The organism is Streptomyces morookaense (genome assembly GCF_013030945.1).
Taxonomy (GTDB): Bacteria; Actinomycetota; Actinomycetes; order Streptomycetales; family Streptomycetaceae; genus Streptomyces; species Streptomyces morookaensis.
The window spans coordinates 57672-169368 of record NZ_JABBXF010000004.1; the positions used below are offsets into that span (position 1 = coordinate 57672).

107 protein-coding genes and 1 pseudogene (2 of these 108 only partly in view) are annotated in these 111697 nt (G+C 73.2%); 40 read left to right on the forward strand and 68 right to left on the reverse strand.

Going from position 1 to position 111697, the window contains the following annotated elements; translation table 11 throughout:
* The 13 genes from HG542_RS01925 to HG542_RS01985 form a co-directional block, all read right to left on the reverse strand.
* Positions 1 to 914, reverse strand: partial view of a baseplate J/gp47 family protein gene (locus HG542_RS01925; protein WP_171078216.1) — the beginning only. The gene continues 2326 nt to the left of window position 1, outside the view; the window shows 914 of its 3240 coding nt (coding positions 1-914); the start codon lies at positions 912 to 914; the stop codon falls past the left edge of the window.
* Positions 911 to 1456: a phage tail protein gene (locus HG542_RS01930; RefSeq protein ID WP_171078217.1), complete on the reverse strand. Its 546-nt coding sequence runs from the start codon at positions 1454 to 1456 to the stop codon at positions 911 to 913. The genes HG542_RS01925 and HG542_RS01930 overlap by 4 nt, the downstream gene beginning before the upstream one ends.
* Before the next feature lie 39 nt (positions 1457 to 1495).
* Complete coding sequence (locus HG542_RS01935; protein WP_171078218.1) at positions 1496 to 3607, reverse strand: baseplate J/gp47 family protein; 2112 nt, start codon at positions 3605 to 3607, stop codon at positions 1496 to 1498.
* A complete protein-coding gene (locus HG542_RS01940; RefSeq protein WP_171078219.1) occupies positions 3600 to 4001 on the reverse strand; it encodes a GPW/gp25 family protein in 402 nt (133 codons plus the stop codon). Before HG542_RS01940 ends, HG542_RS01935 begins: the two co-directional genes overlap by 8 nt.
* Before the next feature lie 24 nt (positions 4002 to 4025).
* The gene (locus HG542_RS01945) at positions 4026 to 5822 is read right to left on the reverse strand and encodes a VgrG-related protein (RefSeq protein WP_171078220.1); all 1797 of its coding nucleotides are present in this window, start codon (positions 5820 to 5822) and stop codon (positions 4026 to 4028) included.
* Complete coding sequence (locus HG542_RS01950) at positions 5819 to 6541, reverse strand: CIS tube protein (RefSeq protein WP_171078221.1); 723 nt, start codon at positions 6539 to 6541, stop codon at positions 5819 to 5821. Before HG542_RS01950 ends, HG542_RS01945 begins: the two co-directional genes overlap by 4 nt.
* Positions 6542 to 6557: 16 nt before the next feature.
* Positions 6558 to 7013: a phage tail protein gene (locus HG542_RS01955; RefSeq protein WP_171078222.1), complete on the reverse strand. Its 456-nt coding sequence runs from the start codon at positions 7011 to 7013 to the stop codon at positions 6558 to 6560.
* Between the two features lie 1550 nt (positions 7014 to 8563).
* Positions 8564 to 8722, reverse strand: coding sequence for a DUF6760 family protein (locus HG542_RS01960; RefSeq protein ID WP_171078223.1), 159 nt, complete (start codon positions 8720 to 8722; stop codon positions 8564 to 8566).
* Complete coding sequence (locus HG542_RS01965) at positions 8719 to 9114, reverse strand: hypothetical protein (protein WP_171078224.1); 396 nt, start codon at positions 9112 to 9114, stop codon at positions 8719 to 8721. Before HG542_RS01965 ends, HG542_RS01960 begins: the two co-directional genes overlap by 4 nt.
* 74 nt (positions 9115 to 9188) lie before the next feature.
* Positions 9189 to 10760 carry a hypothetical protein gene (locus HG542_RS01970; RefSeq protein ID WP_171078225.1) on the reverse strand — a complete coding sequence of 524 codons (1572 nt, stop codon included), beginning with the start codon at positions 10758 to 10760 and terminating at the stop codon, positions 9189 to 9191.
* 60 nt (positions 10761 to 10820) lie between these two features.
* Positions 10821 to 12140, reverse strand: a complete 1320-nt coding sequence (locus HG542_RS01975) for an NHL repeat-containing protein (protein ID WP_171078226.1) — start codon at positions 12138 to 12140, stop codon at positions 10821 to 10823.
* Between the two features lie 453 nt (positions 12141 to 12593).
* Positions 12594 to 13991, reverse strand: a complete 1398-nt coding sequence (locus HG542_RS01980; RefSeq protein ID WP_171078227.1) for an eCIS core domain-containing protein — start codon at positions 13989 to 13991, stop codon at positions 12594 to 12596.
* Between the two features lie 96 nt (positions 13992 to 14087).
* Positions 14088 to 14540, reverse strand: coding sequence for a winged helix-turn-helix transcriptional regulator (locus tag HG542_RS01985; RefSeq protein ID WP_171078228.1), 453 nt, complete (start codon positions 14538 to 14540; stop codon positions 14088 to 14090).
* 104 nt (positions 14541 to 14644) lie between these two features.
* Between HG542_RS01985 and HG542_RS01990 the strand changes: the two genes are divergently transcribed.
* From HG542_RS01990 to HG542_RS02000, 3 genes are all read left to right on the forward strand, one after another.
* Entirely contained in the window at positions 14645 to 15874 is a 1230-nt protein-coding gene (locus HG542_RS01990; RefSeq protein WP_171078229.1) for an MFS transporter, read from the forward strand.
* An 85-nt stretch (positions 15875 to 15959) separates the two neighbouring features.
* Positions 15960 to 17537, forward strand: coding sequence for a GMC oxidoreductase (locus tag HG542_RS01995; RefSeq protein ID WP_171078230.1), 1578 nt, complete (start codon positions 15960 to 15962; stop codon positions 17535 to 17537).
* 65 nt (positions 17538 to 17602) lie between these two features.
* A complete protein-coding gene (locus HG542_RS02000) occupies positions 17603 to 18109 on the forward strand; it encodes an HD domain-containing protein (RefSeq protein WP_171078231.1) in 507 nt (168 codons plus the stop codon).
* 15 nt (positions 18110 to 18124) lie between these two features.
* On the opposite strand, the gene HG542_RS02005 is transcribed toward HG542_RS02000, so the two are convergent.
* Positions 18125 to 19114 (reverse strand): helix-turn-helix transcriptional regulator, encoded by a 990-nt coding sequence (locus tag HG542_RS02005; protein WP_171078232.1) that lies wholly within the window; start codon positions 19112 to 19114, stop codon positions 18125 to 18127.
* 93 nt (positions 19115 to 19207) lie between these two features.
* Between HG542_RS02005 and HG542_RS02010 the strand changes: the two genes are divergently transcribed.
* Positions 19208 to 19609, forward strand: a complete 402-nt coding sequence (locus tag HG542_RS02010; protein WP_171078233.1) for a VOC family protein — start codon at positions 19208 to 19210, stop codon at positions 19607 to 19609.
* Here the strand turns inward: HG542_RS02010 and HG542_RS02015 are convergent.
* Both HG542_RS02015 and HG542_RS02020 read right to left on the reverse strand, forming a co-directional pair.
* Positions 19575 to 20201, reverse strand: a complete 627-nt coding sequence (locus HG542_RS02015; protein WP_171078234.1) for a DedA family protein — start codon at positions 20199 to 20201, stop codon at positions 19575 to 19577. The genes HG542_RS02010 and HG542_RS02015 overlap by 35 nt on opposite strands.
* An 81-nt stretch (positions 20202 to 20282) precedes the next feature.
* On the reverse strand, positions 20283 to 22304 hold the full coding sequence (locus HG542_RS02020; protein WP_171078235.1) for an aconitate hydratase: 2022 nt from the start codon (positions 22302 to 22304) through the stop codon (positions 20283 to 20285).
* 216 nt (positions 22305 to 22520) lie between these two features.
* On the opposite strand from HG542_RS02020, the gene HG542_RS02025 reads away from it, so the two are divergent.
* Positions 22521 to 24311 carry a glycoside hydrolase family 15 protein gene (locus HG542_RS02025; protein ID WP_171078236.1) on the forward strand — a complete coding sequence of 597 codons (1791 nt, stop codon included), beginning with the start codon at positions 22521 to 22523 and terminating at the stop codon, positions 24309 to 24311.
* A 15-nt stretch (positions 24312 to 24326) separates the two neighbouring features.
* Here HG542_RS02025 and HG542_RS02030 read toward each other — a convergent pair whose 3' ends face one another.
* The 16 genes from HG542_RS02030 to hypA all read right to left on the reverse strand — a co-directional run bounded on the left by HG542_RS02030 (position 24327) and on the right by hypA (position 37263).
* Entirely contained in the window at positions 24327 to 24482 is a 156-nt protein-coding gene (locus HG542_RS02030) for a DUF6131 family protein (protein ID WP_171078237.1), read from the reverse strand.
* Positions 24483 to 24533: 51 nt separating this feature from the next.
* Positions 24534 to 24695, reverse strand: coding sequence for a CsbD family protein (locus HG542_RS02035; RefSeq protein WP_171078238.1), 162 nt, complete (start codon positions 24693 to 24695; stop codon positions 24534 to 24536).
* A 117-nt stretch (positions 24696 to 24812) separates the two neighbouring features.
* A complete protein-coding gene (locus HG542_RS02040; protein ID WP_171078239.1) occupies positions 24813 to 24959 on the reverse strand; it encodes a hypothetical protein in 147 nt (48 codons plus the stop codon).
* A gap of 32 nt (positions 24960 to 24991) precedes the next feature.
* Complete coding sequence (locus HG542_RS02045) at positions 24992 to 25198, reverse strand: hypothetical protein (protein WP_171078240.1); 207 nt, start codon at positions 25196 to 25198, stop codon at positions 24992 to 24994.
* 11 nt (positions 25199 to 25209) lie between these two features.
* Positions 25210 to 25794, reverse strand: coding sequence for a DUF5947 family protein (locus tag HG542_RS02050; RefSeq protein WP_171078241.1), 585 nt, complete (start codon positions 25792 to 25794; stop codon positions 25210 to 25212).
* Positions 25791 to 26339 (reverse strand): NifU family protein, encoded by a 549-nt coding sequence (locus tag HG542_RS02055; RefSeq protein WP_171078242.1) that lies wholly within the window; start codon positions 26337 to 26339, stop codon positions 25791 to 25793. Before HG542_RS02055 ends, HG542_RS02050 begins: the two co-directional genes overlap by 4 nt.
* Entirely contained in the window at positions 26332 to 28128 is a 1797-nt protein-coding gene (locus HG542_RS02060) for a nickel-dependent hydrogenase large subunit (RefSeq protein ID WP_171078243.1), read from the reverse strand. The genes HG542_RS02055 and HG542_RS02060 overlap by 8 nt, the downstream gene beginning before the upstream one ends.
* A complete protein-coding gene (locus HG542_RS02065; protein ID WP_171078244.1) occupies positions 28125 to 29267 on the reverse strand; it encodes an NADH-quinone oxidoreductase subunit B family protein in 1143 nt (380 codons plus the stop codon). Before HG542_RS02065 ends, HG542_RS02060 begins: the two co-directional genes overlap by 4 nt.
* Entirely contained in the window at positions 29264 to 29809 is a 546-nt protein-coding gene (locus tag HG542_RS02070; RefSeq protein ID WP_171078245.1) for a hemerythrin domain-containing protein, read from the reverse strand. Before HG542_RS02070 ends, HG542_RS02065 begins: the two co-directional genes overlap by 4 nt.
* A complete protein-coding gene (locus HG542_RS02075) occupies positions 29781 to 31217 on the reverse strand; it encodes a hypothetical protein (protein WP_229922463.1) in 1437 nt (478 codons plus the stop codon). Before HG542_RS02075 ends, HG542_RS02070 begins: the two co-directional genes overlap by 29 nt.
* Positions 31218 to 31330: 113 nt before the next feature.
* Complete coding sequence (gene hypE, locus HG542_RS02080; protein WP_304414282.1) at positions 31331 to 32410, reverse strand: hydrogenase expression/formation protein HypE; 1080 nt, start codon at positions 32408 to 32410, stop codon at positions 31331 to 31333.
* The gene (gene hypD, locus HG542_RS02085) at positions 32403 to 33536 is read right to left on the reverse strand and encodes a hydrogenase formation protein HypD (RefSeq protein WP_171078246.1); all 1134 of its coding nucleotides are present in this window, start codon (positions 33534 to 33536) and stop codon (positions 32403 to 32405) included. Before hypD ends, hypE begins: the two co-directional genes overlap by 8 nt.
* On the reverse strand, positions 33533 to 33826 hold the full coding sequence (locus HG542_RS02090; protein WP_171078247.1) for a HypC/HybG/HupF family hydrogenase formation chaperone: 294 nt from the start codon (positions 33824 to 33826) through the stop codon (positions 33533 to 33535). Before HG542_RS02090 ends, hypD begins: the two co-directional genes overlap by 4 nt.
* On the reverse strand, positions 33789 to 36188 hold the full coding sequence (hypF, locus tag HG542_RS02095; RefSeq protein ID WP_171078248.1) for a carbamoyltransferase HypF: 2400 nt from the start codon (positions 36186 to 36188) through the stop codon (positions 33789 to 33791). Before hypF ends, HG542_RS02090 begins: the two co-directional genes overlap by 38 nt.
* Positions 36185 to 36910 carry a hydrogenase nickel incorporation protein HypB gene (gene hypB, locus HG542_RS02100; protein WP_171078249.1) on the reverse strand — a complete coding sequence of 242 codons (726 nt, stop codon included), beginning with the start codon at positions 36908 to 36910 and terminating at the stop codon, positions 36185 to 36187. The genes hypF and hypB overlap by 4 nt, the downstream gene beginning before the upstream one ends.
* The gene (gene hypA / locus HG542_RS02105; protein WP_171078250.1) at positions 36910 to 37263 is read right to left on the reverse strand and encodes a hydrogenase maturation nickel metallochaperone HypA; all 354 of its coding nucleotides are present in this window, start codon (positions 37261 to 37263) and stop codon (positions 36910 to 36912) included. Before hypA ends, hypB begins: the two co-directional genes overlap by 1 nt.
* Before the next feature lie 267 nt (positions 37264 to 37530).
* On the opposite strand from hypA, the gene HG542_RS02110 reads away from it, so the two are divergent.
* From HG542_RS02110 to HG542_RS02130, 5 genes are all read left to right on the forward strand, one after another.
* Positions 37531 to 39264 carry an enoyl-CoA hydratase-related protein gene (locus tag HG542_RS02110; RefSeq protein WP_171078251.1) on the forward strand — a complete coding sequence of 578 codons (1734 nt, stop codon included), beginning with the start codon at positions 37531 to 37533 and terminating at the stop codon, positions 39262 to 39264.
* A complete protein-coding gene (locus HG542_RS02115; RefSeq protein WP_171078252.1) occupies positions 39261 to 39797 on the forward strand; it encodes a hydrogenase maturation protease in 537 nt (178 codons plus the stop codon). Before HG542_RS02110 ends, HG542_RS02115 begins: the two co-directional genes overlap by 4 nt.
* A gap of 124 nt (positions 39798 to 39921) precedes the next feature.
* Positions 39922 to 42045: a catalase gene (locus tag HG542_RS02120; RefSeq protein WP_171078253.1), complete on the forward strand. Its 2124-nt coding sequence runs from the start codon at positions 39922 to 39924 to the stop codon at positions 42043 to 42045.
* Positions 42046 to 42121: 76 nt separating this feature from the next.
* Positions 42122 to 42316 (forward strand): CsbD family protein, encoded by a 195-nt coding sequence (locus HG542_RS02125; protein ID WP_171078254.1) that lies wholly within the window; start codon positions 42122 to 42124, stop codon positions 42314 to 42316.
* Between the two features lie 85 nt (positions 42317 to 42401).
* Complete coding sequence (locus HG542_RS02130; RefSeq protein ID WP_171078255.1) at positions 42402 to 43193, forward strand: VOC family protein; 792 nt, start codon at positions 42402 to 42404, stop codon at positions 43191 to 43193.
* On the opposite strand, the gene HG542_RS02135 is transcribed toward HG542_RS02130, so the two are convergent.
* The gene (locus tag HG542_RS02135) at positions 43177 to 47613 is read right to left on the reverse strand and encodes a cation-translocating P-type ATPase (RefSeq protein WP_229922494.1); all 4437 of its coding nucleotides are present in this window, start codon (positions 47611 to 47613) and stop codon (positions 43177 to 43179) included. The two genes, HG542_RS02130 and HG542_RS02135, sit on opposite strands and share 17 nt — an antisense overlap.
* A 194-nt stretch (positions 47614 to 47807) precedes the next feature.
* On the opposite strand from HG542_RS02135, the gene HG542_RS02140 reads away from it, so the two are divergent.
* The 3 genes from HG542_RS02140 to HG542_RS02150 all read left to right on the forward strand — a co-directional run bounded on the left by HG542_RS02140 (position 47808) and on the right by HG542_RS02150 (position 51059).
* The gene (locus HG542_RS02140) at positions 47808 to 48773 is read left to right on the forward strand and encodes an SDR family NAD(P)-dependent oxidoreductase (protein ID WP_171078257.1); all 966 of its coding nucleotides are present in this window, start codon (positions 47808 to 47810) and stop codon (positions 48771 to 48773) included.
* Positions 48770 to 49435 carry a UdgX family uracil-DNA binding protein gene (locus HG542_RS02145; RefSeq protein ID WP_171078258.1) on the forward strand — a complete coding sequence of 222 codons (666 nt, stop codon included), beginning with the start codon at positions 48770 to 48772 and terminating at the stop codon, positions 49433 to 49435. The genes HG542_RS02140 and HG542_RS02145 overlap by 4 nt, the downstream gene beginning before the upstream one ends.
* Positions 49436 to 49742: 307 nt before the next feature.
* Positions 49743 to 51059, forward strand: a complete 1317-nt coding sequence (locus tag HG542_RS02150) for an MFS transporter (protein ID WP_171078438.1) — start codon at positions 49743 to 49745, stop codon at positions 51057 to 51059.
* Positions 51060 to 51115: 56 nt separating this feature from the next.
* On the opposite strand, the gene HG542_RS02155 is transcribed toward HG542_RS02150, so the two are convergent.
* Positions 51116 to 51334, reverse strand: coding sequence for a DUF6480 family protein (locus HG542_RS02155; protein ID WP_171078259.1), 219 nt, complete (start codon positions 51332 to 51334; stop codon positions 51116 to 51118).
* Between the two features lie 220 nt (positions 51335 to 51554).
* On the opposite strand from HG542_RS02155, the gene ctaD reads away from it, so the two are divergent.
* Together ctaD and ctaF are read left to right on the forward strand one after the other, a co-directional pair.
* Complete coding sequence (gene ctaD, locus HG542_RS02160) at positions 51555 to 53267, forward strand: aa3-type cytochrome oxidase subunit I (protein WP_171078439.1); 1713 nt, start codon at positions 51555 to 51557, stop codon at positions 53265 to 53267.
* Positions 53264 to 53656, forward strand: coding sequence for an aa3-type cytochrome oxidase subunit IV (ctaF, locus tag HG542_RS02165; protein WP_171078260.1), 393 nt, complete (start codon positions 53264 to 53266; stop codon positions 53654 to 53656). The genes ctaD and ctaF overlap by 4 nt, the downstream gene beginning before the upstream one ends.
* Positions 53657 to 53691: 35 nt before the next feature.
* Here ctaF and qcrB read toward each other — a convergent pair whose 3' ends face one another.
* Positions 53692 to 55326: a cytochrome bc1 complex cytochrome b subunit gene (gene qcrB, locus HG542_RS02170; protein WP_171078440.1), complete on the reverse strand. Its 1635-nt coding sequence runs from the start codon at positions 55324 to 55326 to the stop codon at positions 53692 to 53694.
* A 206-nt stretch (positions 55327 to 55532) separates the two neighbouring features.
* Here qcrB and HG542_RS02175 point away from each other — a divergent pair, with 206 nt between their 5' ends.
* The gene (locus HG542_RS02175) at positions 55533 to 56114 is read left to right on the forward strand and encodes a hemerythrin domain-containing protein (RefSeq protein WP_227722855.1); all 582 of its coding nucleotides are present in this window, start codon (positions 55533 to 55535) and stop codon (positions 56112 to 56114) included.
* Here HG542_RS02175 and HG542_RS02180 read toward each other — a convergent pair.
* From HG542_RS02180 to HG542_RS02225, 10 genes are read right to left on the reverse strand one after another with little or no spacing between them, the layout of a single operon-like run.
* Entirely contained in the window at positions 56080 to 57021 is a 942-nt protein-coding gene (locus HG542_RS02180; RefSeq protein WP_227723006.1) for a glycosyltransferase family 9 protein, read from the reverse strand. The genes HG542_RS02175 and HG542_RS02180 overlap by 35 nt on opposite strands.
* Positions 57022 to 57029: 8 nt before the next feature.
* Entirely contained in the window at positions 57030 to 58436 is a 1407-nt protein-coding gene (gene rfaE2, locus HG542_RS02185; RefSeq protein WP_171078263.1) for a D-glycero-beta-D-manno-heptose 1-phosphate adenylyltransferase, read from the reverse strand.
* Positions 58437 to 58452: 16 nt separating this feature from the next.
* Positions 58453 to 59049, reverse strand: coding sequence for a D-sedoheptulose-7-phosphate isomerase (locus HG542_RS02190; protein WP_171078264.1), 597 nt, complete (start codon positions 59047 to 59049; stop codon positions 58453 to 58455).
* Positions 59046 to 60266, reverse strand: coding sequence for a glycosyltransferase (locus HG542_RS02195; RefSeq protein WP_171078265.1), 1221 nt, complete (start codon positions 60264 to 60266; stop codon positions 59046 to 59048). The genes HG542_RS02190 and HG542_RS02195 overlap by 4 nt, the downstream gene beginning before the upstream one ends.
* Entirely contained in the window at positions 60263 to 61225 is a 963-nt protein-coding gene (locus tag HG542_RS02200) for a glycosyltransferase (RefSeq protein ID WP_171078266.1), read from the reverse strand. Before HG542_RS02200 ends, HG542_RS02195 begins: the two co-directional genes overlap by 4 nt.
* The gene (locus tag HG542_RS02205) at positions 61222 to 62259 is read right to left on the reverse strand and encodes a glycosyltransferase family 9 protein (protein WP_171078267.1); all 1038 of its coding nucleotides are present in this window, start codon (positions 62257 to 62259) and stop codon (positions 61222 to 61224) included. The genes HG542_RS02200 and HG542_RS02205 overlap by 4 nt, the downstream gene beginning before the upstream one ends.
* The gene (locus HG542_RS02210; RefSeq protein ID WP_171078268.1) at positions 62256 to 62885 is read right to left on the reverse strand and encodes a D-glycero-alpha-D-manno-heptose-1,7-bisphosphate 7-phosphatase; all 630 of its coding nucleotides are present in this window, start codon (positions 62883 to 62885) and stop codon (positions 62256 to 62258) included. The genes HG542_RS02205 and HG542_RS02210 overlap by 4 nt, the downstream gene beginning before the upstream one ends.
* A complete protein-coding gene (locus HG542_RS02215; protein ID WP_171078269.1) occupies positions 62882 to 63895 on the reverse strand; it encodes a glycosyltransferase family 2 protein in 1014 nt (337 codons plus the stop codon). Before HG542_RS02215 ends, HG542_RS02210 begins: the two co-directional genes overlap by 4 nt.
* A complete protein-coding gene (locus HG542_RS02220) occupies positions 63892 to 65547 on the reverse strand; it encodes a carbamoyltransferase family protein (protein ID WP_171078270.1) in 1656 nt (551 codons plus the stop codon). The genes HG542_RS02215 and HG542_RS02220 overlap by 4 nt, the downstream gene beginning before the upstream one ends.
* Positions 65548 to 65595: 48 nt before the next feature.
* Positions 65596 to 66555: a UDP-glucuronic acid decarboxylase family protein gene (locus tag HG542_RS02225; RefSeq protein WP_171078271.1), complete on the reverse strand. Its 960-nt coding sequence runs from the start codon at positions 66553 to 66555 to the stop codon at positions 65596 to 65598.
* Between the two features lie 256 nt (positions 66556 to 66811).
* On the opposite strand from HG542_RS02225, the gene HG542_RS02230 reads away from it, so the two are divergent.
* Positions 66812 to 68146 carry a UDP-glucose dehydrogenase family protein gene (locus HG542_RS02230; RefSeq protein ID WP_171078272.1) on the forward strand — a complete coding sequence of 445 codons (1335 nt, stop codon included), beginning with the start codon at positions 66812 to 66814 and terminating at the stop codon, positions 68144 to 68146.
* Between the two features lie 14 nt (positions 68147 to 68160).
* Here the strand turns inward: HG542_RS02230 and HG542_RS02235 are convergent, their stop codons facing one another.
* Entirely contained in the window at positions 68161 to 68940 is a 780-nt protein-coding gene (locus tag HG542_RS02235) for a sigma-70 family RNA polymerase sigma factor (RefSeq protein ID WP_171078273.1), read from the reverse strand.
* Positions 68941 to 69129: 189 nt separating this feature from the next.
* Between HG542_RS02235 and HG542_RS02240 the strand changes: the two genes are divergently transcribed.
* Positions 69130 to 69759, forward strand: a complete 630-nt coding sequence (locus tag HG542_RS02240) for a HemK2/MTQ2 family protein methyltransferase (RefSeq protein WP_229922464.1) — start codon at positions 69130 to 69132, stop codon at positions 69757 to 69759.
* A complete protein-coding gene (locus HG542_RS02245; RefSeq protein WP_373313059.1) occupies positions 69743 to 69985 on the forward strand; it encodes a CDGSH iron-sulfur domain-containing protein in 243 nt (80 codons plus the stop codon). Before HG542_RS02240 ends, HG542_RS02245 begins: the two co-directional genes overlap by 17 nt.
* A gap of 21 nt (positions 69986 to 70006) precedes the next feature.
* Here the strand turns inward: HG542_RS02245 and HG542_RS02250 are convergent, their stop codons facing one another.
* Together HG542_RS02250 and HG542_RS02255 are read right to left on the reverse strand one after the other, a co-directional pair.
* Positions 70007 to 71011, reverse strand: a complete 1005-nt coding sequence (locus HG542_RS02250; protein ID WP_171078275.1) for an iron-containing redox enzyme family protein — start codon at positions 71009 to 71011, stop codon at positions 70007 to 70009.
* Positions 71011 to 71544 (reverse strand): DUF1360 domain-containing protein, encoded by a 534-nt coding sequence (locus HG542_RS02255; protein ID WP_171078276.1) that lies wholly within the window; start codon positions 71542 to 71544, stop codon positions 71011 to 71013. The genes HG542_RS02250 and HG542_RS02255 overlap by 1 nt, the downstream gene beginning before the upstream one ends.
* A 185-nt stretch (positions 71545 to 71729) precedes the next feature.
* Between HG542_RS02255 and HG542_RS36340 the strand changes: the two genes are divergently transcribed.
* The 9 genes from HG542_RS36340 to HG542_RS02300 all read left to right on the forward strand — a co-directional run bounded on the left by HG542_RS36340 (position 71730) and on the right by HG542_RS02300 (position 78613).
* Positions 71730 to 72056, forward strand: coding sequence for a Ku protein (locus HG542_RS36340; RefSeq protein ID WP_171078277.1), 327 nt, complete (start codon positions 71730 to 71732; stop codon positions 72054 to 72056).
* Between the two features lie 66 nt (positions 72057 to 72122).
* Positions 72123 to 73040 carry a hypothetical protein gene (locus HG542_RS02265; protein ID WP_171078278.1) on the forward strand — a complete coding sequence of 306 codons (918 nt, stop codon included), beginning with the start codon at positions 72123 to 72125 and terminating at the stop codon, positions 73038 to 73040.
* A 65-nt stretch (positions 73041 to 73105) separates the two neighbouring features.
* Positions 73106 to 73753 (forward strand): HhH-GDP family DNA glycosylase, encoded by a 648-nt coding sequence (locus HG542_RS02270; protein ID WP_171078279.1) that lies wholly within the window; start codon positions 73106 to 73108, stop codon positions 73751 to 73753.
* The gene (locus HG542_RS02275; RefSeq protein WP_171078280.1) at positions 73750 to 74451 is read left to right on the forward strand and encodes an HAD family hydrolase; all 702 of its coding nucleotides are present in this window, start codon (positions 73750 to 73752) and stop codon (positions 74449 to 74451) included. Before HG542_RS02270 ends, HG542_RS02275 begins: the two co-directional genes overlap by 4 nt.
* Positions 74452 to 74668: 217 nt before the next feature.
* The gene (locus HG542_RS02280) at positions 74669 to 75655 is read left to right on the forward strand and encodes a metal ABC transporter solute-binding protein, Zn/Mn family (protein WP_171078281.1); all 987 of its coding nucleotides are present in this window, start codon (positions 74669 to 74671) and stop codon (positions 75653 to 75655) included.
* 8 nt (positions 75656 to 75663) lie between these two features.
* Positions 75664 to 76551 carry a metal ABC transporter ATP-binding protein gene (locus HG542_RS02285; protein ID WP_171078282.1) on the forward strand — a complete coding sequence of 296 codons (888 nt, stop codon included), beginning with the start codon at positions 75664 to 75666 and terminating at the stop codon, positions 76549 to 76551.
* Positions 76541 to 77422 carry a metal ABC transporter permease gene (locus HG542_RS02290; RefSeq protein WP_171078283.1) on the forward strand — a complete coding sequence of 294 codons (882 nt, stop codon included), beginning with the start codon at positions 76541 to 76543 and terminating at the stop codon, positions 77420 to 77422. The genes HG542_RS02285 and HG542_RS02290 overlap by 11 nt, the downstream gene beginning before the upstream one ends.
* Positions 77419 to 78243, forward strand: a complete 825-nt coding sequence (locus HG542_RS02295; RefSeq protein WP_171078284.1) for a metal ABC transporter permease — start codon at positions 77419 to 77421, stop codon at positions 78241 to 78243. Before HG542_RS02290 ends, HG542_RS02295 begins: the two co-directional genes overlap by 4 nt.
* 10 nt (positions 78244 to 78253) lie before the next feature.
* The gene (locus HG542_RS02300; RefSeq protein ID WP_171078285.1) at positions 78254 to 78613 is read left to right on the forward strand and encodes a Fur family transcriptional regulator; all 360 of its coding nucleotides are present in this window, start codon (positions 78254 to 78256) and stop codon (positions 78611 to 78613) included.
* Between the two features lie 3 nt (positions 78614 to 78616).
* Here HG542_RS02300 and HG542_RS02305 read toward each other — a convergent pair whose 3' ends face one another.
* The 4 genes from HG542_RS02305 to HG542_RS02320 all read right to left on the reverse strand — a co-directional run bounded on the left by HG542_RS02305 (position 78617) and on the right by HG542_RS02320 (position 82076).
* Positions 78617 to 78916 carry a hypothetical protein gene (locus HG542_RS02305; protein ID WP_171078286.1) on the reverse strand — a complete coding sequence of 100 codons (300 nt, stop codon included), beginning with the start codon at positions 78914 to 78916 and terminating at the stop codon, positions 78617 to 78619.
* 224 nt (positions 78917 to 79140) lie between these two features.
* On the reverse strand, positions 79141 to 80319 hold the full coding sequence (locus HG542_RS02310; protein ID WP_171078287.1) for a GTP-binding protein: 1179 nt from the start codon (positions 80317 to 80319) through the stop codon (positions 79141 to 79143).
* Between the two features lie 6 nt (positions 80320 to 80325).
* Positions 80326 to 80496, reverse strand: a complete 171-nt coding sequence (rpmF, locus tag HG542_RS02315; protein WP_171078288.1) for a 50S ribosomal protein L32 — start codon at positions 80494 to 80496, stop codon at positions 80326 to 80328.
* 119 nt (positions 80497 to 80615) lie between these two features.
* Positions 80616 to 82076 carry an aminotransferase class I/II-fold pyridoxal phosphate-dependent enzyme gene (locus HG542_RS02320; RefSeq protein ID WP_171078289.1) on the reverse strand — a complete coding sequence of 487 codons (1461 nt, stop codon included), beginning with the start codon at positions 82074 to 82076 and terminating at the stop codon, positions 80616 to 80618.
* Between the two features lie 149 nt (positions 82077 to 82225).
* On the opposite strand from HG542_RS02320, the gene HG542_RS02325 reads away from it, so the two are divergent.
* Both HG542_RS02325 and HG542_RS02330 read left to right on the forward strand, forming a co-directional pair.
* Positions 82226 to 82558 (forward strand): thioredoxin family protein, encoded by a 333-nt coding sequence (locus tag HG542_RS02325; protein ID WP_171078290.1) that lies wholly within the window; start codon positions 82226 to 82228, stop codon positions 82556 to 82558.
* A gap of 25 nt (positions 82559 to 82583) precedes the next feature.
* Positions 82584 to 83236, forward strand: a pseudogene (locus tag HG542_RS02330) (DNA polymerase domain-containing protein); the annotation flags it as partial.
* Positions 83237 to 83287: 51 nt separating this feature from the next.
* Here the strand turns inward: HG542_RS02330 and HG542_RS02335 are convergent.
* Positions 83288 to 84412: an SDR family oxidoreductase gene (locus tag HG542_RS02335; RefSeq protein ID WP_171078292.1), complete on the reverse strand. Its 1125-nt coding sequence runs from the start codon at positions 84410 to 84412 to the stop codon at positions 83288 to 83290.
* A 139-nt stretch (positions 84413 to 84551) separates the two neighbouring features.
* Here HG542_RS02335 and HG542_RS02340 point away from each other — a divergent pair, with 139 nt between their 5' ends.
* Positions 84552 to 91979, forward strand: coding sequence for a type I polyketide synthase (locus HG542_RS02340; RefSeq protein ID WP_171078293.1), 7428 nt, complete (start codon positions 84552 to 84554; stop codon positions 91977 to 91979).
* Here HG542_RS02340 and HG542_RS02345 read toward each other — a convergent pair.
* Genes HG542_RS02345 through HG542_RS02375 form a run of 7 tightly spaced genes read right to left on the reverse strand, consistent with a single transcriptional unit; the run spans position 91921 to position 100459 of the window.
* On the reverse strand, positions 91921 to 92598 hold the full coding sequence (locus tag HG542_RS02345) for a diguanylate cyclase (RefSeq protein ID WP_227722816.1): 678 nt from the start codon (positions 92596 to 92598) through the stop codon (positions 91921 to 91923). The genes HG542_RS02340 and HG542_RS02345 overlap by 59 nt on opposite strands.
* An 18-nt stretch (positions 92599 to 92616) precedes the next feature.
* On the reverse strand, positions 92617 to 93573 hold the full coding sequence (locus HG542_RS02350) for an LLM class F420-dependent oxidoreductase (protein WP_171078294.1): 957 nt from the start codon (positions 93571 to 93573) through the stop codon (positions 92617 to 92619).
* Positions 93570 to 94598, reverse strand: coding sequence for an SDR family oxidoreductase (locus HG542_RS02355; protein ID WP_171078295.1), 1029 nt, complete (start codon positions 94596 to 94598; stop codon positions 93570 to 93572). Before HG542_RS02355 ends, HG542_RS02350 begins: the two co-directional genes overlap by 4 nt.
* A 40-nt stretch (positions 94599 to 94638) precedes the next feature.
* The gene (locus HG542_RS02360) at positions 94639 to 95757 is read right to left on the reverse strand and encodes an enolase C-terminal domain-like protein (protein ID WP_171078296.1); all 1119 of its coding nucleotides are present in this window, start codon (positions 95755 to 95757) and stop codon (positions 94639 to 94641) included.
* Entirely contained in the window at positions 95754 to 98180 is a 2427-nt protein-coding gene (locus tag HG542_RS02365) for a GMC family oxidoreductase (protein WP_171078297.1), read from the reverse strand. The genes HG542_RS02360 and HG542_RS02365 overlap by 4 nt, the downstream gene beginning before the upstream one ends.
* Positions 98181 to 98183: 3 nt before the next feature.
* Positions 98184 to 98636, reverse strand: a complete 453-nt coding sequence (locus HG542_RS02370; protein WP_171078298.1) for a hypothetical protein — start codon at positions 98634 to 98636, stop codon at positions 98184 to 98186.
* Positions 98637 to 98638: 2 nt separating this feature from the next.
* Positions 98639 to 100459, reverse strand: a complete 1821-nt coding sequence (locus tag HG542_RS02375) for a thiamine pyrophosphate-requiring protein (protein ID WP_171078299.1) — start codon at positions 100457 to 100459, stop codon at positions 98639 to 98641.
* A 183-nt stretch (positions 100460 to 100642) separates the two neighbouring features.
* On the opposite strand from HG542_RS02375, the gene HG542_RS02380 reads away from it, so the two are divergent.
* Entirely contained in the window at positions 100643 to 101413 is a 771-nt protein-coding gene (locus tag HG542_RS02380) for a maleylpyruvate isomerase N-terminal domain-containing protein (RefSeq protein WP_171078300.1), read from the forward strand.
* A gap of 32 nt (positions 101414 to 101445) precedes the next feature.
* On the opposite strand, the gene HG542_RS02385 is transcribed toward HG542_RS02380, so the two are convergent.
* The 7 genes from HG542_RS02385 to HG542_RS02415 all read right to left on the reverse strand — a co-directional run bounded on the left by HG542_RS02385 (position 101446) and on the right by HG542_RS02415 (position 105624).
* Entirely contained in the window at positions 101446 to 101772 is a 327-nt protein-coding gene (locus HG542_RS02385) for a plasmid stabilization protein (RefSeq protein WP_171078301.1), read from the reverse strand.
* Positions 101773 to 101900: 128 nt separating this feature from the next.
* Positions 101901 to 103679 (reverse strand): complex I subunit 5 family protein, encoded by a 1779-nt coding sequence (locus HG542_RS02390; protein WP_171078302.1) that lies wholly within the window; start codon positions 103677 to 103679, stop codon positions 101901 to 101903.
* A gap of 6 nt (positions 103680 to 103685) precedes the next feature.
* Entirely contained in the window at positions 103686 to 104030 is a 345-nt protein-coding gene (locus HG542_RS02395) for a sodium:proton antiporter (protein ID WP_171078303.1), read from the reverse strand.
* Positions 104027 to 104779, reverse strand: coding sequence for an MnhB domain-containing protein (locus HG542_RS02400; RefSeq protein ID WP_171078304.1), 753 nt, complete (start codon positions 104777 to 104779; stop codon positions 104027 to 104029). Before HG542_RS02400 ends, HG542_RS02395 begins: the two co-directional genes overlap by 4 nt.
* Positions 104776 to 105030, reverse strand: a complete 255-nt coding sequence (locus HG542_RS02405; protein WP_171078305.1) for a Na(+)/H(+) antiporter subunit B — start codon at positions 105028 to 105030, stop codon at positions 104776 to 104778. Before HG542_RS02405 ends, HG542_RS02400 begins: the two co-directional genes overlap by 4 nt.
* Positions 105023 to 105454 carry an MrpF/PhaF family protein gene (locus HG542_RS02410; protein ID WP_171078306.1) on the reverse strand — a complete coding sequence of 144 codons (432 nt, stop codon included), beginning with the start codon at positions 105452 to 105454 and terminating at the stop codon, positions 105023 to 105025. The genes HG542_RS02405 and HG542_RS02410 overlap by 8 nt, the downstream gene beginning before the upstream one ends.
* Positions 105451 to 105624 carry a hypothetical protein gene (locus HG542_RS02415; RefSeq protein WP_171078307.1) on the reverse strand — a complete coding sequence of 58 codons (174 nt, stop codon included), beginning with the start codon at positions 105622 to 105624 and terminating at the stop codon, positions 105451 to 105453. Before HG542_RS02415 ends, HG542_RS02410 begins: the two co-directional genes overlap by 4 nt.
* A gap of 188 nt (positions 105625 to 105812) precedes the next feature.
* On the opposite strand from HG542_RS02415, the gene HG542_RS02420 reads away from it, so the two are divergent.
* From HG542_RS02420 to HG542_RS02445, 6 genes are all read left to right on the forward strand, one after another.
* Complete coding sequence (locus tag HG542_RS02420; RefSeq protein WP_171078308.1) at positions 105813 to 106217, forward strand: cupin domain-containing protein; 405 nt, start codon at positions 105813 to 105815, stop codon at positions 106215 to 106217.
* Positions 106218 to 106276: 59 nt separating this feature from the next.
* Positions 106277 to 106501 carry a DUF6458 family protein gene (locus HG542_RS02425; RefSeq protein ID WP_171078309.1) on the forward strand — a complete coding sequence of 75 codons (225 nt, stop codon included), beginning with the start codon at positions 106277 to 106279 and terminating at the stop codon, positions 106499 to 106501.
* 332 nt (positions 106502 to 106833) lie between these two features.
* Positions 106834 to 107286 (forward strand): CBS domain-containing protein, encoded by a 453-nt coding sequence (locus tag HG542_RS02430; protein ID WP_171078310.1) that lies wholly within the window; start codon positions 106834 to 106836, stop codon positions 107284 to 107286.
* A 14-nt stretch (positions 107287 to 107300) separates the two neighbouring features.
* On the forward strand, positions 107301 to 107753 hold the full coding sequence (locus tag HG542_RS02435) for a CBS domain-containing protein (RefSeq protein WP_176606138.1): 453 nt from the start codon (positions 107301 to 107303) through the stop codon (positions 107751 to 107753).
* A gap of 320 nt (positions 107754 to 108073) precedes the next feature.
* Complete coding sequence (locus HG542_RS34475) at positions 108074 to 108448, forward strand: acyl carrier protein (RefSeq protein WP_218038993.1); 375 nt, start codon at positions 108074 to 108076, stop codon at positions 108446 to 108448.
* A 58-nt stretch (positions 108449 to 108506) separates the two neighbouring features.
* Positions 108507 to 109280: a SpoIIAA family protein gene (locus tag HG542_RS02445; RefSeq protein WP_171078312.1), complete on the forward strand. Its 774-nt coding sequence runs from the start codon at positions 108507 to 108509 to the stop codon at positions 109278 to 109280.
* Between the two features lie 39 nt (positions 109281 to 109319).
* On the opposite strand, the gene HG542_RS02450 is transcribed toward HG542_RS02445, so the two are convergent.
* On the reverse strand, positions 109320 to 110012 hold the full coding sequence (locus HG542_RS02450) for a phosphoribosyltransferase (RefSeq protein ID WP_171078313.1): 693 nt from the start codon (positions 110010 to 110012) through the stop codon (positions 109320 to 109322).
* Between the two features lie 171 nt (positions 110013 to 110183).
* Between HG542_RS02450 and HG542_RS02455 the strand changes: the two genes are divergently transcribed.
* Together HG542_RS02455 and HG542_RS02460 are read left to right on the forward strand one after the other, a co-directional pair.
* Positions 110184 to 111119 (forward strand): ribose-phosphate diphosphokinase, encoded by a 936-nt coding sequence (locus HG542_RS02455; protein ID WP_171078314.1) that lies wholly within the window; start codon positions 110184 to 110186, stop codon positions 111117 to 111119.
* A gap of 194 nt (positions 111120 to 111313) precedes the next feature.
* Positions 111314 to 111697, forward strand: partial view of a hypothetical protein gene (locus HG542_RS02460; protein WP_171078315.1) — the 5' portion only. 117 nt of this gene lie beyond the right edge of the window; only the first 384 of its 501 coding nucleotides appear in the window; its start codon is at positions 111314 to 111316; the stop codon falls past the right edge of the window.

The following is a 111697-nucleotide window of genomic DNA, read 5'->3' on the forward strand; positions in this document are numbered from 1 at the left end:
CGACCGGCGTCCGTCCGGTAGCGGATCAGGCCGACGTCCCGCAGCCGCTGGACGAAGAAACCGCCCTGCCCGTCCGGGCGTCGGAGCAGCAGTTGGGCCGGCGCGTGGGCCGGCGGCACGTCGAGCGTGACCTTGCCGGGACTGCCCGGGGCGGTCACCGTGTCGCTGACGACCTGGCAACTGCTCCAGTGCGTGCCCTGCCAGGCCTCCCAGTGGCCCCGCTCGATTCCGGTGCCCTTCTGCAGTGCCGGTCCCAGCAGGACGTCCAGCGTCACGCGGGTGCTGGGCACCGGTACCGAGAGGACGAGCAGGGCGTACGGGTCCGCCGTCCCCGGAGCCGCCGGTACGTCCTCGGTGACGGGGAAGTCGCCGAGATAGGGCAGATTGAGCCGGAAGGCGGGCCCGGCCGCGGCGGACGTGCCCGGCTCCACGGGGTTCCCGGAACCGAAGCCGGTCAGCCTCCCCTCCAGGACGCCGCCGGCCGCGCGTGACTCCGCGAAGTCCCCGGCCGCGAAGAGGACGCACGGGTTGAGCACCGCGTCCGTCAACGTGCTGAAGACGACCGGCTCTTCGTCCCCCGCGGGCCGCGTGGCCACCTCCTGGCCCGCGGGCACGACGACCGGTTCGGGCGAGGGGGCGGCGAGCTGGAAGACGGCCTCGGTCTGCGCGGGCGCGGGCCGGTACGGCCGGACGCCCAGGAGGCGCAGCATCTGCAGCCGGCGCTGGTCGGGAGCCTGGTTGAGCCGGTCGCGCAGGGCCGTGACCATGTCGGCGCACGTCTCGATCAGGCCCCGCCCGGGGTCCGTCAGGTCCCGGCCGGTCCAGGTCCGCACCTGCCGGTGCACGGCGGCGACGGCGGTGTCGACCACCTCGTCGCGGGTGCGCCCGTCGTACTCGGGTGTCTGCGGACTCATCCTGGCGATGGCCTTCCGTCGGAGGACTGGGCGAGGGTGACGACGGCCTTGAACGGCAGGTGTGCCGGGCAGTGCGCCGCGACCAGACGCGTCAGGCGGCTCTCCAGCGCCCGCTGGTCCTCCCCGGCGGGGGCGGTCAGGGTGACGGTGAGCATGCGTCCGGCGCCGGGCGGGGCGTCCTCGTCGCCCGGGTCGCGGATGTCGAGCGTGTGGGCCGGTGGCGTCCAGCCGAGGATCTCCCGGGCCTCCAGCCGCAGTCCGTACGGTGTCCCGCGGTGTGCGGCCAGGCGGGGCGCGAGGTCGATCGCCTTGCGCCGCCGGATCTCGTCCCAGCCCGGTTCCACCCGGGCGCCGGTGATCGCGGTCAGCCAGTCCAGGAAGGCGGGCGGCGCGCGCCAGGGGTCGAGCACCGCGTCCAGGTCGTCGATGCGCTCCTCGACGGGGGCCATGGTCTCGCCGATCGCCGTGGCGAAGGCCTGTGCCACGGTGTCGTGGCCGTAGACGGACGGCAGAGGGAGCGGACGTGCGGGGGAAGGCGGCATACGCGGTCCTCTCGTGCGGTGCGTGCGGACAGGGACGTCTCAGCCGTCGGTGGTGTCCACCTCGATTTCCACAGCGCCCAGGCGGACCAGGCCGCCGTCCGAGACCTCCACGGACGGCACGGTCCCGCCGCCCCTTTCCTCGTACAGGTCCACGGCGGTCGTGCCCCGGTGCTCGCGGACCGTTTCCAGCACGGTGAAGACATCGCCGGCGTGGACCCGGCGTCCCCATGGCCACCCCCGCCCGTCCGGACCGCCGGCCGTGGGGTGGAAGAAGCGCCGCAAGGCCCGTTCGGAGGCCTTCTTCGCCCGGTCGACATCCGTCTGCGTGCTGCTCCAGGGGCGCACCGTCGCGGCGATGCCGAACGGGTGGTAGCGGGGCTCTCCGACGAGCAGGCGTTCACCGAGCAGGCGGGAGGCGTCGACGACGTTCTTCACCGCGGTCAGGGTGCTCGGAGGGATGGCGAAGGCGTCGTCGGGCGGCCGCTCGCCGGGGTCCCCGGCCGTGCGGGGGACCAGGAGGACGTGGAGCGGGTCGTCCTCGCGGCGCCACAGCGCGGGTTCGGTCCGCGCAGCCTTCAGGAAGAAGAAAACGCCGCCGAACACCACGACGGCGTCGGGGGATTGCTGGCACTGGGGGGACAGGCCGGGGAACGCCTCCGAGATGAGGGACGTCACGCCGCGGCTGCCGTCCTGCGGCACGAACTTCCGGTCGGTGTAGGTGCAGGCACGGTGGTAGAAGGTCTCGCCCTTGAAGAAGAACAGTTCGTACGCGTCGGCGGGGGAGGGAGCGGCCAGCAACGTGACCGCGTCGAGGTTCGACGTGAACTCACCGGGTACGAACGGGAATTCCTCGGAAACGACTTGCTCCGTCCCGCCGTCCCACAGGCACGTCGTCCCGTAGAACCACAGCCTGGGGCTGCCCTCGCCGGTGCGGATCACGGCGTCCAGGCGCCCCGCTCGACGCACGGGATCCGGCACGTCGTCACCGCTGCCGGAGCTCCCGTCCGGAGCGCGCAGGTCCAGGACGCACGGGGTGATGGTTCCACTGCTGTCGTAATAGTGCACGGCGCGCCGGGGATCGCGGGCGGCGACGAGGCCGGCCAGGACGTCGGCCGGGCGGGGCGGTGCCTGGAGGGCTGTCGGCACGCGCGAGTCGGTGGGGCGGGTGAGGGCGGTGACGCGGATGCGGGCCAGGCCCGGTACATGTTCCCCGATCAGCTGCTCGTGGTCGGCGGCGGTGACCGCGCGGCGCAGCGGCGCCAGGTCCAGGCCTGCGCGGTCGAGGGCCTGCTGCCAGTCCTCCGCGTCCTCGGGAGGCGTGACGACGTGGTCCACGGCGGCGCCCAGCCCGTCCTGCGCGATCACGATCAGGGGCCGGCCTGCCTGGACGGTGCCCTTGCGGCCGCGGCAGACGCCGTACTGCGCACTGACCCTCTCGCCTTCCGCCGGTACCTTCCCGTGCTGCTCCCCGGGGCCGCCCCCTACGGGGACGAGCGGTCCGAGGACCACCTCGCACGACGCGGCGTCCCACCAGTACACCGGGCTCTCGGGCCCCGCCTCGGCGAAGGTGGGCACCGCCTCCCATTCCGCGTCCCCGACCCGGACGACGAGCGGCGGGCCGAACGGCGGCTCCTTGACCGGGGTGTTCGGCCCCCAGGGGCGGTGCGCGGTCGGGAAACGGCCGCCGGGGCGGCCGTCGGCGATTCCCAACACCTCGGTGACCGCGGCGGGTTGCTCCACGGCCTCCACCGTCCCGGTCGACTGCTTCTCCGCAAGCACGAGTTTCTCGGTGGTCGCCAGCACCACCGGCTCCTCGCCCTCGGTCCGCACCTCGGTGTGCGCCGGGATCTCACGGCGCCCGGTGGAACCGTCGGTCCGGGTGAAGACGACCACGATCCGCGCCGGGGAGGCCGGGAGGGGAGTGATGCCCATGAGGCGCAGCAGGGCGGAGCGCTGCCGGGCGGTCATATGGCCGACGCGGTAGAGCAGTTGGTCGGTCCGCTCGGCGCAGGCCTCGACGAGGGTGATGCCGGGGTCGGAGACGTTGTGGTCGGTCCACTCCGGGACGCGCTGCGGCAGGGCGCGTTTGGCGGCGTCCACCAGGGGCTGGAACCGCAGGTCGTCCAGGTCGGGTACGGGGAGGTCACTCACTGGGGGAGTCTCCGGGCAGGGTGTAGAAGGGGAAGACGAGGTTGCGGGGTTCGCTGGTGGTGCGCAGCCGGTAGCGGATGTCGATGTAGAGCACCCCGGGGTCGTCCGTATCCGTGCTGAACAGCAGGTCGTCCACCTCGATCCGGGGTTCCCAGCGGTCGAGTGCCCGGCGCACCTCCACGTCGGCGCGGGCGAGCATCGTCGCGTCGAGCGGATCGAAGACCAGATGGTGGATGCCGCAGCCGAACTCCGGCCGCATCGGCCGCTCGCCGGGTGCGGTGGACAGGATGATGCGCAGCGCCTGTTCCACGTCCTGGCCGCCGCTCGCCAGGCCGACACGCCCGGTGCCGGTGATGACGGCGGGGAACGCCCACCCCGCGCCGATGATGTCCACGCTCGTCCTCCCGCCCGCAGGGGGTCAGTTGATGTCGACGGTGTTGCCGGTGATGCCGGTCCGCGCTCCGTCGAGCGTGAGTTTCCCGGTGCTCTCGACGGTCACGGTGGCGCCCTTGAGGGTCAGCGCGCCGCCTCCCTCGCCGTTGTCGGCCGTGACGGAGACCGTGCCCGCCTTCAGGACCAGGCTGCCGCCCGGGCCCGCGTCGACGGTGAGGGTGCCGTTGCCGCGGGCGTCCAGAGCGACCCGCAGCACGGTCCTGCCCTCTCCGGCGGTGAGGACGAGGGAGCTGTCCCTTCGGTCGAGGTGGGCGGTGAGCTTCCCGTCGCCCGTCCGGAGCCGGACGCCCTGGGGGCCGTCGGCGGCGCCGAGCAGTTCGAGGCGGTCCCCCGAGCGGGAGGCCAGCGAACTCCGGTTGGTGCGGCCGGTGTTCGGATCGACCAGCGGCAGGCCGTGGTCCGTGGGGGCGTCGATGCCGTTGTAGAGGCCGCCCAGGACGTACGGCCGGTCCAGGCGCCCGTGCTCGAAGCCGACGAGCACCTCGTCCCCGGCCTCCGGGGCGAACACGCCGCCACCGCCGGCACCTCCCCACTGCACGGTACGGACCCAGTCGGTCACGTAGTCCTGCGACAGCCACGGCAGGCGCAGCCGTACGGCACCGCGCTCGCCCTGGCCCGGTTCCTTGATGTCGGTGACGGTGCCCACCGCGACGCCCAGGGCGCACAGCGGCGGCGGGTACGGCAGGACGGGCGGGGGCAGCGGGCCCACCTGCACCCGGGTCCGGTAGCCGTGGTCGCCGTCGAAGCGGTGCCCGCAGGCGGTGACCGTGTACTTGCCGGCGAAGGGCTCGCCCACGCCCGCCAGCGTCACCGGCACGCCCGCGGCGAGCTCGGGGGTGCCCACGGCCTCGGCGGACAGCGCCGCCATCGCGGCGGCCGCCTCCTCGGCCAGTGCGCGGGCCGCTGCGTCGACTTGCGGGGCGGTGCCGCCCCGGCCGCCGACGAGCAGGTCCGGCGCCGGGCCGGGGAACGCCCCGCCGAGCTGCGCGGGTGTGATGCCCAGCTGCAGCCGCGAGCTCCTGCCCGCGTCGGCCCGCACCGACAACGGGGTCTTGCCCGCAGGGTCCCAGCCACGCACCTCCACCCCGGCCGCCTGGCCCTCGGACGACACCGAGGCGCGCAGCGCCAGCAGGTTCTCCCCGTACTCCAGGACGAACGGGCTGCGGTCGGCCCCCGTGCCGGGGGAGGGTGCCCTGCCCGCCGCTTCGGGGCGAGTGATGTGGACGGTGCCGCCCTCGACCGACAGGCGCAGCCCGCGCTGGTCGGCCAGGTGGTTGAGCAACTCCCAGTCGGTCAGGTTCGGTTGGGCAAGGTGCGGGATACGGGTGCGCTCCGCGTCGATCCGGCCGGCCTTCAGGCCGTGGCGGGCCGTGGCCTGTTCGGCGACCTCGGCCACGGTCGTGTCGACGTAGGCGGTCACCCGCCGCCCGCGCATCAGCCGGTGGCCCCGGTCCATGGCCCGCACGGTCGTGAAGCTCCCGTCGGCGTCCACCTCGGTCTCCAGCGCGGTGACCTCGCCGTCGAAGATCTGCACCTCGGTCCGGCGGCGCGCCGCGGCCACCGACACGGTCAGCGGGACCCCCACGGCGATGCCGGCCGCGGCCGGCAGCCGGTGGGCGGGATCCCGGAACCGCAGGGAGACCCGGGCCGGCAGGCCCAACGCCGTGTCCACGGACGCCTCGACGAGCTGGTCGGCCCACTCCTCCCGCAACGGGGAACCGAACGCGAGGACCGGCTCCGCCGCGTACAGCCGCTCCGTCATCCCGCACCGCCCGCGAGCCGCTCCTGGATCACCGGCAGGACGAGCACGCTGCCCGGCGGAACCCGGGCCGGGTCGTCGATGCCGTTCGCCCGGGCGATCTCCCGCCACCGCCCCGGATCGCCATACGTCTGCCAGGCCACCCCGGCCAGGCTGTCGCCCGCCACCACGAGATGGGTGTCCACCGGACCGTCGCCGCCCGACGTCGGGTTCTGCCGGGGAACCGACCCGCCCGCCTCCTCCAGCGAGACGCTGCACACGGCGCGCAGCGGCGTCCCGTCGTGCCCGAACCTGGTGTAGGAGGCGTCCACTTGCGTGACCAGCGCCAGGAAGGCGGTCGTGCGGGCATGCCCCCACTCCAGCCGCACCCAGGGCGCCGAGGCGGGCTTCGACGTGGTGCTGCGCGCGGTCGGTGCGCAACAGCCGAGCAGCTTCTCGACCCGCTCCTGGACGCCCTCCGACGTGCCGTGGGCGTCGAGGAAGACCTCCAGCGTCATCGTGCGCGGCTGTGCGCCCACGAACTGGGCGCGCGCCGCCTCGCCGTTGGACGGCGAGCGGCTGCGGTCCCAGCGGGCCTGCTTGCCGACCTGGATGCGGTCCGGGTTGAACTGGAGCCGGACCCGGTCGCGTTCGGGCCCGGGCGTGCTGCCCGTCCCGGTCGGCGGGTCGTAGATCACGAGGGCGGCACGCACCGGTGCGCCACCCGGGAACTCGAACGCCATGCGGTCCTCTCTGACGTCAGACGGTGATCCCGAGGAACCCGTTGTGGGTGATCTCCAAGGTCTCGCGGGCCGGTTGCGACTGCTCGACGTCGAACGTCGGCCCGCTCCAGCGGACGGGCAGGACTCCGTCCAGCAGCCACCGCACCAGCGGCCGCCGGTCCGGCCCCAGCGCCACGAGCTGCCCGGGCAGCCGCATCGGCTCGTTCACCTGCTGCTGCAGCCAGGCCCAGACGAGCACGGTCTCCTGCGACAGCGGCCTGCCGAGCACGACGTTGGTGTAGCGCAGCCGCGTCGGCAGCTGCCACACGTGCCCGTTCGTGCCGCCCTCGACACGCTCCTCGACCTCCATGGCACAGCCGAGCCCGTCGCACGAGGTGAAGGAGCCGAGGGCGTGGGTGCCGATGGAGAGCTGGAAGTGGGAACTGACGGCGAACGGCTGGTCGGCCATGGCGGGCACTCCGTGGGTCGGCAAGGAGTCTCATCGCGGTACGGACGATCCCCAGGTGCCGCCGCAGGGTGGCGACTGGGGCTGCGGCGGCCAGGGCAGTGGCGGTGGGGGCGGGCCCGGTGCTGCTGGCGGGGCCGGCGGTGTCGGTGCTGCCGGTCCGAGGGCCGGCAGCACGGCATCGGCCAGGACGCCGGCATGCCGACGGGCGACTTCCCGGGCGAGGGCGGCCACGTCCGGGTGGGACGGGGGCGGGGGTGCTGCGGGGGGTGGGACGAAACCCTGCCCCGGGGTGGGCGGTGGGCCGGTGCGTTCCGCGCTGGACGGAGGGAACGCGAACGGCCTCGCGGTTGCGGGCACTTGGGCGACCGGTTCGCCGACGCGGAGACGGGGCGCGTGCAGCGGGCGCGGGCGGGGAAACGGGCGCGGTTGGGGTTGGGGTTGGGGTTGGGGTGGTGGTGCGGGGGCGGTGGCCGGTCCCGGCGCGGGGGTCTCATGCCGGCTCGGGGGTTGGGTGGACCGCTCGCCGCTGTCGGGGTGCCGCCGGGGGACGGTGTCGGGAACGCCCCGGGCACCCGTCGGCGGTGGCGGTGCGGCGACGAGAAGGGGGAGGCCGGGGGGCCGGTCCGGGTCGGGGGCGGGTTGGGTTGCGGACCGGTCGTCCGCCGCCCGTGACGGTGCGGTGTCGGGCTGGTTGAAGCGCCGGTCGGCGCTGCGGGGTTGGCTCCCTGCGGGCCGGTTGTCCGTCGGCGGTGGTGGTGTGGTGCCGGGAAGGGGGAGGCCGGGGAGGCCACGGGGCCGGTCCGGGCCGGGGGCGGGTTGCGTTGCGGGGAAGCCTTCGGCCGCCCGTGACGGTGCGGTGTCGGGCAGGCTGAAGTGCCGGTCCGCGCTGCGCGGTTGACTCCCCGCGGGTCCGGGGGAATCGGGGGACCGGTCCGTGTCTTGCGGCCGGGCGTCTTTTGGCGGGTGGAACGCACCAAATCCTCCTTCGCCACGGCGTGTTGCGAAGGGCGCAGTCCCCGCCGGGGCCCGACGGAAGACGCGCGGTGCGTCGCCGGGTGTCGGGACGATGTCCTCGCTCTCCCCCTGCGCGTGCGCACCGGGTTCCCGGCGCCCCGTAAGGGGCGCGGGGAACTGCGCGACCAGCCCCCACCGGCCCGCAGCCGATGCACTGCCCCCGAGGGGCCGGGGTACCAGGGGTGGCAGGGGGAGCCCCTCGGCTGCGGGCGCGTCGTGGCCGGTCGCGCAGCGACGTACCCCTTCGCGCACCGCACCCGCCGGCAACTCCGGTGCCAGCAGGCCCCGTAGGACCCCCGCCCCCAGCGCGAGCGGCACCCCTCGTGGCAGCAGTCGCGTACCCGCCGTGACGAGCGGCGCCGGCCGCCAGGCCGCGAGGCCCTCCCGGAAGGCGATGTGCCCGCTGGTGGACAGCAGCGGCAGATGCAGCAGCCCGACGGGCGCCACGTCGTGCCAACCCGCCGATGCCGCCGGTACCGGCACCGGTACCGGTACCGACACCGGCACCGGCGCCGGACGGTGTCGCCGGAGCCCCGCCCTCCTCAGCACGCCGACGAGGCTCACCGCCCGTCCCCCGCGGCCCCGTTGAGCCTGGCGATCTCGCGCACCCATGCGCGCCGCTCCTCGTGCGGCAGGCCGAGGATGTCCCCGTACGCCCAGTGGAAGTGGTAGGCGATGCAGGCGGATTCCTCGCGGAGCCGGCGCGGCGGGTGCGTCATGCTTCCCCCAGGCGGCCGCCGGGCGCCGTCGACGGCAGCGCGAAGGTGGTCCCGCAGGAGGGGCAGGCGACGGCGCCGTGCCCGGAGTCCAGACCGTTGATGCGCCGGTAGAAGTCCTGCAGGTAGGCGAGGTCCTGGGCGAAGAGCTGCTCCACGACGCCCGCGTGGATGTCGGTGAGCGTGCCCAGCCGGGTGATGACCAGGCTGAGGAGGACGACGCCGAGATAGGCGGGGTTCTCCCGGACGCGCTGGTCGATCAGGGGCGACAACTCGTCGCGCGCGGTGGCCAGCCGCATGGAGCCGTTGCGGTGGACGGTTCCCGAGCCGTCCACGTAGCCGTTGGGGAGTTCGAAGTCGTAAGTGGTGCGCAGCGCCGGTCCGTTCTCGGGCATGCGGGGCGGTTCCCTCCCTCGGGAGTACGCACGGCCTCGTCCCCGGCCGGGCGGCCGGGGACGAGGACCGGACCTCAGTGGATGTTCTGCTGGAGGAGCAGGCTCATGAACGACTCGTCCGCCCACACCTGGACCGCGAATCCGCCCGGACCGTCACCCGCCGTCAGGATGGGGGACTCGGCGGTGCCGTCGCTGCCGCTGGTCACCCGGGCGGTGTCCGTGCCGCCGGGGAAGGTGGCCATGCGCTCGCCGCGGACCTTGAAGGTGATCTCGGCGCCTTCGACCGGATTGCCCTGGGCGTCCTCCGCGATCACCTTCATCGGGTGCTCGAAGGACTTTCCCGCGGGCACGGTCTGGCCCGCGCCCGAGACGTAGCGCACGCGGTCCGCGGTGCCCGGCTGCGGTGTGACGTTCAGCCGCGTGAAGGAGGCGACGGCGTCCGTCTCCGTCCAGCGGGCGGTGACGGGGCAGGGGCCTTCCTTGAGCGGTGTGAGCCGGGAACTGGTCGCGACGCCGAGCCGGTCGCTCCCGGTCCCGGTGTACCTGGTCTCGGTGTGCTCGCCGTTCTCGAAGACGCCCGAGCCCTCCGCGACGGAGAACTCGATCTTCTGCCCGCCGATCGGAGTGCCGTCCAGGAGCGTCGCCTTGACCTCGAACGGCTTGCCGAAGGGCTTGCCGACCGAGGTCTTCTGCCCGTCTCCGGACACCACCGCGAGCCGGTGCCGGGAGACGCGCCGCAGTCCCTGCCGCCCGGACAGCGCGACCCACAGCCGGCTGTCGCCGGACACGGTGAGGCCTGTCGGGCGGGAACCCTGGCCCGTGGGGATGGCGGACGCCCGGTTCTTGTCGGGCAGTACGTAGCCGACCGCGTCGCCGGCGGTGCTCACGAACCACAGCGTGCCGTCGGCCGTCGCCAGCATGCGGTTGGCGGGAAACGGCGTCTCGACGCGCGTGAACGTGCCGCTCCGGACGGCGTACTTGAGGACGACCTTGTCGGTGGTGGCGATCCAGACGACATCGCCGGCCGGGGTGACCGTGACGTCCCGGGGCTCGAAACCGAGGCCGATGGGCGAGCCGAAGACCCCGGTGCTGACGTCGTAGTCGAGCAGGGCCTTGCCCTTGGGGGAGGTGAGCCAGTAACGGCCCTGCTGCCGTGGGGCGATGGCGATGCCGTACAGGTCGTTGTCGTGGAACGTGGAGGTCGAGATACTGCCACCGGACTCGACGAAGGCCAGTTGGCCCCAGGTGAGCGGGGCGACGATGCGGGTACGTCCGTCACGGTTCTTGCCGAGGGCCAGGGCCCGGCAGTCCGTCGGACTGTTCAGGGGATAGACCTGGTATTGGCCGTCGGCACACTTCACGAAGGCCGGGCCGTTCTCCGCGGCGAGGAACGTCCACGCTCCGTGACCGGGCCAGGCGACAAGGGAGTTGGCGGTGCCGGTGATGCCCGGGCCGGGGGTGAGGACGACGTTGCCCCAGGGGCTGCGGGGTTCGAAGTAGCCGATGACGCCCTGGGCGGTGACGAACCATACGTTCTCGTCGTCGCCCAGCCAGGCCACGTCGACGGCGGTCGCGCCGATGGGGAACTCGTCCGAGTCGGAGTGGGAGTCGGAGTCGGGGACGGGTGGCGGCGCTGCGGTCGGCATGCTGCTTCTCCTTGCTGCGGAGCGGGAAACGGACACGGACCGGGTGGTGCGGGTGTGGGCCTAGGACGGCGTGATGGTGAGCGTCGTGGCGACGTGCGGCTCGGTGTCACCGAGGCCGACGCTGATGACCGCGTCCTCCTGGATGTCGCCTGCGACCACGGGGGGCAGGGCGACCCGGCCCCGCTGGTCGGTGATGATCACACGTTCGTGGGTGCCGTCCTCGAAGGCCGCGCCCTCCGCGTCGATCCGGCAGGTGAGGGGGACTCCCGGCACCGGGTGCCCATTGGCCACGTAGTCGACGACGAGCGGGTGGGCGACGTGGTCCTTGACGTGAACCTCCGACTCCCCCTGGTACACGACCTGGGTCCGGCCCATGAGCGAGGCGGCTCCGTAAGGGGGCGGGACCACCTCGTACATGCCGACGGACTTGCGGTCCGGGTTGGTGTACCAGATGTACCCGTCGGCCGCGACGCAAATACCCTTGGCCTTGCCGCCGTTGGGCAGGCTCACCAAGGACCCGCCTCCCAGCAGGTTCTTGTCGAACTCGTGCAGCCCTGCACTGGAGGCCACCCACAGGTCACCCAGCGGGCCGAACGTCAACTGCTCCGGAACCGCCGTGCCCAGATTCACCGTGCGCGTGGTGCCCGAGTTGAGGTCGAAGCGGATGACCTGGTTCGGGTTGGTCGCGGTCAGCCACACCGCGGTCGTGTCCGCGATGACGTAGGAGGGCTTCTGGCCGGCCGGGATCACCGGGATCCTTTCCCATTGCGTGTCCCCGGGGCGGCGGCGGTAGAGGCCGTTCTCGTTCCTGACCGGGTTGCTGGCCCTGGTCTGACCCGTGGCCCAATAGGTGTGCGTCTTCCCGTCGGCCGCTGTGCTCACGGCCACGTCCCACAGCCAGGTGCTCTGGCTGACCGGCATGCGGTCGATGTGGCCCCCGATGCTGGGCGTGAGGATGCCGACATAACTGTGCTCGGGTTCGGCGAACAGCAGGCTGTACTCGTAGACGGGCGTCTGATCGGTGCCCGTGTTGGTCGTCCGGAGCTTGATGCTCTCGGCCTTGGCGTCGTCCTCCAGCGGGTAGAACGTCACGGGGTTGCCGGCCGTGGTCTCCATGATCACGATCGGGTCCTGCTGGCGCGGCGGGGCCGGTGCCGCGAACCACACCCGCTGGAGCCCGTTGGGATCCTTGATGATTCCGGCGCTGAGCTGTGGAATCGCCGAATGGTTCACGACCAGCTGCTGGTTGCCCGCGCCGGGATGGACACGGATGATCGCCTTGTCGCTGGTGGTCACCCAGAGGTAGTTCCGGTTCCCCTGGGCCAGTGAGTGGGGCCGGTAGTTCCCGACAAGGGGATATTCCTGGATGTTGTCCGGCACGGGATATCTCCTCCGGTCGTGTGGCCGATGCCTTTCAACGCGCCCGGTGCGCACGGCAGTCGGGAGCCGTGCGCGACGGCAAAAGTGGTGTGGAACCCGGTGGTGCGCGCAGGGGGCGCGTTCGGGTGGTCGAGACTATGCCGTGAGCACTACCCGCGCACCCGGGCGAACCGGCCACCCCTGGCCTGTGCCTGCGGCTTCCGGACAGCAGATCCGCACTTCCGGGCCTCCGGGGCCTTCCGACTGCGGACACGGGCATTTGGCCTCGGGAATTCCGTTTGTGCTCCCGTGCGATGCCGACCGGCTCGCGCGTGTCAAGAGCGCGCGAGCCCTGTCGTTCCGGCCGGGCGTGATGGCCGGAATTCCGTCGGGAACCGTTTTTCCGGCGCGGATTGCACGGCCCCTTGGCGGGAAAAAGCTATCAGAATGCGCCCGGAAATTCGAACGGCCGTATTAGCCAAGGAGTTTCTTGGCCCTGGCGTCACGCTCCGCGGTCGCGCGGTCCTTCATGCCGAGCCCCCGGACCCAGGTGATCTGGGAGTGGTTCGTGGCCTGGACCCCGTGCAGGACCTTGGTGATCCTGATGCCTTCGCCCGTCAGGTTGAGCATGTCGATCCCGGAGCCCAGGAAGCGCGCCTGCCGGGGCGCATCGCCGGAGTAGTCGGCGGCGGACATCCCCGTGGCGACAGGGTGGTTCGTCCACTCGATGTTGTCGGCGGGCAGGTCGTCCAGGCCGTACTTCTTCGGGTCGCTGTTGACGTTGTAGAACTGCTTGACGTTCATGGGAGCGGATGTGACGGGGGTGCCGTCCTTCTTCGTCGTCCATGCCCCGCCCTCCACGGGATGCCGGACGAGGGGATGCGGGTGGCGTCCCTGCGCGAGATCCTCGGCGGTGAACTCCTCGTACGGCCGCGGCACATCGGTCTGCATCGCCACGAATGCGTTCTTCGACGGCGGGGTCTGCGCATCGTGCGGGAAGCTCAGCCACTCCTTTCCCGCCGCACGGTCGTCCGCGGCCGTCCGGCGGACGAGCTCGTCGGGGACGTCGTACTCGACGACCGCCCACGCCCGTTCCCGGGCCTGGTACTGGAGGGCCGTCACGAGGGCGGCGTTGCGATCCTCCTCCCAGAAATAGACCCCCTTGCCGAACTCGCCGCTCCCGGAGGGGTGCAGACGCCCCTCGCGCACCGTGCTCCCGGCCCCTCCGTCGCCCCTCCTCGCCACCAGGGCGTCCGCGTCGGCATCGGACACCCCGCGGTAGAACTTCATCCGCTGGATCACCGGCTCCTGTTGTGCACCTCCTGGGGGAGACGGCACGGGCTCGGCGCGCCCGGACAGCGCGCGCCGGGCACCGTCCTCCGCCGCGCGCTCGAAGCGGTCCCCGGGGTCGCTGACCCTGATGCCGTCGCCCCGGTCCGTGCCGGCCACCGGGCCGGACCGTTGTTGCAGCACATGGATCAACTCATGGGCCAGCGTGTGCCGGTCGAGGCCGCCTTCGCCGATGACGACATGGCTGCCGGCGGTGTACGCGCGCGCCCCGAGCCCGTCGGCGGACCGCCGGGCCGCCGCACCCGTGTGCAGCCGCACGTCGGAGAAGTCGGCGCCGAACCGGTCCTCCATCTCCTCCTTGAGCGGCACCGGCAACGGCCGCCCGGGGCTGCGCAGGACACCGAGGGCGGCGCCGGACCCCGGCCTGCCCCGCCCCAGCATCCGGGCCGCGGCGGCATTCCCCGCCCTGCGCTGCAGATCCAGGAGGACGGCCGCCGCCGGGCCGCCGGGCCCGACCGGTGACGGCGCGGAGGCGGACGTCCTCGCGGCCACGGGCCTCCGGCCCGGAACGTGCGTACGCATGTGGTCCCCTTCCCTGACGGCGAACGGACAGACCATGCGTACAGCGTCGAACTCGGATGGGGGAAGGGGGACTTGCCGGGGCCGGCCCGGCTCGGATCAGCCGGTGGAGACCTTGCGCACGGCGGTGTCGTCGGGTTCCAGCCGTCGCCCGTCCGCGGACAGCACTTCCAGTGCGCGGAGGCGCTGTTCGTGCCGGCGGTCGACCAGCTCCGAGTGCGGTTCGCCGGGCGTGAAGAAGTGCTGTTCGCCCCACTGCCGCAGCGCCACGATGACGGGGAAGAGTGCCTTGCCCTTCGGGGTCAGTACGTACTCGCGGTACGCGCTGCCGTCCGAGGCGGGGACGGATGCGAGGACGCCGCCGTCGACCAACGCCCGCAGCCGCGCGGTGAGGATGTTCTTCGCCACGCCGAGGCTGCGCTGGAACTCCCCGAAGCGCCGGCTTCCGTCGAAGGCGTCCCGCACGATCAGCAGGGACCACCAGTCGCCGATCGCGTCCACCGACCGGGCGACGGGGCAGTCGCTGTCGTCGAAGCGCGTCCTGGTCACCATGGCGTCCCTCACTCCCGCTCTCACGATGGTTGCAACATGCTACCGGCCAGGCTACCGTCACGGAACTGGTGGCAAGTTGAAACCGGATGGGCGGAGGGGTGCCGATGGCTGTGACACGACGGACCGAGGTCCGGGGCAGGGAAGGTTCCGGGCCGGTTCTCTCCCGCGGACTCGTCGCCCTGTTGGCCGTCGCCTGCGGGGCGGCGGTGGCCAACGTCTACTTCGCCCAGCCGCTCCTGGTGACCATAGGTCACGACCTCGCCATGAGCCCGGCGCTCGTCGGCGGCGTGGTCACCCTCACGCACGTCGGGTACGGGCTGGGACTCTTCTTCCTCGTGCCGTTGGGCGACGTGGCCGACCGCAGACGCCTCATCGTCGCCCAATTACTCTTCCTGGTAGGCGTGTTGGCCGTCGTGGCCACCGCCCGTACGGCGGCGGTCCTGCTCGCGGGCATGGCCGCGACGGGGCTTCTCGCCGTCGTCACGCAGACAATGGTGGCCTTCGCGGCCTCGCTGGCCCCTCCGGCCGCGCGCGGCCGGGTCGTCGGTCTGGTCACCAGCGGAGTCGTCATCGGGATCCTGCTCGCCCGCACCGTATCCGGCCTCCTGGCCGATCTCGCGGGCTGGCGCTCCGTGTACGCCGCCTCGGCGGCGCTCACCGCTCTGCTCGCCCTGGTCCTGCACCGCGTGCTGCCGCGCCGGACCGACGCACCGCCGGCATCAACTCTGCGCTACGGACAGCTTCTTCGCTCGACGGTCGCCCTGTTCGCGCGGGAACCCCTGCTGCGGCTCCGGGCCCTGTACTGTCTGCTGGTCTTCGCAGCCTTCAGCACCTTGTGGAGCAGCATCGCGCTGCCGCTCGGCGAGGCCCCGTACTTCCTGCCGCACAGCGCAATCGGCGCGCTCGGCCTGATCGGTGTCGCCGGCGCCCTCGCCGCGAACGTGGCCGGCCGCCTGAACGACCGCGGGCTCTCCCGGCGGACCACCGGCATCGCCCTGGCCCTGCTCGCCGTCTCCTGGCTGCCGTTGGCCTTCACCCGCAGCTCGCTCTGGGCCCTGGCCGGCGGGGTGGTCCTCCTCGACCTCGCCGTGCAGGCCGTCCACGTCACCAACCAGACCCTGATCCACGCCCTGCACCCGGACGCGGGCAGCCGGCTGATCGGCGGGTACATGGTCTTCTACTCGATCGGCAGTGCCACCGGCGCCCTCGCCGCAACCGCCCTCTACGCGGCGGCCGGCTGGGGCGCCGTCTGCGCACTGGGCGCCGCGTTCAGCTGCCTCGGGCTCCTGCTGTGGGTGTGTGCACAGCGCACGTCGTCACCTGATGGGGCGTAGTGCGGCCGCCCCCGGCCTGCCCGCCGCGCTCGGCGTCTAGCGTGGTGCGCCGTCCGCCTTCCCGCCGGCTCGCAGGGGGTACGGGGTGCCGTCACGTCGTGAGTTCGCCGGACTGTGCTCCGGGGGTGCCCTGAGCGCCCTCACCACGCTGACCCTGGGCTCTCCGGGCAGCAGGGCGTGGGCCGTTGCAGCAGGGCGCACCCACTTCCGCGCCGTCGTCGTGGGTTCGGGCTTCGGCGGGGCGGTGGCGGCGCTGCGGCTGGGGGAGGCGGGGGTCGACACGCTGGTGCTGGAGCGCGGCCAGGAGTGGGGGACCAGCCCGACCCGTGCGGTCTTCGGCTCGCAGGAGCGGGTCAGCGGGCGCATGTTCTGGTTCCGTTCCGTCGCCAGGTGGCCCGGTGTGCTGCCCGTGCCCGTGCGGCCGCAGCCGGGCCTGGCCGAGGTGTCGGAGGAACGGAACCTGGACATCCTGTGCGCCGCTGCCGTCGGCGGCGGTTCGATCATGTACACCGGGGTCACCGTCGCGCCGCCCCGTTCCGGGTTCGAGGCGCTCTACCCCGCGCAGCTGTCCTACGACGAGTTCGCGGCGCGCTGGTTCCCCCGGGCCGTGGCCGGCCTGGGAGCCGGTGTCATGCCGCAGGACATCTACGCCTCCCCGCCCTTCACCCATTCCCGGCTGTGGGACCGGCAGATGCGGCGCGCGGGACACCCTCCCGTCCCCGCGCTCTCCACCTTCGACTGGGACGTGCTGCGCGCCGAACTGCGGGGCGCGGTCCGCCCCTCGGCGATCGCGGGCGAGACGGACTTCGGCTGCTCGGACGGGGCGAAGAAGTCCCTCACCCGCTCCTACCTCCCCAGAGCACTGGCCACGGGTCACGTCCAACTGCGGCCCCTGCACGAGGTGCGTACGATCCGTCGCCGGCCGCGCGGCGGCTACGCCCTGCAGGTGCGGCGGCTCGACCCGGCGGGGGCCACGGCCGGCACCGACGAGTACACCTGCGACCTGCTGTTCGTGTGCGCAGGCACGTTGAACACCAACCGCCTGCTGGTGGCGGCCCGGGACCGCGGCGAGCTGCCCGGCCTGCCCGCCGCGGTGGGCACCGGGTTCGGGACCAACGGCGACCAGATGGGCGCCCGTTCGACGCTCCTGGACCGCACCGGCCCGTCCCAGGGGGCTCCGTGCGCGTCCACCTTCTTCTTCCCCGCGAGGTACCCGCAGCCGGTCCGGGTGGAGAGCTGGCAGTGGCTGGGCGCACACGGGAGCCCGCTGCTGTTCACGCTGCTGCTCACCGTCGACCGCGACAACCGCGGCAGGTTCGTCCACCACGCGCGCAACGGCACGGTGGGGCTTGCGGACTGGGACCCGGCCCATCAGCGGCCCTCGGCCCGGTCGCTCGCGCTGTACCAGGAGGACATCCTGTCCGCCAACCCCGGACTGGCCACCGTGGCGCTGAACTACCCGGCCCCCTTCACCGCCCACCCCCTGGGTGGGTGCGCCATCGGGGAGTGCACGGACCTGGAGGGCCGGGTCCACGGGGAGCCCGGACTCTACGTCCTGGACGGCTCGTTGATCCCCGGCAACGTGGGAGGGGCCAATCCGTCGTTGATGATCACCGCGCTCGCGGAGCGGGCCATGTCCGGGATCGTCGCCGCGGGGGGATGACGGGCCCTGCACGGGCCGATCCGGCTCCGGCTACCGTGCATCCCACCGCAACGAAGGAGTGAACGATGAAGTCCGTCCGCGAGGTCGAGACCCTGGCGCATGACGCGCACGCCGGGCAGGTGGACAAGACGGGCGTGCCGTACATCGAGCATGTGCGCGCGGTTGCCGCGGGTCTCGCGCCGTTCGGCGAGGAACTCGTCATGGCCGGGCTGCTGCACGACGTCATCGAGGACACCGACTGGACCGCCGGGCGTCTGCGTGCCGCCGGTGTCCCGCCCCGGGTCGTCCGGATCGTCGAGGCGGTGACCAACGAGGCGGGGCTGACGCACGCCGAGAAGATCCGGCGGATCACCGGCGACGCACAGGCGACCCTCGTGAAGATCGCCGACAACGCGCACAACTCCCGCCCCGAACGGGCCGCCCGGCTGCCGCAGGAACAGCGGGACCGCCTCGCGGCGAAGTACCGCGCGGCGCGCGACGTGCTGTGGCCGGCCGCGAACAGGGACGACATCGAGGGCATCGTGCGCATCGTCAATCCCTCGTTGCTCATGGAGCTGGACGAACACCACTGATCCGAGGCGGCGTTCTCACGTCGCCCGGGCGTACGACGCGAGGCGGTCGGCGTGCGCGACGACGAGGTCGCGCAGTTCGTCGGGGCGCTCGATGACGAACGGCCGGTCGAGCGAGGCGAGTACCGGAGGCAGCCAGTCGAGCCGCTCCGCCCTCAACTCGACGCGCAGCCAGCGCTCGGCCGTCCGGTCGTGGCCTGCGGTGGGTTCGTACGCCTCCAGGGTCGCGACAGCGGCGGGCAGGCGGGCGCGGATCTGCTCCACCGTCCCGTGGACCCGCAAGGTCACCTCGTGCCGGTACGCGGCCGTGGCGAAACCTGCCAGCAGGCGCTGTGCCGGAGGGGGACCCGTGGGCGCCTCGAACGAGCCGGGCAGGGTCCTGGCGTCCGCGATGCGGTCGAGCCGGAAGGTCCGGTCCTCGCCGGTCCGGGCGTCCTCGCCGGTGACGTACCACCGGCCCGCATGGGCGACGATCCCGTCCGCGTGCAGCGTGCGTTCGCTGCACCGTCCTTCGCGGTCGGTGTAGCGGATCGAGACGGGCCGGCAGTGGCGCACCGCATCGGCGACGGTGAGCAGGACCCCGGCGTCCGGGGTGTCGAACTCGCCCGGCTGGTCGGTGAAGGCGAGGGTCTCCAGGAGGGTGTCGAGCCGGCGGGCGATGTGCCGGGGCAGCACCCGCCGGATCTTCGCCGTTGCCGTCTCGTTCGCCGTGCGCTCCGTCGTCGTCAGCCCCGTCCGGCGGCCGGCGACCAGGCCGAGCAGCACGGCCAGTGCCTCCTCGTCACCGAACATGAGCGGAGGCAGACGGTGGCCGGGGGCGAGCCGGTAGCCGCCGTAGCGGCCGCGCACCGATTCCACGGGCACGTCCAGGTCGATCAGCTGGTTCACGTACCGCCGCACGGTGCGCCCGTCGACGCCGAGCCGGTCGGCGAGTTCGGCCACGGTACGGGTGCCGCCCGACTGCAGCAGCTCCAGGAGGGTCAGTACGCGGCCGGCAGGTCGAGGCATGGGCACAACCTAACCCGGATACCGGACCGATTCTGTCCCCTATTTCTCCTAGCCTGCGGAGCGCACGACGTCAGCACAGCCAAGGAGATTCCCATGGACTTCGTCTCGATCCGCATCATCACCGGCGACGTGGCGCGCCTCGTCGCGTTCTACGAGCGCGCCACCGGGGCGCGGGCGGCGTGGGCCACCGAGAACTTCGCCGAACTCAGGACCGCGGGCGGTGCGACCCTCGCGATCGCGGGCACCCGCACCGTCCCGCTGTTCGCCCCGGGCTCCGCCCGCCCGGCGGACAACCACAGCGTGATCACCGAGTTCCTCGTCGACGACGTGGACCGCGTGTACGAGAACCTGACCGGCTTCGTCACCGACTTCGTCAACGAGCCCACCACGATGCCCTGGGGCAACCGCTCGCTGCTGTTCCGGGACCCCGACGGCAACCTCGTCAACTTCTTCACCCCCGTCAACCGCCCTTCCGCCGGCGCATCCGCCGGATGATGAGCACCGCGGCGGCCACGCCCACGGCCGCGAGCAGATACAGCTCGGAGCGTTCGACGGCCGGGTAGACAGTGTCCAGGTGCTGCCCTGCGAAGTAGCCGAGACCGACCCAGACGGCGACCCACAGGGCGGCTCCCAGGGCGTTGAAGGCCAGGAACCGCCGCCAGGGCATTTCGCTCATCCCGGCCACGATGCCGTTGATCTGGCGCAGGCCCTCGATGAACCGGGCCACCGTGACGATCTGGCCGCCGTGCCGGACGAAGAACGCCTGGGCCTTGTGCAGGCGTTCCTCGGTGAGGAGGACGTAGCGGCCGTAGCGGGTCACCAGCGGCCGGCCGCCGTAGCGGCCGATGGCGTAGCCGACGTTGTCGCCCAGGACGGCGGCGGAGAAGGCGATGCAGGCGACCGCCACGACGTTCAGCCGCTCCGCTCCCGCGTAGACCGCGGCCGCGATCATCACGGTCTCGCCGGGCACGGGAACCCCGAAGTCCTCGATGAACACCAGGACGGCGACGGCCGCATAGCCCCAGTGGTCCAGGACCGGCGCGAGCTCGCTGAGGAACCCGGGCAGCGGAGGAGGGGCTGGCGCCATGGCGGGACCTCCTCGGGCCGGAGTGGGCGGCGGACGCGTCGTGGACGAGTATCCAGTACCCCGCGCGCCGGGCGGCGGTCCCTACTTCTGCGGGTCCCCCACCCGGCCGGCGTCGCCGGCCAGGGCCGGGATGATGCCGCCCGCCAGGACGGTGCGGCGGCGGCCGTCGGAGAGGCGGTGACCCACCTCGTACGTCTCGCCCTTCGTGGTGTTGAGCAGCTGCAGCCGGGCCTCGGCTCCGGGGGCCAGGGCCCCGTGCAGCCCCTCCAGCTTCAGGCGGTCGTCGGCGTCGATGCGGTCGTAGTCGCCGGGATCGGTGAACTCCAGTGGGAGAACGCCGAAGTTGGTGAGGTTCTGCCAGTGGATGCGCGCGTAGGACTTGGCGACGACGGCCCGAAGTCCCAGGTGGCGCGGGGTGATCGCGGCGTGCTCCCGCGACGAGCCCTGGCCGTAGTTCTCCCCGCCGACGACGAAGTGCCGACCGCCTGGCCCGAGTTCCGTGGCGCGCCGCGGGTACGCGGGGTCGATGCGGGTGAAGGTGAACTCGGCGAGCTTCGGAATGTTGGAGCGGTACGGAAGCGCCTGCGCCCCGGCCGGGGAGATCTCGTCGGTGGAGACGTCGTCGCCGGTCTTCAGCAGGACGGGCCCTTCGAGCACGTCGGGCAGCGGGTCGAAGTCGGGCAGGCCGGAGATGTTGGGGCCGCGCTCCAGCTCCACCGAGGCCGCCTGCTCGTGCGGCAGCGGCGGTTCCAGCATCGCGGTGTTCACCGATGCACGCTCCGGCAGGTGCAGCACCGGGCAGGGGACGCCTTCCTCCTCGGCCCACCGGCGGGGGTCTGTGATCCTGCCGGTGAGGGCGGAGACGGCGGCCGTCTCCGGCGAGCAGAGCCAGACCGCGTCCTGCTCGGTCCCGGAGCGGCCGGGGAAGTTGCGCGGGAAGGTCCGCAGGCTGTTGCGGCCTGCGGCCGGGGCCTGGCCCATGCCGATGCAGCCGAGACAGCCGGCCTGGTGGATACGGGCTCCCGCGGTGATGAGCGCGAACGTCGCGCTCATCCGGGTGAGGTCGGCGAGGATCTCGCGGGAGGTCGGGTTGATGTCGAAGCTGACGGCCGGGTGGGTCTGGCGGCCTTCGACGATGGCCGCGGCGACGGCGAAGTCGCGCAGACCCGGATTGGCGGAGGAGCCGATGACCGCCTGCCCGATGGGCTCGCCCGCCACCTCGCGCACCGGCACCACGTTGCCGGGCGAGGTGGGGCGGGCGATGAGCGGCTCCAGCGCGGACAGGTCGATCTCGTCCTCGGCGTCGTGGACGGCGTCGGGTTCGGCGGACAGTTCCCGGAAGTCCGCCTCGCGGCCCTCGGCGCGCAGGAAGTCGCGCACGGCGGCGTCGGCGGGGAAGACGGAGGCGGTCGCGCCCAGTTCGGCGCCCATGTTGGCGATGACGTGCCGGTCCATGGCGGTCAGTGCCGCCAGGCCGGGGCCGTGGTACTCGAGGATGCGGTGGACGGCGCCCTTGACGCCGTGCCGCCGCAGCAGTTCCAGGACCACGTCCTTGGCGCTGACCCAGTCCGGCAGCCGGCCGATCAGCCGGATGCCCCAGATCTCCGGCATGGTCACGTGCAGCGGCCGCCCGGCCATGGCGAGCGCGACTTCGAGGCCCCCGGTGCCCAGCGCGAGCATGCCGAGCGACCCGGCGGCGCAGGTGTGGGAGTCGGAACCCGCCAGCGTCTTGCCGGGGACGCCGAACCGCTGCATGTGGGTGGGATGGGAGACGCCGTTGCCCGGCTTGGAGTACCAGATGCCGAAGCGCCGGCAGGCGGAGCGGAGGAAGGCATGGTCCTCGGCGTTGCGCTCGTCGGCCTGGAGCAGGTTGTGGTCCACGTACTGGACGCTGACCTCGGTACGGACCCGGTCCAGGCCGAGCGCTTCGAGCTCCTGCATCACCAGGGTGCCGGTCGCGTCCTGGGTGAGCGTCTGGTCGATCCGCAGCCCGATCTCCCGGCCCGGCTCCATCCGGCCGTCGACGAGATGACCGGCAATCAACTGCTGCGCCAGCGTGCCGCGGGCCCGTGTCCCCTCGCCCGTGCGTGCACGCGTCACCATCGCGGGTCACCTCCGCGGAAGGGAATGCGGAACCGCCTCTCCCCTCCATGGTGTGGGGCGTTCCGCCCGGTTGCAAAGGGGCCGGGGCGAGGGGCTGTGCGGGTGAGCCATGCCGGGGAAGGCGCTGGAGGTACGTGTCCGGGAAAACGGCACTGGTAGAGGTGTGTGGCTGTGGGAGCTTCGACGGATCGGAACAGCAACCGAGGAGGGGCGCGGATGAACACCGCGTCGGCCGTCCCCGGGCTGGGTGCCACGCTCGTGGCGCCGCAGCCGCTGCGGCAGTACGCGCTGCTGGCGGACGGCGAGCGGGGCGTTCTGGTCGGGCCGCACGGCGACCACGCCTGGATGTGCGCGCCCCGGTGGGACTCCGATGCGGTGTTCTCCACGCTGATCGGCGGCCCCGGTCAGTATGTGGTGGTGCCGCTCGCCCGCGGGGTGTGGGGCGGCTACTACGAGGCCTGCACGCTGATCTGGCGCAGCCGCTGGGTCACCGACGACGGCGTCGTCACCAGCCGGGAGGCCCTGGCCTTCCCGGGGGACCGGCACCGCGCGGTCGTCCTCCGGCGCATCGTCGCGGAGCACGGCACGGCCCGGATGTCCGTCGCCCTGCAGCTCGGTACCGATGACGGCCGGCAGCACCTGAGGGGGCTGGCCCAGGAGGGCGAGGGGGTCTGGTGCGCTCGCGTCGGCGACCTGTGGCTCCGCTGGTCGGGCTGTACGGGCCAGCTTCGCGGGACGGAGGACGGGGGGCGCCGGCTGACGACGGAGCTGACCGTCGAGCCCGATTCCTGTCACGACCTGGTCCTGGAGATCGGCGACCGGCCGCTGCCGGCCCGGCCGCCCGACCCGGAGGAGACGTGGCGGGCCACCGAGGCCGCCTGGCACAGCGCGGTCCCGGAGCTGAGGCACACCGTCGCACCGGCGGACGCCCGGCACGCCTACACGGTGCTGCGGGGTCTGACGGCGTCGTCCGGTGGCATGGTCGCGTCGGTCACGACCAGCCTCCCCGAACGTGCCGAGGAAGGGCGCAACTACGACTACCGGTACGTCTGGATCCGCGACCAGTGCTATGCCGGGCAGGCCGTGGCGGCCGTGGGTGCCACGGCGCTGCTGGACGACGCCGTGCGCTTCGTGACGGCACGTCTGCACCAGGACGGTCCCCGGCTGGCGCCGGCCTACACGGCCGGCGGCCGGACCGTCCCGCGCGAGCGCCGACTGGACCTGCCCGGATATCCCGGCGGCTTCGACATCGTGGGCAACGACGTCAGCACGCAGTTCCAGCTGGACGTGTTCGGCGAGGCCCTGCTGCTCCTCGGTGCGGCCGCCCGGCAGGACCGGCTGGACGCCGACGGCCGGCGCGCGGTGGCCATCGCCGCCGATGCCATCGCGCAGCGCTGGACCGAGCCGGACGCGGGCATCTGGGAACTGCGGCCGCAGCTGTGGGCCCACAGCCGGCTCGTCTGCGCCGCGGGCCTGCGTGCGGCCGCGGCCCAACGCATCCTGGACGGGCGCTCCGACGACTGGCTACGGCTCGCCGACCGGCTGGTCACTTACACCGCCGACCGGTGCCTGCACCCGTCCGGACGCTGGCAGCGCTCGCCCGGGGACACCGGGCTGGACGGTTCGCTGCTGCTGGCCGCGATCCGCGGAGCCGTCCCGGGCGACGATCCGCGGACGGTGGCCACCCTGGGGACGTACATCCGGGAACTCACCGACGACTACTTCGCCTACCGTTTCCGCCACGACGAACGTCCGCTGCAGGAGGCCGAGGGAGCCTTCCTGCTGTGCGGTTTCGTCACGGCTCTGGCCGAGCACCAACAGGGCCGGGAGGTCGAGGCGTTCCGGTGGTTCGAGCGGAACCGCGCCGCGTGCAGCCCGGCCGGCCTGTACTCCGAGGAGTACGACATCGCCCAGCGCCAGATGCGCGGCAACCTTCCGCAGGCGTTCGTCCACGCGCTGATGCTGGAGTGCGCCGCCCGTCTCGCCGGCCCGTGGGACGGCGCCTGAGCTTCGCCCGGCCTCCTACCAGTAGTGCCGCCGGCCGCCGACGGCGTGGCCGGCCGCCCCGAGCACCCAGAGGATGAGGCCTATGACGACCAGGATGATGCCGATCGTCCACAATATGTTGAGTCCCAGCAGGAATCCGACGATGAGCAGGATGAGCCCGAGGATGATCATGACGATCTCCTAGTTGTGTGGCGGCTTCGTGCACGCGCCACGGGATGACTGCTACTTGCGGAGCTTCTTGACCTTGGCGGCCGCTTCCTGTGCTTTGCCCTCCAGCTTCTGGACATGCCCCCGGGCCTCCCGCTTCGGGTCGCCCGTGACGCGCCCGGCGGTTTCCTGCACGGTGCCCCTGAGCTGCTTGGCCTTGGCCTTCGCCTTGCCCATGATCGTCATCTCCTCGAGGACGGAATGGGTTCCCTCTCCAGCTGACGCCCATCCGTCTGCGCATGCAAGCCGGGCGCCGGTGAGCGCGCCGGTGGCCAGCCCGGCGCGGCGGGCCGGTCACGGGCGGTGCCCCGGCCCGGCCGGGAAGCCCGTCATCCGCCAGATGCGGATCTCCCGGACGATGCCGGGGATTTCCTTCAGCAGCAGGCCCAGGGTGACCGCCCCGGCCACCACGGCCTGGGCGATCAACAGGCGTCTGGCCATGGGTCGTCCTCCTCTGTTCGGCAGGTCCTCGCTCAGCCGGGCGGCAGGTTGGGCATGGTCTCCGCGACGGCGTCGTGCTTCTTCGGGTGGATGCCCGTGGCACGCCGGGCGTCGGAGGTGCCGTCCTCGTGGTGCCCGGCCTGGCGCCTGTGCGGGCCCTTGTTGCCCTCGCGCATGCCCCGGACGTGCGTGGGGGTGTCGGGTTTGACGTCGGCCTTGCCGACCCGGATGCGGCCCATGGTTTATCTCCCTACTCCGCGAGGTCCGTGAAGAAGCGTTCGACGGCCGGCCAGATCCGGTCGCCGCCGGACAGGCCGCGCCACTCCCGGCGGACGAGCGCGACGAGCCGGAAGCAGTCGTCGACGGGGGTGATCCAGTGGTCCTGCCGCCCGCGGGCGGTGTTGACCAGCAGGGCCTCCACCTCCGGGACGAGCGTCCGCAGCCGGGGACACCGGGCCACGGCCGCGGACCAGTTCTCCGGGGCGACCTCCCACTGCGTCGCCCCGGCCGGGCTCGGGTAGTGCGCCGTCACCCCGCCGTCCGCGCGGGCGACGAAGAAGGCGAGCCCGACCGGCACCCCGAGCCCGTCGGCCGGCAGCGGGGCGAGCCGGACCCGGCGCTGCGGGATCAGCAGGTAGTGGCCCTGCCCGGCCGCGTCCCGGGCGAAGAGGAGCGCGCACGCCCGGCAGGCGCACAAGGCCTCGGCCCGTTCGGTGTCGTACAGGTGCCGGTGGCCGACCTCGGCCGGTGCGGCGCACAGGTCGCAGCGGTCCGCCTCCCCGGCCGGGCCGGCGGGTGGGCGGCCGATGACGCGGGCCAGGGCGCCGCCGGTCACGTCGGACTTCCCGAGGGCACGGGCCGGGTGCGCACGGTGTCGAGCGGGACGAAGGCGCTCCGCCGGGTCCCGTCCGGCGCCTGTCGCACGTCCGACAGCTCGGGGGCGAGGGCGAGGACGGCCTCCCGGACGGCGGCCGCCACGCCCGCCGCGGTCGAGCGGCAGCCTCCGGCTTCGAGCTGCACGGTGGCGATGTCCCCGTCCACACCGACCAGTTGGACATCGCCGCCCCGCTCCCGTACGGCCGGCCGGAGACTCTCGACCGCCCGGGCCGCCCGCTGCTCGACGGGCTCCGGGTGGAGACCGTGCAACGCCAGGAGATGCCCGAGGAGTTCGTCGTCGGCGCAGCGCGCGGCGAGGGCGGGGCCGGCCGCGTCCAGCATCCGGGCGAGGGCCTCGCCGTAGACCTCGGTGAGGACCCGTACCGCTTCCAGGGCCGCCTGTGCCGTGGGTCCGGGGAGGGACTCGAGCCGGCCCAGGAGGTCGTCGGCGCGGGCCAGCAACTCGGCGGTCTCCCCGTCGCCGGGGGGCAGCGGCTCAGCCATGGCCGGCCCCGAAGGTGGGGGAGTGCACCGTGCGCAGCTCCTTGCCGCCGCCGAGGTACATGTGCACGCCGCACGGCAGGCAGGGGTCGAAGCTGCGCACGGTGCGCATGATGTCGACGCCCTTGAAGTCGTCCGGCCCGTTCTCCTCGAAGATCGGCTGGCCCTGGACGGCGTCCTCGTACGGGCCGGGGGTGCCGTGGATGTCGCGTGGGCTGGCGTTCCACGGAGTGGGCGGATACGGATGGTAGTTGGCGATCTTCTTGTCCTTGATGACCAGGTGGTGGGAGAGGACGCCGCGCACCGCTTCGTGGAAGCCGCAGCCGATGGCCTCGTCCGGCACCTCGAAGTCGGTGAACGTCCGGGTGTCGCCGGAGCGCACCAGGCCCATGGCCTGGTCGAGGAAGGTGAAGGCCATGGCGGCGGCGTAGGCGACGAAGTAGGGCCGGGCGCGGTCGCGTTCGATGGTGTTGCTCCACTGCGGGATCGTCCACTCCAGCGTGGTCTCCGGCAGTTTCTCGCTCTTGGGCAGCGAGATGCGCACGCTGTGCCCGGTGGCCTTGATGTAGGGCGTGTCCACCAGGCCGTTGAGGGCCGTGGACCACAGCCGTGCCAGCGGGCCGCCGCCGGTGTCCAGCGCCAGGTGCCGGTCCGTGTCCCGGTCGTACCAGCGGGGGCTCATCACCCAGCTGTAGTTCCCGTCGAAGTCGCGCTTCTGCGGCTGCGGCAGGGTCGTCTGGTTCCACGGGTGGCGGATGTCGACGGGATTGCCGAGCGGGTCCCGGGTGACGAAGGGCTCCTCGGCCGTCCAGTCCTCGTAGAAGGAGCTGCCCAGCAGGATGCGCAGGCCGAGGTTGATGTCGACGAGGTTGTTGGTGACGAGCCTGCCGTCGACGATGACGCCGGGGGTGACGTACATGGCCTTGCCCCAGTCGTTCATCGTGGCGTAGCGGTAGTCGCAGACGTCGGGGTTCTGCCAGGCGCCCCAGCAGCCGAGCAGAATCCGGCGGCGGCCGACCTCCTCGTAGCCGGGCAGGGCCTCGTAGAAGAAGTCGAAGACGTCGTCGTTCATCGCCACCGCCTGCTTGATGAAGTCGAGGACGCGCAGCAGCCGGGAGAGGTAGTCGGTGAACGTGGTGGGTGTGGGCTGGGTGCCCACGCCGCCGGGGTAGAGGGTGGAGGGGTGGACGTGCCGGCCCTCCATCAGGCAGAACATCTCGCGGGTGATCCGGCTGACCTTCAGCGCCTGCTTGTAGACCTCGCCCTCGAAGGGGTTGAAGGCCCGCATGATGTCGGCGATGGTGCGGTAGCCGTGGATGTGCCCGTTCGGCGCCTCGGTCCGTTCCGCGCGGGCCAGGACACCGGGGTTGGTGGCCTTGACCATCGCCTCGCAGAAGTCGACGAACACCAGGTTGTCCTGGAAGATCGTGTGGTCGAACATGTACTCCGCGGCCTCGCCGAGGTTGACGATGCTCTCGGCCAGCGGGGGCGGCTTGATGCCGTAGGCCATCTGCTGGGCGTAGTCGGAGCAGGTGGTGTGGTTGTCGCCGCAGATGCCGCAGATGCGCGAGGTGATGAAGCCGGCGTCCCGCGGGTCCTTGCCCTTGAGGAAGACGGAGTAGCCGCGGAAGAGCGACGAGGTGCTGTGGCACTCGGTCACCTCGCGGTTGGCGAAATCGATCTTCGTGTAGATGCCGAGATTGCCGATGATCCGCGTGATCGGATCCCAGGACATCTCCACGATCTGCGCGGGCTTGCGCGCCCCCGTGGACCGGTCCGCGGTTGCCGTCATGTCAGCTCTCGTCTCCTCGTTCGTCTCGTGCCCGCTCGTCCGGTGCCGTGGGTGCGTGCGCCGGACGGCCGCCAGGTGGGGTCGTAACCGGTGGTCAGGGAGGGGCCGTTGTGGTGCCACCGGGGCTCCCGGTTCACGGCCATGTTGGTGATGCCGCGCAGCCGCCGGACGAGTGCGCCGTAGGGTTTGACCAGCATCGAGGAGAAGGCGCCGCCGGAGGGCTCGTCCATGAACGGCATGAAGGCGTCGGGGAAGCCCGGCATGGTGCAGCCGATGCAGATCCCGCCGACGTTGGGACAGCCGCCCACCCCCGACATCCAGCCCCGCTTGGGCACGTTGCAGTTGACCACTGGGCCCCAGCAGCCCACCTTCACCTGGCACTTGGGCGAGTTGTAGTCCAGTGCGAAGTCGCCCTGCTCGTAGTAGGCCGCACGGTCGCAGCCCTCGTGCACGGTCCTGCCGAACAGCCACTGCGGGCGCAGCATGTGGTCCAGCGGCGGCGGGGGAGCCGATCCGGCGGCGTGCTGGAGCACCCAGGTGAGGGTTTCCATGAAGTTCTCCGGCTGGATCGGGCAGCCGGGGACGTTCACCACCGGAAGCGCCCCCTGGGACCTGAAGTCCCGGCCCAGGTAGTCGGCCAGCCCCATGCAGCCGGTGGGGTTGCCGGCCATCGCGTGGATGCCGCCGTACGCGGCGCAGGTCCCGGCGGCGACCACCGCCCAGGCCTTGGGCGCGAGTTGGTCGATCCACCAGTTGAGGGTGAGCGGCTGGCCGGTCTCGGGGTCGTTGCCGAAGGACGTCCAGTAGCCGTCGCCCTCGATGACGTTCTGGTTGGGCACCGAGCCCTCGATGACCAGGATGAAGGGGGCGAGTTCGCCCCGGGCGGCGGCCCGGAACGGTGCGAGGAAGTCCTCGCCGCCGAGGCTGGGGGAGAGGACCTTGTTGTGCAGGTTCACCTTCGGCAGGCCGGGGACGAGTCCCAGCACCAGGTCCTCGACGGCGGGCTGTTCGGAGGCGGTCATGGAGACCGTGTCGCCGTCGCAGCTCATGCCCTCGGAGATCCACAGGATGTCGATCTCGCCGAAGCCCTCGGGGGCCGTGCCGGTGGTGCCGGTGGTGTCGCTGTCGTCCGTCGTCATGTGCGGGGCCTCCCTTGCACGCGGTCGCGGATGCGGTCGTAGAGGGCCGCCACCGGGCCCGCCAGCGTCAGCGCGGGCGGTTCGTCCGGTGCGTTGGGATGCGGACGGGTGGGGGCGAGGTGCTTGGCCGCGTCGAGTTCCCGGCCCATGTCGGCGAGGTCCTCCGGCTCCAGCGCCTCCCGCAGCCGGGGCAGCAACTCGCCTTCCTCCTCGCGCACATGGTGCTCCACCTCCTGCTGGAGTTCGGCCATGAGGGCGTCCGTCCGCTCGTCGCCCGGGCCCAGCCGGTCCAGTGCCAGCAGCAGCTTCTTGACCGTCCCGTGCTCCGCCAGGTGCTCGTCGATCTCCCGCTCGCCGTCCGGCAGCACCCGCTTGGCCAGGGGGTAGACCATCAGCTCCTCCAGCGCGGCGTGCCGGGACAGTTCGCGGACGAGCAGCTCCACGACGGCGCGGCGCTGGGCGTCCGACGCCGCTGCCCGGTAGTCCCGGAACAGCTGCTCCACCATCCGGTGGTCATGTTCGAGCAGTTCGACGGCGTCCATCACACCTCTCCTCATGGGACAGCGGACGGACCTCGTCCGGCCGGAAGTAGTGGAACCGGCCGTACCAGCCGTGCAGTTCGGCCGCCGGATCGTCGTCGACGGTCACGGCCAGCTGCACCCCGCCGTCCACGTCGTGGAAGACCGCCGCCACCCGCGCGGTGCGGCCGGCGAGGAACATGTCCTGCGCGTCGGTGCCGTGCCGGCGTGGCGCCAGCAGCACCGGGCTGCCCGCCGTCAGCGGTACACCGTCGACGAGCACGCTGTCCGTCGCCGGGCACAGGCCGTCGTCCGCACCCTCCTGCCACCACGGCACAGCTGCGGCGCCGGCGGGTGCCAGGGAGCGGATCGCGCCGTGCAGACGGGCGAGGATCTCCGGCGGCATGGCCTCCACCCGGTCGAGAATGTCCGCGGCGCGCCGGTCGGTTGCCCGCGCCTCGCGCTTCTCCGCGTCGGTCAGCAGCAGCGTGCGCAGGGTGAGGATCTCGTCGATCTCCGCGGCGTCGTGCAGATCGCCCGGGCTCTCCGGGGCCACCTGCGGATGGTCGTGCAGGATGATGGGCGAGGAGAGGACCACCTCGCACGAGCCCGGCTCGCCCGCCAGCACCGGGAACGTATGGAGATTGCGGCACCGTGCGGTGTACGGGCGCGCCCAGCGGGGCGGATCGAGGAGGGACAGGAAGCAGAGGCCGTCGCCCCCGAGGATGCTGTGGGTGGCGATCAGTGCGTGGCGCAGGGCCTCCGTGCGCGTGCTCAGCGGCCCGGCGGCACCGGTGTTCTCGGTGCGCAGCCGCAGCAGGAACAGGCCGCGCGCGCCGTCGAGTTCCTCGGCCTGCAGGCGTGCCGTGGCCCGCAGCGGAAGCCGCTCGCGCACCGCCCGCCCGGCGCCCGCACCGAGCTCCTCGGTCTCCGTTCCGCCGGGAGCACCGAGAGTGAACTCCCGCTCTCCCGTGAGGAGTTCCGACAGGGGGACGGTGATGTCGCATTCCCGCGGGACGGCCTCGTCGAAGGCCAGGTGGACGGTGCCGGCCGCCTCCAGGGCGTCGACGGGGGCGTAGTCGCCGGTGTCCGTGCGGCGTTCCACCCGTTTCCGCTGCACCTGGAGAAACCGCACCCGTACGCGGACCAGGGGGCAGGGGGCCGTCGCGCGCACCAGGCATTCGGTCCGCTGCCGCCAGGAGTCGGCGGAGCCGGAGACGCCCGGCATCTCGGGCCCTTGCGCCTCGGCCCAGTCGCGCGGGGCCAGCACCCCGAACTGCCAGCGCACCCGGTTCTTCGCCGAGGACCGGCGGTAGGGGTAGAGCAGGTATCCCTCGTGGAGAACGGCGTCGGCCACCGCGCGCACCCGCGCGAAGGCGGCCTCCGCCGACCGCATGGGACCGGCTCCGGTGCGCACCGGATGCTGTGCCATGCGGTCTCCCTTGAGCGAAGCGACTCGTCCCACTTTCACATGATTCATTCGGGTATGCGCGATGGGTCGCGCGGGGGTGTGACGGGGCGGACAAGGGGAAGGACCGGGGCCCCTCAGCAGATCCGCGGCAGCTGCTCCCCGACCGGCAGGTCCACCACCCGCGTGCCGCCGAGCCGGGTGCGGGCCACCACCATGCCCGGGTGCTCGGCCACGCACTCCCCGATGACGGCCGCCCCGGCCCCTTGCGGGTGCGCACGCATCGCGGCGAGCACCGCATCAGCATGCTCCCGGGGCACGAACGCGATCAGCCGGCCCTCGTTCGCCACGTACAGCGGGTCCAGGCCCAGGAAGCCGCAGGCGTTCGCCACCGGCTCCGGGACGGGCACCGCCTCCTCGGTGAGCACGACCCCGGTGCCGGAGGCGGCGGCGATCTCGTTGAGGGAGGCCGCCACCCCGCCCCGCGTGGGGTCCCGCAGCACATGCAGATCGCGGGTGACACCGAGCATCGCGGCGACCAGGCCGCCCAGGGGCGCCGTGTCGCTGGCGATCTCCACCCCGAACTCCAGGCCCTCGCGCACGCTGAGCACGGCCACCCCGTGCAGTCCGACGGGCCCGCTGACGACGACCACATCGCCGGGACGGGCCCGCTGCGGGCGGATGTCCACCCCTTCGGGGACGAGCCCGACGCCCGACGTCGTCACATAGATCCCGTCACCGTGGCCGGCGTCGACGACCTTGGTGTCCCCGGTGGCCACCACGACTCCCGCCGCCGCGGCGGCCGAGCCCATCGCCCGGGCGACGCGTTCGACCACCGCCAGCTCCGTGCCCTCCTCCAGGATGAAGGCGCAGGAGAGGAAGGCGGCCCGGGCCCCGCTCATGGCCAGGTCGTTGACGGTGCCGTTGACGGCCAGGTCGCCGATGCAGCCGCCGGGGAAGAACAGCGGCCGCACCACGTAGGCGTCGGTGGAGAAGGCCAGCCGGGTCCCGCCCAGGGGCAGGATGGCCGAGTCGCCGAGCCCGGACAGGATCTCGTTGCCGTAGGCCGGGGCGAACACCTCGGACACCAGCTCCGCCGACAGCGCCCCGCCGCCGCCGTGCCCCAGGACCACGACGGGCCCGTCCCGCAAGGGGGCCGGACAGCTCCACACCGACGGGTCGGGCAGCCCGCCCGCCTCCACGTACGCCTCAGCCAACGGACGTCGCCTCCTTGCCGGTTGCGGCCGCCGGGCCGGGGCTCAGGCGGCGGTAGAGGTAGTAGGCCGCGCACGCTCCCTCGCCGGAGACCATCGTCGCCCCCAGCGGCGTGCGCGGCGTGCAGGCCTTGCCGAACGCCGCGCACTCGTACGGCTTGAGCAGGCCCTGCAGCACCTCGCCGCTCCGGCAGGCCGCAGGCTCCTCGGCCCGCATGTCCGTCACGTCGAAGCGGTGCTCGGCGTCGAACTCCCGGTAGGCGTCGGCCAGTCGCCAGCCGCTGGCCGGAATGGTGCCGATGCCGCGCCAGGCCCGGTCGGCCACTTCGAAGACCTCGGCCAGCATGCGCAGCGCCGCCGGGTTGCCCTCGTCGCGCACGGCGCGCGGATAGGCGTTCTCCACCCGGTGCTCGCCGCGCTCCAGTTGGCGCACGGTGCGGCGGACGCCTTCGAGGATGTCGAGCGGCTCGAAGCCGGTGACGACGAGCGGCACCCGGAACCGCTCGGCCAGGGCCGGGTATTCACCCACCCCCATCACGCTGCACACGTGCCCGGCGGCCAGGAAGCCCTGCACCCGGCAGTGCGGCGAGCGCATGATCGCCTCGATCGCGGGCGGCACCCGGACGTGCGAGACGAGCAGGCTGAAGTTGCGGACGCCCAGTCTGCGCGCCTGGTGGACGGCCATGGCGTTGGCGGGCGCGGTGGTCTCGAAGCCGATGCCGAAGAACACCACCTGCTTCTCCGGGGTGCGGCGCGCGATCTCCAGTGCGTCCAGCGGCGAGTACACCACCCGCACGTCACCGCCCGCGCTCTTGACCCGGAACAGGTCCCGCCCGCTGCCGGGCACGCGCAGCATGTCCCCGAACGAGCAGAAGACCACGTCCGGCCGGGAGGCGATGGCGAGCGCCTTGTCGATCATCTCCAGCGGGGTGACGCACACCGGGCAGCCGGGGCCGTGGATCAGCTCGACCTCGGAGGGGAGCAGCTGGTCGATGCCGTGCCGGATGATCGAATGCGTCTGGCCGCCGCACACCTCCATCAGCGCCCAGGGCCTGGTGACGGTCGCGCGGATCTCGTCCAGCAGGCGCCGGGCGAGCGCGGGATCCTGGAACTCGTCGAGGTACCTCACCGCGGCACCTCCGGTTCCCCCGCCTCGGCCGCCGCCCGGCCCCACGCGTCGCCGAACTCCTCCTCCAGCGCGCCCATCCGCGCGAACAGCTCCAGGGTCGCCAACGCCGCCTCCTCGTCGAGCCGTTGCAGGGCGAAGCCGACGTGCACGATGGCGTAGTCGCCGACCTCGATCTCGGGCAGATAGGCCAGGCAAACGTCCTTGACGACGCCGCCGAAGTCCACCTTGGCCATGCGGGTGCCGTCCCGCTCCTCAACCCCGACCACTTTGCCGGGCACTGCCAGACACACGGCCTCCTCCTTCCGTACGGCATCCCGCGGATGCCCGCCCATGGCCGCCGGACCCGGCCGCCACGAGCAGCTGGCCCAGCGCCAGCCCGCCGTCACCGCAGGGCACTTGGCGGTGCAGCACCACCGTGAACCCGGCGCCGGCCAGTCGCCGGGAACAGGCCTCCTCCAGCACGGCATTGGCGAAGACCCCGCCGGTCAGCGCCACCGTGCCCACGCCGGACCGCCGGCGGACGTGCGCGCACACGGCCAGGACCGCGTCGGCGACGGCGAGATGGAACCGCGCGGCCACGAACTCCACCGGCGTCCCGGCCCGTACATCCGCGGCGGCCGCCCGCAGCACCGGCCCCGGGTCGATCAGGACCGGGCCGTCGCCCGCCGCCCGGCCGCCGCGCAGGGCGAAGGCATACGGGCGGCCGCACTCCGCCGTGCCGCGTGCCGCGTATGCCTCCAGCTCCACCGCGGCCTGTGCCTCGTACCCGGCCCGGTGACAGACCCCGGCGAGCGAGGAGACGGCGTCGAAGAGCCGCCCCATGCTGGAGGTCGGCGTGCACGCCAAGCGGCGCTCCAACTGCCGCTCCAGCACCCGCCGTTCGTCCTCGTCGCAGACCGCCGCCGGGGGAAGGGCGGGATCCCAGGGAAGCCGCGCCGACCGCAGGTGGGTCAGCGCCATGCGGCACGGGTTGCGGACGGCCGCGTCGCCGCCGGGCAGCGGCACGTACGCCAGATGCGCGCAGCGCCGGTAGCCCGTGTAGTCGGCGAGCATCACCTCGCCGCCCCACACCGCGCCGTCGTCCCCGTAGCCGGTGCCGTCGAAGGCGACGCCGATGACGGGCGCGGAGCCGTCCAGGCCCGCGTCGGCCATGGCCGAGGCGATGTGCGCGTGATGGTGCTGCACCAGCTTCAGCGGGCGGTTCCCGGCGTGCGCGTGCGCCCAGGCCGTGGACCGGTAGCGCGGATGGCGGTCGGCCGCGTACAACTCCGGCCGGGTACCCGTCAGTTCGGTCAGGTGGCCTACGGCCCGCTCGAAGGCGGTGACGGTGGCCAGTTCGCCGAGGTCGCCGATGTGCTGGGACAGCCAGGCCGAGCGTCCGCGCCCCAGGCAGAAGGCGTTCTTCACGTCGCCGCCGACGGCCAGTGCGGGCGGCACCTCGAAGGGCAGGCCGAGGGGCTCGGGCACGTAGCCGCGCGAGCGCCGCAGCGGCAGGCTGCTGCCGTCGGCCCGTACGCGCACCACCGAGTCGTCGCACGGCACGTGGATCGGCCGGTCGTGGCCGAGCCGGGCGTCGGCCAGGTCCGCCAGCCGGGCCGCGGCGTCCGCGTCGTCGGTCACGATCGGTTCGCCGGACCGGTTGCCGCTGGTCATCACCAGCAGCGGTGGACCGGGCGGGTCGCCGGGCAGGCCGTACAGCAGCCGGTGCACGGGGCTGTAGGGGAGCAGCACGCCGAGGTCGGGACTGCCGGGGCACACGGACGGGGCCAGCGGCACGGCGGGCGGGCGGGTGGGCCGCAGCAGGACGACGGGCGAGCGGGGCCCGGTCAGCAGCCGCGCCTCGGCCTCGCCGACGGGGGCGAGGGCCCGGACCGTCTCCAGGTCGCCCGCCATGACGGCGAAGGGCTTGTCGCCGCGCCCCTTCGCCGCCCGCAGTCGACGGACGGCGTCCTCGTCGCCGGCGTCACAGGCCAGGTGATAGCCGCCGACTCCCTTGACGGCCACGATCGCGCCCTGCGCGAGCAGCGACCGGGCCGCCGCCATCGCCTCCGCGCCGCCGTACGCGGTGCCGCCGTGGTCCAGCCGCAGCCGTGGCCCGCAGTCCGGGCAGCACACCGGCTGCGCGTGGTGGCGCCGGTCGGCCGGGTCGGCGTACTCCCCGGCACAGCGTGCGCACAGCGGGAAGGCGGCCATCGTCGTGCGGGGACGGTCGTAGGGCAGGCCGGTGACGAGGGTGAACCGGGGGCCGCAGTGCGTGCAGGTGATGAAGGGATGCCGGTGGCGGCGGTCGGCCGGGTCGGCGAGTTCCGCGAGACAGTCGGCGCACACCGCGGCGTCCGGCGGCACTCCGGTGCGCCCCGCGCCGGGCTCGGACGGCAGGATCGCGAACCCGTCGCCGCCGAGGACCGGCAGGCTCAGCTGCGCGACGGAGGCGACCACGGCCAGCGGCGGTGGTGCCGCGACGAGCCGCTCGCAGAAGGCCTGGACCGGCCCCGGCGCACCCTCCACCTCGGCGGTGACGCCTCCGGTGTGGTTGACGACGTAGCCGGAGAGACCGAGCTCCCGGGCGAGGCCGTGCACGAACGGGCGGAAGCCGACGCCCTGCACGGTGCCGTGCACGACGAGGCGGCGCCGGACAAGAGGCGTCGTCACGAGGGGGAACCCGCCGGATCCCCGGTGGCCGGCCCGGCCACCGCCATCGCCGGCCGGTGGACGCCGCCGCCCTGCGCCACCGTCACCACCCGCTCCACCAGCGCCTCGACGCCCTCTCCCGTCCTGGCCGACGTCTCCGCGAGCTCCACGCCCGGGTTGACGCGGGCGACGTTCTGCGCGAATTCCGCCCGGTCGAAGCCCACCGCTTGGGCGAGGTCGGTCTTGGTGAGCACGACCAGGTGGGCCAGACCGAAGGCCGTGGGGTACTTCAGCGGCTTGTCCTCGCCCTCCGTCACCGACATCAGCGTGATCCGCAGCGTCTCGCCCAGGTCGTAGGAGGCGGGGCAGACGAGGTTGCCGACGTTCTCCACGTACAGCACCCGGGTCCCGGCCGGCAGCCACCCCTCCAGCTGGGTACGCAGCTGGGCGGCCTCCAGGTGGCACAGCCCGCCGGTCAGGACCTGTTTGACGGGCACGCCGGAGCGGGCCAGGCGCGTCGCGTCGTTCTCCGTGGCGAGGTCCGCCGTCAGGGCGGCCGTCGGCACGCCCCGCGCACTCGTGCCGGCCAGGACCTGTTCCAGCAGCGCGGTCTTGCCGCTGCCCGGACTGGACAGCAGGTTCACCACGGCCGTGCCCCGGGCGGCGAGTTCCGCGCGCAGGGCGCCGGCCAGGGCGTCGTTCTTCGCCAGGACCGCCTGTCGGACGTCCACCACACGGCACATCACACGCTCGCCTCCTCCAGTTCGATGGCGGTGACCTCCAGTTCCCGGCCCTCCACCAGCTCCTGCGCCGGCCGGTCGCACCGCGGGCACCACAGCAGCGGCGGCATCCCCACCGCGAAGCCGGTGCCGCACGGTGCGCAGCGGGCCCGCGCCGGGACCTCCTCCACCAGCAGCCGGGCCGACTCCAGGGCCGTTCCTTCCACGGCCACTTCGAAGGAGAACCGCAGCGCATCCGGCACGACCCCCGCCATCTCGCCCACCCGCACCCGCACCGCCGTGACGCGGCCGCCGTGGAACCGGGCGGTCTCCTCCGCGCGTTCGACGATCGCCGTGGCGATGGACAGCTCGTGCATCCGCCAAGGGCTCCCGTCGTCCGGCGTCCGCCGGCGTGCCCGGCCGGGCACGCACATACGCGCTCCACCCTGCGGGTCCGCCCGCGCCGGGTACCGCGCGGCACGGCCCGGGCAGTCCATGCGGCCGTGCGGATTCGCCTGCGCGGCCCAATCACGCGTGCCGCTGCGGCCGTGCAACGGCTGCCCGGGACGGACCGTCGGTGACGATCGGTCAGGGGAGCGGCCCCGTATCACCCGCATCACCCGTCCCGGAGGAGGACCGCCGTCGTGCGCATTCTGCTCGTCGCCAGTGCTTTCAACAGCCTCACCCAGCGCGTCTTCGCCGAACTCGGCGACCACGGCCACACCGTGGCCGTCGCGGTGGTGGCCGGCGAGGAGGACGTGCGCGCGGCCGTCCGCCGCCACCCGGCCGACCTGGTCCTCGCCCCCATGCTGCGGACGGCCGTCCCCCGGGACGTCTGGTCCCGGCACACCTGCCTGGTCGTCCACCCGGGGCCGCCCGGTGACCGGGGCCCGTCCTCCCTCGACCGGGCCCTGCTCGACGGCGAGACGCAGTGGGGGGTGACGGTGCTCCAGGCCGAGGAGGAGATGGACGCCGGTGCCGTCTGGGCGGACGCCGCCTTCGCCGTGCCCGACGGAGCGGGAAAGAGTGACCTGTACCGCGGCGAAGTGGCGGACGCCGCCGTGCAGGCCGTCCTCCAGGCGGTGGAGCGCTGCGCCTCGGGCCGCTGGACCCCCCGGCGCCAGGACGGCCTGCCCGTACGGGCCCGCCCCTATCTGAAGCAGGAGGAACGCCGCATCGACTGGCAGAACATGCCGACCGAGGCCGTGCTGCGCACCCTGCGGGCGGCCGACTCGCAGCCGGGCGTACGGGACGAACTCCTGGGCGGCGCATGGTTCCTGCACGGCGGCCACGCCGAGGACCGGCTGCGCGGCAGGCCCGGCGCCGTGGTGGCCACCCGCGCGGGCGCCATCTGCCGCGCCACCGTGGACGGGGCGGTGTGGATCCCCGAACTGCGTCGGTGCCGGACGGAGTTCGCCCCGGCCGGCATCAAACTGCCCGCCACCCTCGCCCTGGGCGAGCGGCTCCCGCCCGTGCCCGAGACGCCGGCCCCCCTGGAGCCGCCGCCCGGCCGCCGCACCTGGAGCGACATCCGCTACACGGAGAGCGGCGCCGTGGGCTTCCTCCGCTTCCGTTTCCCCGGCGGCGCCATGAGCACCGGCCAGTGCAGGCGCCTGCTGCACGCCTACCGGCACGCCTGCCGGCGCCCGACCGCGGTCCTGGTGCTCGGCGGCGAACGGGACTTCTTCTCCAACGGCATCCACCTCAACGTCATCGAGGCCGCCGCCGACCCCGCCGCCGAGTCGTGGGCGAACATCAACGCCATGGACGACCTGGCCGAGGCGGTCCTGACGACCACCGACCGGATCGTCGTCGCGGCCGTGGCGGGCAACGCGGCCGCGGGCGGGGCCATGCTGGCCCTGGCGGCGGACGAGGTGTGGTGCAGGGAAGGAGCGGTCCTCAACCCGCACTACCGCCTGATGGGCCTGTACGGCTCGGAGTACTGGACCTGCACCCTGCCCCGGCGCGTCGGCGCGGAGCAGGCCGCGGCACTGACCGAGCAGGCCGCACCCGTGAGCGCCGCCCGCGCCCTCGCCATCGGACTCGTCGACCGCCTCGTCCCGTCCGCGCCCGGGGAGTTCGCCGCCGCCGTCGCCCGCATGGCCGGCGAACTCACCCGCCGCACCGACGTGTCCGCGCGGATCGCCGCGAAGAAGGCGGCCCGGGAGCGGGACGAACAGATCCGGCCGCTCGCCGCCTACCGCACCGCCGAACTGCGCCGCATGCAGGCCACGTTCGACGCACCGGACGCCCCCTACCACGCCCTGCGCTCGGCGTTCGTCCGCAAACGGCCGGCGCCGGATGCGGACGAACACCTCGACCGGCTCTCGCAGTTGCGCCGGCGCCCCGTCCGCGTCGCAGCGGGCCGGCCGCTGTGACGGCCGCGGCCGCACCGCGCGTCCTCGTCGCGGGCATCGGCAACATCTTCCTCGCCGACGACGCCTTCGGGCCGGAGGTCGTCGCAGCCCTGCGCGGCCGGGCCCTGCCGGAGGGCGTGGACGCCGCCGACTTCGGCATCCGCGGCATGGACCTCGTCTACCGGCTGCTCGACGGCTACGCCGCCGCGGTCCTCGTCGACGCCGTACCGCGCGGCGGCACCCCGGGCACCCTGTACCTCCTGGACCTCGACGGCGCCGACCCGGGCCTCGCTCCGGGCGCTCCCGAGGCGCACGGCATGGACCCGGTGAAGGTGCTCGCCACCGCCCGCGAACTGGCGCGCTGGGAGGACCTGCCCTTCCCCCGCGTCGTACTCGTGGGCTGCGAACCGCTGGTGCGCATGCGCGGCGACGAACCGCACGTCGCCTGCGGACTCAGCGACCCGGTGCGCGCAGCGGTCGGCGAGGCGGTGCGGCTGCTGGAGTCCGTCGTGAGGGACCTGCTGCGGAGCACGGCCGTGCCGCTGCCGGGCTGACGGCACGGGGCCATCTGCCGGTTTCGGTTTGCCGGCCCCGGGCAGGCGGGTGAGCCTGAGGAAGCGGACGGCGCCGCACCGGCCCCGCCGTTTCTCCGTTCCGCAGAGGAAGGAAGTGCCGCGCGTGTCCGCATCGTCATCGCACCGGCCCGACCGGGACGCCCTCGCCCGGGAGGACGCCAAGGACCGGCAACTGGCGCAGTTCCGTGCCGCGCCCGAGCACGACGCCCTCACGACCGACCAGGGCGTGCGCGTCGACGACACGGACAACGCGCTGCGGGCCGGGGAACGCGGGCCGACGCTCCTGGAGGACTTCCACAACCGCGAGAAGCTCACCCACTTCGACCACGAGCGCATCCCCGAACGCGTCGTCCACGCCCGGGGATCCGGAGCCTACGGCTATTTCGAACCCTACGCATCGCTCGCCGAGTACACCTGCGCCGACTTCCTGGCCGAAGCGGGCCGCAGGACCCCGGTGTTCGTCCGGTTCTCGACCGTCCAGGGCCCGCGGGGCTCCGCCGACACCGTGCGCGACGTACGCGGCTTCGCGACCAAGTTCTATACGCGCCAGGGCAATTACGACCTGGTCGGGAACAACATGCCGGTGTTCTTCATCCAGGACGCCATCAAGTTCCCCGACTTCGTGCACGCGGTGAAGATGGAGCCGCAGCACGAGATGCCCACCGGCGCCTCCGCGCACGACACCTTCTGGGACTTCTGCTCCCTCCAGCCCGAGACGACCCACATGCTCATGTGGCTGATGTCCGACCGGGCCATCCCGCGCAGCTTCCGCATGATGCAGGGCTTCGGCGTGCACACCTTCCGCTTCGTCACCGCCGACGGCCGGGGCACCTTCGTGAAGTTCCACTGGAAACCCGTCCTGGGCGTCCACTCCCTGGTGTGGGACGAGGCCCAGATCACCGCGGGGCGCGACCCCGACTTCAACCGCCGCGACCTGTGGGAGTCCATCGAGGCGGGCGAGTACCCCGAATGGGAGCTGGGCGTCCAACTGGTGCCCGAGGAGGACGAGTTCTCCTTCGACTTCGACCTCCTCGACGCCACCAAGATCATCCCGGAGGAGCAGGTGCCCGTCCGGCCGGTCGGCCGCATGGTCCTGAACCGCAACCCGCAGAACTTCTTCGCCGAGACCGAACAGGTCGCCTTCCACACCGCCAACGTCGTCCCGGGCATCGACTTCACCAACGACCCGCTGCTCCAGGGCCGCAACTTCTCCTACCTGGACACCCAGCTCATCCGCCTCGGCGGCCCCAACTTCAGCCAGCTCCCGGTCAACCGGCCCGTCGCGGACGTACACCACAACCACCGTGACGGCTACGGCCAGCAGGTCATCCACCCGGGCACCAACTACTTCCCCAACTCGCTGGGCGGGGGCTGCCCGGCGCATGCCGGAGCCGGCGGCGGGGCGGGCGTGTTCCGCCACTACGCGCAGCGCGTCGAGGGCGAGAAGATCCGGGTGCGCAGCGAGAGCTTCCAGGACCACTACAGCCAGGCCGCACTGTTCTGGAACAGCATGGCGGACTGGGAACGGCGCCACATCGTCGAGGCGTTCCGGTTCGAGCTCGGCAAGGTCGCCTCGGCCGCGGTGCGCGAGCGGATGACCGGCAACCTGGCGAACGTGAACGCGGAACTGGCGGCCAAGGTCGCCGAGGGCCTCGGCCTGCCTGCGCCCGGCACCGTCGCGGACGTCCCCACGGCCGCCTCGCCCGCTCTGAGCATGGAGAACCTCGCGGGCGAGGGCATCCGGACCCGCAAGGTCGCCGTCCTCGCCGCCGACGGGACGGACGCGGGCCAGATCGGGGCCGTGCGCGGCCGGCTGGCCGCCGAGGGGGCGATCGTGGAGGTGCTGGCGGCGAAGGAGGGAACGGTGGCCGCCGGCGGTGACCGTGTGGACGTGGACCGGGCCCTGCCCACCACCGCCTCCGTGCTCCACGACGCCGTCCTGGTCCCCGACGGCGCCGAGGCGGTGTCCGTCCTGGCCGCCGACCCCGCGGCCGTACGGTTCGTGGAGGAGGCCTACCGGCACGGCAAGCCCGTCGCCGCGCTCGGCGAGGGCACGCGGCTGCTGACGGCGGCCCGGCTGCCCGAGGAGGTGGTCTTCGGCTCCTCCGCCCCCGACTACGGCGTGTTCACCGCCAACGGCAGCACCTCCGTGACGGACCTCGCCGATGCCTTCGCCGAGGCCCTCGCCCGCCACCGCTTCCCGCACCGGCCGGGCCTGCTCACCTGAGCCACGGCCCGGGTTGCGGCGGCCGGGTGCGGGGCGTGAGCTGGAGAGGTAGCCCCCGTCCGGAGGAGATGCCGTCATGAGCAGAGGACGAGCCAAGGCCAAGCAGGCCAAGGGAGCGGTGAAGGAGACCATCGGCCAGGTCACAGACAATCCCGAACGGGAGGTCGAGGGCTTCGCCGAAAAGCTCGAAGGCAAGGCGAAGGCGCAGGCACAGGAGGCACGGAAAGCACGGGAAGCAGCCTCTGCCGAACGCCGCAAGCACGCCGAGTAGTGCGCCGGCTCCCACGGAGGCCTCGTCGGAATCCGCACCACCGCGCGGGCAGGACCCCCGAGAGGACCCCGTGGAGGAGAACGCCGTGCCCCACACCAGAACCGCCTGCCTGCCGGGGGTCCCGTCGTGGGTCAGCCTGACCACGCGGAGCCTCGATGCGGCCATGGACTTCTACGGTCCGCTGCTGGGCTGGCGGTTCGAGCCCGCCCAGGGCCGGTGCGGCGCCGGCGCCAGGGCCCTGGCCGGGGAGACGGCCATCGCCGGCATCAACGCCGTGGCGCCGGAATGGGAACTGCCCGTCACATGGACCACGTACTTCGGCATCGAAAGCGCGGACGCGGCGGTGGCCCGCATCCAGGAGCGGGGCGGCACCGTCGCGGTGGGGCCCCTGGAGTCGGAGGCCGGGCGCCTGGCCCTGGCGGCGGACCCTGCCGGGGCCGCGTTCGGCCTGTGGGAGTGCCACGCCGCGCCCCGGGGAAACGCCTCCCCCTTGCTCGGCGGAACCGCGGTGTGGGTGGAACTGCGCACCCGGGACGCCTTCGAGGCGGCGTTCTTCTACGACGGCGTCCTCGACTGGGACCGCCGCCGCTCCGCCGAATACGTCATCCGCTGGGAGGAGGACCGCGTCGTCCTCGACTTCCACGGCTCGACGGTGGCGACGCTGTACGGCGGAGCCGTGGAGGCGACGGCCGATCCCCGGCTGAGGCCGCGCTGGACCGTGTTCTTCTCCGTACCGGACACGGAGGCCACGCTGCGGACCGCCGAAAAGCTGGGCGGCCAGACCATCGACCAGCCGAGCCGCACGGCTTTCGGGCGCATGGCGACGTTGCGGGACCCCGAAGGCGGAGTCTTCTGCGTCGTCAGCGGCCATTCCTGACCATGCGCTCGACGCGCGGCAGCCACCGCGGCGCCAGCCCGGCCGCGCCGATCGCGGCGCCGACGCCCGCCCAGGCCACCGGCCCCAGCGGCCGGCAGCCGAAGAGGCGGCTGATGCCCGGGGTCTCGATGAGGGCGGCCAGTGCGGCGGCGGAGCCGACGGCGGTGCCGCGGACCAGGCGGCTGTGCCGCCTTCCGGTCAGGGTCTGGGCGAGCTGGGCCCCCACCACGCCGCCCAGGGCCATGGTGCTCGTCCGCCGGGCGGACCCGGGGGTGACGGTGCCGGCCAGCCAGGCGGTCGTCGCACCGAGCGCGGTGACCTCGCCCCGGCGCCGGATCTGCCGGGTCAGCGGCTCCTCCAGAGCGGTGAGGCCTTCCGACGGAGCCTCGTCGCCCTCGCCGGGCCGGGCGTCGTCCCGCGGGGTGACCGCGACCGCCATCGCCGGGAACATGTCCGTGAGCAGGTTGACCAGCAGGATCTGACGCGTGGACAGCGGCGCGGCGCCGGACAGCACGGTGCCGAGCACGGAGAAGCCGATCTCGCCGGCGTTGCCGCCGATCAGGATGCTGATCGCGTCCGCCACGCTGCGCCACAGCGCGCGGCCCTCGGTGACGGCGGCGAGCAGCGGGGTCAGTTCGTCGCCGGTGATCACCAGGTCCGCCGCGTTGCGGGCCGCCGCCGAGCCGCGGGCGGCGATCCCGACGCCGATGTCGGCGGCGCGGATGGCGGCGGCGTCGTTCGCGCCGTCCCCGACCATCGCCATGACCCGGCCCGCCTCCCGGAGGGCCTCGACGACCTGCAGCTTCTGCTCGGGCGCGACCCTGGCGACGACGTCGCAGTCGCGCAGCCGCTCCGCGCGGCCGGCGCGGTCGAGTGCGGCGAGCTCGTCGCCGGTGGCCAGCTCGATGTCCTCGGGCCAGCCCAGCGCGAGGGCCACCGCGCGGGCGGTGGCCGGGTGGTCACCGGTGAGCATGACGGGCCGCACCCCCGCCTGCCGCAGGTTGTCCACCAGCGCCTCGGAGCCGGGGCGCGGAGTGTCCGCCAGGGCCACGAAGCCGACCAGGCGGAGCTCCCGCAGCGGCTGATCGACCTCGTCGGCCTCGCCGACGGGGCGTGCGGCGACGGCGAGGATGCGCAGACCGTCGTCCGCGAGAGCGGTCATGGCGGCCTGCGCCTCCTCCGCGACGTCGGCACAGGCCGGGAGGACGACCTCGGGCGCCCCCTTGACGATCAGCTGCGTCCCGCCGTCGCCGTCGGCGCCGGTGGCCGCTGCGTAGCTCCGGCTGGCCTCGAAGGGCAGGCTGTCCCGGGGTGCCCAGTCGGTGTCGTCCGGCGCCGCGTCGAGGATCACCTCGTCCGTGGAGTGGGCGTGGGCGGCGGCCCCGTCGGCAGCGGGCGGGCAGGCGCGGGCGGCCATGCGCAGCACGGGTTCGGCCTCGGCGGCGTCGGGGGGATGCAGGCTGCCTTCGGCCGTGCTGATGCGGGCCACCCGCAGGCGGTTCTCGGTCAGGGTGCCGGTCTTGTCGAAGCAGACGGTGTCCATCCGGCCCAGTGCCTCCAGGGCGCGCGGGGTGCGGACCAGCACGCCGTGCTGGCTGAGCCGGCGGGCCGCCGCCAGCTGGGCGACCGTGGCCACCAGGGGCAGGCCCTCGGGGACGGCGGCCACCGCGACCGCGAGGCCGCCGCGGACGGCCTCGCGCACCGGGCAGCCGCGCAGGAGCGCGACGCCGGTGACGGTGGCACCGCCGAGGAGTGTGAGCGGCAGGGTGCGGTCGGTCAGCTCCCGCAGGCGTGCCTGGACACCCGCCGCCGGGGGAGTGCGGGCGGCGAGGTGCGCGGCACGGCCGGCCTCGGTCTCGTCCCCGGTCCCGACGACGACGGCCCGGGCATGTCCGGCCACGACGGTGGTGCCCTCGAAGACCATGCACCGCCGGTCGGCCACGGCTGCCTCGGGCGTGGCGTCCAGCTGCTTCGCGGTCGGAACGGACTCGCCGGTGAGGGAGGACTCGTCGACTTCCAGGTCCTCGACGTCGAGCAGCCGGGCGTCGGCCGGCACGACCTCCCCGGTGTGCAGTTCGATCACGTGCCCGGGCGAGAGCCGGGAGGCGTCGAGGGTGCGGGTCCGCTCCCCGTCGACCACCCGGACCTTCTGGCGCTGCCGCACCTCCAGCGCGGACAGGGCATGTTCGGCGCGCAGCCGCTGGACCCCGCTGATCAGGGCGTTCATCCCCAGGACGCCGGTGACCAGGAGCGCGTCCACGGGCGAGCCCAGCAGGGCGGACGCCGTGGCGCCGACCAGCAGGACCGGCGTCAGCGGATCGTCGAGCTCGGAACGCACCGCACCGGCCAGCCGGTACGTCACGCGTGCCGGGGCGAGCACCGGGTGCCGTGCCGCCCGCCGGAGCGCCTCCCCGGCCTGCAGAGTGACCGGCCGCATCACGTGCCGGGCGGTCCTGAGCCGGGCCAGCACCTCCTGCGGTGGCAGTGCGTGCCACGGCACCCGCGGCAGCGGGTGCGGCGCGGCACGGGCGCTGACGCGCACGGCGGCACGCCAGCCCGAGACGAGCGCCGCGGCGGTCGTGGCGTTGACGGGCAGGAGCCGGATCCCGACCGGCAGGGTGCCGTGGGACCGCCGGCCCCTGGTGACCACCAGCAGCCCGGACAGCGCGGCCCCCGCCTCCGCGAAGGTCGTCGCCCGCCGGGCCACGGTCCGGGCGGCGGGAACGGCGGCCAGCAGCCGCCAGGCGGACTCCAGCCCGTCCAGCAGGAGGATGTCCGCACCCCACACCACCGCGCTGTGCTCGTCGGTGACCGCTATGGACAGGTCGCTGCGCTGCAGTCCGGCCAGCACCCGGCGGCCGGCCGCCGTCGGCCCGGAATCGCCGTCGGCGGCGACCCGCGCCACGGTGAGCACCACCCGCCCGTCCCGCTGCAGTTCCCGCACCACCCCGGCCAAGGGCCTGTCGGCGCCGACCACCCGGTCGGCCAGGGCGCCGAAGTCGCCGAGCGTGCCGTCGTCGGTCACCACGACCTGCAGTCCGGCCCGGCGTGCCGCGTCCAGCGCGGCCTCGGCGAGGGGATCGATCTCCCAGCCGACCAGGACCGTGCCGACATCCCTGTCCTCGGCCGACGCGATCATCATTCCGGTCTCCGAGCCCTCCTCGCCGGGCACCGGGCGCAGGCCGAGGCCGGGCCTGTCCCCGGCGTGCTCCAGCGCGGCGGCGGCGGACTGCCAGAGCCGGTCGTGGTCCCAGCCGGGCGCACTGGGATGGACCCCGAGGACCGTCCGCGCCGTGCCGCGCAGGGAATCGGGGTGCAGCACCACGGTGTCGACGAGCTCCAGGCGGCGCAGGCGCTCCAGGTTCCGCACCAGGACGCCCTCGCGGGCCAGCTCGGTGGCCAGCGCCGTCGTGAACGCGGCCGGCCCGCAGCGGGCGGCTTTCGGGTTGCCGGCCACCAGGGCCTCGACCGCCTCGGCGCCGTCGCGGGCGAAGAGCGCTGCCGAGGCCGCGCCGCACAGGCTTCCGGCCACCGCCTGGTGCGCGTACTCCTCGCCCGGCAGCGGGTGCAGGGCCGGGCGGGGGATCCCCTCGTCGGCGAGGCTCGGCCGCCCGGGGGTGCAGACCGTGTCGTGCGCGGCGTCGAAGGCGGCGGCCCCGGCGATCGCCTCCAGCAGCCGGCCCGTCCGCAGCGCGGCGTCCAGCACCAGTGCGGCGGGCGACTGGCCGAAGCCGTACGCCGCTGCTCCCGTCGCCGCCATCACCAGCTCGGAGCCGGTCTTCCCCAGCCGCTCGCGCAGCAGGGAACGGACGGCGGGGTCCTCGCGGACCAGGGCGGCGGCACTGGTGACGAACCCGGGTGCCCGCCGGCGGCGGACCGACCGCGACGCCACGGCGGTGGCGTAGCCCACGGCGTCGAGGACCAGGGCGATCGCCTCGGTGCACACGTCGCCGATGTGGTCCGGGTGTGCCGCTTCCAGCACCTCCTCGTCCACCCGCTCCAGCCGTTGCGCAGAGGCGAGTTCGGAGGCCTGCTCGACGACGCGGTCGGCCACGGCGTCCTTGGCCAGCTGTACGACGAGCCGGGCGAGCCCGCCGTCCCAGTAGGCGGCCAGCACATCCGGCCGCTTCACCAGCCCGACGGCCACCTTGCGTGCCGCGGCCTCCACGCTGCGCGCGCGCCCGTCGGCGCCCGGGCGCGGCCGCAGCGGCAACTGCATGCGGGAGCCCGCGTGCCAGTACCCGCTGTCCGCATCCGCGGCGTTGACGGCCACCCGGCCCACGTGGCGCGCGGTGTCGACGACCGCCGCCGCACCGTGGACCGTGCTGCGCACACCGAATCCGGCCGCCTCGGCCGCCACATGGGCGGCGGCCCGGGCCACCGGCATCACCTTGCGCGCGGCATCGGCCGGCGCCGGCATTCGTGTCAAGAGGCGCGGAACCATGGCTCACCTCGCTCGGACAGGCCGCAAGCCGGCCGGCGGCACGGGGTGGCGGGGCGCCCCTCGCGCCGCCACTTCCATGGTGGGAACCCCTCGGCCGGACTGCAAAACCTCCGCCCGAGCGCCGTGCCGGGTCCGTTGAGACACTGGGCGGGACGAGGAGGTGGACTCCGATGGCGCGTGCGCCGCACGACCGCCTGGAGGGCAAGGTCGCCCTGGTGACCGGGTCCTCCCGCGGTCTCGGACTGCTCATCGCCCGGGAGTTGGCCCGCCGCGGCTGCCGCGTACTGCTCTGCGCCCGCGACGGCACCGGACTCGAACGGGCCGAACGCATGCTGCGCGCGGAAGGCGGCCGCGTGTGCGCCATGGCCTGCGACGTGACGGACCCGGAGGCGGCGGAGCGGCTCGTCGGGACGGCCACCGCCACGTTCGGCGGGCTGGACATTCTCGTGAACAACGCGGGCGTCATCCAGGTCGGTCCGTTCACCGCCATGACGGAGGCGGACTTCCGCGAGGCCATGGAGACCATGTACTTCGCCCCGCTGCGGCTCGTCCGCACGGCCCTGCCCGCCCTGCGCGAGCGCGGCGGAGCCAGGATCGTCACCATCGCCTCGCTCGGCGGCAGGGTGCCCGCACCGCATCTTCTGCCCTACGCCGGAGCGAAGTTCGCGCTCACCGGCCTCTCCGAGGGGCTGCGCGCGGAACTCGCGGCCGAGGGCATCAGCGTCACCACCGTGCTGCCCGGCCTCATGCGCACCGGCTCCCACACCGCGGCCCTGTTCCACGGCCGGCCGGACCGTGAGTACGCCTGGTTCGCCACGGCGGCCGGGATGCCCCTGCTGTCGATGGACGCGCAGCGCGCGGCACGGGCCGTCGACCGGGCCGCGGAACGCCGCCGGCCCGAACTGGTGCTGACCCCCGTCGCGAAGGCGGCCGTCCGCCTCCACGGCGTGCTGCCGGCCACCACGGCCAGGGTCCTCGCCCTCGGCGCCCGGCTGCTGCCGGGCCCCGGCGCCGTGCCCGACCGCGGTGTGCCCGGGCGGGAGGCCGCCCGGCGGCTGGGCAGCGCCGCCGTCGGCCGCCTCACCGTGCTCAACGACCGTGCCGCGCAACGCCTCAACCAGCGTGTGGGCCCGTGACCGCCGCCGAGGACCGCTACGACGCCACCCCCTACCTCCCCGGGCGCGGCGGACTGGCCGCGCTGCGGGAGGCGGCGGCCGGCTGCCACGGCTGCCCGCTGCACCGCGCGGCCACCCAGACCGTCTTCGGCGCGGGCGGGACCTCGGCCCGCCTCCTGCTCGTCGGGGAACAGCCCGGCGACCAGGAGGACCGCAAGGGCCACCCCTTCGTCGGCCCGGCCGGCGGCGTGCTGAACCGGGCTCTGGAGGAGGCCGGTATCGACCCCGACGACACGTACGTCACCAATGCCGTCAAGCACTTCAAGTTCACGCAGTCCGGCCCTGGCAAGCGCCGGATCCACAAGGCCCCGGACCTGCGCGAGATGCGTGCCTGCCGCCCCTGGCTGGCGGCCGAGCTGCGGCTGGTCGACCCCGACGTCGTGGTCGCGCTCGGCGCGACCGCGGGCAAGGCACTGCTCGGTCCCTCGTTCCGGGTGACGCGGGACCGCGGAGTCGCCCTGCCGCTGCCGCCCCTGGACGGGCACGGGGACGAGGAGGGCGAGGGCGTCGTGGTCGCCACCCTCCACCCCTCGGCGGTGCTGCGCGCCGACGACGAAGAGCAGGCCCGGGCGTACGCGGGCCTGGTCGCGGACCTGCGCGTCGCGGGGCGGCTGCTGGGCTGACCGGCGCCCGCCGTGACCTCCGGCACCCACCCTGTGAGCAGGCACGTCACACCGGGTGAGCCACCCCACAGCCGACGCGCTTCCCCCGGCGGGGAAGCGCTTGTGACGATATCGGGGACGCCTGAGTGCTGCCGCGCCCCGGTGTCCACCCGGCCCACGCCCCCAGGGACCGTTTCCCTGCGGGCGTCTCGCTGCCCGGACCAGGGGCGCGAACGTGCCGGCCCGCCGCCCCCGACCCCGGACCGGATCCTTGCGCCTCACCTTCCGCCAGCCCGCCAGTCCCCGTGTGCCCGCCGGCGCCACAGCGCTGCGGCCCGTCCGCGCGCTCCTCGGCCGCCGTGACACGGCCGGCGACCGGTCGCCGTGGCGCTGCCTGCGCAGCCCCGGCATGCGCTGGTGGTCCGCCGCGAACCTGGTGTCGAACCTGGGCACCTGGATGCAGCTGACCGTGCAGAACCTGCTGGTCCTCCAGCTCACCGGCTCGGCGGCCGCCACCGGCCTGTCGCTCTCCGTGCAGGCCGCGCCCGGCCTGCTCTTCGGGCTCCTCGGCGGCGCCGTGGTCGACCGCTGGCCCCGGAAGGCGACCGCCGCGGTGAGCCAGGCCCTGCTGGCGCTCGTCGCGTTCACCACGGCCGCGCTGATCGGCCTCGGCATGCTCACCGTCCCCGTCCTGATGGCCCTGGCGGCCGTCACCGGCCTGATCGCCACGGTGGACGGGCCGGCGACCTCGCTGCTGGGCAACGACCTCGTCCCCGAGAAGGACGTGCCCTCCGCGATCGCCCTGGGATCGGTCGTGCACAGCGTCGGCCGGCTCGCGGGAACCGCCTTCGCGGCCGTGGGCATCGCCGCGATCGGCACCGCCGGCGCCTACGCGGTCAACGGCCTGTCGTTCCTCTTCGTGACCGCCGTCATCCCCTTCCTGCGCCTGCACCCGGACGCCGCCACGGCGGAGGCCCCGGCGGTGCCGCAGGAGCGGGAGGCCCGTGGCCGCGGCGGTCTGGCCTTCTTCTTCGGCCGGCGCGCCCTGCTGGCGCTGGCGGTGATCGGAGCGGTCAGCGCGGTCCTGGGCCGCAACTACCAGCTCACCCTCGCCACGCTCGTCACGGGCCCGCTGCACGGCGGTGCCGGGGCGTACGGAATGGTCTCGACCCTGCTGGCGGTGGGCGGCATCGTCGGTGCCGTCGTGGCGGGCCGCCTGCGGCGCCCCACCGTCCGGCTGGTGGCGCTGCTCGCGGCCGCGGGCGCGCTGCTGCAGATCGTCGCCGGCCTCAGCCCGGTGCTCGCGGTGCTGCTGCTGATGGTGGTGCCGATGGCCATTGCCGAATCGGTGGTCGACACCGCGACGGCGACCGTGCTGCAGACCGACCCGCCCGCGCATCTGCGGGGCCGGGTGCTGGGCGTGTGGCGCAGCCTGAGCACGTCGTGGGGTCTTGCGGGGCCGCCGCTGCTGGGCCTGCTGGTGCAGGGCATCGGCGAGCGCGGCGCACTCGTGGCCGGCGGTGTCGTGATCGTCGCCGTGATCGGCGCGGGCGTCCTGGCCCGGCGCCGCATGCCGGCCGCCCGTGCCACTGCCGTGCCCGCAACCGTGCCTGCGGCCGAACCGGCCTTCCAGCCCGCGGCCTGAGCCTGCCCGGACCGGCCTTCGCGACCGGCCTTCGGGACCGGCCTTCGGGGCCGCCGTCACACGATGGCGGCCCAGATGATGACGGTGACGGCGAAGAAGAGCACCAGGACGCCGATGACGATGACCGGCCCCTTGCCCCAGCCGCGCGACATGTCGTCGCGCGGTCCCGTGCCGCCGGTGCTGTCCTCGCCGGGCGGGGTCTCACCGGGCGGCACTCCGCCGCCGGGTTCCAGGCCGGGTGTGCGCTCGGGGTCGGGATCGTGCATCGAAGCCATGGCAGTGGCACCGCTTTCTCCGGTCGCGGGCTCGGCGCCCTGATTCTCGGACGGCCCTACGTCTCCAGGGTGCCCCGCCGGGCGAACCGGTGCAGCGCGCGGTACTCCGTTTACCCGGCGCGACGTTTGTGGACCGGGCGTGACGGCTACACAGATGTGCTGTCCGCAGCAGCGCGATGCCGAGGCGGCCGTCACCGCCACCGAGCGCTCCGGAGGGGCCATGGCGCAACTGCAGCACGATCGCGGCCTGGAGGAGGACCCCTCCCGCAATCCGCGCGTCCGCCAGGGCAGCAGGATCAGGAACTACCTCACCACGACCGATCACAAGACGATCGGCAACATGTACCTGGCCACCTCCTTCGGGTTCTTCCTGCTCGGGGGGCTTCTGGCGATGCTGATGCGGGCCGAGCTGGCCCGGCCCGGCCTGCAGTTCCTCAGCACGACCCAGTACAACCAGCTGTTCACCATCCACGGCACGATCATGATGCTGCTCTTCGCGACCCCGACGTTCACCGGGTTCGCCAACGCGATCATGCCGCTGCAGATCGGCGCCCCCGATGTCGCTTTTCCCCGCCTCAACGCCCTGACCTACTGGCTGTTCCTCTTCGGCGGGCTGACGGTCGTCTCCGGGCTCGTCGTCCCCGGCGGCGCGGCCGCCTTCGGATGGTTCGCCTACGCCCCGCTGAACAGCGCCGTCTTCTCGCCCGGCGCGGGCGGCGACCTGTGGGCCATGGGCCTGGTACTGGCGGGACTGAGCACCACGCTGGGCTCGGTCAATTTCATCGCCACGATCCTGTGTCTGCGGGCCCCCGGCATGACCATGTTCCGGATGCCCATGTTCACGTGGAACGTCCTGTTCACCGCGATCCTGGTGCTGCCCGCCTTTCCCGTCCTGACGGCCGCGCTGCTGGCCCTGGAGGCGGACCGCAAATTCGGTGCGCACGTGTTCGACGCGGCCAACGGGGGAGCACTTCTCTGGCAGCACCTGTTCTGGTTCTTCGGGCATCCCGAGGTCTACATCGTCGCCCTGCCGTTCTTCGGCGTGGTGACCGAGATCGTGCCCGTCTTCAGCCGCAAACCGGTCTTCGGCTATGCGGGAATGGTGGGCGCCACCATCGCCATCACCATGCTCTCCGCCACGGTCTGGGCCCACCACATGTTCGCCACCGGGGCGGTGCTGCTGCCCTTCTTCTCGATGATGTCCTTCCTCATCGCCGTCCCGACCGGGGTGAAGTTCTTCAACTGGATCGGCACCATGTGGCGGGGCAGCCTCTCGTTCGAGACACCCATGCTGTGGGCGGTCGGCTTCATGGTCACCTTCCTGCTGGGCGGGCTCAGCGGGGTCGTCATCGCCTCGCCGCCGCTGGACTTCCACGTCACCGACAGCTACTTCATCGTCGCCCACCTGCACTACGTGCTCTTCGGGACCATCGTCTTCGCCATGTTCGGCGGCTTCTACTTCTGGTGGCCGAAGCTCACCGGCAAAATGCTCGACGAGCGCATCGGCAAAATCCACTTCTGGACCCTCTTCACCGGATTCCAGACGACCTTTCTCGTCCAGCACTGGCTCGGCTCGATGGGCATGCCCCGGCGCTACGCCGACTACCTGGAGGCCGACGGCTTCACCCTGCTGAACACGGTCTCCTCCGTCGGGGCCTTCCTGCTCGGCCTGTCCACCCTGCCGTTCCTCCACAACGTCCTGATCACCACGCGCTTCGGCAAGAAGGTCGCAACCGACGACCCCTGGGGGTTCGGGCGCTCCCTGGAGTGGGCCACCAGCTGTCCGCCGCCGCGTCACAACTTCGACGCCATTCCGCGGATCCGCTCCGACTCGCCCGCCTTCGACCTCCACCACCCCGAAGTGCTCGCCCTGCCGCTCACCAGCGGCACGGTGGAGCCGAGCCCCGACACCCTCGGAGAACAGAACCCGTGAAGACCGAGGCCTTTCTCTTCTCCGGCGTCGCGGCCTTCTTCCTCGTCACCGATGTCGCCTACATCTGGTGGTCCGGAAAAGAACCGGCCGGCGGCGCGGCGCTCACCGTGTCGTTCCTCATGGCCTCGGTCATCGCCTTCTTCTGCGCCATGAACCACCGCCGGAAGGGCCGCAGACCCGAGGACCGCCCCGATTCGGAGATCCACGAGCGGGCCGGGGTCGTGGACTTCTTCCCGCCGCAGAGCGGTTACCCGCCTCTGACGGCGCTGGGGGCGACCCTGCTGATGCTCGGCATCGTCTTCGGGCTGTGGCTGTTCATCGCCGGTGCCGGCATCACGATGGCGGGAATCATCGGCATGGCCTTGCAGTTCGTGGACGCCGGCGACTGAGGGGCGCCCCTGACGGGGCGCTGTGGCACAGCCCGCTACTCCTCCTCCGCCCGCGGCAGCGGACCCAGCGTCCGGCCCGAGACCTGCAGGCGCTGCTCGGCCGTGGCCGGCATCTCCACCCGGTCCCGGTAGAACCAGGTGCTCAGCGCCGCCCGCAGCCGGTACCGGCGCGGCGCCCCCGCCGCCGGCCGCTCCAGGGGCGCGGGGATGTCGCGCACCAGCATCCGGTAGCGGTGAGCCGCGTCGAGCGGCTCGTTGCCCTCGCCGAACCCGCCCTCCGGGGACTGGCGGACCGTCCCCGTCTCCTTCCCCTCCTCCAGCAGCCGACGGTCGTGCGCCTGCAGCGCGAGGCACACGCGCTTGGCGACCAGGAAGGTGATCACCGGCCCGGCGATCACCGCGACCCGGTAGATCCAGGTCAGCGCATCGACCGAGATCCGGAAGCTCCATGCCGCCACGTCGTTGCCGCCCGCCGCCAGCAGCACCGCGTAGAACACGACTCCGGCCACCCCCAGACCGGTGCGGACGGGCCGGTTCCTGGGCCGGTCGCACAGATGGTGCTCGAAGAGGTCGGCGCTGACCCACCGTTCGAAGAAGGGGTAGAGGTAGAGCACGAGGAAGAGCAGGCCGGGCAGCACCACCGCGGGCAGGAAGACGTTCCACATGAGGGTGTGCCCGCCCACGGCGTTCTCCCACGGGGGCATGAGCCGCAGGGCGCCTTCGAGGAATCCCACGTACCAGTCCGGCTGGGCATTCGTCGACACCTGGTCGGCGCGGTAAGGGCCGAAATTCCACACCGGGTTGATCTGGGCGATACCGCTCAGCACCGCGATCAGCCCGAAGACCATCAGGTTCAGGCCCGCCGACTTCGCCGTGAACTGGGGGAACATCGGCTGCCCGACCGCATTCCGGTTCGTCCGCCCCCGCTCCGGCCATTGCGTGTGCTTCAGATACACGACCAGCACCAGGTGCGCTGCGATCAGCGCGATCAACAGCCCCGGCGCGAACAGCACATGGGCGATGTACAGGCGGCGGATCACCGCATGTCCCGGGAACGCCCCGCCCCACACGAAGAAGTTCAGATACGTGCCGACGACCGGAATCGACATCACGATCGTGCTGGCCGTGCGCAGCCCCGTCCCGGACAGCAGATCGTCCGGGAGCGAGTAGCCGCAGAAACCCTCGAACAGCGCGAGCATGAACAGCGTGACGCCGATGACCCAGTTGAGCTCACGCGGCCGGCGAAAGGCCCCGGTGAAGAAGATGCGCAGCATGTGCACGGCCGCCGCGGCGACGAAGACCAGGGCGGCCCAGTGGTGCATCTGCCGGATCAGCAGCCCGCCGCGCACGTCGAACGAGATGTGCAGCGTGGAGGCGTAGGCGCCGGTGACGAGCAGGCCGCGCAGAGGTGCGTACGGGCCCTGGTACGGGCTCTCGGCCATGCTGGGGTCGAAGAACAGGGTCAGGTAGCTGCCGGTGAGGACGAGCACCATGAAGCTGTAGAGCGCGATCTCGCCGAGCAGGAAGGACCAGTGGTCGGGAAAGGCCTTCCTGAACAGCATCCCGAACGCCTCGGACACCGGGGCCCGGCGGTCGGCACCGACGTATCCGCTGAATGCGGCCTGCCGCGCCCGGGCCTCGAGCATCTGCCTCCGTCGCCGCAGCAGCATGCGCATGTGCCCTTCACGCTTCCTCTCGTGCCGATCGCACCGACAGGTAGATGACGGCACGGCCCCGCTCCGGCACCGGATACCACCGGCACGACGGGCCGGACGTTCCCCCCAAGGGGTGCTGCCGATCGGACCAGCGGCGGTACGGCCGCACGCGGCACGGGGAAGGGGAGGCACACACGGCACACACCCTGCGGAGGAGCCCAGTGCCAGACGACACGCAGGACTCCGGCATCATCGGCGAACTCACCGCCGACCACCGGGCGGTGCAGCAGCTCTTCGACCGCATCCGTGCCGCCGCTCCCGGCAGCGCGGAACGCAAGGATCTGGCCGACCGGGTGACCATCGACCTCGTACGCCACGGAGCCGTCGAGAAGGAGCACCTGTACCCGGCCGTCCGCCGGTACCTGCCCCGCGGCACCGCCTGGGCCGACCGGGGACTCGCGAACCACGCCGGGATCGAGCGCGTCCTGAAGGAGCTGGATCAACGGCGGCCGGACGATGGGGAGTTCGACGGGCTGCTCGTCGAGCTCGTCACCCTGGTGACTTCGCACGCCGTGGAGGAGGAACAGCGGCTCTTCCCCCTGCTGCAGGCCGTCTGCCCGGCCGCGGAACTGCGGGAGCTGGGGGAGAAGGTCCGCGCGGACCGGCCCACCGCACCCACCCGGCCCCGGCCGCCCGCCCCGCAGGCCGAGTCGGCGGGCCCGGCGGTGCTGCCCGGCACCGGACTTCTCGACCGGGTCCGGGACGTCCTCACGAGGCGGGGCAGACGCGCCGGCGGGCCATGACCCCCAGCGCGGCCCGCAGGACCTCCGCGGTTCCGATGCGCAGGAGCAGCGGGTCCGGCTGTCCGCCGTGCGGATCACCGGCGGGGCCCGGGTGCCAGAGGGCCGCGTGCAGCGGCGACGGCGGGGGCCCCCACAGGGCGGGCGGCACGGGACCGAAGAGCGTCACGCTGGGCGTCGCGCACGCGACGGCGAGGTGGGCCGGGCCGGTGTCACCGCTGATCACCGCCGTCGCGCCGGCGACGAGCGCGGACAGCGTGCCGAACGGCAGCCCGCCCGGGAAGGCATCGGCCCCGCCGACGGAGACGGCGGCCACCAGCTCCTCCTCGCCGGGGCCGCCGGTGACCGCCACCCGGTGCCCGCGCCGCAGCAGTTCGCGGACCACGGCGGCGTAGCGCTCGGCGGGCCAGCGCCGGGCGGCCGAGGCGGCACCGGGGTGCACCACGACGGCGCCCGGCGCCGGCGAGGCGCCGGGCGGGCGCGGCAGCGCCAGGTCACGGGCGTCGGCGGGGATGCCGTAGGCCCGCAGCAGCCGGCACCAGCGCTCCCGCTCGTGCTCGTGGCGGAACCACGGAGGACCGTCCACCTCGGGCGTCTCCGGATGGGCGAAGGCCAGCAGCCTGGCGGGGCCGAGCGCCAGCAGCAGCCGGTGGCTCGGCGGGCCGTTGCCGTGCAGGTCGACGGCGACGTCCGGCGGTGGACCCGTCCACGGCAGCGGGCCGGGAACGGCGCGCCCGGGGGCGGAGGCCGGGAGCAGGGTGTCCACGGCACCGGTCGCCGCCGCGGCCTCGGCGAGCTCCGGGGGTGCCGCGAGGATCAGCTCGTGGCCGGGATACGCGCGCCGCAGGGCCCGCAGCGCCGGCACCCCGGTGAGCAGATCACCCAGGCCCAGCGCCCGCAGCACCAGCATCCGGCGGGTCACGGCACCCGGCGGCCGGCCGCCGCCCGCGTCGCCAGCAGGGTGCTCGACCGCCCGTCCACGTACGGCAACAGCACGGCCTGCCCGCCCCATGCGGACAACTGCGCGGCCTCCGGCATCTGTTCCACCGAGTAGTCGCCGCCCTTCACCCAGACGTGCGGACGCAGCCGGTCCACCACCTGTTCCGGGGTGTCCTCGTCGAAGGCGACGACGGCATCCACGCACTGCAGGGCCCGCAGCACCCGGATGCGGTCGGGCAGCGGGTTGACGGGCCGGGACGGTCCCTTGCGGCGCCGTACCGACGTGTCCGAGTTGAGGCAGACGATCAGGCAGTCGCCGATGCCCCGGGCCTGCTGGAGCATGCTGACGTGCCCGGCGTGCAGCAGGTCGAAGCAGCCTCCCGCCGCGACGACCGTGCCCCCGGCCGCCCGGACGCGCCGGGCCAGCTCGATGCCGTCGTGGTCCGTGGCGGTTCCGTCCGCCCCGGGCCCGCGGTCCTCGTCCGGGAGCGGGCTGCGGACGGCGGTGGAGGCCCCGCCCTCGGCCACGTACCGGCCCGCCGCCGCCACCGCGCCCTGCACGGCCTCCGCGGGCAGGGCACCGTCGCCCAGCAGTCCGGCGGCCGTGGCCGCGAAACAGTCCCCGGCCCCGCACGCGTCACCGCCGTACCGGGCGGCCGCCGGGACGAGGAGCGGGCTGTCCCCGTCGGACAGCAGCGCTCCCCGCGCGCCCAGGGTGACCGCAACCCCGGCCGCCTGCCAGCTCCGTACCAGTTCCGCCGCGATGCGGGCCGCCGTCTGCAGGTCGTCCCCGCCGGTGTTCCGGCCGATGAACCGGCGCGCCTCCTCGTCCGTGGGCGTCACCAGCCGCGTGCCCGGGACCGGCGGGCCGCCCCGCGGGTGCGGGTCCCACACCAGCGTGGTGCCCCGGGCGCGGGAGGCGAGCTCCCCGCGCAGAGCGTCGGCGGCGCCCCGCGCGTAGTCCGCGACGAGCACCGCCGCCGCCCCGGCCACGGCCCGGCGCGCCGCGTCGGCGGTGCCGGAGGCCCGGCCGGAGCCGCGGTCGAGCCGCACCACGGGTCTGCCGCCCGCCATGACCCGTGTCTTCTCGGGCAGTTCACCGTCGAGGGGGAGCGGCACCAGGGTCACGAGGGGTTCCAGGAGCGCCCGCACCTGCAGGCTCGCCGGGTCCGTGCCGAGTGCGGCGACGAGCGTGACGGGGCGTCCCCCGCGCGCGGCGAGATACGCGGCCAGCGCCGCGCCGCCCGGGCGGAGGTGCTCGGTGCAGCCGTCCAGGACGGGCACGGGGGCGTCCGGCGCGAGCCGCTCGGCCGTTCCCGTCAGATCCCGGTCGAGCAGTGCGTCCCCGACGACCACCAGGGGCGTCGTCCCGTGCGTGTCGTCCATGGCCGGCATCCCCTTCTCACAGGCCCAGCGCGCTGTCGAAGGCGCCGCACATCAAGTGCACGGCCACCAGGTGCAGTTCCTGGACGTTCGCGGTGGAGCCGGCCTCCACGCACAGGGTCTCGTCGCCGGCCTCGGCGAGCGGGTTGGGCGCGGGGCCGGTCAGGGCCCACACCCGGGCGGCGGACTCGTGCCCGGCCGTGGCGGCGGACAGCAGGTTGGGGCTGGCGCCGCTGGTGGACATGAGGATCAGCACGTCGCCCGGCCGGGCGTGCGCCCGGACCTGCCGCGCGAACAGCTCGTCCGCGCCGTAGTCGTTGACGATGGCGGTGCAGCTGGAGGTGTCGGTGTGCAGGGCGATCGCGGAGAACGGCGCCCGGTCCGTGCGGTAGCGGCCGACGAGTTCGGCGGTGAGGTGCTGGGCCTGGGCGGCGCTGCCGCCGTTGCCCGCCGCGAGCAGCCGGCCGCCCGCGGCCAGGGTCGCGGCCAGCCGCGCCCCCCACCGTTCGGCGGTGGCCGCCTGTTCGGCGCGGAAGTGTTCCAGGGCGGTGAGGAGGCGGCCGCAGTGGTCGCCGTGCGCCGTCGGGGCCGCGGGGCCGGTGCGGGTGGTCGTCATCGGGCACCTCCGGAGGGGACGGATACGGGGGCGGCGACCCAGTGGTAGACACTCTCCACGCCGTCCGCCACCCGGTCCCAGGTGAACCGGCGGAGCATGCGCGTCCGCCCGGCGTCGCCGAAGGCCGCCAGGCGTTCCGGGGCATCGAGCAGATCCCGTACGGCATCTGCGAGGAGATCGGGGCGGCCGGGCTCGACCAGCAGTCCCGTCTCGCCGTGGGCGACGGTGTCGCGGTGACCGCCGACGTCCGTGGCGACCACCGGCACGCCGCAGGCCATGGCTTCCAGCGGCACGATCCCGAACGGCTCGTAGACGGGGGTGCAGAGGACGATGTCGCTGCTGCGGATCAGTGCGGGCATGTCGTCGTGCGGCACGCTGCCCAGCAGCACCAGCCGGTCGGCGACGCCCAGATGCCGGGCGAGGCCCAGCAGCCGCATCGCCTCGGGGTCCTCCAGGACGCAGTCGCCGGGAGGCCCTCCTGCCACGAGCAGTTCGGCGTCGGGGATGCGGACCAGCGCGCGCAGGGCCAGGTCGACGCCCTTGCGTGCGACGAGCCTGCCGATCGTCAGCAGCCGGTACCGGGTCCGGCGGCCCGGGGTGAGGCAGATGCGGCCCCGCGCGGTGAAGTGGTCGGTGTCCACCCCGCACGGCACGACGGAGCACTGGTGGCCGGGGATGCCCATGGCCGTCAGTTCCCGGACCTCGTCCGAGCAGGTGGCCAGGACCCTGGCGCAGGACATGCCGATCCGCCGCTCGATGTCCGGGCGGCGGGGCGGACTGGTGTCGGCGTCGCCCTGGTGCCGCCGCTTGACGGTGCCCAGCGCGTGGTACGTCTGCACGACCGGCACCGTCAGGTGCGTGGTGGCCAGCAGCGCGGCGAGGCCGGACATCCAGAAGTGGGCGTGCGCCACCTCGGGCGGTTCCTGCTGCCAGCTGCGGGCGAGACAGGCCCCGAAGTAGGGCATGTGTTCGAGCAGTTCGTCCTTGGGCAGGGCCCGGGCGGGCCCGGCGCGGACGTGTTCGACCACCGCCCCGGACGGCATCGGCACCCTGTCCGGCAGCGCGTCGTCGTCCCGGCGGGTGTAGACGGTCACCTCGTGGCCCCGGCAGGCCAGCCGGTCCGCCAGGCGGGCGACGTACACGTTCTGCCCTCCCGCGTCCGCCCCGCCGAGCACGGCGAGCGGGCTCGCATGTTCCGACACCATGACGATCTTCATCGGGTGACTTCCTTGAGCAGCCGGTCCCAGTCGTCGAGGAACCGCGCCAGGCCGTACCGCGCCAGCGCCGCGGCCCGCGCCGCCCGGCCGGTCTCGCGGGCCGATTCGGGCTCGGCGATGAAGCCGCGGACGGCGTCGTGCAGCACGTCGAGCCGGTTGGAGACCACGCCCGCGCCCGCCGGGACGGCCTCGGCGACCTCCGTGGTCGCCAGGGCCACCACCGGCATGCCCAGATGCATGGCCTCGAGCAGCGACAGGCCCAGCGAGGTCCACCGCACCGGGTGCAGGTAGACCCGGCGCTCGGCCAGCGCGCGGTGCAGCCGGGACTGCGTCAGCTCCTGCCCGCGGCACCGTTCCTCCGCGAGGCCGAGGCGCTCGGCGAGGTGTTCGGTGCGCATGCCGAAGACGTCCAGCGGAGCCGCCCCGGAGAAGTAGCCGAGCAGGTCCGTGCCCGTCGTACGGCCGCGCCGCAGCGGCTCGTTGACCACGACGGCGGCCCGCTCCAGCCCGCCCGTCCACAGCGGTCCCGGGTCGACGATGCCGTGCTCGACGACGGCGGTGGGCGCCGGCCCGCAGTCCCACATCAGGCGGTTGAAGTGGGTGACGTGGACGATCGTCACCCCCGGCCGGTCGGCGGCCGGGTGCCGGGTGTCGGGCACCGGGCCGCCCGGCGCGTTGTGCTCCAGGTAGACCGTGGGCACGTCGGGACCGGGGCGCCGGCCCAGCCACTGCCGGGCCAGCTCGAACTCGTGCGGGCGCTGGAGGATCAGCAGGTCGACATCCGTCTCCCGCAGCCGCTCCGGGGGCAGTTCGACCACCGACTCGGGCCAGTCGAAGGTGGCGGCGCGGCCCAGCCCGTCGGGCCCGCGGTCCGGGGTGACCGGCACCAGGCAGGTGTGCGGACCCTGGACGAACGCCGTCGTCCACGAGCCGTGCACGTGCCACAGCAGGATCCTCATGGCGTCCACTCCGTCCACTTCGCGAGGCCCGGGGCGCGCCCGGTGAGTTTCTCCACGGCGGCGAGGACGTCCTCGGGCGAGACCGTCCCCAGGCAGGGGTGCCCGACGACGGGGCAGACGCGGGCGCGCGTGCCCGCGCAGGCGGCCCCGGCGTCCCCGAGCAGCACGTGCGGCACCCCGAACGGTGCCCATCGCTCGGCCGGCACCACGGGGGCGAAGAGCGACACCACGGGCGTGCCCACCGCGGCCGCCAGGTGGGCCGGCCCGGTGTTGCCGACGACGGCGGCGGCCGCGCGGGCGAGCACCCCTGCCAGCTCCGCCGAACCGGTGCGGCCGCCCAGGTCGAGGGCCGCCCCGTTGGCGACGGAGGCCGTCAGCCCGCGCTCGCCGGGCCCGCCGGTGACCACGGCCCGGTACCCGGCCCGCTGCAGCAGCCGCACGGTGGCGGCATACCGCTCCTGCCCCCACCGGCGGGCCGGCACCGCCGCGCCGGGATGCACCACGACGTAGCCGTCCTCGCCGGCCGGACAGCCCCCGGCGGGCGGCCGGCGCACGGCGAGCCGCCCGTCGTCGCCTTCCGGCAACGGGAACCCCGCGGCCTCCGCGAGGTCGAGCGCGGCCTCCACCTCGTGCCGGTGCGGCCTCCGTTGATGACGAACGTCCAGCAACGCACCCGGATAGTCCTCGCAGTCGGCGGCGAGCCGCGCCACACCGGCCAGCCGCAGCAGCAGGGCCAGCGGCAGCGGGCTCTGATGGAACGAGGTCAGGACGAGGGCCACGTCGGGCGGGTCCTGCGCCAGGCGCTCGACGAGCCGCGCCACGTCCGACGCCACGACCGGCGGCGGCTCGAAACCCACCCACGGCGCGTCCCACACGACCACGTCGTCCACACCGGGCAGCATCCGTGCCGCCGGGGCGCCGAGCGGCCCGCACAGCAGCGTCACGCGATCGGCCCGCGCGGCGACGGCCCGCACGGCCGGCCCGGCGAGCAGGACATCGCCGAAGCTGTCCAGCCGCGCCACCAGGGCTTTCACCGGGGACCACCGTCCCGGGTCCCCGGCTCCTCGTCGTGGACGGTGCACCCGGCGTCCGGCAGGTCGTCCGCCTCCCCCTGTCCGTCCCCCACCCCCCGCCCCCCGTCGAGAACGGTGCGCACCGCAGCCGGCAGATCATGTGCCGACCGGGGCGCCCGGTCCACCTCCTCGGTCCGGGTGATCGGTGTCGGGACCAGCACTCCCGCCGCCCCGGCCGCTGCCGCCGCCTCCATGTCGCTGCCGATGTCGCCGATCAGTACGCAGTCCGCGGGTGCCACGTCCAGCAGCCGGGCGGCCTCCAGGACCAGTCCGGGGGCCGGCTTGCGGCAGGCACAGCCCTCGGCCGGGTCGTGCGGGCAGACCGCCCATACGTCGAACGGGCCGAGGAGCTCCTCCACCCGGGCGTTCACGCTCCATACCTGAGCGGGCGTCAGCAGTCCCCGGCCGATTCCCGACTGGTTGGTGACCACGCCGGTGCGCACGCGCAGGCGGCGCAGCAGTGCGAGGGAGCGGCGGACGCCCGGCAGGGGCACGACCCGTGCGGGGTCGCCGTTGTACGGCACGTCCTCGACCAGTGTGCCGTCCCGGTCGAACAGCACGACGGCGGGCAGGGCGCGGCCGCTCATGACGCCGGGCCTCTCCGTGCGGATGCCGGCAGCGGCTGCCCCCCACGGTGGTGCCAGGCGCCGCGGAGCCGGTGCCAGACGGCCAGCGGCGGGATGGCGACGCTCGTGACCACCATGGCCGCGACCTCGCGGGGAGTACGGGGGCCGGCCGATATCCGGGTCCACGCGAACTCGGCGGTCCCCAGCGCCCAGCCGAGCCCCAGCGCCGCGCTCGGGCCCGGGCGCCGGGCCAGGGCGAGCACCGCCGCCGCGGCCCCGGCCGCGGTGACGGCCGCGTGCCGCCGCAGCCGCCCGCGTGGCGCTCCCGCCCGCTGCCACCAGTTCCGGCCGTGCAGCCGCACCATCAGGGCGTCGTCGGCGTTGCCCGCCTGCTGGCGCAGCGAGACCCACGGGTCGGAGGGCCGCACCGGGTGCCGGGTGACGCGTGCGCCCCGCTCCAGCACCCACCCCGCGGCCATGGCCCGCAGGGCCAGGTCGGCGTCCTCGCGGAAGGCCCGGGGGAACCGTTCGTCGAAGCCGCCCACGGCGGAGAGCACCGCCGTGCGGTAGGCCATGTCGGCCGTCGCCCACCAGGCACCGCCCAGGCCGGCGGTGTTGCGCTCCCAGTCGGTGGGCCGTCGGTCGGCGGGCAGGGGAACCTCCAGGAGGCCCTGCACTCCACCGACATTCGACGGGGCGCCGCCCAGGTCGGCTTCCAGCTTCGTCCGCCAGGCGGGCGTCACCCGCACGTCGTCGTCGAGGAAGACCACCCACGGCGCGGAGACCGCCCGCCAGCCCGTGTTGCGCGCCGCCGCCGGCCCCCGGCCGCCGCTGTGCAACAGGCGTGCCACGTCCTGCAGTTGGCCCAGCGCCGCCAGATCCAGTGGCGGACGCGTATCCGGGCGGTCGTCCACGACGACCACCTCGCGCGGTCCGGGGCCCACCGAATCGGCCAGCGCCGCGAGGCAGCGGGCGAGGCAGGGGCGTCCCACGGTGGGGATGACGACCGCGTATGCGGGGGAGGCGGTCATGTCGCCTCCAGTGCCGCCGCGAAGGCCCGGCCCCGCCGCACCGCGTACGGGCCGATCGCCAGCAGGTCCACCGGCGCCGAGCCGAAGCACTCCAGCGCGTCCCGGGGATCGTCGACCATGGGCCGGCCGGCCGTGTTGAGGCTGGTGTTGACGACGACGGGCAGTCCCGTGCGCTGCTCGAAGGCGGCCAGCATCCGCGCCACCAGCGGCTCCTGCGCCGGGTCGACCGTCTGGACCCGCGCGGTCCCGTCCACGTGGACCACCGCCGGGATCCGCTCCCGCCACGGCCGTGCCACGCGGTGCACGAAGAGCATGTACGGGCTGGGAAGGGGCCCTTCGAAGATGTCCGGCGCGCGGTCCGCCACGACCATCGGGGCCACCGGCCGGAACTCCTCCCGTCCCTTGACGTGGTTGAGTCGCTCCAGGTTCTCGGCCCGCCCCGGATGCGCCAGCAGGGAACGGTGCCCGAGTGCCCGGGGCCCGTACTCGCTGCGCCCCTGGAACCAGGCCACGATGCCGTCCCGGGCCAGCTCCTCGGCCACGGCCTCGGCGATGTCCGCGGGCCGCTCGTACGGCACGTGCGCCCGGTCCAGCCAGGCCCGCAGTTCGTCGTCCGACCACTCCCGCCCCAGGTCGGCGCCCTCCATCGGGTCGGGCAACCGGCCGCCGGACGCGGCGAGTTGAAGCGCACCCCCCAGCGCGGTGCCGGCGTCGCCGGATGCGGGCTGCACCCATATGCGGCGGAACGGCCCCTCGGCGGCGATGCGCGAGTTGGCCACGCAGTTGAGGGCCACCCCGCCGGCCATGGCGAGCGACTCGGCCCCCGTGCGCCCGTGCAGCCACCGCACCAGGTCGAGGAGGACCTCCTCCAGGCAGGCCTGCGTGCTGGCGGCCAGGTCCGCGTGGTCCTGCGTCCACCCCTCCTCCGGTCCGCGCGGCTCGGTGTACGCGGTCCACGGCACGGCATGCGCCACGAAGCCGCCGTCGCCCGTCGCCCGCACATGGGTGCGCAGCTCTTCCAGGAACCGCGGTTTGCCGTAGGCCGCCAGCGCCATCACCTTGTACTCGTCACTGCTGCGCAAGAAGCCCAGGTGCTCGGTCAGTTCCTCGTAGAGCAGCCCCAGCGAGGACGGGAGTTCCTGGGCGGCCAGCACCTCCAGGTCGCCGCCCCGGTATACCCCGGCGAGGTGCGAGGCGCATTCCCCGCGCCCGTCCAGCACCAGGACGGCACTGTCGCGGTACGGCCCCGCCAGGGCCGCGGAGGCCGCGTGGGCGACGTGGTGCGGGACGAACCGGACCTGCTCCGCGTCCAGCCCCGGCAGGGCCTCCGCCAGGAAGGAAGGGGCCTCCTCGGCATAGGTCTGGCGCAGTGCGTCCCAGGGGTCGTCCAGCCCGAGCGACAGGGCCGGCCGGGCCAGCGCCGGGTCGTAGGAGAAGGTCACCGCATCGAGGTCGGCCGGGCGCAGTCCGGCACGCTCCAGGCACCAGGCCGCGGAGCGGACCGGCTGTTCCCAGGCTGCGAAGGGGACGGGCCGCTTCCCGTGCTTGCGCCGCGAGAACCGCTCCTCCTCCGCGGCGGCGACGATCCGCCCGTCGACGACCAGGGCGGCGGCGGGGTCGTGGAAAAGGGCGTTGACTCCGAGGATGCGCATGGCGTGCTCCGTCGTTCGGTGAGGCGGCTGCTCCGACACCGCTGGGCGCTACGGCGTGAGGGACCGGGCGAACCACTCCACGGTCCGTTTGAGGCCTTCGGCGCAGTCCACCCGCGGTTGCCAGCCCAGCAGCCGGTGTGCCGTCGCGGTGTCGGGCCGGCGTTTGCCGGGGTCGTCCTCGGGGCGTTCCACGAAGGCGATGGTGGACGCCGAGCCGGTCAACCCGATGATGCGCTCGGCCAGTTCGAGCACGGTCGTCTCGTCGGAGCCGCCGATGTTGACGGGCCCCGGCCGGCCGCTGGCCGCGAGGGAGAGGATGCCGTCGACGGTGTCGTCGACATAGGTCAGGGAGCGCGTCTGGCTGCCGTCGCCGGCCACCGTCAGCGGATCCCCGGCGAGGGCCTGGCGGATGAACGTCGGTACGGCGCGTCCGTCGTCGGACCGCATCCTGGGCCCGTAGGTGTTGAAGATGCGGACGATCGACGTGTCGGTGCCGTAGGTGCGCCGGTAGGCGCTGACCAGCGCCTCGGCGTAGCGCTTCGACTCGTCGTAGACACTGCGCGGGCCCACGGGGTTGACGTTGCCCCAGTATCCCTCGCTCTGCGGGTGCTCCAGCGGGTCGCCGTACACCTCGGAGGTGGAGGCGAGCAGGAAACGGGCACGGTCGCGCCGGGCCAGTTCCAGGGCCGTGCGCGTACCGTTGCTGCCGGCCTCCAGCGTCTCGATGGGCAGCCGCAGGTAGTCGACGGGCGAGGCCGGGCAGGCCAGGTCCAGCACCAGGTCGACCCGGTCCGGGGCGGCTTCGATGCTGCCCGGGTCCGTGACGTCCGTCTCGACGAAGCAGAAGCGGCGATTCCCCGACAGATGCGCGATGTTGGCCCGCGATCCGGTCACCAGGTTGTCGACGCAGTGCACTTCCGAGCCGCCGGCGAGCAACCGTTCACAGACATGGGACCCGATGAAGCCGGCCCCTCCGGTCACCACCGCACGTTTCCAGCCTCCATACATGACGGCCCTCCTTGCGCAGCGGCCGACGGGGGGCTGCTCACGGGCTCGGGACGTGCGCCCGGTCTGCACAGCAGGACAGCTCCTTCACCTTCGCACAGGCCGGTGGACTACTCCACCCGAGACGAACGGCCCCGGAAGTCCCGTGCGCCACAAGGTCCCGATTGCCGCTCCCGGGAATGCGGGCGAGCCTGAAGAAGCGACTCCCGGCCGCCTCCGCAAGGGCGGGAGCGGGGGAGCAGGAAGAGGTGACGGCACCATGCGCGTATCCGTCATCGGCTGCGGCCACCTGGGCATCCCGCACGCCGTCGCGATGGCCGAGATCGGCCACGAGGTCGTCGGCGTGGACCTCGACCCGGCGATGACCGACCGCCTCAACTCGGGCCGGTGCCCGGTCCACGAGGACGGGCTCGCCGAACTGCTGGCCGCTCATCTCGCCGCCGGCCGGCTGCACTTCACCACCGGCATCGCCGAGGCCGCCGCCTTCGCCGACGTCCATTTCCTCGCCGTCGGCACCCCCATCGGCGCCGACGGCCGCAGTTACGACACCGGGCAGGTCGTCGCCGCCGTGCGCGCCCTGGCCCCGCACCTGCGGCGGCCCTGCGTCGTCATCGGCAAGTCGACCGTCACCGTCGGCACCACCGGACGCCTGGCCGCCCTCCTCGCCCGCCTGGCACCCGCGGGCGCCGGTGTCGAGGTCGTCTGGAACCCCGAGTTCCTGCGCGAGGGCCACGCCGTCGAGGACACCCTCCGGCCCGACCGGATCGTCGCCGGCGTCGCCTCGCGGCACGCGGAGGACGTCGTCCGCGAGCTCTACGCCCCCTTGGTGCGCAACCGGGTCCCGCTCCGCATCACCGACCCCGCGACGGCGGAACTCATCAAGGGCGCCGCCAACGCCTGTCTCGGCATGAAGATTTCGTTCATCAACGGCGTCGCCGACATGTGTGCCGCGGCCGGCGCCGATGTCCGGCAGCTCTCCGACGCCATCGGTCTCGACCCGCGCATCGGCCGCGGCGGCCTCGACGCCGGACCCGGCTACGGGGGCGGCTGCCTGCCCAAGGACCTCCGCGCCTTCGCCGCCTGCGCCGAAGCCCTCGACGCCCCGGACGCGGCCGCCCTGTTCCACGCCGTCGAGCAGGTCAACGACTCCCGCCCGGCCGCCGCCCTGCGGCTCGTCGAGGAGACCCTCGGGCACGGCGTCGCCGGGACCAAGATCACCGTGTGGGGCGCGTCCTTCAAGGCCGGCACCGACGACATCCGGGAATCCCCGGCCCTCGCCGTGGCCACCCTCCTGCACCGGCAGGGTGCCGACGTCACCGTCCACGATCCCCTCGCGGTGCCCACGGCGCAGGCCCACCATCCCCGTCTCGGCTACGAGCAGGACCTGGAGACCTCCGTCAAGGGCGCCGAGCTGGTCGTGCTGGCCACCGAGTGGCCCCACTTCCGCGACGCCGACCACGAGCACCTGGCCGGCATCGTCGCGCGGCCCGTCCTGGTCGACCTCCGCAACCTCCTCGACGCCGACACCTGGCGCGCGGCGGGCTGGACCGTCCGGCAGCTCGGCCGCCCGGCCCGCGGGCCGGCAACACCCTGACAGCCGCGGGGACTTCAGACGGGATCGGCCTCGTCGGAGGACTGGCGCAGACGGCCGAGTGCCCGTTTCAGGATGCGGCTGACCTGCATCTGCGAAATGCCGAGCACCGCCCCTATGTCCGCTTGCGTGAGGTCTTCGAAGTAGCGCAGGTACAGCACGTACCGCTCCCGTTCGGGAAGGCGGGCGATCAGGGCCCGGGCCGTCTCCCGGTCCAGCACCACGTCGAGCGCCGCGTCCGTGTCGCCCAGGACGTCCAGCAGCCGGATGTCCGCATCACCGGTGGGCGCGTCCAGGACCCAGGCGCGCTGCACGTGCTCGACCCGCAGTCCCTCGTGCACGTCCCGTTCGCTGAGTCCGGTGGCCGCCGCCAGCTCGGCCGCGGTGGGGACCGCCTGGAGCTCCTGCTCCAGCGCGGCACGTGTCCTCTTGAGGAGAGCGGATGCCTGCTGGAGATGCCGCGGAATGCGCACGGCACCCACGAAGTCCCGGAAGTGGCGCCGGAGTCCACCGGTGATGGCCGGGACCGCGTAGGAGGGGAAGGCGTGACCGAGGTCCGGGTCGTAGGCGTCCACCGCCCTGACCAGCGCGAGCGCGGCGACTTGGCGCAGATCGGCGGTGGCCTCGCCCCGGTTGTGGAAGCGCCGGCTGATCCGCTCGGCCATGGGCAGCCAGGCCTCGATGATCTCCCGGCGGACCTGCTCGTGCTCCCTCCCGCCCGGCTCCAGCCGCTTCAGGCGGGCGAAGGCCGCGGCGGTGTCGGGATCGCGGTCGCGCGGGCAGGGCCGGTGGGGCATCGGTGACGTACCCCTCCCGGTTCGTCCCAGCAGTCGGACAGCGACGCCCTCAGTATCGAAAGCCCCGGTCCCGGCTGCCATCCGGCTGCCGCCGAACGAAGTGCGGTACGGGAGGTACCACCGGTGCGCCGGTTTAGGCGGGGGACTTCCGGTAACCCGGAGTGCGTGCCGCTTTTCACCTTTCCCGGTGTGTACGCGCCGCAGGAGGACACCCGCCTGCTGATCGCGGCGCTGCGGCGCGAGTGCCTGCCGCCTGCCGCGCGGGTCCTGGACGTGGGCACGGGCAGCGGCGCGCTGGCCCTGGCGGCCTCCCTGCACGGGGCCGCCGAGGTGACGGCCGTCGACGTGTCCCTCCGGGCCGTGCTCAGCGCGCGCCTCAACGGGCTGCTGGCCCGGCGCCCCATCCGCACGGTCCGCGGCGACCTGCTGGGACCGGTCGCCGGGCAGCGGTTCGACCTCGTCCTCGCCAACCCGCCGTATCTGCCCGCGCCCCCGGCCCGGTACCCGCCCCGCGGCGCCGCCCGCACCCACGACGCCGGGGAGGACGGGCGGATCGTGCTGGACCGGCTGTGCGCCGGCGTGCCCGCCGTGCTGAGCCCCTCGGGGGTGCTGCTGCTCGTGCACTCCTCGCTGTGCCGCGTGGACGTCACCCTCGAACTGCTCGCCCGCGCCGGCCTGCCCGCCCGGGTCACGGACCGGGTCCTGACCCGGCTGGGGCCGGTGACACTTGCCCGCGCCGACTGGCTCGCCGACCGGGGGCTCATCGAACCCGGCCAGGAGAAGGAGGAACTGGTGGTGATCCGTGCCCAGGCCCCCTGACCCGCCGCCGGAACCGGCACCCGCACCGGCCCGGCGGGTGCGGTGGCCGTCGCCCGTGGGCCCGATGCTCGTCGAAGGCCCCGTCGACGTGGTCACGGACGACGGCGCGATCGTGCGCTCGGAGCGGCCCGTGGTCGCCCTGTGCACCTGCCGGCGCAGCCGGATCTTCCCCTGGTGCGACACCAGCCACCGCAGGCGGCTCCCGCCCTCGCACGACGAAGCATGACCGGCGCGTGACCGGAGGCGCTCAGACCGACGGCCGGGTGCGGAGCGAGCTCCCGCCCGCCTCCCAGGCCCCGAGCACATGACCGGCGAAGCGGTCCTCCAGCAGGCCGGTGGCGGCGATGCCGAAGCAGACGTCGGCGGCCAGCCGGGGCTCGCGCTCCAGCAGATCCCCGACGACCTCGTGCCGCACCAGCTGTTCGTGCACGGCGTCCGCTTCGACGTGCTCGGCGTAGAAACCGGTCGCCGCCGGCCCTGCGCCCAGCCGCTGCATCGCCTCCATGAGCCGCCGGGAGGCGGGCGGCGAGGTGCACTCCAGCACCGCGAAGTGCCCCACGAGGGCCCCTCGGCGGGCACGGTGCAGGCCGAAGAGCGACATGAGGTTGACCGTGGCCAGCGTGGCGGCCGGCACCGCGTCCAGGTAGTGGCCGTAGGTGTCGTCGAGGGCCAGGTCCTGCATGAGGCCCGCGAAGAGCTCCGCGTGGACGCGCTCCGCACGTCCGGCACCGAACTCCTCGTACTCGACCGTGGCCAGCGCGGCCTTGGCACGGCCGGTCAGCCGCGGAATCATCCACGCGTGCGGATCGGCCTCCTTCAGCTGGTACAGCGACCGGTGGACCGCGTACTCCTGCAGCTGCCACCAGTGCCCCCGGTCCCGCAGGAAATGCGTCACTCCCCGGCCGTCCGGCCGTTCCGTGACCAGCTCCTCCAGCGCCGCGCGGGCGTCGTCCCCGTACGGGACGTCCACACGCAGCGCCGCCGTGAACCGCTGCTCCAGCAGCCGGCGCAGACCCAGCAGCCCCGGATCCCACTCCCAGTCGTCGGACACCCCCTGCCAGCCCCGGTAGTGCAGCTCGTAGCAGAGGTACAGGGCGAGCTGGAGGTCGTCGCCGTACACGTCGGCCTCTTCGGCGAGTGCCCGTCCGGGCAGCCGCCCACGGCCGGGATCCGCCGCCAGGGCGTCGAGCAGGGCGGCGCTCAACTCCCCACGGGGAAGGGGCCGCACCGCCGGGCCCGCCTGCCCGCCCATCACTGCTCCCCGGCGGCCTGCTGCACCCGGACGCGCACGAAATGCAGGAAGTCCGAGCCGGTGAGCGCGGTGAGCGTCGCGGTCGCGAGCCGGGTCGCGCGGGGGGCGAAGACCATACCGGCGGCGATGCCCGTCGTGATCCACATGCCGGTGCGGAACGGGCAGGTCAGCAGCTCGCCGACGGCCTTGCGGGCACCCCGGCCGCGGACCTCCTCCTCCAGTTCGGCGGGGCCGCTGGTGCCGCGGTACCGGGCGAAGGGCGCCCTCAGCGGGCTGGTCACCGGGTCCTTGGACACGAGCCGGGACAGCCGGTGGGTCGCTCCGGCACACAGCAGGACGTCCCACGGCGTCGGATCGGGCAGCTCGCGACGCGTGGCCCTGGCCAGGCCGGCGAGAGCGGCGATGCCCGCCACGTAGACGCCCATCGCCCCGGCGTAGGCACCCAGCGGGTGGTCCGTGCCGGCGGTGTAGGCCTCGGCCTCCTCGCCGAGACCCCGCCGCGGGCGACCTCCTGCCTGCTCGGGGCTCGTCATCGGGCGTCCCTTCGTCCGCTGTTCGCGCCGTACCCGGAGTCGGGTTACCACTTTCCGCACCCTGAAACGCCCGGCCCCGTCGTGAGGCACCCGCCCTCTCAGCCGCGTGGACGGGACCGCCGTGCGCAGGGCGGCCGGGGATGCGAGCGTGAGGACGGACGGATCCGGCGAAGGAGTTGATCAGCATGGCCAGGCCGATCTGGTCGGGTGCCCTCACCCTCGGCCTGATCACGGTGCCCGTGGGGCTGTACAGCGCGGTGGACGAGCACACGGTCCGCTTCCACCAGCTGCAGCGCGGCACCTCCGACCGGATCCGCAATCGCCGGGTCGACGAGCGCACCGGCAAGGAGGTCCCGGCCGAGAAGATCGTCAAGGGCTACGAGGTGCCGCGGGGGAGCGCCCCGGAAACGGGCCGGCTCCCGACGCACCGGCCTTGCCTCGCTGAACAAGACGGAGTTGTACGAGCGCGCCGCGAAGGCCGGGGTGCCGGGGCGCTCCTCGATGAGCCGTGAGGAGCTCATCGACGAGCTCGGCGACAGAAGGGGAAGCGGCCGGACGAAGGCCGCATGAGGTGACCGGTGGACTTCGATGCCATCGCCGACGAGCTGTACGGGATGCCGCCCGACGCGTTCACCGCCGCCCGCGACCGGTACGCGGCCGCCGCCCGGCAGGCCGGCGACCGGACGCTCGCCGGGAAGCTCAAGGAACTGCACCGGCCGACGGCCGCGGCCTGGGCCGGCAACCTCCTCGTCCGGCACAGCCGGGACCAGGCCGACGCCCTCATGCAGCTGGGCGCGAACCTGCGCCAGGCCCATCACGAGCTCGACGGCGCCCAGTTGAGGGAGCTGACCCGGCAGCAGCACGCCCTGGTCGCCACGCTTGCGCAGCAGGCCGTCCGGCTGGCCGCCGAGGCCGGAAGGCGGCTCGGCGACACGGCGCGGCGCGAGGTCGAGGCGACCCTCCACGCGGCCCTCGCCGACCCCGAAGCGGCCCGGGCCTGGTCCGCCGGCCGCCTCGACAAACCGCTGACCGCACCCGTCGGCTTCCCCGGGGTCTCCGGGACCGCCACCGTCCATCCGCTGCGCCCCTCCGCCCCCGCATCCCGCGGGCACCGCACCGGCCGTGCACAGCGCGGGAAGGCGAGCGTGACCGAGCTGGAAGCGGCCCGCGCACGCCGCCAGGAGCGTGAGCGCGCCGAACGGGTCGAGCGCGCCCGCCATGCCGCCGACCAGGCCCAGGCCGCCTGCCGCTCCCTTCAACAGGAGCTCGACCAGCGGCAGGAGGAGGCCGACCAGGCCGAGCAGGCCCTCCAACAGGCCGCACAGGAGGTCGAGAACCTGAAAGTGCGCCTGGAAGAGGCGCGGGCGCACCACCGTGAAGTGCAGGACGACGCACGGCAGGCCCGTAAACGGCTCCGGGATGCCGAGCAGACAGCACGCAAGGCCGAGCGGCGCGCCGAAACCGCCCTGTCCGAACTCGAAGGGCATCAGCTGTGACAGGCCTCGGGAGGCATCGGTGACCGTGCAGCGTGACACTGAACCCTGGAGGTGAACGAACAGCCATGACGGACAAGGAGAAGGAGACGGTGCGGGCACTGCTGCGCGCCCACGGGACGACGTTCGCCGAGGAGGCCGGCATCCGGCTCAAGGACACCCCCCAGCCGCTGTACCGGCTGCTGGTGCTGGCCATGCTGCTCAGCGCCCGGATCCGCGCCTCCGTCGCCGTGGAGACGGCGCGTGCGCTGGCCGATGCGGGGATGAAGGATCCGCGCCGGATGTCGTCCGCGACCTGGCAGCAGCGGGTGGACGCCCTCGGGGAGGGCGGCTACCGGCGTTACGACGAGCGCACCTCGACCCAACTCGGCAAGGGTGCCGAGCTGTTGCTGGAGCAGTACGGCGGTGACGTGCGCCGCATGCGGAAAGAGGCGGACGGCGACGTCGGCCGGCTCAAGGAGGTGCTCCAGGAGATCCCGGGCGTGGGGCCGACGGGTGCCGACATCTTCCTCCGCGAGGTCCAGGGGATCTGGCCGGAGGTGCACCCCTATTTCGACGCCAAGACGCTCCAGGGAGCCGAACGGCTCGGACTCCCCGCCGATCCCGGCAGGTTGGCCGGCCTGGTGAAGCGCGGGGAAGCCCCTGCGCTGGCCGCCGGCCTGGTCCGGGCGGCCCTGGACAAAGAGGTCGCCGACGACGTCCGGGCGGCCGCATGACGCCGCATGCCGACACCCCCGCCCGCGCGGCCCTCTTCGACGTGGACGGCACCCTCGTCGACACCAACTACCTGCACGCCGTGACCTGGTGGGAGGCGTTCCACCAGGCCGGCCACACGGTGGCGATGACCGACATCCACCACTCCCTCGGCATGAGCACCGACCGGTTGCTGGACCGCCTCCTCGGAGAGAACCGCGACAAGGACGGTGACGAGGCGATCAGTTCCGCCCACACCGCCCTCTACGCCACCTGGTTCGACCGGCTCCCCGCCCTCGCCGGAGCGGGGGACCTGCTGCGGGAACTCGCCGCCCGGCACTGGCGTGTCGTCCTCGTCACCTCGGCCAGGAGCAGTGAACTGGCCGTCATGCGCAGGGCGATCGGTGCCGACGACGCCATTCACGACGCCACCAGCGGCGACGACGTCGAGTCCGGCAAGCCCGCCCCCGATCCGGTGCAGCAGGGCCTGGAGCGCGCCGGGGTGCCGGCCGGGCGGGCGCTGTTCGTCGGGGACAGCGTGTGGGACGTGAAGGCCGCGGCACGGGCCGGGGTCGACTGCGTCGCGCTGCTGACGGGAGGGATCGCCCGCGCGGAACTGGAGGAGGCGGGCGCCGTCGCCGTCCACCGCGACCCGGCGGAGCTGCTCGCCGCCCTGGACGACAGCCCCTTCGGGCGCCTGGATCAAGGGCATGTCCGGTAGGCCGCGCGACCGGCTGATCCAAGGTGCTCGGTACTCCAGCCGACACATGTGATCAGAGCTGTGCATGGTCTAGCCCGGACGATTGCACTCCAGTCAAAAGATGGCAATGGTTTTCATCTTGTGTTGATATGAAAATCGTTTCCATCTACGGTCGTGGGTGAGTCACGTACGCCGGAGTGGACCACCGTGCCACCGGTACCGCACGAAGGAGCCCCCCATGCCCACCGCCGCCACGTCCCGATTCCCGCGACCATCCGCACGGACCGCCCTCGTCGCTGCCGTGGCGGCCTTGACGGCTGTGACCGCCACCGCCTGTTCGACCTCGTCCTCCTCCGACTCGAAGGCGGGCGGCGGCGCATCGGCCGCGAGCGGCTCGGCCGGCGGCAAGAAGATCGAAGTGGTGGCGGCGGAGAACTTCTGGGGCAGCATCGCCACGCAGCTCGGCGGTGACCGCGTGCACGTCACCAGCATCATCACCAACCCCGACACCGACCCGCACGACTACGAGCCGAAGGCCGCCGACGCCCGTACCGTGGCGGGCGCCCGGTACGCGATCGTCAACGGCATCGGCTACGACGCCTGGGCCGACAAGCTCCTCGCCGCCAACCCGGCCGGCGGGCGTACCGAGTTGAAGGTCGGCGACCTCGTCGGCGTCAAGGAGGGCGGCAACCCGCACCGCTGGTACTCGCCGGACGACGTCCACAAGGTCATCGAGAAGATCACCGAGGACTACAAGAAGGCCGACCCCGCCGACGCCGCCTACTTCGACCAGCAGAAGACCGCCTACGAGACCAAGAGTCTGGCCCCGTACACCAAGCTCATATCGGAGATGAAGAGCAAGTACGCGGACACGCCGATCGGCGCCTCGGAGTCCATCGTCACCCCGCTCTCCGAGGGGCTCGGGCTGAAGATGCTCACGCCCGAGACGTTCCTCGACGCGATGAGCGAGGGCACCGACCCCACGGCCAAGGACAAGGCCACCATCGACGACCAGATCAAGAACAAGCGGATCAAGGTCTACGTCTACAACTCCCAGAACTCCACGCCCGATGTGCAGGCGCAGGTCAAGGAGGCCAAGGACGCGGGCATCCCCGTGGCCACGGTCACCGAGACCCTGGCCCCGGCCGGCGCCACCTTCCAGCAGTGGCAGACCGCCCAGCTCCAGGGCATCGAAGAGGCCCTGGCCAAGGCGACCGGGCGATGATCGAGGCCATGGAACCGGCAGTCCGGGCCGTCGGGCCCCGCGCGGTCCGGGTCCCTGCCTCCCGGCAGGCGGCCGAACCCGTGCTCGAGCTGTGCGACGCCGCCGTGCGGGTGGGCGGGCGCACCCTGTGGTCGGGGGTGAATCTCGCTGTCGGGGCAGGGGAGTTCACCGCCGTCCTCGGTCCGAACGGTGTCGGCAAGTCCACCCTGGTCAAGGCGCTGCTGGGCGCCATGCCGCTCGCCGCGGGCGAGGTACGCGTCCTGGGGGACCGTCCTGGTCGAGCCGGTCACCGCATCGGCTATCTGCCGCAGCGCCGCAGCTTCGACGCCTCGATGCGGATCCGCGGCATCGACGTGGTCCGTATGGGCCTGGACGGCGACCGCTGGGGCGTGCCGTTGCCGATCCCCGGCCCGCGTCGGCGGGCCGCCCGTGAACGCGTCGACGAGGTCGTCGAGTTGGTGGGGGCGAGCGCCTACGCCCACCGGCCGGTCGGCGAGTGCTCCGGCGGCGAGCAGCAGCGGCTCCTCATCGCACAGGCTCTGGTGCGGCGCCCGCAACTGTTGCTGCTGGACGAGCCGTTGGACAGTCTTGACCTGTCCCACCAAGGCGGCATCGCCGCGTTGATCGGGCGCATCTGTCATCAGGAGGGTGTGGCCGTGGTGATGGTGGCGCACGACGTGAACCCGATACTGCATCACCTCGACCGGGTCGTGTACCTGGCTCGGGGAGGCTCCGCCTCGGGTGCCCCACAGGAGGTGATCACGTCCGAGACCCTGACGGGTCTGTACGGCACGCCGGTCGAGGTGCTGCGGGCGTCCGACGGGCGGCTGGTCGTGGTCGGGCGGCCCGAGTCGGCCGGGGACGGCCACGGGGACGGTGGAGGTCATGTCGGCTGATCCGCTCTGGTCGTGGAACCTCGTGGGGGACGTGCGGCAGATGTGGTCGTACCCGTTCATGGTCAACGCCTTCCGCGCGGGTGCGATCGTGGCCGTGGTCTCCGCTGCCGTCGGGTGGTTCGTGGTGCTGCGGCGGCAGACCTTCGCCGCGCACACCGTCTCCGCCGTCGCCTTCCCCGGCGCCGCCGGTGCCGTGCTCCTCGGAGTCGGCGCGGTCTCCGGCTACTTCACACTCTGCGTCACCGCCGCCCTGGTCATCGCGGCCCTGCGCGGCACCGGCGACCGCGAGGAATCCGCACTGACCGGAACCGTCCAGGCCTTCCTCCTCGCCTGCGGGTACCTCTTCACCGCCCTCTACAAAGGACTGCTGGAGGGGCCGCAGACGATCCTCTTCGGCACGTTCCTCGGCATCACCACCACCCAGGTGACCGTCCTGCTCGGCGTGGGCATCGCCGTACTCGCGGTGCTGGCGCTCATCGGCCGTCCGCTGCTGTTCGCCTCCGTCGACCCGCGGGTCGCCGCCGCGCGCGGCGTACCGGTGCGGGCGCTGTCCGTCGTGTTCCTGGTGCTGCTGGGGGCGGCGACCGCCGAGGCGAGCCAGATCACGGGCACCTTGCTGGTGTTCGCCCTGATGGTGATCCCCGCCGCCACCGCGCAGACCCTCACCGCCCGCCCGGCGGCGAGCCTGCTGCTGGCCGTGGCCCTGGCACTCGCGGCCACCTGGGCGGGGCTGATCGCCGCCTACTGCTCGCCCTATCCGCTGGGGTTCTTCGTGACCTCGTTCGCCTTCACCGGATACGTCCTCGCCCTGGGAGTGCGTGTGCTGCGCACGGCCGTGCCGGGCCGGCCGGTCGGGGAGGTCGCCTCATGACCGCGCTGTCCCAGCCGTTCTTCCAACACGCTCTTCTCGCCGGGACGTTGATCGCGGCCGCGTGCGGCATGGTCGGCTACTTCCTCGTGCTGCGCGCCCAGGTCTTCACCGCCGACGCGCTGAGCCACGTCGCGTTCACCGGCGCCATGGCCGCCCTCGCCATCGGCTACGACCTGCGGCTGGGACTGTTCGCCGCGACGATCGCCATCGCGCTGCTCTTCGGCGCACTCGGCCGCCGGGCCCGCCCGGACGATGTCGTCATAGGGAGCGTCTTCTCCTGGGTCCTCGGCCTGGGCGCGTTCTTCGTCACCCTCTACACCACCTCCCGCAGCACGGCCGACGGCACCGCGGGCGTCAGCGTCCTGTTCGGCTCGGTCTTCGGCATGTCCGCGGGCCACGCGGCAACTGCCGCACTGCTGGCGGGAGGTGTCTGCGTGCTGATGCTGATCGCTGCCCGGCCGCTGCTGTTCGCGACGGTGGACGAAGCGGTGGCCGCGGCCCGGGGCGTCCCGGTCCGGCTGCTCGGTTACGGCTTCCTCGCCGTGGCCGGGGCGAGCGCCGCCGAGGCCACCCAGGCGGTCGGCTCCCTGCTGCTGCTCGGCCTGCTCGCCGCCCCGGCCGGAGCCGCGATCCGGCTGACCGACCGCCCGTACCGGGCACTCGCCCTCTCCGTGGGCCTCGCGGTGACCGAGGTGTGGACGGGCCTGTTCACCTCGTACGCGGTGCCGAAGATGCCGCCGAGCTTCGCCATCATGGCCACCGCCACCGCCGTGTACGCCGCCACCTTCCTCATACGGCGCCCCGTCCCGCGCACCAGTTGAGGCACGAGCGGTGGAAGGTTTCATCAGCGTCCAGGCCCTGCACAAGCGGCTGGTGGCCGACGGCTCGCCCGTCGGCCTCTCCACCGTCTACCGCACCCTCACCGCGCTGGCCGGGGCCGGCCGTGCGGACGTCTTCCGCGACACCAACGGCGAACGGCTCTTCCGCCACCGCCCCGGCCCCGACCACCGCCACTACCTCGTCTGCACCGAGTGCGGCCTCAGCCTGCCGGTCGAATCCGGCCCGGTGGAGAAATGGGCGGAACGGATCGCCCGGACCTCGGGGTTCGCGAACGTCCGGCACGCCGTGGAGCTCTCCGGCATCTGCCCGGACTGCGGCCGCCGGAGCGCGGTCCGGGAACGGACACCCTGAAGATCAGTGGTCGTCCCAGTGCCCGTCGTGCGAGGCGTGACGGTGCCCGTCGTGGATGTAGTCCATGTGGTTGCCGTGCGGCACGGCGACGTGACCACAGCCCGCACCGTGCTGGTGCGTGTGCTCCTGGTGAACGGTGTGCCCGGTGGGCTCGCACTCGTCGGTGTGGTCCTCGTGTATCCGGTGCAGGTGCCCGTCGTGGACGTAGTCGACGTGATCGCTGTGCGGTACGGCGACGTGACCGCACCCCGCGCCGTGCTGGTGGGTGTGGTTCGCGTGAGAAGTGTGCGTGCTGGTCAGCATGGCAAAGCCTTCTTCCTCCCCCGTGATCGGATGTGTCCGGTGGGAGAGCCTGCCCTTCCAGTGTTAACCGCGCCGGTGATTCGCGAAAGGTGGCGGAAGTCGGCTGGAAACATGCTCTCCGCTGCGGAGGAACGCCTTACGGGCGAAGAAGGAGCGCTGACCATGACCGCAGCGCCTCCGCCGGGGCAACCCCGGCGGAGGCGCTGATGCCCGGGGCCTGCACCTCAGGCGTGGGCTGTCTCGAGCCCGTGATCGTGTTCGCAGGCGGTGTCGTCCAGCCCGTGGGCGTCCCAGGCGGGGAAGGGATCGGGCCAGGACGTGTCTGCCTCGTCCGGCTGTACGAGGCAGGAGGAGAGCGCCTGTTGCAGTGCCTGTGGGCGCAACGCGGTGCCGATGAAGACGAGTTCCTGGCCCTGTCCGCCCGGCTCGCGGGCGCCGGCGGGCTCGAAGCGGGCCACGGACCCGGCCTGCGACCACAGTCCGGTCACCCGGTCGCGTCCGGCCAGCCAGAAGAACCCCTTCGAGCGCAGCACGTGGCCGTAGGCCCCGGAGTCGAGTTCCTCGGTGACGAACGTCCACAGGCGCTGCGGGTGGAAGGCCCGCCCGGCGCGGAAGACCGTCGAGGAGATGCCGTACTCCTCGGTCTCGGGGGTGTGGTCGCCGTTGAGCTCCCTGACCCACCCGGGCGCCTGCTGGGCGCGCTCCAGGTCGAAGAGGCCGGTGCCGAGGAGCGCCGAGGGGGCCACCCGGCCGTGCTCGGCCGGCACGATGCGGGCGGCCGGATTGAAACGGGCGAGCGCCGCCCGGAGCCGGTCGGCTTCGGCCGCTTCCACCAGGTCGGTCTTGTTGACCACGATGACGTCGGCGAACTCGATCTGGTCCATGAGGAGATCACTCACGGTCCGTTCGTCGTCCTCGTACTGGTCCAGGCCGCGCTCCGCCAGGCCGTCGCCGCCGTCGAGTTCGGGGAGGAAGTTCGCGGCGTCCACGACGGTGACCATGGTGTCGAGCCGGGCCAGGTCGCCGAGGGTGGCGCCGTCGTCCCGGGGGAAGGCGAAGGTGGCGGCGACGGGCATCGGTTCGGAGATCCCGCTCGACTCGATGAGCAGGTGGTCGAAGCGGCCTTCGCGGGCCAGGCGGTCCACCTCCTGGAGGAGGTCGTCCCGCAGGGTGCAGCAGATGCAGCCGTTGGTCATCTCGACCAGACGTTCCTCGGTCCGCGACAGCGCGCCTTCGCCGCCCCGCACCAGCGCGGCGTCGATGTTGATCTCGCTCATGTCGTTGACGATCACGGCGACGCGCAGTCCGTCGCGGTTGGCGAGGACGTGGTTGAGCAGGGTCGTCTTGCCCGCGCCGAGGAAGCCGGAGAGGACGGTCACCGGCAGCCGGTGATCAGTGGCCATGGCCCGTCAGCCCTCCGGGTGCAGCAGTCCGCGCTCGTACGCCTTCACCAGGCGCTGCGGCACCAGATGCATGGCGCCGTCGACGGTGACCGGCACCAGCCGGGGCGTGCTCGCCTTCCACCGGGCGCGGCGGTGACGGGTGTTGGAGCGGGACATCTTGCGCTTGGGCACGGCCATGGGAACAGAGACCTCCGTCGTCGGTGCGTGATGCCACGCTACATGAAAACGGAAACCGTTACCAAAAGAGCCGGGCCCGCAAGGTGGGTCACGCGACCGCCGGACAGGATCCGGCGCGCCTATTCGGCCACCACGCGCAGGGTGCGCAGCGACGGGTCCGTGCAGTCGGGGACGTACATGCCCGCCTCCGCGCCCGTGCGGAGGTAGTCGGCGACCTCCTGGCTGATGCGTTCACCCGGGCAGACGGCCGGGACACCGGGCGGGTAGGGGCTGGCCATCTCGGCGGCGACGCGGCCGGGGGAGCGCTCGACGGGGATCTGTTCCACCGGGCCGAAGAAGGCGGTGCGCGGCAGCATGGCCGTCTCCAGTTCCAGCCCAGCGGGGGACGGCAGGGCGACGGCCGCGGGCGGCGGCAACGTGCCGCGCAGGGTGGAGAGTTCGGCGAGGGCGTCGAGGAGGGTGCCGGTGCTCTGCTCGGTGTCGGCGTGGGTGATCTGGACGACGACGCGGCGGTGGTCGGCGAGGCCGACGGCGATGGCCCGTTCGTCGAAGAGCCAGTCGGAGACGGCGTATCCGCTGGTGCCGAGCTCCGAGACGTCGATGACGACGATGAGCGGGTCGTGGCCGAAGGCGAGGCCGGGGCCGACGAGTTCGCAGGAGAGGGCGCACAGCCCGGGAAGGCGGGCGATCTCCTCGCGCAGCCGCCCGGCCAGGTCCAGGGCGTTGCCGAGCAGCGAGCGGCCGTGTTCGACCATCTGCCGCCGCCAGCCGTCGAGTCCGGCGTAGACGAGCACGGAGGGGCTGGTGGTGCCCAGGAGGTCCTCGCAGAGCTTCAGCGTGTGCGGGCCCACCAGGTCGCCCTGCAGATGGAAGACGGATCCCTGTTCGAGGCCGGCGCCCATCTTGTGGACGCTCGTGACGCAGACGTCGGCTCCCGCGTCCATGGCCCAGGTGGGCAGATCGGGGTGGAAGGGCAGATGGGCGCCCCAGGCCTCGTCGACGACGAGCGCCTTGCCGGCGCGGTGGCAGAGATCGGCGATGGCGCGGACGTCGGCGCATGTGCCGTAGGCGGTGGGCGAGACCAGCAGCATGCCCCTGGCGTCCGGCGCGCGGTCGAGGGCGGCCGCGACCTGCTCCGGGCCGGGCGGGTGGCTGAAGTGGTGCCCGGCGTCCCACCGCGGGGACACCCAGACGGGCTCGATGCCGGCGATGATCAGCCCCGCGATCACGGACTTGTGCGCGTTCCGGGAGACCAGCAGCTTCTCGTGCGGCCCGGCGACCGCCAGCATCGCCGACTTCACGGACAGCGAACTGCCGCACGTGGAGAAGAAGGTGTGCTCGGCGTGGACGGCGTCGGCCATCAGGCGCTGGGCGTGCTCCAGCACGCCGTGGCCCATCCGGCGGTCGTCCAGGCCGTTCATGGCGAGGATGTCGGAGGCGAAGACACCGTCCCCGAGCACCTCCACGGCCCTCGGGTCGGCGCCGGCCCCCTGCTTGTGGCCGGGCGGCGTGAACGACAGGGGGCCCCGCCGGTGGTACGCGGACAGGGCCTCCAGCACGGGCGCCTGAGCATGGTCCATGGGATGCGGCTCCTCGCCGGGTCTCGCACGATGTCCCGAAACGATCGGGTAACCCGGTACCCCTCCGGTGAAACGTACGGAAGACCGATGTGCGAAGCCCGAGGGGCTGTGGAACGGTGGGGTTTCCGAGGAGCCGAGGAGTCGAGGACATGGCGGTCACACCCATCAGCTGCCTGGAGGAGTTCGAGAACGCCATCGCGCAGGACAGGGCCGTGGTGGTGGAGTTCTGCGCGACGTGGGCCGGCCTGTGCCGCGTCATCCGTCCGGTGTTCGAGCGGTTCTCCGGGCTCCCCGAATTCGCGGCCGGCGTCGACTTCCACTCGGTGGACCTGGACGAGGCATTCGACGTCGCCCAGAAGGCCGGTGTCGGGCCCGTGCCCGTCTTCATGGCCTTCCGCAACGGCGTCAAGAACGCCGAAGCGGTCGCGCCCGGTCCGGACGCGCTGTACGAGCTGATCGACAAGGCGCGCACGAAGTCATGAGCCGAAGACGGAGGACGGGCTCCGCATCGGCGGCCGCACCGTGCCCCTGTCCCACCCGGACAAGGTGCTCTTCCCGGAGGACGGGATCACCAAGGCCGAGCTCGTCGGCCACTACCGGGCCGTCGGCCGCCTCATGCTCCCGCACCTGAGGGACCGCCCCTGGTCATGGAGCGCTACCCGGACGGCTACCGCGGGAAGTCCTTCTTCCGGAAGGACGTGCCCGGTCACTTCCCCGACCGGATCCACCGCCGCGAGGTCCCCAAGGAGGGCGGGGCGGGGACCATGGCGGTCTGCGGCGACGCCGCAACCCTGGCCTACCTCGCCAACCAGGCGTGCCTCACCCTGCACCCCTGGCTCAGCCGCACGGACCGCCTCGACTGCCCGGACCGGATCGTCTTCGATCTCGACCCGCCCGCCGACGACTTCGACACCGCCCGTGCCTTCGCCCGCGACGTCGCAGGGCTCCTGGCCGCCCGCCACCCGGACGAGCTGACCACCGCCGTGCGCAAGGACAAGCGCCGCGGCCGCCTCTGCCTCGACATCCAGCGCAACGCGTACGCCCAGACCTCGGTCGCCCCGTACGCCGTCCGCGCCCGCCCCCACGCCCCCGTCGCGACCCCCATCGGCTGGGACGAGCTCGACGACCCGGACCTCCACCCGCGGCGCTGGACCGTGCGCACCCTGCCCGACCGCCTCGCCGGGGAGGGGACCGCCTGAGCGCGCGGGGCCTCATGGTGATGACGGTTCCAGGGCCCGGAGCAGATAGTCCTCGTCGACGGGCGCGGGATCGGCCAAGTCGCCTACGGCGCAGAGCAGTTGGGTCCGGTCGTAGGTGCGGCGCTGGGCGATGTAGCCGAGGAGCCTCGCCTGTTGGGCGATGAGGGCCTCGGCCGGGGTGGGGTCGGTCAGTTCGGGCACGGGGACCAGCGTCACGCCGGGATAGCGCCGCTCCAGGGCGCGGGCCGCCGTTGCCGCCGGGGTGTTCTGCGGATGCGTCACGTGCAGGGTCCGCAGGGAGGGGGTGCCGCGCAGGGCTTCGGCGGCCCGGACCATGGCCCGGGCCGCGTAGTCGGCCTGGAGCACGTTCAAGGAGCCCCCGAGGTCGACGGTCACCCGTAGGCGCAACATGTCCCCCCTGCCCTGCACGCGGGCCCGCAACAGCGCTTGTCCCGTGTCGCGCAGGCCCGTCCTCCGCGCACCCGCCTCGACGACGCGGAGCAGGCCGGCAAGCGGCTGGCCGGGCAGACCGGCCGGGACGGAACGGTCGGTGACGAGGAGGCTGGGCCGCATGACGACCACCGGCCGCCGTGTGCCGCGCGCCCAGGCGCGCACCATGGCTTCGGCGGTGTACTTGGTCTCCTCGTAGGCGACCTGGAAGCCGTCGTCCTCGCTCAGATCGTCCTCCTGCACATGGCCGGTGAGCCGCCGGCCGGCCACATAGGCGGTGCTGACGTGGACCAGCTGCGCGTCGGGGGCTTCGTCGGCGAGGTCGAGGAGGTGCCGGGTGCCGAGCACGTTGGACCGGTACAGGGGCACCGGATCGCCCTCCAGGCTGACCAGGGCCGCGCTGTGCCAGATCCGGGTGAGCCCGTCCGTGGCCCGCGCCCGGGCGCCGGCGCTCAGGCCGAGGCCGGGCCGGGTGATGTCACCGCTGACGTAGCGCAGCCGTGTGAGGGCCTGCGGCGGCAGGGGCGGCCCGTCGAGCCAGGCGACGGCGGCCTCGATGCGGGCGCGCAGGCTTTCCTCACTGCCGCGGCCGAGCACGGTCACCGGTTCGTCGCTGTCACGGGACAGCAGTTCACGGACGAGGCGGCAGCCGAGGAAGCCGGTGGCGCCGGTGATCAGGATGGACAAGGAGCCTCCGCACCAGATCGGGTGAATCTTCGCCAATATCCCTTCCCCGCCCAGGGATTGCCCAGTCACGATCGTCATCTCATCGCTACATGCACCGAGTTGATGCCTTGCCCGCCCCTTCCCGGAAAGGGGAGTGCCCATGCACCAGGAACCGGCAGCCTTCGACGAACACGCGATAGCCGTCGTCGGTGTGTCCTGCCGTATGCCCGGCGGCATCGCGGGCATGGACGACCTGTGGACCGCTCTGCACGAGGGGCGTGACCTGATCACCCGGATGCCTGCCGACCGGTTCGACACCGACCGGTTCGTGAACACGGACATGCCGCGCCCGGGCAAGACCTACACCGCGGCGGGGGGTTTCCTCGACGACATCGCGGGCTTCGACGCCGCCTACTTCGGGATCTCCCCCAAAGAGGCCGCGCACATGGACCCCCAGCACCGGCTGTTGCTGGAACTGGCGGCGGAGGCGCTGGACGACGCGGCCATCGCCCCCGAGCGGCTGGCCGGCACCGACACGGCCGTCTACGTCGGCATCTGCGACGCCTCCTACGCCGGACTCCTGGCCGCCGAGCCGCGCGGCATGAACGCCTACACCATGTCGGGCACGGCTTCCTCGATCGCCGCCAACCGGCTCTCCCACGTCTTCGATCTGCGTGGGCCGAGCATGGCCGTGGACACGGCCTGTTCGTCGTCCCTGGTGGCCCTGGACCGGGCCTGTCACACCCTGTGGGAGGGCACCAGCCGAACCGCCCTGTGCGGGGGTGCGAACATCCTGCTCAGCGCCTTCCACTACGTAGGCTTCTGCCAGGCCTCGATGCTCTCCCCACGGGGCAGGTGCGCCTCGTTCTCCGCCGGCGCCGACGGGTTCGTGCGGGCCGAGGGCGGCGGCATGGTCGTGCTCAAGCGGCTGGCCGACGCACTCGCCGACGGCGACCGGATCCACGGAGTCGTCCTCGGCAGCGCGAGCAACTGCGACGGCAGGACCCTGGGACTGGCCCTGCCCAACGCCGGGGCCCAGGAGGCGTTGCTGCGCCGCGTGTACCGGCAAGCGGGCGTGCATCCCGACGAGTTGGTGTACTTGGAGGCGCACGGCACGGGCACTGCCGTGGGCGATCCGCTGGAAGCACAGGCCATCGGCCGGGCCCTGGGTATGCGCAGGATCACCGGACCGCTGCCGATCGGCTCGGTCAAGACCAACGTGGGACACCTGGAGCCCGCCTCCGGCATCGCCGGGCTGTGCAAGGCGCTGCTCGTCCTGCGGCACGGCACGATCCCGGCGTCCCTGCACGCCCAAGAGCCCAGCCCCGCCATCGACTTCACCGGGCTCGGCATCGACCTGGTCACCGAGAACCGGCCGCTGGCCCGGACACCGCGCCCGGTCATCGGCGTCAACTCCTTCGGCTTCGGCGGCGCGAACGCGCACACCATCCTGACCGCCCCGCCGGCCATCCGGCCGGAAAAGCAGGAAGCGTGCGTCCCACCGGAGGGCCTGCCGGTCCTGGTCAGCGCCCGCACGAAGCCGGCCCTGCTCCAGGCGGCGGCCCGCATGGCCGAACGGCTGGACGGCGCCGGCCCGGAGGACTTCCACGACATCGCCTACACCTCCTGCCGCCGCCGGGGCCGGCACGAGCATCGTGCCGTGGTCCTTGCCGCGTCGGCCGCGGAGGCCGCCCGGCGGCTCACCGCGCTCGCCGAACCCGGCGCGGGCGCGACGACGCAGGCGGTCCGTACCGGGCGGGTGGCTTTCGTCTACTCCGGAAACGGCTCCCAGTGGGCGGGCATGGGTGCCGACCTGCTCGCCGCGGACCCGGTCTTCCGGCGAACGGTGACGGCCGTGGACGCCGAGCTGACACCGTTGCTGGGCTGGTCGGTCGCCGATTACCTGGCCTCACCGCCGGAGGAGTGGGACCTCGCGGCCACCGAGATCGGACAGCCGCTCCTGTTCACCGTCCAGACCGGCCTCACCGCCATGCTGCGCGACCAGGGAGCGGAGCCGGCCGTCGTGCTCGGCCACAGCGTCGGCGAGGTCGCCGCCGCCTGCACCGCCGGCGCCCTGACCCTCGCCCAGGCGGCCCAGGTGATCGCAGAGCGGAGCCGCGCCCAGGCGGCCACCGCGGGCACCGGGCGCATGGCCGCCGTCGGGCTGGCCCCGGGCCGGGCCGCCGAGATCCTCCAGGCCTACGAAGGGCAGTTGGAGATCGCAGGGGTCAACAGCGCCAAGGACGTCACCGTGACCGGCAACGCCGAGGCGCTCGCCGCTCTCGGTGAACACTGCGCCCAGCAGGGCGTGTTCTTCCGCGACCTGGACTTCGACTACGCCTTCCACAGCCGGGCCATGGACCCTCAGCACGAGCCGCTGACCGCCGCTCTGAGGGACCTGCGGCCGCACCCTGCGGACATCCCCTTCTGCTCCACGGTCACCGGCACCTGGATCGCCGGCCGCGACCTGGACGGCTCCTACTGGTGGCGCAACCTGCGCGAGCCCGTCGCCTTCGCCCGGGCCATGGACGAAGCCCTCGACGACGGAGTGGACATCTTCCTGGAAATCGGCCCCCACCCCGTCCTGCGGGCCTATCTGCGGCACATTGCACAGGCACGCCCCCAGGCGCTCCTCGCGGTCGTGGAGACCCTGCGCCGCGGGTGCAGCGGCACCGACGCGATGGCGAGGGCCCGGGCCGCCGTGCTGGCCGCGGGCGCACACACCGACTGGTCCCGTTACTTCCCCCGCCCCGGCCGGGTGACCGCGTTGCCCGCCTACCCCTGGCAGCGTGAGCACCACTGGGCCGTGCCCAAGGAGCAGGCCGGCTGCCCACCGGTGCACCACCCGCTGCTCGGCAGCCGGGTGACCGCCCCGTCCCCGCTGTGGGCGGGAGCCGTGGAACCGGCCCTGGTGCCCTGGCTGGCCGACCACCGGATCGCCGGCAGCGTCGTCATGCCCGCCACGGGCTACGTGGAGATGGCGCTCGCCGCCGGCCGCCTGGCGTGGGACGCGCCGGTGGAGGTCGAACACCTCGACATCAGCAGCGCGCTCGTCGTGAACTGGGCCGACGCCTCCGCCGTCAGAATGCAGGTCGCACTCGACCACGACACCGGACTCCTGCAGGTGACCAGCACCGACGAGCATGCCGGCAAGCCCCGCGCGCACGCCCGCGCCCGTGTGCGCACCCTGCTCGCCTCCCGTCCTGCCCCCCTCGACCCGGACGCGCTGCGACGACGGTGCACACGACAGGTGAAAGCCGAGGACCACTACACGGCCTGCACCGAGGCCGGTCTCGGATACGGCCCGGCCTTCCGGGTCCTGACGGAGCTGCACGCCGGCGAGAAGGAAGTCCTGGCCCACTACACGCACCCGGCCCCCGGTGCGCCCTACACCGTGCATCCGGCACTGCTCGACGGCGCCCTGCAGGCGGGAGCTCCCTTGCTGGCCGACCTGGTGGCCGAGGGACAGGCCTGGCTGCCCGCGGCCGTCGGCGCCGTCCGGGTGTGGGCGACACCATCCGGTTCCGGCATCGTCGCCGTACGGGAACGCTCACGCACCGACAGCGAAATCTGCTGGGACATCACCCTCGCCGACCTCGACGGCACCGTCACCGCCCGGCTCGACGGCTGCCGACTGCGCCGCTTCACCGGCACCCGCACCACCCGACTGGCCATCACCCACACCGTGCTGCGCGCCGCACCCCGCGACGACGACGGTCTCCGCTCCTCGCCCTCACCCATGCCGGTCCCCAGCCGGGTGATCACTGCGTGTACGGACCGCATCGCCGAGGCCCGCACGGCCTGGCGGAAACTGGACTACGGAGGGAACCGGGAACGCTTCCTCGAACTTGCGGCTCGCACCACCGCCATGACGCTCAGTCATTTTCTGCCGGAACCTGACGCACTCTTCACCGAGGACGACCTCGTCAGGAACGGCTTGCAGCAGCACAAGCGCCTCATCGCACTGATGAGGCCGCTGATGGAACAGCACGGTGTGCTGCACACCGAGGCGGGCGGCCGCCACCGCCTGGCCTGTGAGCCGACCGCGGAGACCAGGAAGACGGCGCTCACCGAGTCGCCCCAGTTCGCCGTCGCCTCTGCGCTGTACGCACACCACAGCGTGCACCTCACCGACATCCTGCGGGGAGACCGCGATCCGATGGAACTGCTGACCCATGACGCGTCGGCGAGGCTCCTCGAACTGTTCTACGACGTCGATCCGTTCTGCCACTTCTACAACCGGCTGGCCCGGACCCTGCTGAAGGAAATGATCCGGACATGGCCCCGGGACCGGCCGCTGCGCATCCTCGAAGTCGGCGCCGGAACGGGCGGTATCACAGCCCAGTTGCTCCCGGTTCTTCCTCCGGAGCGAACCCGCTACTGCTACACCGACATCTCCACCTTCTTCTTCACGCGGGCCCGCGCCCGGTTCGCAGCCCACGACTTCGTCGAGTACCGCACCTTCGACCTGGACACACCCCCGGCCGAACAGGGCTTCCCACCGCAGGCCTTCGACCTGGTCGTCGCGGGCAACGCCCTGCACACCGCCAAGGACCTCGCCCAAGCCCTCGGGCACATCGCCGGCCTGCTGGCCCCCGGCGGGGCGCTGCTCGCCTTCGAGACGCACACTCCGGAGATGCTGGCCATGCTCTTCGGCACGCTCGACAGCTTCTACGGCAACACCGACACCACGCTGCGTCCTTGCTCCGTGATCCTGCCCCGCGAGCAATGGCCCGGCCTGCTGACGTCCTGCGGCTTCACGCACGTCGTGCAGACCGGGGATGCCGACGACGCACCCGGATCCGAGGACGGCTCCGTCCTGCTGGCCACCGTGCCGGCCACCGGCCCATCGGACGAGGCACCCGCACCCGGTGCCCCCGCAGGCGCGGTCCACCTCGTCGCCGCAGAAACCGCGCAGGAGCTGCCTCTCGCCACGGCGTTGACCGAATTCCTCACAGCGGACGGGGAATCCACCGCCCGGGCCGTCCTGGCACCCCGTACGAGCGATGAGTGGGACGCCGTCATCGCCCGCGGCGACGACCACCCACCGGCCGTGGTGCTGCTCCTCGGCGAGTTGACGGCGGACACCCCCGACGAGGTGGTGGCACAGACGGCACACCGCGCGGAGATCGTACGGACCTGGTCGTCCGCCGTGGAGCAGCGGCAGGGCGACAGCAGCCGACCGGAACTGTGGGTGGTGGCCCGCCCCCACGGCTGCGCCGGCATCGGTACGGACGCCGAACAGCCGGCCGACGCGGCCACGTGGGCGCTGACGCGCTCGCTGGCCAACGAACGCCCCGACATCCAGTGCCGGAGAGTGTCCCTGTCCCGAACGGGCGACCTTGCCGCAGACGCCCGTCGGCTGGCCCGCGAACTGTGCACGCCCGGTGACGAGGACGAAATCGTGCTGACGGCACAGGGCCGCTTCGTCCTCCGTGAGCAGTACCGCTCAAGTGCCCGCCCGGCCGTCGGCGGCCTGCCCCACACCCTCCGCGTCCGCAGTCCGGGCCTGTCCTACGAGCTGTTCTGGCAGGAGACCGCGCGACCCGGACCCGGCCCCGGAGAGGTGCTCGTCGACGTCAGGGCAACCGCCCTGAACTACCGCGACATCATGCAGGCCACGGGCCTGCTGCCCGCCGAAGCCGGTGGAGGTCCGTCGGCCGACGGCTACGGGATGGAATGCGCGGGCCTGGTCGTCGCCTGCGGCGAGGGGGTGAGCCGCCCGAAGCCGGGCGACCGTATCGCCTGCATCGCGGCGAACGCACTCGGCTCCTGGACCGTGGCCCGGGCCGAGGCCGTCTTCCCGCTGCCGGACGACACGACGTTCACCGAGGGCGCCACCATGCCGGTGGCCTACGCCACGGCCGTCCACAGCCTGGGCGCCCTGGCCCGCCTCCGGCCCGGCGAGACCGTTCTCGTCCATGGCGCAGCGGGCGGCGTGGGCCTGGCCGCCCTGCGCTACGCACATGCCCGAGGCGCGGCCGTCATCGCCACCGCCGGCAGCGACCTGAAGCGGAACTACCTCCGCGGTCTGGGCGTCACGCACGTCCTGGACTCACGCTCACTGGACTTCGCCGACCGGATCCGTGCCCTCACCGGGGGCCGCGGCGTCGACGTCGTCCTCAACTCACTGGCCGGCGAGGCCATGACCCGCAGCCTCGAACTGCTGCGCCCCGGAGGCAGGTTCCTCGAACTGGGAAAGCGGGACTTCTACGAGAACAAGCCGCTCCTGCTGAGGCCGTTCAACAACAACATCGCATTCTTCGGCGTCGACCTCACCAAGATCATCTCGGATGGCCGCCAACTCGCCGAACTCGTCGCACAGTTCGACGACCCCGTGCTGCGCGACGTCCTGCGCCCCCTTCCCCACAGCACCTTCCCCGCCGCGCGGGTGGGCGAGGCGTTCGCCTTCCTCCAGCACTCCCGCCACATCGGCAAGGTGGTCGTCGCCTTCGACCCCCTCGACGAACCACCACTTGTCGAACCTCTCGACCGTGCTCCCCGCCTCGACCCGGCCGGCACCTACCTCGTGACCGGCGGCACCGGCGGATTCGGTGCCCGGACCGCCCGGTGGCTCGCCGATCTCGGCGCCCGGCACCTCGCCCTGGTCAGCCGGCGCGGCCCCGACGCACCGGAAGCCGCCGAGGTCCTCACCGCCCTCCGCGCCCAAGGCGTGCAGGCCACCGCCTACGCGGCCGATGCCGCCGACCTCACCGCCATGACCGGCCTCGTGGCCGGGATCGATGCTCAGGGCCACCCCCTGCGCGGCGTCGTCCACGCCGCCATGCACCTGGACGACGAAGCACTGCGCGACCTGGACCAGGACCGCATCACCGCAGTGCTGCGCCCGAAGATCGGCGGCGCGATCGTCCTGGACCGGCTCACCCGGAACCGGGAGTGCGACCTGTTCCTGATGTATTCCTCCGCCGCCGCGTTGATCGGCAACATCAAGCAGGCCCCCTACGCGGCAGGGAACCTGTATCTGGAAGCACTGGCACGCAGCCGCCGCCGCGCGGGCCTGCCCGGGACGGCGATCGCCTGGGGCGTGCTCGACGCCGGCTATGTGGCCCGCAGCGACCTCGCCGTCTCCCTGTCCGCTCTCGGCATGACGGCGGTCGGCGCCGACCAGGCGTTCGGCGCGGCCGGGAAGCTCCTGCAGGAGAGCGCCGAGGCGGCCTGCGTCGCGCGCACGGACTGGGCCACGGTGAGCGGCCTGTTCACGCTGACGGCCGGCCCGCGCCTGGCCGGCCTGGTGCCCGCCGGCAGTGGGGCACGCGGCAGGACCGAGGAACTTCTGTGCCTGCTGAGGCAGTTGCCCGCCGAAGAAGCCCTCGCCCTCCTGGCCCAGCGCATCGCAGCACAGATCGCCGAGGTCACGGAGATGGAAGCGTCCCAGGTGGACCTGCACAGGCCACTGGACTCGTTCGGCCTGGACTCGCTCATGGCCGCGGAACTGCTGGTCAAGTTCCAGCAGGAGTACGACATCGACATCCCGCCCATGGAGTTGCTGCGCAGCACCACGGGGTCCATCACGGACCTGGCCCGGCTCCTCCATCTCCGCCTCGGGCTGGGCCGCAACGACCGCTGACCGGGCGCGCCCGCAGGCAGCGCAGCATCTCCTCGCCGTAGGGCAGGGCGACGAAGAGCCCCACCGCCGCGGCGACCGAGGCGAGATAGCCGGCCGGGAGAGGGCGTTCCTTCGGGACGAGCTTCCAGGCGTCCGCGGCGCCCCGGCCGCCGCGGACCGCCTCCCAGTGCAGGCAGAGGGTGATGGCGGCCGCCGTGAGGGGCAGCACTTCGAGGAAGCTGTGGATGTGCTGTTCCACCGGGCGGACTTCCCGTTCACGGGTGGCGAGCGTGACGTCCCACAGGGCCGTGGCGCCATGGGCCAGGGCCGCGCCGCCCATCAGCGACAGGACCAGAGGATTGATCTTCGCGACGAGCCCCACCGTGAGCGGCAGCCCCGCTTCGGCCATCATCAGCAGGTGCACCGCCGATTCCCGCACGCCGGTGGTCTCCTCGATGTGCGTGCGGCGGTGCATGACCCAGTCCGCGACGCTCGGTACGAACCAGAAGGGCAGGACCCCGTACAACAGGACCCTCCTGCCGGCGTTCTCCACGTCGTCGGAGCCGGGCCGGATGCGCAGGGCGGGCCGGTCGCGCCCGCGCAGCCACCGGCGGGCCGGTCCTGTCCGGGTGTGGCGCATGGGTCTGTTCCTTTCCGCTCAGGCCGGCAGGTGGGGGAGGACGCGGGTGCGGTAGAAGTCGAAGAAGCCCTGCTGTTCCGGGCCGATCTGGCTGATGTAGACGGTGTCGAAGCCGGCGTGCGCGTAGGCGCTCACGGCGGCGATGTGCGCGTCCGGGTCGTCGCCGCAGGCCACCGAGCCGGCGACCTGTTCCGGTGTGACGAGCTCGTTGGCCTGCTCGAAGTGGCGTGGCGTCGGCAGGATTTGGGCCAGCTCGCCGGGGAGGTGCTCGTTGGCCCACAGGTGGTGCGCGGTGCGCACGGCCTTCTCCCGGTCGGTGCCCCAGCACACCTTGAGCCCGGCGAAGGCGGGCTTCGTGCCCCCGCCGCTGCGCCGGAACCGGGCGATGGCCTCGGCGTCCGGGGCCATGGTGATGAAGCCGTCGCCGATGCGCCCGGCGAGTTCGGTGGCCTTGGGGCTGAAGGCGGAGATGTCGATGGGCACGGGCGCGTCCGGCAGCGTGTACAGGCGGGCGTTCTCCACCGTGTAGTGCTTGCCGTGATGGCTGACCTCCCCGCCGTCGAAGAGGCGGCGCATGATGTGGACGGCCTCCTCCAGCATCTCCAGCCGGACGGCGGCCCGGGGCCAGTGTTCGCCGTGGATGTGCTCGTTGAGCGCCTCGCCGCTGCCCACCCCCAGCCGGAAGCGGCCGCCGAGCTGGACGGCGCTGGTGGCCGCGGCCTGCGCGGTGACCGTGGGCTGGAGCCGCATGATGGGGCAGGAGACGGCCGTCTCGACGGGGAGCGAGGTGGCCTGGGACAGCGCCCCGATCACGGACCAGACGAACGGGCTGTTGCCCTGCGCCGAGTTCCAGGGGTGGAAGTGGTCGGAGATCCACAGGCTCGTGAAGCCGGCCTGCTCGGCCATGCGGGCCTGTTCGACCAGGGCGTCGGGGCCGTGCTCCTCGCAGGAGAGGAAATAGCCGTAGGCAGTCATCGGGTTCCTTCCGTGCAGCAGGTACGGGACCGGTTCCGGCGGCACTTGAGCACCGCGCCGGCGGCCGTCAGAAGAGCGGCGGCCGTCAGCGCGGGGTGCCGGGCGAGGACGGCCTGGGGCGCGTGGGCGTGGGACCGGGCGTCGAAGGCGCCGTGCGCGCCGAAGTCGCCGCCCCGGGCGTCGTCGACCGGGGACCAGAGGTTGTGCGGCCGGCCGTGGTCGGCCGGCTGGTCGGTCTGCTGGGAGTCGATGCCGGTCCGGGCGAGGTAGCGGTCCAGGAGCGCGGGCGCGAGGTTGTTGGCGAGGACGGTCGCCACGGTGGAGCCGCCGACGTAGTACTGCTTGCGCCGCGGGTGGTCCGCCGCGAACACGACGGCGCGGGCGGCCACTTCGGGCTGGTAGATCGGCGGCACCGGCTGGGGCCGCCGGGGGAGGCGGGAGAGGACCCAGGAGAACTGCGGGGTGTTGACGGCCGGCATCTGCACGACGGTGATGCGCACCCGGCTGTGCCGGGCGAGCAGTTCGGTCCGTACGGACGAAGTGAAGCCGTTGATGGCGTGTTTGGCGCCGCAGTAGGCGGACTGCAGCGGCACGGAGCGGTACCCGAGTGCCGAGCCGACCTGCACGATGGTGCCCGCGTCGCGCTCCGTCATACGGCTCAGCGCGGCCCGGGTGCCGTTGACGCATCCCGAGTACGTGACGGCGGTGACCCGTTCGTACTCCTCCGGGGCGATCTCCGTGAACGGGGCGAAGACGGAGACGAAGGCCGCGTTGACCCACACGTCGATCGGGCCGAAGGCCTTCTCCGCGGCGTCCGCGGCCGCCTCCACCTGGGCGCGGTCGGCCACGTCGGTGGGCAGCTGCAGGGCCAGCCCGCCCAGCTGCGTGACGTCCTTCGCGGCCGCCGCCAGCCCCGCCTCGCCCCGGGCGAGCAGCGCGATGCGCGCCCCCCGGCGGGCGAACAGCCGTGCCGCGGCCCGGCCGATCCCGGCACTGGCCCCCGTGATGACGACGGTCTGGTGCATGTGTCTGCCCTTCCGGGACGGGGACGTGGGGAGGCGGTGGTCATCGGACGCGGTAGGGGTCGGCCCGCTCGGCGTTCAGCGTCAGCCCGTGCCCTGGCGATCCGTCCGCGCCCGGCCGCACACTTCCGGCGGCCGGACCGAGCGTGCCGTCGAACAGCAGGGCCTCGATCCGGGTGTGGTCGTGGAACCACTCCAGGTGCCGCATGTTGGGCACGGCCGCCGCCGCGTGGGCGTGGGCGTGCGGGGCGCAGTGCCCGGAGAGTTCCAGGCCCGCCGCCTCCGCGAGGGCCGCGGCCCGCAGCCAGACGGTGATGCCGCCGCAGCGCGTGGCATCGGCCTGCAGGCAGTCCACGGCGCCCGCGGCCAGCATGTGCCCGAAGTACGGCAGGGTGTAGCCGTATTCGCCGGCCGCCACGTCCATGGCGACCGCGGCGCGGATCTGTGCCAGCCCGGCGAGATCGTCGGAGGAGACGGGTTCCTCGAACCAGGTGACGCCCTCGGCATCGAGGTGCCGGGCGATGCGCACGGCCTGCTTGCGGGTGTAGGCGCCGTTGGCGTCGACGTACAGTTCCACGCCGTCACCGATGCTCTTCCGTGCGCGGGTGATGCGATGGCGGTCCCGCTCCTCGGCCTTCCCCCACGCCTCGCCGATCTTGATTTTCGCGCGGGGGATGCCCAGTTCCTCGGTCCAGCCGCGCAGTTGGCGGTCCTGCTGCGCGTCGTCGTAGGTGGTGAAGCCGCCGCTTCCGTAGACGGGCACGTCCTGGCGGCACGCGCCGAGCAGCTGCACCAGGGGCAGGTCCAGCAGCCGGGCCTTGAGGTCCCACAGCGCGATGTCGACGGCCGAGACGGCCCCCGCGATCAGCCCCGGACGGCCCGCGTTGCGCACGGCCCGGCCCATCGCCTCCTGGGCCCCCGGCACGTCCCAGGCGCTGCGGCCGGTGACGGCGGGCGCGAGCTGGCCGGCGACGACGTCCGCCGTGGCCGGGGCGCCGTAGGTCCAGCCGAGACCGGTGGCGTCGCCGGAGCGCACCGAGACCAGCACGAGCGTCGTCGAGTTCCACGCGAGGGTGCCGTCGGCCTCCGGGCCGTCCGTGGGCACGGTGTAGACGGCGGTCGTGACCCCTTCGACCAGGGGGTCGCCCCAGGGCGCCGTCATCGCCGGCTCCCGGCGGGGGAGCGCAGTCCGCTGCGGGCCCCGGCGGCCAGCCGCGCGGCCGCCCGGTCGACCAGCGCCATGATGGTGAGCGCGGGATTCGCACTGCCCTGGGTGGGCAGCACACTGCCGTCCGTGATGAGCAGGTTGGGCACGGCGAAGCTGCGCAAGTCGGCGTCGACGACGCCGTGTTCGGCGTCGCGGGCCATCCGGCAGCCGCCGACGAGATGGGCGTACCGGTTGATCGTCATCAGCTCTCCCGCCCCGGCCGCGCGCAGGATGTCCTCCATCACCGTCTCCGCGGCCCGGATCAGCTGCCGGTCGTTCTCGCACTGGCTGTAGGCGAAGTGGGCCACCGGCAGCCCGTAACGGTCCTTCTCCTCGGCGAGCGTGACGCGGTTGTCCGGCAGGGGCAGCAGTTCGCACAGCGCGCCGAGGACGGCCCAGTGGACGTAGTCCTGCATGTACGAGCGCAGGTCCTCGCCCCAGTGGCCCTGCGCCGCCACGTGTTCGGCCCACACGATCGGCAGCGGGGAGACGTTCTGGACGGAGAAGCCCCGCCGGTAGGGCCGGGTGGGGTCGGTCTCGTAGAACTGCTCGGTCGTCACCTCCGGCGGCGGGGCCTTGTAGGCGCGCACCTCCTCGGCGAACCGGCCCGCGACCTGGGGTGCGCCCTGCACCATGACGTAGCGGCCGACGAGGTCGTGGTCGTTGCACAGGCCGTCCGGGAAGCGGCGGTTGGCGGAGTTCAGCAGCAGCCGCGGCGTCTCCAGCGAGTATCCGGCGACGGCGACCATGCGGGCCCGCTGGAACCGTTCCCTGCCGTTGCGGACGTACCGGACACCGGTGGCCAGCAGCCCCTGTGCGTCCAGTTCGATGCCCGTCGCCATGGACTGCGCGCGGATCTCGGCCCCGTTCGCGAGCGCGTCGGGGACGTGGGTGATCAGCGCGGACGCCTTGGCGTTGACCTTGCAGCCCTGCAGGCAGAAGCCGCGGTAGATGCAGTGCGGCCGGTTGCCGAAGCGGCCGTTGGTGATGGCGACGGGTCCGACCCGGGCCTCGATGCCCAGAGCCGCCGCGCCGCGCAGGAACACCTCCCCGTTGCCGCCGAGGGGGTGCGGCGCGTGCGGGTAGGCGTGCGGGTCGCCCCAGGGCCAGTACTGTCCGGCGACCGGCAGTTCCTCCTCGATCCGCTCGTAGGAGGCCCGCAGGTCCTCGTAGGACAGCGGCCAGTCGGCGCCCACGCCGTCCTCGCTGTACGTGCGGAAGTCGGACGGATGGAAGCGGGGGACGTACCCGGCGAAGTGCACGGTCGAACCGCCCACGCCCCGGCCCGAGTTGTTGGAGCCCAGCGGCACCGGGTCCGAGCCGGCGATCACGCGCGGGTCGGTCCAGTACAGGTGGTGGGAGCCGGCCTCGTCGCTGACCCAGTCGGCGTCGGGATTCCAGAACGGGCCCGCCTCCAGGCACACGACCGACCAGCCGTGCCGGCTCATGCGCTGGGCCAGGGTCGCCCCGCCAGCGCCGCAGCCGACGATGACGAGGTCGACCTCGTCATCGTCGGCGAAGCGCCGCATGCCGTCGACGAGTTCATGGTCGAGGCGGGCGTCGCCGCGGGGGAGCAGCCAGGCCGAGGCGTTGCGGGCCCGGACCCGGCGCAGCGGGGAGGCGCTTCGGCGCAGGGTGGCCAGGGCCGCCCCGGCCCCGGCTGCTCCCGTGCCCGGCCGGCGGGGGGATCGCCGGCCGGGGGTCTTCGTGTCGTCGCCGGCGGCGGCGGCGTCCGCGTTCCCGCCGCCGTCGTCCGGCCGGTGGGGTGTCTCCCAGGGTTCGCGCCGGTCCAGGCCCAGGCGCAGATAGCCGCGCGGGTAGGCCGGTCCGCCGAAGCCGATCTCGTTCCAGGCCCACGGGTGGGAGTAGAAGGCCGTGGCCGTGTAGCGGGTCCACAACCCCCACACGCGGGAGGCGGTCATGCCGTGCCAGTGGTCGCCGCCCGTGTCGTGCACGGCCTGGATCAGCTGTGCCTGTTCCACACGGGGCAGTTCGGCGAAGGGGCGGTCGTGCCGGGCATGTGCGTCGTCGTCCAGGGCCTTCAGGGACAGGCGCCACGCCGTGTCGTCCTCGGGCATGTCCGCGTACCGCCAGCCGTCGGTCTGCATCTCGGCCAGCCGCGCGTCGACCATCTCCAGGACCGGCACCCGGGGGTCGTCCCACTGCGCGAGAAGGTGGTCGAACAGCGCGGTGGCGACGGCCTCTTCGGCCAGGGAGAAGAACCGCATCTCCGGCTGCCGGGCGGTACGGGCCAGCACCACGGCCTGGGTCGTCGCGTCCCAAGCGCCGGTCTGCGCCAGTACGTCGTACCCGGGGAACCGGGTGGGGTGCCGCCCCGGCGTCATCGCCGGGCGGTCACCGGGCCCGCCGCGTGCCACGGTTCATCGCTCCCTGCGCAGCAGCGCGGCCAGCAGGCCCATTCCGCCGACCATCGTCACCAGCAGCGGCGCGAACAGCGGCGGGCCCATCTCGATGTTGTAGCGGGCCAGCGACCAGCCGCCCGGCTTCTGGGCGATGCCGCGCACGTGCAGGTAGGTGCCCTGCAGGCCGTTGGCGGCGATGACGGCCGAGGCGATGGGCAGCGCGGTCTTGGCCATCCGCTCGCTGGCGAACCCGGCGACGCCGGCGGCCACGCCGACCGGACCGAGCACCACCGGCCACCACATGACCCGGTTGCCGAAGCTGGCGCGGTCGTGTTCGAGGTAGATCTCGGCGGCGGTGACGAGCGCGCCGGCCGCCGTCAGCAGCGACAGCGAGCGCTCGAACCGGCCGTGGCGCACGTTGCGCACCATCCGGTCGATGACATACGGAGCCGGCGCCGGACGGGTCCGCATCCTCACCGTCCCTCCTCCTCCCCGGACTTGCGGTGCTTGGCACTGCCGGGCAGCATCTCCTGGATCTTCGCCTTGAACCCCTGGCGGACCATGCCGGCCCGGTCGCTGTCGCCCTTGAGGACGGAGGCGGCCGCCGCCTCGATCTGGTCGAGGGTGGCGTGCGGCGGGATCGGCGGCACGGCCGGGTCCGTGCGGAAGTCGATGACGAAGGGCCGGTCGGCGGCCAGCGCCTGCTGCCAGGCGGCGACCACCCCGTCGGGCTTCGTCACCCGCACACCGCCGAGCCCGAAGGAGTGCGCCACCTCCGCGTACGGCACGTCGGGGAGGGACTGCGAGGGCAGGAACTGCGGGGCGCCGGACATGGCCCGCATCTCCCAGGTGACCTGGTTGAGGTCCTGGTTGTTGAGGACGGCCACGATCAGCCGGGGGTCCTGCCACTCCCGGTAGTACTTCGCCGCCGTGATCATTTCGGCGAGGCCGTTCATCTGCATCGCCCCGTCCCCCACGAGCGCGATGGCCGGCCGGCCGGGGTGGGCGAACTTGGCGCCGATCGCGTACGGCACCCCCGGCCCCATGGTCGCCAGCGTGCCGGACAGCGAGCCGCGCATGCTCCCGCGCAGCCGCAGGTGCCGCGCGTACCAGTTGGCGGCCGAACCGGAGTCGGCCGTCACCACGGCGTTGTCGGGCAGCAGGGCGTCCAGGGCGTGGACCACGAACTCCGGGTTGACCGGCTCCGCTTCGACCGCCGCCCGCCGCTCCATGACCTCCCACCAGCGGGCCGTGTTCTTCTCGACCGTCTCCCGCCAGGAGCCGTTGTCCCTCGGCTTCAGCTGCGGCAGCAGCCGCAGGAGCGTCTCGCGGGCGTCGCCGACGAGGTTGACCTCGAAGGGGTAGCGCAGCCCGACCATGAACGGGTCGATGTCGATCTGCACGGCCCGCGCCTGGCCGAACTCCGGCAGGAACTGCGTGTACGGGAAGCTGGAGCCGATGACGACGAGGGTGTCGCAGTCGCGCATGAGCTCGTACGAGGGCCGGGTGCCCAACAGCCCGATGGCGCCCGTCACATAGGGCAGGTCGTCCGGCAGCGCGTCCTTGCCCAGCAGCGCCTTGGCCACCCCCGCGCCGAGCGTCCCGGCGAGCTGCTTGACCTCCTCGCGTGCCCCGCGGGCGCCCTGGCCGACGAGGATGGCGACCTTCTCGCCCGCGTTGATCAGCTCTGCGGCCCGCGTGATCTCCTCGTCCGCCGGCACCGGCGCGTAGGCGGGTGTGCCGAGGCTGGACGGGACCATCTTGAAGGCGTGCTGCGGCGGCGCGTAGTCCAGCTCCTGCACATCGGCAGGGATGATGAGGGCCGTCACCGTCCGCCGGGCCTGTGCCGTGCGCATCGCCCGGTCCAGGACGTTGGGCAGCTGCTCGGGGACCGTCACCATCTCGCAGTAGTCGGAGGCGACGTCCTTGAACAGACTGAGCAGGTCGACCTCCTGCTGGTACGAGCCGCCCATCGCGCTGCGGTTGGTCTGCCCGACGATCGCCACCACGGGAACGTGGTCGAGCTTGGCGTCGTACAGCCCGTTGAGCAGGTGGATGGCGCCGGGCCCGGACGTCGCTGCGCACACCCCGACCTTCCCGGAGAACTTCGCGTACCCCACGGCCTCGAACGCCGACATCTCCTCGTGCCGCGACTGGATGAACCGCGGGTCGTCGTCGGCCCGGCCCCACGCGGCGAGCAGGCCGTTGATGCCGTCACCCGGATAGGCGAACACATGGGTGACGTCCCACTCGCGCAGGCGGTGCAGGAGATAGTCGGACACCTTGGCGGACATGTTTCTCCCTTCGCGCGGACACGTGAGCGGGCGTCGCCGTGGTGTGCGCAGCGCCACAGGGTTACGGGTGACCAGTAGCGGGCCGCGGAAACGCGGATTCCGGGATTTCCGCTCGGACGGAAAGAGGGGCTGCTCCGCCTGCTGCCGGTTTGGCCGGCGGCCCGGCCGGGATACCCATGGCGCATGATCCCCTCTCAGGTCGACGACGCACTGCCGGAGCTGGCCCCCTTTCTGCACGCCGTGCAGGCGCGCAGGCCCGACGACGGCACGTGGTGCGAGGCGTGGACGGTCCGCGACATCGTGGCCCACCAGGCGGGCACCGCCGAGGAACTGGCCCGGGTGCTCCAGGCGTTCCTCGCGGGAACACCGGTGGAGACCAGGGGCTTCGAACGCGAGGCGCCCTACCGGCGGTTGTCCGACCCCGAGCTGTGGACGGCGTTCCTCAGCCGCTGCGAACAGCTCGCCGAGATCACAGCGGCCGCCGCACGCGACCTGTCACCGGACACGGAGGTGATCTGGACCGGCCGGTCCGTGACGGTCCCCTTCTTCGCGGAACACCTGCGCGAGGAGCTGATCCTGCACCGCTGGGACCTGACCGGCGACGACCGCACGGCCGTGCAGGCGCTCGACGAGCCGTGGATGACGGAGCACAGCGTGGTCTCCGTCGGCCGGCCGCTGCTCGCCCGCGGCAGCGCAGGTCTGGATCTCGGCCCCGACGGGCGGGTCGAGGGCCGCCTGCGCACGCCGGGCACGGACGACGTCGTGGTGACCGCCGACGCAGACGGCACCGCCATCCGGCGCGCCGCACCCGAGGGCCCGGCCACCATCGAGAGCGACGCGGCCGTGCGCGTCCTGCTGCTGTGGGGACGGCGCCCCGCGGACCCGTCGCGCTGGCACAGCACCGCCGGACCCGAGACCCTGCGCAGGGTACGGACCCTCCTGAGCGGCTATTAGCGGCTGCCGGCGGCTGCTGAGGGGAGACCGGTTCAGCGGCGGCCCAGCGCCCGCTTCAGCTCGTCCTTGTTCATCTGGGAACGGCCCTCGATGTTCTTCTGCTTCGCCTCGTTGTAGAGCTGCTCCTTGGTGGGGCCCTGGGCCCCGGAGTGCGAGCGCTGGCCGCCGCGCCGGGAGGAGGACATGTCCTGCAGGGACGAGCGGCTGGCGGTCTTCGACTCGCCCGAGCGGGCCCGCTCCTTGTTGACGGTCCGTGCGGCGATCTCCTCGGCGCGCTTGGTGCTCTCGCCGCGCTGCTTCGCACTGTCCTTGATGTGCTCGTACTGCCGTTCGCGCTTGGAACTCGATCCTCGGGGCATCGCACTGTCTCCTCGGCTCGGTATGGGGATTCGGTAGGGGAATTCGGTAGGGGGATGTCGTTCACCCATCACCGTGACACCTGCCGCCGGGCACCGCAGGGCGTGAGCCGCCGATCGTGGCGCGCGGCTCAGCCGACGGGCCAGAGGACGAGCGCCGAGAGCAGCCCGATGCCGGCCGCCGTCCAGACCACGTAGTCGCCGACGTGCCCCGAGTGCAGCCTGCGCAGCGGAGCGCTCCAGCGCCCCGTGGGGAGCGCCCTGCGCACCGCCAGCGCGGCGAGGCCCGTGGCGAGCGCGGCGGACAGCAGGCCGAGCCCCGCACCCGTCGGCGTCCACCACGCCGCCGGCCCCGGCGGGGCCGCGCCGCGGCGCCCGTCGAGGACGACGGCGGCATAACCGGCGTGGTCGGTGAACGCCCGGGCGGCCGCCCCCACTTCCTCGGCGAGGGCGGGGACCGCTCCCACGGCGAGGGCACCCGCCAGCAGCAGGCCCGCCACCGCGATCATCGGCCGGGGCAGGCGCCACGCCGGTTCCTCGGTCTCCGGCTCCTCGTCCCCGCGGGTCTCCGGTTGTGTCGTACGAGGCGCCTGCCCGGCTCCGAGGAAGACATGCGCCGTCACACGCAGAACCGCACCTCCGGTGACGGCCGACACGAGAACGAAGACCACCGGCAGCCAGGGGGAGTGCTCCTCGGCCAGCGCCTTGCCCAGGGCCGTCCCGAACGGCGGCAGGCCGGCGAGCGCGAAGGCACCGACGGCGAACAGCACCCCGACACCTCTCATGTCCCGCCCCCGGCCGTGGAGTTCGCATTCGTCGACACTGCCGTGCCGGTCGAGGAGCACTCCGGTGGACGCGAAGAGCGCGGCCTTGGCACCCGCGTGCCCCAGCACGTACAGGCAGACCCCCGACACGCTCTCCGCCGTCCCGGCAGCGAGCCCGACGAGGAACAGCCCGGTGTGGGAGACGGTGGAGAAGGCGAGCAGCCGTTTCACGTGCCGCTGCTGCCAGCACATCGCCGCACCGACCAGTGCGGTCGCGACCCCGAGGACGAGGAACAACCGCCGGACGTCCTCCGCCGGCACGCCGCCCGGCCCGGCGAACACGGTGAAGTGGACGCGCGCGGCCCCGTAGACGCCCAGCTCCACCATCACCCCGGACAGCAGCATGCACACCGGCGTCGGCGCCACCGCATGCGCGTCGGGCAGCCAGAAGTGGAAGGGCACGGCGGCAGCCTTGACCAGGAACCCGGTCAGGACCAGGACGAACGCGGCGACGACCAGCGCGTCCCGCCGCGGAGCCGCGTCCAGCTGCCGGCCCACCTGCGCCATGCCCAACTCGCCGGTACGGGCGTACAGCAGCCCGACGCCGAGCAACGAGGCATATCCGCCGAGCGAGTTGACGAACCCGAAGGCCAGCGCACCCTGCACGGGCCGCGCCTCCTCGACCCGGTACCCGGTCAGCGCGTAGCCGACGACACCCATCAGCTCGAAGAACACGAACGCGTCGAAGAGGTCCCCGGTGACCGCGAAACCGCACATACCCGCCTGGAACAGCAGGACGAGCGCGGGGTAGGCACCGGCATGGCCGCGCGGCGGTTCGTCGAAGTAGTGCCAGGAGTAGACCAGTACAGCGGTGACGAGCAAGGACGTCAGCGCCGCCAGGCCCAGCCCCACGCGATCGCCGACGAGGACGATGCCGACGCTGTGCCCGTGGTACGGCTCCCAGCCGCCGACCCAGGACACGGCGGTCCCCCGGGCGAGGAGGACCAGGGCGAGCCCCGCGGTGCACGCGGCGCACAGGCACCCCACGCTCTCCGCGACGATGCGGGGCATCCGGCGCCCGGCACCCACGAGCAGCGCCGCGCCGAGCAGCGGCACCGCGACGACCAGGGGGAGGAACCGGTCCATCGCGGCTCAGCCCTTCAGCTCGTGGAGCTCGTCGGGGTCGGTGGTCCCGTGCCGTTTGGCGGTCTGGACGACCAGGGCCAGCAGCAGTGCGGTCACCGTGGCGCCGACGACGACATCGGTCAGGGCCAGGGCCTGCACGACGGGGTCGACCACCGAGGCCGTGGTCGGCGTGTCGGAGAAGACCGGCGCGGTGCCGCCACGCCGGTAGCCGACGGCCAGCAGCAGGACGTAGGTGGCGGACTGGGCGACGGACAGGCAGCCCACGGCGTGCACCAGGTTCCGGCTGGTGGCCAGGCCGTACACGCCGACGAGGAAGATCCACCCGGCCACGGCATAGGGGAACACGCTCAAGCCGCCTGCTCCTTCCCGCCGTCGCCGCCCTCGATCTCCAGTGCCTGGACGAGGAAACGGGCCAGCAGGACGACGACGGCCGAGGCCACCTCCAGGCCGACGGCCGCGTTGAGCAGCGGGACCGTGCCGCCGGAGGAGAGGGTGTTGAACGTGCCGAACGGCAGCACATTGGCCAGGTACGCCGAACCGGCCAGCAGCCCCGCGACGCCGAGCACCACGTAGGCCGCCTCGCCCACGGCATCGCCCACCTCGTAGAGCCCGAGCGGCCGGATGCGCTCCAGCGCCGGGTAGTCGACGGCGATGTACAGCAGGTGCAGGGCCGTGGCGACGACCACCCCGCCCTGGAAGCCCCCGCCCGGGCTGAGCTGGCCGTGCGCGATCACGTAGAGGCCGATGAGCAGGGTGGCCGGCAGCGCGACGAGCCCGTAGCGGCGCAGGGCGGCCGGCACGGGTCCGGGGCGCGGGGCCCTGGTCCGTTCGTCACGTGCCTGCCGGAGCAGCACGACCGTGCCGAGGACGGAGGCGAAGAGGATGCTCTCCTCGCCGAGCGTGTCGAAGCCGCGCTGGTCGAAGTTGACGGCGGAGACGGTGTTCGCGGTGCGGCGGTTCACGGAGGCCTGGACCGCCCGGTCGCCGTACGGGTGCCAGGCGCCGCCGAAGTGCGGCATGTCCAGGAACGCCGTGACGAACAGCGCGGCCGTCGCCAGAAGTCCCGCGGCCAGCACCCCCATCCGCACGCGCCGGCTCATTCGCGCCCCCGGCCCTTCCCCTTCCGGACCTTGCGCACGGTCAGCAGGATCATCAGCGGGGTCAGGGCCGAGCCCACGCCCAGCTGTGAGAGGCCCACATCCGGTGCCTGCAGCACCGTGAAGGCGACCGCGAGACCGAGGCCGAGGAGGGAGAGGACGACGGCCTGCCGCGCCGGGTCCCGGTTGAGCACGGCCGCGGTGGCGGCGGCCGCGACGAACATCAGCGCGAGGACCACGAGTACGTCAGCCACGGCGCACCGCCCGGGTCGTGGCCACGCCGCCGGCGAGCAACAGCAGCCCGATGACGACCAGTTTGACCGTCGCCCGGCCCGGTCCGGTGACGATGCACAAGGGGATGACCGTCGCGGGCGTGGCCACCGCGACGACGGGGGTCAGCCACCGGGCGCCCGGCGGGTCCCCGCTGTCGCGGTCGAGGAGGAGCCGGGCGAAGACCAGCGTGCCGGCCGGGCCCAGCACTGCGACGACGAGCGCGAGATCGACGTACGCGGTGCGCCCGTACCCCTGCGCGAGCAGCAGGAAGACCAGGCACAGCAGCAGGGTCGCCATGTTCTGGGCGACGACCCGGCGCCCGGCCCCGCCGGATGCCGCGGCCCACAGGCTCGGCCCCAGCCCGCCGACGAGGAGGAGGGCCGCACCGCCCAGCCACGGGTTCACCGGCCCGCCGCCCGCCGTGCCGCCCGGGCCGCGCAGGCGGCCGCGAGGGCGGCCGCGGAGCCGACCGCGAGCTCCAGTGTGCCGACCGTGCTGATCAGCATGATCCACAGCGTGAGGAGCGCGATCCACCAGCCGAGCACCTCCGCCACGGCCCTGACGATGCCCCGCATCCTCGCTCCACCTCCGCGTCCGCCTGGAATGCCCCAGTATCAGCCGTTTCAAGATGTGGACACGTCGACCGCGAGGGCGTGTCGCGCCGGGGGAGGGTCGGGCCGCCAGCACGCCGATGCCGAGCCCGATCGGTACGGTCACCCACGGTGCACGGAAGATTCATATGTCAGAGGAGTGATGACACCCGATGGCCGACACCCCCAGCAGCCGCTTCGACCCCGCCGACGCCCCGGTCCCGCAACAGCTCTGCGACATCGGAGCGCTCACCGCCGGGCATCCCGCAGCGGCCGGAGCCCTGTGGCGGCTGGCGGAGCCGGGCAGACAGCTCGACGCCAACGTGGTCCGCCTCCCGCCCGGCAAGCACGTCGACACCCACGTCGAACCGGACCTGGACGTCCTGCTCGTCGTCACCGCCGGCGACGGAACCCTCGGCACCGCTCTCGGCGCGCAGCCGCTCGCCGAGGGAAGCGTCGTCTGGCTTCCCCACGGCTCCTCCCGCAGCATCACTGCGGGAGGCGACGGCATCTCGTACCTCACCGTCCACCGCCGCCGCCCCGGAATGCAGATCCAGGCGCACCGCACGGGCGGTTGACCGCCCGGATGCCGGGTACGCGCACCTTCCCGAGCCAACCAGGTAGGGAGGTACCGGTCATGGGCATGGGAGGGTGCATCGGTCTGATAGCCGCGGGCGCAATCCTGGCCTTCGCCACGGACTGGCATGTGAAGGGCGTGAATCTCACGCTGGTCGGGCTGATCCTGATGGTGGTCGGCGTCATCGGAACGTCGGCGTACGTCAGCGTGTTCAAACGCCGGCGCACCCAGCCGCCGCCTCCGGCGGCGCCGGTGATCGAGGAGGACCACCGGTTCACGCGCTGAACGGCGCGCGGGACAGGGACGGGGAAGCCGGGTTCACACCACGGCAGGACTGCCGCTTGCCGCCGGCCGTCGCAGTTGCAGGGCGATGGGGTGGTCGCTGATGACGTCGGCGGCCTCGGCGAGGCGGTCCTCTCTCCGGTTTGTCACCGGGTGTGCCCCCATCCGGCCGTCCGGCTGCGCGTGGGCCCATCGGCCCATCGCCGGGACCGGCCGGCACGCTGTGCCGTTCGACTGGCAGGCACGGGCTCGCTCTCCCAGGGTGGTAGGCGGCTCCACGGCCCGGGGAACGGGCAGTGGTCCGGTTGCTCCGCGCGACGAAGGCAGGGACGGATATGGAGATCAAGTACGCCATGAGCTCGCCGCCGGCCAGCGTGCCGCCGGAGGCCACGCTGGAGGAGGCGGCCCGGCGCATGGCCGACGCGAAGGCGGGGGCACTGCCCGTGGTGCAGGACGGCCGGGTGATCGGCGTGCTCACAGACCGGGACCTGGTCGTCCGCGCGATGGCTCACGGCCTGTCGTCCCGGACGAGGGCCGAGGAGGTCATGTCCACCGACCCGGTCACCGTGACGGCCGACACGCCCGTCACCGCCGCACTGCACGCCATGCGGTCCATCAACGTCCGCCATCTGCCCGTCGTGGACGACGGCAGGCTGGTCGGCATGGTGTCCTTCGACGACCTGTTCACGTATCTGTCCGCCCAACTGGGCGCGCTGGCCGACATCGTCCACGCGGTCCGCAGGGCCCCGGGGGGCTCCCCCCGTCCGCACGGGGACGCGCCCAGGTGAGGGTCTCGGCGCTGATGACCACGCCGCCGGTCACCGTGGGGATGCGCGCCACCGCGCAGGAGGCGGCTCGCCGGATGGAGGAGCAGGCCGTCGGATGCGTACTCGTCACGGAAGAGGGAACGCTGCGCGGCATCGTGACCGATCGTGACATCGCCGTCCGTGCGGTCGCCCGTGCAGCCGGGGGCGAGGCGCCGGTGGCCGGTCTCATGTCCGCCCCGGTGATCACCGTGGGCGCATCGGACGACCTCGAACGCGCCTACCACCTCTTCCGGCGGCACGACATCCGGCGCCTGCCCGTCCTCGACGGCGGCCGCCCGGTCGGCATCCTGGCCATCGACGACCTGTTCTGCGACGCCCTGCAGCGTCTGGCCGACCTGCTCACCCCCCTCTCCTGGAGCGCGCTCCGCGAGCAGGCACGGCCCGCGGCCGACGGCCGCGTCCACCGTCCCGGGCACGGGTCCCGCTGACCGCTCCCCTTCTTCCGGACATCTGCGGGACGGAGCCGGGCAAGCATGCCGGTGAAGCCGCCGCACCCCGGCGCTCCGCACCGGGCCCGGACTCCGGCCGTACCGGCCCGAGCTGCTGGAACGGGGCGTCCGTGCCATCCTGGCGTCAACGCCGCGCCGGGGTCTCCGGCTGGGTGAGCCCTGCAAGGAGGACCCCCTCGCTACCGGACCGCCACTCCGGTACCCGGGCAGGCGAGGAGGTGACGAGACATGCCGGAGCAGACGGTCCACAAGTCCGCCAGGGCACCTGTCGAGCCCAACCTGAGGGACTACGACAGCGCGTGTGCGCGGTTCGACTGGGCTCGCGCCCGGGCGGCCTCGGCGGCACCATCACCCGCGCCGACATCGCACGCGCCGCCGAGGTCCCCGGCCCTCCGAGACCGACGGCCGGGCGGGAAAAGGCCGGGGCGGCCGCAGGGGCCGAGGAGAACAGGGCCGCGGCAATGCGCCACGCCATCGGCGACCTGATGAGCCGCTCCAAGCGGGAGATACCGCACTACAGCTTCCGCGACGCCCTCGAACTCGGCTCCCTGGACTTCCTCCGCCTCGTCGAGACCTTCGGCGACCGCACCGGATGTCGCATCGACGAGGACGACTACCCCGCATTCACCACGCTGTCCGGCGCCACCGGATTCCTCGTCGAACACGCACCATGACGGCCCCGCAGCCCGACCCCGCCGGGAAGACCCGGCCCACCGGAAGGAGAGGAACCACATGCTGGAGAGAGCCGAGGACACACCCGCCGGCGTCGACGCGGTCAAGGCGATCGGGACCGTGACGAAGAGCGACTACGAAACGGTGGTCGAGCCGCTCGTCGACGCAGCACGCAGAGAAGGCCGCAGGATCCGGATCCTGTGCGAAATCGGCCCGGAATTCCGGTCGTTCACCCCGGGTGCCGGCTGGGAGGACCTCAAGGTCGGCATCGGCGCCCTGCGGCTCTTCGAAGGCTGCGCGGTCGTCACCGACATCGCCTGGATCCGGGAGTCGACCAGGCTGGTGAGCTTCCTGACCCCCTGCCCGGTGCGCCTCTTCGACATCCAGGAACGTGAGGAGGCCCTCCGCTGGCTGGAGTCGCTGCCCGAGGGTCCCGGCATCTCCCACCGCCTCCTGAACGAGCCCCCCGTTCTGGTCGTGGAGGTCGAACAGCCCCTGCGCGCGGCGGACTTCGACGCCCTGACACTGACCGCTGACAACTGGCTGGCCACGCACGCCGAGCTGGCCGGCGTCGTCATCCACGTACGCGAGTTCCCCGGCTGGGAGAACATCGGCGGCCTGATCCGGCACGTACGGTTCGTCCGCGATCACCATCGCAGGATCGGAAGGATCGCGCTGGCGGCCGACAGCAGGGCCGCCTCCCTGGTGCCGCAGCTCGCGAACCACTTCGTCCAGGCCGAAGTGCGGCGGTTCGGGTACGACGAACTCGACGAGGCCCTGGCGTGGGCGGCGGGCTCCCCGGACGAGCCGGCCGGTGCGGGCCGGTCCGGCTGAAGGCGCCGCCGGCGCCGCGGCGCCGATCGGCACGCCGGCCTACCGCTCCCCGGGCCCGGCGGTGCCCCCGTCCGCCGGGCCGCCGGTCCTGTCCACGCGCTGTGCCGCACGGTCCAGGCATGCGACGACCTCGTCGTCCCCGGTCTGCGAGAAGTCGCCGTAGAACTGGCCGATCGCGAAGAAGTCCCGCGGGGTGTGCAGGCTGATGGCGTCGTCGGCGTCCCCGCCCAGACGGGAGATCCACTCCGGCGGCGCCACGGGGACGGCCAGTACGACGCGTGCGGCGCCGCGGGCGCGGACGATCCGGCACGCCACCCGAGCCGTCGACCCTGTGGCCACACCGTCGTCGACGACCAGAACCGTCCGGCCCTCGATCCCGACGGGCACCCGCCCCCTGCGGTACGTCCGGGCCCGGCGTTCCAGCACGGCGCGCTCGTCCTCCTCGACCCGCGCCAGCTCCTCCGGTGTGACGCCCGCCTGCCGCACCACGTCGTCGTTGATCACGCGCATGCCGTCCTCGCCGATGGCCCCCATGCCCACTTCGGGCTGGAAGGGCACGCCCAGCTTCCGCACCAGGCAGATGTCCAGAGGAGCCCCCAGAGCCGCGGCGACCTGCGCGGCGACCGGCACCCCGCCCCGGGGCAGTCCGAGCACCACGACCCGCCGGCCCTTGAACTCCTCCAGGCGGGCGGCGAGTTGGCGGCCTGCGTCGATCCGGTTCCGGAACAACATCTGCTGCCTCCTCGGGACTCCTGATGCCATGGTGACTCTGTGCGTCCGCCCGTGGCCACTGGGAGCGGCCGCGACCGGTGCGTGTGGCAGGGCGCCCGAAGTCCGGGATGATGGAAGGCGGACGGTCCGCCAGGGGGCACCCCGGCTCGTGCGGTGTACAGGAGGACCACGATGGGCGTTCGTGTCGTGGCGGGTACGGCGCACCCGGCCCTGGCCGGTGCTGTCGCGGCAACGCTGGGCGCGGTGTCGGTGGAATGCGAGCCGATGTGCTTTCCCGACGGGGAACTGCGGCCCGTCGTCGGCCATGTGCGCGGTGGCGACGTGTACGTGGTCCAGCCGACGGGACCTGCCGTCAACGAGTGTGTGATCGAGCTGCTCCTGCTCCTCGACGCGTGCCGCCGGGGCGGTGCGGACCGGATCACCGCGGTGGTGCCGTACTTCGGCTACGCCCGGCAGGACCGCCGCACCCGGTCGGGGCAGCCGGTGGGCGCCCGGGTGATGGCCGAGGCGCTGGCTGCGGCCGGCGCGGACCGGATGCTCGTCGTGGACCCGCACACCGCCGCGCTGGAGGCCACGTGCGGTATCCCCGTGGACATGCTGACGGCCGTGCCGGTCCTCGCCGGTGCACTCGCGCAGGAGACCGCCGAGACGGCTGTGGTGGTGTCGCCGGATCTGGGTGCCGTCAAGCTGGCCGAGCACTACGCCGGGCGCCTGCGGCGGCCGGTCGCCGTGGTGCGCAAGACCCGGGTGTCGGGCATGAGCGTGCACGCCGAGGAACTGGTCGGTGACGTCGCGGGGCGGCCCGCGGTCATCGTGGACGACATGATCAGCACGGGTGGCACGGTGGAAGCGGCCGTACAGGTCCTGCTCGGCCACGGGGCCGCTCCCGACATCACCGTGGCTGCCACCCACGGACTTCTGGCGGGGCCTGCGCGGGAACGACTCGGACACCTCCCGATCCGCCGCCTGTACGTCACGAACACCCTCGCGGTCGACGCAACGCCGGAGCTGCCGCTCCAGGTCCGGTCGGTGGCCTCGCTGCTCGCCGACGCCATCAACCGCCTGCACCACAGCGAACCCCTGGACTCTCTGCTGATGCGTACCTGAGGCTCGACGGGTGCGCGAAGCGAGCACGGTTCCGGTTCTCGCCCACCCGCCCCCCGGGCGCCGCACGGACGGAGCCCGCTCCCCGGGCCGTCATCGAACGGCCCAACCCGGAGTGCCGCCCCCTCCTGCAGGTGGCGAGAGTGGAGGCGGCAGCCGAGGCGACGGTGGCGCATGTTCCGGAAGGAGGGGCAGGTATGGCCGGGTTCCGCGACTTCCTGGCACGGTTCCGCCCCGCCGGAGCTCCGGGGGCCGTCACCGGAATCCCCGCCGACCGTTCGGAGGAGGTGACGGCCGAGCTGCAGCGGCCCCTGTCGCAGCTCGATGCCGCAGCCGCAGAGGCCCGGGCCGTCCGCGAGGCCGCGGCGGCGGAGGCCGAGCGGATCCGGAGCCGCGGCCGGCAGCGGGCGGAGGGGATCACGGAACGGGCCAGGGCGGAGGCCGGCCGCGTCCGGCGGGAGGCGGCCGACGCGGCGCGTGCGGCCGCCGCCGTGCACGCCGCGGAAGCGGCCGCAGCCGGGGAACGCGACGCCGCTCTCACGCGGCGCCGGGCGCAGGAGCGTCTGCCGGCACTGGCCGAC

What these genes read in the sequence shown, in the direction of transcription:
- HG542_RS02005 (WP_171078232.1), bottom strand. Translation starts at nt 19,114, where the DNA reads ATGCCTCGACCTGCCGGCCGCGTACTGACCCTCCTGGAGCTGCTGCAG.
- HG542_RS02020 (WP_171078235.1), bottom strand. Translation starts at nt 22,304, where the DNA reads ATGGTGACGCGTGCACGCACGGGCGAGGGGACACGGGCCCGCGGCACG.
- HG542_RS02000 (WP_171078231.1), top strand. Translation starts at nt 17,603, where the DNA reads ATGAAGTCCGTCCGCGAGGTCGAGACCCTGGCGCATGACGCGCACGCC.
- HG542_RS02320 (WP_171078289.1), bottom strand. Translation starts at nt 82,076, where the DNA reads ATGGACCATGCTCAGGCGCCCGTGCTGGAGGCCCTGTCCGCGTACCAC.
- HG542_RS02400 (WP_171078304.1), bottom strand. Translation starts at nt 104,779, where the DNA reads ATGAGCCGGCGCGTGCGGATGGGGGTGCTGGCCGCGGGACTTCTGGCG.
- HG542_RS02280 (WP_171078281.1), top strand. Translation starts at nt 74,669, where the DNA reads ATGCCCACCGCCGCCACGTCCCGATTCCCGCGACCATCCGCACGGACC.
- HG542_RS02350 (WP_171078294.1), bottom strand. Translation starts at nt 93,573, where the DNA reads ATGACTGCCTACGGCTATTTCCTCTCCTGCGAGGAGCACGGCCCCGAC.
- HG542_RS02140 (WP_171078257.1), top strand. Translation starts at nt 47,808, where the DNA reads ATGGCGCGTGCGCCGCACGACCGCCTGGAGGGCAAGGTCGCCCTGGTG.
- HG542_RS02425 (WP_171078309.1), top strand. Translation starts at nt 106,277, where the DNA reads ATGGGCATGGGAGGGTGCATCGGTCTGATAGCCGCGGGCGCAATCCTG.
- HG542_RS02190 (WP_171078264.1), bottom strand. Translation starts at nt 59,049, where the DNA reads ATGACGACCACCCGCACCGGCCCCGCGGCCCCGACGGCGCACGGCGAC.
- HG542_RS02065 (WP_171078244.1), bottom strand. Translation starts at nt 29,267, where the DNA reads ATGACGACGGACGACAGCGACACCACCGGCACCACCGGCACGGCCCCC.
- HG542_RS01985 (WP_171078228.1), bottom strand. Translation starts at nt 14,540, where the DNA reads ATGGTGACCAGGACGCGCTTCGACGACAGCGACTGCCCCGTCGCCCGG.
- HG542_RS02180 (WP_227723006.1), bottom strand. Translation starts at nt 57,021, where the DNA reads ATGCTGGTGCTGCGGGCGCTGGGCCTGGGTGATCTGCTCACCGGGGTG.
- HG542_RS02250 (WP_171078275.1), bottom strand. Translation starts at nt 71,011, where the DNA reads ATGGGCGGGCAGGCGGGCCCGGCGGTGCGGCCCCTTCCCCGTGGGGAG.
- HG542_RS02270 (WP_171078279.1), top strand. Translation starts at nt 73,106, where the DNA reads ATGACGGACAAGGAGAAGGAGACGGTGCGGGCACTGCTGCGCGCCCAC.
- HG542_RS02200 (WP_171078266.1), bottom strand. Translation starts at nt 61,225, where the DNA reads ATGAGGATCCTGCTGTGGCACGTGCACGGCTCGTGGACGACGGCGTTC.
- qcrB (WP_171078440.1), bottom strand. Translation starts at nt 55,326, where the DNA reads ATGCTGCTGCGGCGACGGAGGCAGATGCTCGAGGCCCGGGCGCGGCAG.
- HG542_RS02445 (WP_171078312.1), top strand. Translation starts at nt 108,507, where the DNA reads ATGCTGGAGAGAGCCGAGGACACACCCGCCGGCGTCGACGCGGTCAAG.
- HG542_RS01970 (WP_171078225.1), bottom strand. Translation starts at nt 10,760, where the DNA reads ATGCCGACCGCAGCGCCGCCACCCGTCCCCGACTCCGACTCCCACTCC.
- HG542_RS02025 (WP_171078236.1), top strand. Translation starts at nt 22,521, where the DNA reads ATGAACACCGCGTCGGCCGTCCCCGGGCTGGGTGCCACGCTCGTGGCG.
- HG542_RS01945 (WP_171078220.1), bottom strand. Translation starts at nt 5,822, where the DNA reads ATGACGGAGCGGCTGTACGCGGCGGAGCCGGTCCTCGCGTTCGGTTCC.
- HG542_RS02030 (WP_171078237.1), bottom strand. Translation starts at nt 24,482, where the DNA reads ATGATCATCCTCGGGCTCATCCTGCTCATCGTCGGATTCCTGCTGGGA.
- HG542_RS02135 (WP_229922494.1), bottom strand. Translation starts at nt 47,613, where the DNA reads ATGCCGGCGCCGGCCGATGCCGCGCGCAAGGTGATGCCGGTGGCCCGG.
- HG542_RS02015 (WP_171078234.1), bottom strand. Translation starts at nt 20,201, where the DNA reads ATGGCGCCAGCCCCTCCTCCGCTGCCCGGGTTCCTCAGCGAGCTCGCG.
- ctaD (WP_171078439.1), top strand. Translation starts at nt 51,555, where the DNA reads ATGGCGCAACTGCAGCACGATCGCGGCCTGGAGGAGGACCCCTCCCGC.
- HG542_RS02355 (WP_171078295.1), bottom strand. Translation starts at nt 94,598, where the DNA reads ATGCACCAGACCGTCGTCATCACGGGGGCCAGTGCCGGGATCGGCCGG.
- HG542_RS02060 (WP_171078243.1), bottom strand. Translation starts at nt 28,128, where the DNA reads ATGACGGCAACCGCGGACCGGTCCACGGGGGCGCGCAAGCCCGCGCAG.
- HG542_RS02290 (WP_171078283.1), top strand. Translation starts at nt 76,541, where the DNA reads ATGTCGGCTGATCCGCTCTGGTCGTGGAACCTCGTGGGGGACGTGCGG.
- HG542_RS02225 (WP_171078271.1), bottom strand. Translation starts at nt 66,555, where the DNA reads ATGTATGGAGGCTGGAAACGTGCGGTGGTGACCGGAGGGGCCGGCTTC.
- HG542_RS02255 (WP_171078276.1), bottom strand. Translation starts at nt 71,544, where the DNA reads ATGACGAGCCCCGAGCAGGCAGGAGGTCGCCCGCGGCGGGGTCTCGGC.
- HG542_RS02390 (WP_171078302.1), bottom strand. Translation starts at nt 103,679, where the DNA reads ATGGACCGGTTCCTCCCCCTGGTCGTCGCGGTGCCGCTGCTCGGCGCG.
- HG542_RS02375 (WP_171078299.1), bottom strand. Translation starts at nt 100,459, where the DNA reads ATGTCCGCCAAGGTGTCCGACTATCTCCTGCACCGCCTGCGCGAGTGG.
- HG542_RS02055 (WP_171078242.1), bottom strand. Translation starts at nt 26,339, where the DNA reads ATGGCTGAGCCGCTGCCCCCCGGCGACGGGGAGACCGCCGAGTTGCTG.
- HG542_RS01990 (WP_171078229.1), top strand. Translation starts at nt 14,645, where the DNA reads ATGGCTGTGACACGACGGACCGAGGTCCGGGGCAGGGAAGGTTCCGGG.
- hypA (WP_171078250.1), bottom strand. Translation starts at nt 37,263, where the DNA reads ATGCACGAGCTGTCCATCGCCACGGCGATCGTCGAACGCGCGGAGGAG.
- HG542_RS02385 (WP_171078301.1), bottom strand. Translation starts at nt 101,772, where the DNA reads ATGCCCCGAGGATCGAGTTCCAAGCGCGAACGGCAGTACGAGCACATC.
- HG542_RS02415 (WP_171078307.1), bottom strand. Translation starts at nt 105,624, where the DNA reads ATGCGGGGCATCGTCAGGGCCGTGGCGGAGGTGCTCGGCTGGTGGATC.
- HG542_RS02230 (WP_171078272.1), top strand. Translation starts at nt 66,812, where the DNA reads ATGCGCGTATCCGTCATCGGCTGCGGCCACCTGGGCATCCCGCACGCC.
- HG542_RS02195 (WP_171078265.1), bottom strand. Translation starts at nt 60,266, where the DNA reads ATGAAGATCGTCATGGTGTCGGAACATGCGAGCCCGCTCGCCGTGCTC.
- rfaE2 (WP_171078263.1), bottom strand. Translation starts at nt 58,436, where the DNA reads ATGGACGACACGCACGGGACGACGCCCCTGGTGGTCGTCGGGGACGCA.
- HG542_RS01960 (WP_171078223.1), bottom strand. Translation starts at nt 8,722, where the DNA reads ATGACGCACCCGCCGCGCCGGCTCCGCGAGGAATCCGCCTGCATCGCC.
- HG542_RS02360 (WP_171078296.1), bottom strand. Translation starts at nt 95,757, where the DNA reads ATGACGGCGCCCTGGGGCGACCCCCTGGTCGAAGGGGTCACGACCGCC.
- HG542_RS02155 (WP_171078259.1), bottom strand. Translation starts at nt 51,334, where the DNA reads ATGGCTTCGATGCACGATCCCGACCCCGAGCGCACACCCGGCCTGGAA.
- HG542_RS02010 (WP_171078233.1), top strand. Translation starts at nt 19,208, where the DNA reads ATGGACTTCGTCTCGATCCGCATCATCACCGGCGACGTGGCGCGCCTC.
- HG542_RS02285 (WP_171078282.1), top strand. Translation starts at nt 75,664, where the DNA reads ATGGAACCGGCAGTCCGGGCCGTCGGGCCCCGCGCGGTCCGGGTCCCT.
- HG542_RS02125 (WP_171078254.1), top strand. Translation starts at nt 42,122, where the DNA reads ATGAGCAGAGGACGAGCCAAGGCCAAGCAGGCCAAGGGAGCGGTGAAG.
- HG542_RS02040 (WP_171078239.1), bottom strand. Translation starts at nt 24,959, where the DNA reads ATGGCCAGACGCCTGTTGATCGCCCAGGCCGTGGTGGCCGGGGCGGTC.
- HG542_RS02430 (WP_171078310.1), top strand. Translation starts at nt 106,834, where the DNA reads ATGGAGATCAAGTACGCCATGAGCTCGCCGCCGGCCAGCGTGCCGCCG.
- HG542_RS02305 (WP_171078286.1), bottom strand. Translation starts at nt 78,916, where the DNA reads ATGCTGACCAGCACGCACACTTCTCACGCGAACCACACCCACCAGCAC.
- HG542_RS02295 (WP_171078284.1), top strand. Translation starts at nt 77,419, where the DNA reads ATGACCGCGCTGTCCCAGCCGTTCTTCCAACACGCTCTTCTCGCCGGG.
- HG542_RS02045 (WP_171078240.1), bottom strand. Translation starts at nt 25,198, where the DNA reads ATGGGCCGCATCCGGGTCGGCAAGGCCGACGTCAAACCCGACACCCCC.
- HG542_RS02420 (WP_171078308.1), top strand. Translation starts at nt 105,813, where the DNA reads ATGGCCGACACCCCCAGCAGCCGCTTCGACCCCGCCGACGCCCCGGTC.
- HG542_RS02345 (WP_227722816.1), bottom strand. Translation starts at nt 92,598, where the DNA reads ATGCGCCACACCCGGACAGGACCGGCCCGCCGGTGGCTGCGCGGGCGC.
- HG542_RS02325 (WP_171078290.1), top strand. Translation starts at nt 82,226, where the DNA reads ATGGCGGTCACACCCATCAGCTGCCTGGAGGAGTTCGAGAACGCCATC.
- HG542_RS02380 (WP_171078300.1), top strand. Translation starts at nt 100,643, where the DNA reads ATGATCCCCTCTCAGGTCGACGACGCACTGCCGGAGCTGGCCCCCTTT.
- HG542_RS02310 (WP_171078287.1), bottom strand. Translation starts at nt 80,319, where the DNA reads ATGGCCACTGATCACCGGCTGCCGGTGACCGTCCTCTCCGGCTTCCTC.
- rpmF (WP_171078288.1), bottom strand. Translation starts at nt 80,496, where the DNA reads ATGGCCGTGCCCAAGCGCAAGATGTCCCGCTCCAACACCCGTCACCGC.
- HG542_RS36340 (WP_171078277.1), top strand. Translation starts at nt 71,730, where the DNA reads ATGGCCAGGCCGATCTGGTCGGGTGCCCTCACCCTCGGCCTGATCACG.
- HG542_RS01965 (WP_171078224.1), bottom strand. Translation starts at nt 9,114, where the DNA reads ATGCCCGAGAACGGACCGGCGCTGCGCACCACTTACGACTTCGAACTC.
- hypB (WP_171078249.1), bottom strand. Translation starts at nt 36,910, where the DNA reads ATGTGCCGTGTGGTGGACGTCCGACAGGCGGTCCTGGCGAAGAACGAC.
- HG542_RS02340 (WP_171078293.1), top strand. Translation starts at nt 84,552, where the DNA reads ATGCACCAGGAACCGGCAGCCTTCGACGAACACGCGATAGCCGTCGTC.
- HG542_RS01980 (WP_171078227.1), bottom strand. Translation starts at nt 13,991, where the DNA reads ATGCGTACGCACGTTCCGGGCCGGAGGCCCGTGGCCGCGAGGACGTCC.
- HG542_RS02220 (WP_171078270.1), bottom strand. Translation starts at nt 65,547, where the DNA reads ATGCGCATCCTCGGAGTCAACGCCCTTTTCCACGACCCCGCCGCCGCC.
- HG542_RS02210 (WP_171078268.1), bottom strand. Translation starts at nt 62,885, where the DNA reads ATGAGCGGCCGCGCCCTGCCCGCCGTCGTGCTGTTCGACCGGGACGGC.
- HG542_RS02215 (WP_171078269.1), bottom strand. Translation starts at nt 63,895, where the DNA reads ATGACCGCCTCCCCCGCATACGCGGTCGTCATCCCCACCGTGGGACGC.
- HG542_RS02070 (WP_171078245.1), bottom strand. Translation starts at nt 29,809, where the DNA reads ATGGACGCCGTCGAACTGCTCGAACATGACCACCGGATGGTGGAGCAG.
- HG542_RS02455 (WP_171078314.1), top strand. Translation starts at nt 110,184, where the DNA reads ATGGGCGTTCGTGTCGTGGCGGGTACGGCGCACCCGGCCCTGGCCGGT.
- HG542_RS01950 (WP_171078221.1), bottom strand. Translation starts at nt 6,541, where the DNA reads ATGGCGTTCGAGTTCCCGGGTGGCGCACCGGTGCGTGCCGCCCTCGTG.
- HG542_RS02235 (WP_171078273.1), bottom strand. Translation starts at nt 68,940, where the DNA reads ATGCCCCACCGGCCCTGCCCGCGCGACCGCGATCCCGACACCGCCGCG.
- HG542_RS02075 (WP_229922463.1), bottom strand. Translation starts at nt 31,217, where the DNA reads ATGGCACAGCATCCGGTGCGCACCGGAGCCGGTCCCATGCGGTCGGCG.
- HG542_RS01930 (WP_171078217.1), bottom strand. Translation starts at nt 1,456, where the DNA reads ATGCCGCCTTCCCCCGCACGTCCGCTCCCTCTGCCGTCCGTCTACGGC.
- HG542_RS02370 (WP_171078298.1), bottom strand. Translation starts at nt 98,636, where the DNA reads ATGCGGACCCGTCCGGCGCCGGCTCCGTATGTCATCGACCGGATGGTG.
- HG542_RS02450 (WP_171078313.1), bottom strand. Translation starts at nt 110,012, where the DNA reads ATGTTGTTCCGGAACCGGATCGACGCAGGCCGCCAACTCGCCGCCCGC.
- HG542_RS02275 (WP_171078280.1), top strand. Translation starts at nt 73,750, where the DNA reads ATGACGCCGCATGCCGACACCCCCGCCCGCGCGGCCCTCTTCGACGTG.
- HG542_RS02435 (WP_176606138.1), top strand. Translation starts at nt 107,301, where the DNA reads ATGACCACGCCGCCGGTCACCGTGGGGATGCGCGCCACCGCGCAGGAG.
- HG542_RS02035 (WP_171078238.1), bottom strand. Translation starts at nt 24,695, where the DNA reads ATGGGCAAGGCGAAGGCCAAGGCCAAGCAGCTCAGGGGCACCGTGCAG.